This window comes from Corynebacterium ulceribovis DSM 45146 (assembly GCF_000372445.1).
GTDB classification, from domain to species: Bacteria; Actinomycetota; Actinomycetes; order Mycobacteriales; family Mycobacteriaceae; genus Corynebacterium; species Corynebacterium ulceribovis.
On record NZ_AQUY01000002.1, the window covers coordinates 287,160 to 402,502 of the forward strand.

The window sequence follows — 115,343 nt, forward strand, 5'->3', positions numbered from 1 at the left end:
CCACTTTCACCCGCATATTAAAGCCACCCGTGGCGCTAATGGTGCTGGCGACAACCGGGCTGGTGCCCGCGGTGACGACCAGGTGCTGAAGGTTCCGACCGGCACCGTGGTGCTTGATGACGATGGGGAAGTGCTCGCAGACCTCGTACATCCAGGGGAGCGCTTCTTGGCTGCCCGCGGCGGCTTTGGCGGCTTAGGCAACGCTGCACTGGTGTCGAAGTACCGACGCGCCCCAGGGTTTGCGCTGCTTGGCGAACCAGGGGAGCAGCGAGACCTGACGCTGGAACTGAAGTCGATGGCCGATGTTGGCCTGGTTGGCTTCCCATCGGCGGGTAAGTCCTCGCTGGTGTCGACTCTGTCGGCGGCGAAGCCAAAGATTGGTGACTATCCGTTCACTACGCTGCAGCCAAACCTTGGTGTGGTCAATGTCGGCCACGACGCCTTCACCATTGCGGACGTCCCGGGCCTGATTCCGGGGGCCTCGGAAGGCAAGGGTCTGGGCCTGGACTTCCTGCGGCACATTGAGCGGTGCGCTGTCCTGGCGCACGTAGTCGACTGCGCAGCCTTGGAGGTGGACCGCAACCCGGTTTCCGACATTAAGGCGCTGGAGGCGGAGCTATCGGCCTACGAGTCCGAACTGTCGTCTGACGTTGGCCTCGATGACCTGATGAGCCGCCCGCGGATTATTGTGCTGAACAAGATTGACGTGCCGGACGCCCGGGAGATGGCTGAGCTGCAGGAAGACGAACTGAAGGAAGAGTTCGGTTGGCCTGTTTTTGCGGTATCCACCGCCACCCACGAGGGGCTGCAGCAACTGAAGTACGCCCTGGCGGAAACGGTCCAGGCCTACCGCAAGGAACACCCGCTGATCCCAGAGAAGAAGGTTGGCGGCACCGTCATTCGGCCGCGTGCGGTTGATGACAAGGGTGACTTCACCATTAAGCCGGATCCATTCAATGCTGGTGGCTATGTGGTGGTCGGTGAGAAGCCGGAACGCTGGATTCGCCAGACTGATTTTGAAAATGATGAGGCGGTTGGATATCTCGGAGATCGCCTGGCCAAGCTGGGTGTAGAGAAGAAGCTATTCGAAATGGGAGCGGTTCCCGGTTGCTTAGTGTCCATTGGTGACATTACTTTCGAATGGGAGCCATTGACGGCTGCTGGTGTGGACGTCGTGCCAACTGGGCGCGGCACCGACGAGCGTGTTGAAGGCGCAGGCGTGGAACGTAAATCTGCTGCCCAGCGTAAGCGTGAGTCCCAGGTCCGTCGTGGCTTGATTGATGAATACGACTTCGGAGATGGTCAGGAAGCTGACCGCGAAAGGTGGCATTAGATCAGTGCAGGCATCTGATTTAGCTCTCGCTCAAACCTCAACAACCCTCGACGCAGATTTCATTGAGGAGGCAAGCGCAAAATCAGGATCTTTAGCCGGTTCGCAGGTGATCTCGACGCCAAGCATCATGAATCCCGAATCCATCATTTCCGCCGGGTCCTACTTCAGTGACACCCGCGACGCGATTGTCAAAGCTAAGCGCGTCGTGGTGAAGATTGGTTCTTCCTCCCTCACCGACGAAAACGGTTTGATTGACCCGGCACGCATCGATGAGCTTGCCGACGCATTGGAAAAGCGCATGGGCCGAGGCTCGGACGTGATTGTGGTGTCTTCGGGTGCCGTGGCTTCCGGAATGGGCCCACTTGGTTTGAAGCAGCGCCCGACGGACCTTGCGACCAAGCAGGCCGCCGCCGCTGTGGGCCAGGTCCGCTTGGCGGAAGAGTGGGGGCGGTCCTTTGGCCGTTATGGCCGCACGATTGGCCAGGTGCTGCTGGTGTCGTCGGATGCGGCGGTCCGTGACCGTGCCCGCAATGCGCAGCGCACCATCGACCGTCTGCGCCAGCTCGGCGCGGTGCCAATTGTCAACGAAAATGACACCGTGGCAACCTCCGAGTTCCACTTCGGCGACAATGACCGCCTTGCGGCGCTAGTTAGCCACCTGGCCTTCGCAGACGCGTTGATTCTGCTGTCGGACGTTGATGGGCTGTATGACCGCAACCCTGCAGAACCAGATGCGAACTTTGTGCCGGAGGTGCGCTCCGGCCACGATTTGAAGGGCGTTATTGCTGGTGACGGCGGTAAGCTGGGCACCGGCGGCATGGCTTCGAAGGTGTCGGCAGCCCGGTTGGCATCCCGCGGTGGTATCCCAGTGCTGTTGACCAGCGCCGACAATATTGACGCGGCTTTGGACCAAGCAGATGTGGGAACGGCCTTCGCACCGAAGGAAGACCGACTGAACGCGTGGAAGTTCTGGATGCTCTATGCCGCGGAAACCTCCGGCGTGCTGCGTTTGGATGCCGGTGCGGTGACCGCTGTGACCGATCAGCACAAGTCCTTGCTCCCAGTGGGCATCACCTCGATTGACGGTGACTTCGAGCGCGGCGACATTGTGCAGATCGTCGGACCGAATGGTGAAATTATTGGCCGCGGTGAAGTCAATTACGACTCCGCCGACTTGGCCACCATGATTGGGCACACCACTGGGGATCTGCCGGCAGATATGCAAAAGCCAGTGGTCCACGCCGATTACTTGTCGGATTACGCCTCCCGGGCGTAGCAGATACTTCGCATCTTGTCGGTGGTGTTGTCTAGAGTGGGTCGCATGACTGACGCTACCGATATCCGCGAAACTGAACGTGCTGAAGTTTTGGCGAAGGCTCGCGCCGCCAAGGAAGCTTCCCGGGAACTAGCCAGCTACACGGCTGCCCGGAAAAATGAGCTGCTGCTGGCTGCCGCTGATGCGCTTGTCGCCGCAACCGACGACGTCCTTGCGGCAAACGCCGAAGATATCGCTACCGGCCAGGCAAAGGGAATGACTCAGGCGCTGCAGGACCGACTGCGACTCGACGCTGATCGTGTCGCCGGTATCGCCGACGGCCTGCGCCAAGTTGCCGCACTTCCAGACCCAATCGGCCAGGTTCTGCAAGGCAAAGTGCTGCCAAACGGTCTTGAATTGACCCAAGTGCGCGTCCCACTCGGTGTCATGGGCATGGTGTACGAAGCTCGGCCAAACGTCACTGTCGACGCTTTCGGCCTGGCGCTGAAGTCCGGCAACGTGGCACTGCTGCGCGGCTCGAAGTCCGCAGTCCACTCCAACACCGCGCTGGTGAACATCCTGCGTGCCTCCTTGACAGAGCACGGTGCTCCCGAGGATCTTGTGCAGCTGCTGCCATGCCAAACCCACGGCTCGGTGCAAGACCTCATTACTGCCCGCGGCCTAGTGGACCTTGTTATTCCACGTGGCGGCGCTGGGCTGATTAATGCGGTTGTGACCGGCGCGACCGTCCCAACCATTGAAACTGGCACCGGCAACTGCCACATGTACGTCGATTCCTCGGCGGACCTCGACGAAGCAATCGCGCTGACCCTTAATGGCAAGACGCGTCGGCCATCGGTGTGCAATGCCACCGAAGTTGTGCTCATTGATAAAAAGTTGGGCGCTGAAAACGTCACTAAGCTCCTGACCGCGGTGGACGCCGCTGGGGTGACCATCCACGCGGACCGCACCAACCTGGCGGCCTTTGGCCATGACCTGGATTACCTCGGGGAGTTGGCGGCGAAGATTGTGCCAGCCACCGACACCGACTGGGATGAAGAGTACCTGTCCATGGACATCGCCGCGAAGCTTGTTGACGGAGTCGACGGTGCGATTGCGCAGATTAATGAGCACGGTTCCGGACACACCGAAGCGATCTCCGCGCAGGACTACCGCGCCTGCCAAGAGTTCGCGAACCGGGTAGATGCCGCAGCTGTGTCCATTAACGCATCGACGGCGTTTACCGACGGTGAGCAGTACGGCATGGGCGCTGAAATCGGTATTTCCACGCAGAAACTACATGCGCGTGGCCCAATGGCACTGCCTGAACTGACCAGCACCAAGTGGATTGTGCGCGGGCAGGGCCACACCCGACCATGAGCGCCGCAACTGACTACAACGCCGATGAGCCGAAAAACCCGCGGCGCATTGGCATTATGGGCGGCACCTTTGACCCCATCCATAACGGGCACCTGGTCGCCGGGTCGGAAGTGGCAGACCGCTACAACCTTGACCTTGTGCTGTTTGTGCCGACGGGACAGCCGTGGCAAAAGGCGGACCGGAAAGTCTCCGACGCTGAAGACCGCTACCTGATGACGGTGATTGCCACCGCGTCGAACCCGCGGTTCCATGTCTCCCGAGTCGACATTGACCGGGGTGGGGCGACCTACACCGTTGATACCTTGCAGGATTTGGCGGAAAAGTATCCCGGCGCGGAACTGTTCTTTATCACCGGTGCGGATGCATTGGCGAAGATTATGACGTGGCGCGACTGGGAAAAGATGTTTGACCTGGCGACTTTCGTTGGCGTGACGCGGCCGGGGTATGAACTTGAGGACATCACCTCGGCTGATGTTGAAGGCAAAGATAACGTTCAGCTGCTGGAAATCCCGGCGATGGCGATTAGTTCGACTGACTGTCGGCAGCGGGCCAGCACGGGACGCCCGGTCTGGTATTTAGTGCCAGATGGTGTCGTCCAGTACATTGCAAAGAGAGGTTTGTATAAACAGGCCGGTTTGTCCTAGGAGGGCCCCTTTTCGTGACCGCACATGCTGATTCCATCAAGTTGGCCATCGTTGCTGCCCAAGCGGCGGATGAGAAGCTTGCCGACGACATCGTCGTAATCGACGTGTCCGAGCAGCTGGTAATCACCGACTGCTTCGTGCTTGCCTCCGGCACCAACGAACGCCAAGTCGACGCCATTGTGGACGAAGTGGAAGACAAACTGCGGGAAGCTGGTGCCAAACCAGTGCGCCGTGAAGGCACACGGGAAAACCGGTGGGTGCTGCTGGACTACGGCACCGTCGTCATTCACGTGCAGCGCACCGAAGAGCGTGAATTCTACGCGCTGGATAATCTGTGGGCAGACTGCCCAGTCATTGAAGTTGAAGGCATCGAAGGCGCCGGCACCCGCGGCGAAGGCGATGCTGTGGACCCATTCTCTGTCACCAGCCAGGATGACCTGCCGCTGGCCGGAGAAGGCCCAAGCACCGACGACTTCTAGCGCCGAAAGAGCCACAGCCCATGCAACGACGACTCATTCTGCTGCGCCACGGGCAGACTTCCTATAACGCCACCAAACGGATGCAAGGCCAGTTTGATTCGGAACTGTCCGACCATGGCCGTGCCCAAGCAGAAACAGTGGCCCGCCACTTTGTCAGCCACGACATGGGCATCACCAAAATTGTAGCGTCGGACCTGCAGCGGGCCACGGAAACCGCACAGATTATTGGTCGGGAACTTGGGCTGGAGGTCACGCAGGATGCTCGGTTGCGGGAAACGCACCTCGGCCAGTGGCAGCAGTGCTCCCACGCAGAAGTCGATGGTGCATATCCAGGGGCGCGGGTGCGATGGCGGCATGACCCAGAGTTTTGCCCACCTGGTGGCGAATCCCGAGTTCAGGTGGCTGCGCGTACGTCGTCGATGGTCTTTGACCTGATGGATTCTTACGCCGACTGGGACGGGCATACGGTGTTGCTGGTGGCCCATGGTGGGGCGATTGGTGCGCTGACCGCACGACTGTTGGAGCTGCCAGTGCCGAACTACCCGCTGTTTAATGGTTTGAAGAATACGGCGTGGTCGCAGCTGTTGGCGCGTCCGCGGTACACCCTCGGCGACCAGGATTCGCCAGACACGGGGAACGCGGCGATCCCGGAAAACTTGTTGGCGCTGGAACAACAGGCTGGGCAGGGCGATGCCCCACGCGATGACCAGTGGTATTTGGAAGCGTGGAACGCTCAGGTGATGCCATGACCGTCAAAGTGATTGTCGACTCCGCTTCCTGCCTGCCTAAAGACGTAGCTAATCGTTATGGCATCGTGGTGCTGGACATGCAGGCCACGGAAGAGACTTCAGAGAAGTCCGGTTTCGGGGCAGCGGCAGCAACCACGTCGGCGTTGGCGCCGCTGGAGCTGTGCGCTGCTTATTCGCGGCAATTGGCCCTCGGCGATGACGATGGTGTGCTGGCGTTGCATGTGTCGAAAGCGTTGTCGTCGACGTGGTCGAATGGGGTGACGGCTGCGGAAGTGCTCGGTGATCGGGTGCAGGTCGTTGATACGCACAGCGTGGGGATGGGCATTGGTTTTGCGGCGATTGCGGCGGCGCAGCGCGCGGAACAGGGCGGCACGTTGGCGGAGTGCCATGATGCGGCGAAGGAGGTGCTGCGGCGGAGTTCCATGTGGGCGTATGTGCCGCATATGGAGCATCTGCGTCGTGGCGGTCGGTTGACGGCTGGTGCGACGATTATTTCTACGGCGCTTGCGATGAAACCAGTGGTGACGCTGCGTGACGGCAAGGTGGAACTTGCTGCGAAAACCCGCACGGAGACGAAGGCGTTGTCTCGGCTGGTGGAGTTGGTGGTCGCTGAGTCCGGTGATGAGCCGGTGGATGTGGCGATTCAGTATGCCGGTTCGCGTCGGGATGCCGCTGAGTTGGCGCGGGTGCTCACTCGGTTTTTGGGGGAGGCTGCGTCGGTGCAGTTGATGGAGATTTCGGCGGCCGTGGAAGTACATTCCGGGCCGGGCGCCCTGTTGGTGTCGGTGGCGCGTAAGCCGGTGGTGGGGTTGTCGGCCGGCGATGTGGATGCGTCAGATCCGTTGCAGCCGTCGCTGTTTGATGGCGCGGAGCTGGTGGGGGACCGCTTTGGTGCGGACTCTGGTCGGTTGGGAAACCATCCGATGCTGGGGATGCCTAGTTCCCCTTCGGAGGCCGCAGAAAATGGTGCGCCGGAGGACCCTTCTGCCGATGAGCGCACGCAGAATTGGTCGAGTTGGCGGGAGACGTTCCGACAGGCTACCGAAAAAGCATCGGAGTTGGCGGCGGAGATTGCGGCGGAGTTTTCCTCGGAACGCGCCAAGCGTGACACTCCCCGCACAGCTGACTCAACCAGTATTGATGACACCCCTGCTTCGGATACGCCAACCGAATCTGCCCCGGCCCCAGACACGGATCCGGACCGCCCTGCCGACAAGTAGCCCGGCGCGGCCGCCGCGCGGGTCCAGGTCACTTGTCCACATCAGGTAGTTTGTCCACAGGTTTGTGCTTGTTGACGTTATGGGCGCCGCTGCGCTGACTTGCCTCGTCCTACGGTGGGCGCATGTCCTCAACAGTGCGTACCCGTCTTCAGGAATTAACTGCCCCGGCTAGTGGCGATGTCACGATGCCGGTGGACTTTTCTCGACGCCGCCTAGCGATTAGTCGTCCCGCGATGGTTGTCATTGTGTTGCTGGCAGTGCTGGTGATGGGTGTTGCGGGGATGGCGGGCTCAAAAGTCACACAGCCGGAAGTCGCAGTGGTGCCCGACCCTTCGGTCGCAGCGATTGCCGACGATGCTGCGAGCGGCCCCGCCGGTAGCTCGGTGAGTAGTTCTGCTGATAGTGCTGCTAATAATGCTGCTAATAGTGCTGCGCAGAGTTCTGTGGCTACGCCAGTGGTGGTGTCTGTGGTTGGGCTGGTGAAGAAACCTGGGGTGGTAACCCTGCCGACGGGTTCTCGGGTGGCCGACGCTGTTGAGGCGGCCGGTGGTTTCTCCGCGAAAGCAAATCCAGCATCAGTGAACTTAGCGCGGTTGGTCTCTGATGGGGAGCAGATCGTGGTGACCGATCAGGTGGATCCGGCAGCGAACTCAGGCGGTGTCGGCACGGCCAACAGCACAACCAGCGGGACGACCAGTGGGACGTCCAGTGGGTCGACTAACGGCACTGCGGAGTCGGCAACTGGGGGAAAGGTCAATGTCAATACAGCCTCTGAAACTGAATTAGAAACCCTACCGGGAATCGGCCCTGCAACCGCCGCCGCTATTGTTGCGTTCCGTCAGGACAACGGGCCGTTTACGTCAGTGGCGCAGCTAGGCGAAGTCCCCGGTATTGGCCCGAAAAAGTTGGAACGAATCTCCGGTTCCGTGACGGTATAGGCGCAGCTATGGCCGCGAAAGCAGCTCGTCACCACTCCCGGGTGACGCCGGTGGAACCGCCTCGGCTCAAACGACCAGCCTTAGATCTTCGGCTATGGCCACTGGCAGTGACTACTTGGTGCGGGTGCGCAGCTGTGCTGAGCACGCGGTCGCTGGAACTTGCCTGGGCAGCAGTCGTGGTGTTAATTGCGCTGGCCATCCTAAGCCTAGCCGCAGCTGCAGTGCCCAGCGTCGGACCAGCACTATCCACAGTGGGGCCAGTGACAGGGTTCGGGGCAGCAGCGGCGGTAGCAATAACTGCAAGCCGCATCCACCGGGCGAATCACCACGAGGTGGCGTCCTGGCAGGGAAGTGCCACCACAATACGCGGCAGGTTAATTGCCGACCCCACACCAACTAGCGCAGATGACACTCACATGCTGCGACTTTCGGTACCTGAATTACCTGCTGACCTGACAGTGTTTGCGCACGCAGCACACACTGAACACTTAGGCGTCGGAAATGTTGTTGCCGTGACTGGCCAAGTTGCTGCAGCTAGTCGACCAGGAATCTCGCCGGTGACCATGTCAACGAACGCTCCGATTGAGATTGTTGGCGAACCGAATATGCTTTTCGGATTTGCCGCCAGTGCCCGCACCCAATTGGCACAGCTGGCCGCGGACACACTGTCCGAACATACGGCGGGCTTAGTGACGGGGATGGTGTTTGGTGATGTCCGGCCGCAACCAGCAGTGCAGCGGCAGTATCTCCTTGACGCTGGTTTGGCGCACCTGTCCGCGGTTTCTGGTGCCAACGTCACCATTGTGTCTGGTTGCGCGTTAACCGTCGCCGCCTTCCTCGGCGCCACCCCGAAAGTCCGAGTTGCTGTGGCGGCACTGGCGCTAGCCGCTTATGTGCTGGTTACCGGGCCTGAGCCATCGGTGCTGCGTGCCAGCGTGATGGGTGGCGTGAGCTTGGTGGCGATTGCCTCTTCACGGCGTAAACAACCACTATCGGCACTCGCGGCTGGCATCATCGTCCTGCTGTTGTGCTATCCGAATCTTGCAGTGAACTGGGGTTTCGGACTATCCGTCGGAGTCACGCTGGGGCTGATTCTGTTGGCTCCGTTTATTCGCCGCGGGCTGCTCCGGCTCCACTACGTCAATAAGCTCCCTGACGTGGTTGTTGGGGCGCTGGCGGTGGCAATCGCAGCGGAAATCGTCTCCATTCCGCTGCTTATCGGGATGAGTGGGACGGTGCCCATCGGTTCTGTGGTGGCGAACCTGCTGGCGTCTGCTGCGGTGGCGCCGGTGACGGTACTGGGGCTGGTGGCTGCGATTGCGTTGTGGGTGCCGGGGGTTGGCCCGCCGGTGGCGACGGTTGCGCTGTGGTTGGCGTGGCCGTGCGCTGCGTGGATTGATTGGGTGGCGGCGACGGTGGCTGCGGTGCCAGGGGCAGTGGTGGAAGTGGCACAATAGAGCCGTGACTACTCAACAGGTGGCGCCACTGACGGTGCTCAATGGCCGGGAAGAATTCCTCATGTCCCGTGCGCGGCGACGCCTCATTGCCGCGGTAAAAGCATCTTCACCAGCGCCGGAAGCGATGCCAATAACGGAGTTCGCGGCCAAAGATGTCACCGACAATGACTTGGTGGAACTACTCAGCCCTTCACTGTTTAGTGAGGAAAGGGTGCTGGTGTTCACCGACCTGCAATCCGCGCGGAAAGAAGCCACTGACACGTTAGTGAAATGGCTCAAAGACATTCCCGAGGGCATTGTCGTGATTGTTGAGCATGTGCCGCCGAAAAGTAAAACCGCAAAAGGGGCTGCTGCCGCGCTGAAACAGCTGCAGAAACTCGGGGCGGAACTCATTGAATACCCAGAGCTCAAACCCTCCGAGATCCAAGGGTTTGTGCACCAGGAGCTGCGCGGACACAAAATCCGGGCGGACTTAGACACAGTGCAGGCAATTGTCGAAGGTGTGGGTACCGACCTGCGCGATCTGGCATCAGCTATCAGTCAGCTGGTGGCCGATACCGACGGCAACTTTGACGCGGACAAGGTGCGCGAATACTACTCGGGGCGGGCTGAAATCAATGGTTTCCATGTCGCTGATGCCGCTGTGGCCGGCAATGTGGTCGGAGCGGTGGCCGCAACGCGCCGGGCATTGCAGCTGGGGGAGCCGAAACCAGTAGTACTTGCCGCCGCGATTTCTGGTGCAATTGGCGATATTGCGCGGCTGCATGCGGTCGGGCCGATTGATCCGAATCGGGCTGCCGGCACGTTCCGGATGCCGCCGTGGAAAGTGCGGAAAGTGCAGCAAGTGGCACGGTTGTGGCCGACCGAAGCCGTTGCCCGCGCAGTGCAAGTGGTGGCCGATATGGATGCCGGGCTCAAGGGCGCGGGGAGCCAGGACGAACAGTTTGTGTTGGAGACGTCAGTGCGAAAGATCGCGGAAATCGCCCGCTCGACTCGTTAACTCGTTGCTGTCGAGCGCGGCTGCGATGAACGTCGATAAGCAACGGTGGCCACCGTAACCACCACGATGAGCAGCGCTAATGGCCACCAATGACCAGCAATGGCTTCGATTGCGGACAACCAGGCGACAAAACCAACAGTGCTATACACCGCGGCCCACACCACGACCCCAGGGATCTGGGCAGCCGTGAACACTGACCACGTAATGCCAAGGAAACCAGCGGCCAGCAGCACCATTGTTTGCAACCCAACCGTGAAATAGCACAGCGGAATCGCCGCCACCCCGACGCGTTGCAGGGTAGTTTTTCCGCGGGTCAACGCCCCGTGGCTCAGTTTGCGTTCCAGCCACGGATTAGTGTGCTTGCTGACGTATCGGGCCAACCAGTACGTGCCTTGGCCGCGGGCCATGCCGACCGCGAAAAAGAAGGCCCAGGCCAGCCAGAATGGGTAGTGCTGCAGAGCGTCCGCCACGGGCTAACCCGCCAAAGTGTCGTGGTTGGCGGCGGTGGCTTCCAGGTCGGCGAATAGAGCTTGGTTGTAGCGGAAGGCCGCGATGGCTTCGCTGATAATGCGGCCCTGGGTGAACTCGTCGGCTGGCAACTGATCCAACGCAGCGCGGTAGCGGTCCTTGTACACCTTCAGCTTCGGGATATCTGGGAAGCGGTAGAAGTTCAGCGCCTCTGGAGCGATGTCATAGTGGCGGCGCAGCATAGCGGAAATGATTTGGCCGCCGGAAAGGTCACCGAGGTAGCGGACGTAGTGGTTTGCCACGATGGTCTCTGGGGACAAGTCAGTGGTGAGCGCGGCGATGTAATTGCGGGTAGCCGGCAGCAGCGGTACCTCGCCGGCAGCGATTCGGTCGGCGGCGTCGGTGCCGAGCAGTGCGTTCAGGTCCGCGGCGAGGCGTTCGGTGCGGCGCAGTGCGGTGTCATACAGCGGCGCGATAAGCGGGTGGTTCTTGTGCTGTTCAGTTGCAGACTCTAGCGCGTGGTAAATCGGGTAGAGCTGGGTAGCGAGGGCAGTCCACGCGTCGGCGGAGGCGCGGCCGCTGGTGAGGTCATCCATGAAGGTGGAGGTCTCAGCCTGCTGGTGAGCGGCGGTGGTTCGTTCACGCAAGAGTACGGACAGGGTGGTGCCGCTAGTTGTGGTGTCCTGCGTCGTTGCTGCGGTTGTCATGTTGGGCATCCCCTTCATCGTCGGTAAGGTAAGGCTCACCTTACAGTTTCGAGACAGGGTGTTGCAACTAATACGATACAAAAAGTTTGCTTAATTTAAATCTGGTGGGCGAGGAGGGGATTTCTTGGGGTGGCAACTGGGGAAATGCAAAAAGACCCCACCAATACAAAAAGACCCCACCGAAGTGGGGTCTCATTGGGTGCTCCCTCGCGGAAGCGTGGCATTAAGCGGAAGCCTGTGCCTTGTTCAGCGCGGTTGCCATAGCGGACTTCTTGTTCGCAGCGTTGTTGCGGTGCAGAACGCCCTTGGTGACAGCCTTGTCCAGCTTGCGGGAAGCCGAACGCAGCTGAGCTTCAGCAGCGGTGAATTCGCCGGCATCCAGAGCTGCACGGAACTTACGGATTTCGGTGCGGAACTCGGAACGGATCGACTTGTTGCGCATACGAGCCTTTTCGTTGGTCTTGTTGCGCTTGATCTGAGACTTGATGTTTGCCATTGGTGTTACCTCTTGATTTCTAGTCTGGCGGGACAACCAACCACAGCTTTTCGACGGAAACCAAGGCTGAAATGCCTACGGCTTTCGAAGGAATTCCCACGAGCATCACCCCAAGGTCCTGGGATGCACGGTGAAATCCAGCGGTGAGCTGGTCAACTCAAAGAACACTACCAGTCAGGGCCGCTGCTCCCAAAAAGCGTGTTAGCTCCAGCCGTGGCGAAGCCGCAAGGCGCGAGCTACCACCGCGAATCGGCGAGCCGGCATGATTGAACCGTCGCGTCGAATGCCAGACTCTGGAATCTCTAGCACTCGGTCCACTCGAACCCAGCTAGGTTTGCCATGACTGAAGCTGTCGGAGCCGATGGCCACCCAGTTTGTTTCGTTAGCGTGGTCTTCATTCGTGGAAATCAGTGTGCCGAGGAGAGTGTGTCCTTGCCGACCTACCACGAGAACTTGACGTTCGGCGGCCTGGTCGGAGTTCTCCTCGGTGAATCGCACATGGACCACCTCACCTGGGTCCGCGTGGCCATCCATATCTGGGGCGTACAGAATTGACCGAGCCATATCTTTGGCCGCATGCGCGACGATGATGCGGGAGTGAGTGTCTTGGCGGCGTTGACGACGAGTGCGAATCTTGTTGGCCGCGGTGGAGAATCCCAGTTGGTCGTCCAGTTCGGATAGTCCGTGCTCCAACGTGTGGATGCGGGAGATGCGTTTGTTGCCCACACCGTCGGTTTTTCGGTTAGGCAGGCTCGAGCCGAGCTTCCGGATTAGACGTGAAGCCTCCGAAAAAACCTTCCCAATACGCCGCTCAGCCATAGCCACCAGAGTAGCTGTATATCTGGATCGGTACAATGAGAGGACAAACAGCACGCGGGCCGTCAATCTGCTCGTAGGACCATCACTTTTGGCTACTTTCGGACAGGATTTCTTTGACCAAGAACTTTGCAAGCGAGACTTTTACGAAGCCATCGCAAATTCGCAACTTCTGCATCATCGCGCACATCGACCACGGTAAGTCCACGCTGGCCGACCGAATTTTGCAGCTGTCCGGCGCCGTTGAAGATCGCGACATGCGCGACCAGTACCTAGACAACATGGACATTGAGCGTGAGCGTGGCATCACCATTAAGGCACAGAATGTCCGCCTGCCATGGGTGCCGCGTTCGGGTGAGCATGAAGGTAAAGAGATTGTGCTTCACCTGATTGACACCCCAGGTCACGTGGACTTTACCTACGAGGTCTCCCGTGCGCTCGAAGCATGTGAAGGCGCCATTTTGTTGGTTGACGCCGCCCAAGGCATTGAAGCGCAGACGCTGGCTAACTTGTACCTGGCAATGGAAAACGAGCTGGAAATCATCCCAGTTCTCAACAAGATTGACCTGCCAGCCGCAGACCCAGAGAAGTACTCCCTGGAAATTGCCAACATTATTGGCTGTGAGCCAGAGGAAGTGCTGCGAGTTTCCGGTAAAACCGGCGAAGGTGTCCCGGAGCTGCTGGACCGCGTATGTGAACTCGTGCCAGCGCCAGTCGGTGATGCTGATGCGCCACCGCGCGCCCTGATTTTCGACTCGGTGTATGACACCTTCCGTGGCGTTATCACCTATGTCCGCATGATGGATGGTGCGCTGAATGCACGAGACAAAATTCAGATGATGTCGACCGGCGCGACTCACGAGCTGCTGGAAATCGGCATTATTTCGCCGACTCAGCACAAGGTTGACGGGTTGTCGGTCGGTGAGGTCGGTTACCTCATCACCGGTGTGAAAGACGTCCGCCAGTCCCGTGTCGGCGATACCGTTACGCTCGCCCGCAATGGTGCTGAGGCGCCGCTCAAGGGCTACGCCGACCCGAACCCGATGGTCTACTCGGGGCTGTTCCCAGTCTCCCAGCAGGATTACCCAGACTTGCGTGATGCGCTGGAGAAGCTGCAGCTCAATGATGCGTCGTTGACGTATGAGCCAGAAACATCGGTGGCGCTGGGCTTTGGTTTCCGGTGTGGTTTCCTGGGGCTGTTGCACATGGAAATTACCCGCGACCGCCTGGAGCGAGAGTTCGACCTAGACCTCATTTCCACTGCACCGTCGGTGGTCTACCGCGTCATTGAGGAAGATGGCACGGAGCGGATGGTGCAAAACCCGTCAGACTGGCCAGAGGGCAAGCTGCGCGGTGTGTTTGAACCGATGGTGAAAACCACCATTATTGTGCCGTCGGAGTTCATCGGTTCGACGATGGAACTGTGCCAGTCGAAGCGTGGTGAGATGGGTGGCATGGACTACCTGTCGGAAGACCGTGTGGAACTGCGCTACACCATGCCGATGGGTGAGATTATTTTCGACTTCTTCGACATGCTGAAGTCCCGCACGAAGGGCTATGCCTCGCTGAACTATGAGGAAGCCGGCGAGCAGGAAGCAGATCTGGTCAAGGTCGACATTTTGCTGCAGGGTGAGGCCGTGGACGCGTTCTCGGCGATTGTTCACCGCGACAATGCGCACTACTACGGCAATAAGATGACCAAGAAGCTGCGTGAATTGATTCCACGTCAGCAGTTTGAAGTGCCGATTCAGGCAGCGATTGGTTCGAAGATTATTGCCCGTGAGAATATTCGTGCGCTGCGCAAGGACGTCCTTGCCAAGTGCTACGGCGGCGATATTTCCCGTAAGCGCAAGCTGCTGGAGAAGCAGAAGGCCGGTAAGAAGCGGATGAAGAACATCGGCTCGGTGTCGGTGCCTCAGGAAGCTTTCGTGGCAGCACTCTCGACCGACGAAGAGTAAAACTCCGCTTTTTGACGGATTGTTTGGCTCGGTGCGTACCATTGGTGTAAGGGAAGGAATCTCATGCACCAGTTACTTGCCAATGAATTTGTGGACGCCCTAGGCGGCCCGAATATTGTGCAGCACATCGGCGGCATTGCCCTTGCTGCGTTGCTCGGCGCTTTGCTTGGCGCCGAGCGGGAGTGGCGTGCCAAAGACGCTGGCTTAAGAACCACCACGCTGGTGTCCATGGGCGCCGCTTTATTCACCATCGTTGGCATGGAAGCTGTCGATAGCGCCGGAACAGGGGACCCTACTAGGGTGGCCTCTCAGATTGTGTCGGGTATTGGTTTTCTCGGTGCGGGTGTGATTATCAAACACGGTGCCAGCGTGAAAGGTTTAACCACTGCTGCCACCATGTGGGCGGCAGCAGCGGTCGGCGCGCTCTGCGGAGCAAGCCTGCACCTGCTCGCAATTGTGGGTGCTGTGATGATCGTCTTCACCAATATCGCAATGCGCCCAGTGGTGAAAACCATTGAACACAAATCACCGAATGTGCATGAGGAAAGCGATCCAGCTTAGCCGTACTGGCTAGTTGGTTGCTATGAGTCGCACCTTTAGTGACGGCCGTCAATCCAGGCGGCTTCGGTGTGCTTTTCGATGTCTTCGATGGTGACGCTGGGCGCTAGTTCGCGCAGGACCAAATTATTGTCAGCAACGTCGAAGCTGGCGAGGTCGGTGATGATGCGGTCAACAACACCAACACCGGTCAACGGCAAAGTACATTCTGTAACGAGTTTTGCTGAACCGTCACGAGCGATGTGGTCGGTAAGCACCACAACGCGTGGGGTTCCTGCGACGAGGTCCATGGCGCCGCCCATGCCCTTTGCCATTTTGCCCGGAATCATCCAGTTCGCCAGGTCACCGGATTGGCTGACCTGCATGGCGCCAAGGATCGCAATTTTGACATGCCCCCCACGGATCATGGCGAAGCTGGTAGCCGAATCGAATACTGCCGCGCCAGGGAGCAACGTGACCGTCTGCTTGCCAGCATTGATCAGATCGGCGTCTTCTTCACCTTCGTAAGGGAATGGTCCCATGCCGAGAATGCCATTTTCAGATTGCAAGATGACGTTGACGCCCTCCGGCAAATTGTTGGCGACCATGGTGGGAATACCGATGCCGAGGTTGACGTAGTCGCCGTCGTTGAGTTCTTGGGCAGCAATAGCTGCCATTTCGTCGCGGGTCCAGCCAGTTTTCACTTCAGTCATTGTTCTGTCTTCAGCTTTCTTTACTTGCTTGGGTGCGGGCGGGTGGTGCGTTGCTCGATTGGCTTTTCAGCCGTTGAGGCATCGACGACGTAGTCAACAAACACGCTTGGGGTGTGGATGGCATCGGGCTGGAGGGCGCCGCGGTCAACGCGCTCTTCGACTTCAGCGATAGTGACTTTGCCGGACATTGCACAGAGTGGGTTGAAGTTTTGCGCGGTCAGCCGGTACATCAGATTGCCGTCTTCGTCGCCTTTCCAGGCATGGACCAGCGCAATGTCTGCGACAATGCCGCGTTCCATGACATAGGTGCGGCCATCGAATTCCTGGTGTGGTTTGCCTTCGGCTACAACAGTTCCAACTCCGGTGGCGGTGTAGAACGCTGGGATGCCTGCCCCACCGGCGCGCAAGCGTTCAGCCAGCGTGCCTTGTGGATTGAACTCAACTTCCAATTCCCCTTCGAGGTATTGACGAGCAAATTCCTTGTTCTCCCCGACATAGCTGGAGAGTACTTTGGTGACTTGGTGGTTTTCCAGCAGGATGCCAAGGCCCTTGCCATCCACACCCATGTTGTTGCTCACGATGGTTAGGTTCTTTGCACCGGTGTCCCGGAGTGCTTCAATTAACCGGAATGGAGTTCCGGAAAGTCCGAAGCCGCCGACAGCGATGGTCATGCCATCGCGAACGTGCTCGGATAGCAGCGCGGTGATGTCTTTGGTGTCACTCATCGAAATGCCTCGTCAGTTAATCGGGATTAATTGATGGCCCAATTATGCGGTCTAAATCACTTTCTGGATCGAAAATGACCAAAAACGCAGAAAGATCCTTCGTAGGTACTGGTTGACGCGATGTGAGATTCTGTAATCTTCCAAACCTTCGCAGTGCATTTATTACTTTCTGCACGCTTCTAGTGCGTTACAACCGAGTATCGGTGGAAGTGAAGAGTAGGTGGGGCGGTCTAGTTAATTCGCCTGCATGAATATCGCACTTCCTGCAGCGTTTTTGTGTGGGGGATATGCTGGTTAAACAGCGGGTATATGCATAATTGACGAATCACTAATCTGTCGTTGCTGTGATATTATGCAGTCAATGAGTTGTTCGCCGGCGCTCCTGAAGCGGCGGTGGCGGGAGATTGGCGGCGCATGTCTCTCGGTTCAGTTTTGCAGCTGATGAGTAGTAGTATATTTACACAGTTGTAAGATTTGGAAAGTGAGCCAAAATTCTCCAAAGCCTCAACAGCTATTTCGGTAAACCCAACGCCGATCTTAATGCGGTTGTGCCGCAAATTCGATGTGCAGGTGAGGAGCGAGCAAAATGCGTGAGACATCAACAGCTGTCGTTTATGTGTCTCCGACCGGTGTACATCCAAGCGATCACATTTTAGAGCTAGCTGTCATTCGGCTTGACCCACAAGGTCGTCAAGAGGACGTCTGGCAGACAATGCTGCGCCCCGCTCGTCATGCGCTGGATATTCACCCTCGAGGTATCACTTACCAAGATGTAAAAAACGCCCCATCCTTCGAGCAGATCGCTCACGAGCTGGCTGAACTTCTTGACGGTCGACTCGTGGTCTCCAGCTCCCTCTATGTCGGTTTGCCAATTCTTGTGGAAAGCTTCCGCCGCATCGGACAAACACTTCCGGACAGTGCCAGCTGGACGATCAAAATGGATGAGCTGGAGTCGCAGATGAAGGACAGGTTGCCCACGGCAGTTTTGCCGATGCCAAACTTCCAACGCTCTACCGCAGAATCCACTGCGCCATCAGACATCTTCCCCGCAGTCGAAGCCGCGGCGCAGATGATGTACCGATACCAAGACATCCTGCGGGGCCCTGACCTCATTCTTCCAGATCTTGAACCGCTGCATTTCGACATGTCGAAGTTTACCGCTGAGCAGCGTCCAGTGCTGCGCTATCGGGACATCGCTTCGCTGGGGTGGCCGTGGATTTACCGGCTCTTCGCAGGGCTGCCAGCAACTGGTAATAGCGACATTGATAGCTTGGCTGACCTGGTCGCGGATTTGGTCCTTGCTCGGCTGACCCCCGCTATAGACACCGACAACGAGGAGTCGGCGGCCCATGGCTCGGCGAAGGCTGTTGGAGTTGAGCCAAGCCGAACCGTCATGGAGCAACTTCTGGCAGCCGGTCGTGACCATGACTTTGACACTGAAGACATCGAGTCTTTGACACGCACGCTATTCCGCGCGCTGGTCGTTCGCGCTTTTGTCTTGGGCGGAGTGAATTTTGACCGTCGCGACCAGCTTGAGCAAGTCGGTAGCTTGCTGGAGTTGCCAGAGCGCTTTGTTCAGGAACAATTGAACCTTGACGAAAGCCTCGTGCGGTCCTACTTCGAAGGCATGAAGATGGGTGCCTACATCGCTTTCACTGGGGCGCTGGCATTGCCGCGTGAAATGTGGACCAACCGTGCCGAGGCCATGAGTATGCGGGTGGGCCCGCTCACCGAAGAAACAAGCGTTCTCATCGCTGCTGATTTCGGTGCATCGTCCGTCAAAAAGCAACAAGCCAAAGAGCTGGGCGTCCCAGTCATTGGGGAGCGGGAATTTGCCTGGCTGCTCAACGCAATCGAGTTGCGAGTGTCCAGCGGGCAGCCGCTACACGCACCCGATGCCGCGGTACCTGCGTCGACTGAAATCGAACCACAATGGCCATTGCAGCCGGTGTTCCCATGGGTGGGCGAATATATTGAGGCATTCAACGAAGTCGGCGACGTCGTGTCCGAATGGCTGGATGCCCATGAGCACGTGCCGCTGTGCGAAATGTCGCCATATTTGGAGCCAGAGCGGCTGCCACGCACCGTCAATCGCCGCCTGAAGTCGGTGGAGCGCTGGAAGCAGCAGTTCCCACAGCCGCTGACCGCATCGGTTGCGGATCTGCGCCGAATTCGTGGAGTGGGCATTAACCGCCTGAATGAGCTGGTCAGTGCGGTGGCCTTCGAGGCATTGGACCTGTATGAGGCGAAGACCGCTGGTTCCCGTCCGCAGCACACTTCGCACGTTGCTGCGAGTACGTTGCCAGGCAGTGTGACTGCCGGGGTGCAGGAACTGCGTGGGGCGGTGACCCTGAAGTCAGCCGAAATTATTGCTGATGCCACAGCAGACCTTGGGCCGACTTCATCACTTCAAGTCGACGCTGACTTCATCGAAGTGATGCGCTGGGCAATGCTCACCGGTGCCGAAATGCCAGTGGATCCGCCGAAATCGGTGGCTGATGCAGTGAATCGGATTCGGAGTATCCCTGGCCTGCAGGACCCGATTGTGGAAGTCATCAATGATGCCTACCGCGATGTGCAAAGCATTATGCGCATTGACGAGCGTTTCCCGACCATTTTGCAGCTCCGCATGTTGGAGCAGCAGACCCTTGACTCGGTCGGCAAGACGCTGGACATCACCCCAGAACGCGTCCGCCAGTTGGAGAACCTCGCCCGTGAGGAGTTCGAAAAGGGTGAATCTGCGCTGCTGATTGAGGTGTTGGCCCGCCGCTTCCTGCCATTCCGCTCCGAAGATGAAGTCCTGGAGAAGGTTCCTGCGCTAGCAAAACCTGGCCCGATTCCTGGTTTCAACATGCTTGAGACTGTTTCCGCCCTGACAAAACGGTGGAAGCTGGATAAAGGCTGGTTGCTTGCGCCGCGGATTGATAACCGCATCGAGAAGGTGCTTGCTTCCATGGCCAATGATTGTGGTGTCGTGGACCTGAACTTGGCTGCCCGTGTTCTCGACGCCGGGCTCGACAACCTGAAGGAACGTCTGCGGACTTTCCGTCGCAATCAGGCGCAGGTGGTCGGCGATCACGTCATCATCCAAGCATCCAGCCATGCGGATCGTGCTGTGGCCGTACTCTCAATCACGGGCGAACCACTGACCATTGAAGAGATTGCGCTGCGACTCGGTGGTGGCAACGTCCGGTCGATTATGAACCAGATGTCCTCCGACAGCCGATTGATGCGCACCGGTCGTGAAAAGTGGGCGCTGCGCAGTTGGGGTCTGCAGGAATACACCACAATTGCTGACTGGATTGGCCGCCATATCGATGTCACTGGCAGTTACCCATTGGCGAAACTGCTCGCCGCCGCCGACTCCATCGGTGTGTCCGAGGGCTCCATCCGAGCGTTTGCGTCCGGCCAGGATTTCGAGCTTGTTGACGGAATGGTACGACGTCGCATTGAGGTCACAACTTAAGAGAGTTTGCTTAGCCGCGGGGTCAAGCACATATGCTGGATATTGGATTCTGACCCCAAGTCTAAGGAAGCACATTGAGTGCCACCCCCTCGACCGAAAAATCAGCAATTGAATTAATGACCGAACAGCCACCGTCGTGGTTGAAAACGGATCGATTAATTTTTTCAGTGTCGGTGGGGGTGATTTTCCTATTTACTGTCGTGACGCTGACCCTTGGCGAAACCGCCAGGGACGGTTTGCAACTCATCTCCGGCTGGATTCTCAAGAATCTGAGCTGGTTCTACATCGCTGGTGTTTCCAGCATGTTCATTTTCCTCATCGGTATTTTCGTCTCCCGCTATGGTCGAATGAAGCTTGGCGACGATGACGAAGAACCCGAGTATCCACTGGCTGCCTGGTTCGGGATGCTCTTCGCCGCAGGTGTCGGTTCCATCCTGATGTTCTGGGGTGTCGCCGAACCAATGAACCACGCATTCAACGTGCCGATGAACGACCACGAGCCGATGAGCATCGGAGCGGCGAAAGAAGCGGTGGCTTTTACCGCCTATCACTTCGGAATTCATATGTGGGTTATTTTCGCATTGCCGGGATTAGCGCTCGGATACTTCATCTATAAGCGCAAACTTCCGCCGCGACTATCGTCCATTTTTGCGCCTTTGCTCGGCGGCTACATCTACAAATGGCCTGGCAAACTCATCGACGCTGTGGCCATTATCGGCACCATTTTCGGTATCGCCGTTTCCGTTAGCATGGGCGTACTACAGATCAACTCCGGTATGTCCCGACTCATGGGTGTGACGGAAAGCAACGTGTGGCGGCTGGGGATCATTTCGGTGATTGTCGTGATTGCCTGCGGTTCCGTGGCCGTGGGGCTAGACAAAGGTATTAAGCGGCTATCCAACCTGAATATTGCACTGGCAATCTTGCTCATGCTGTTCGTATTGGTGTTTGGTCCGACCCTGACATTGTTGCGGGCTGTTTCCGATACCGTCTCTATTTACGCCGACTATTTGCCGCGGCTGATGTTCTGGGCAGATGGCTTCAACGAAAATCCCGGCTGGCAGGGTAGTTGGACCGTGTTCTATTGGGCGTGGACAGTGTGCTGGGCACCATTTATTGGCATGTTTATCGCACGGATTTCCCGTGGCCGCACGGTCCGAGAATTCATTGCCGGTGTCATTGTGCTGCCGACGGCCTTCGTTATTATCTGGTACTCCATCTTCGGTCGTGCCGGCTTCGAATTGGAATGGGCCGAGCCTGGCCGCCTGACTAAACAAGTAGTCGAAGAAGGCGACGTGGCGGCATCGATGTTCATTTTGCTGGAAGACTATCCCATCAGCCAGATTGCCAGCCTCCTGGTGCTCATTGTGGTGGCGCTATTCTTCATTACCTCCATGGACTCAGCGGCAATGATTATGGACATGTTCTCCACCGGCGACGAAGACCAAACCCCGTCCTACTACCGGGTGATGTGGGTCGTCCTCATCGGTGTGGTCTGCTCGGTGATTATGACCATTGGTGGTGAAACCGGCCTCCAAGCGCTTCAAGAAGTGTCCATTATTGTTGGCCTGCCGTTCTTCATCATCATGGTGGTGATGATGTACTCCTTGCTGCGCGGAATGAACGAAGACTCCGCTGCCCGCCCAGTTGTCCAAACCCGACACTGGGAGAAAGTCATCAACGAGCACACGCTGGTTGAACAGCTGGAAAACCCGGCGCCGGGGTATGACTCTGAAGGCAATCCACTGCCGCCGATTGACTACAGCGTGGATGAGGACGGCACCATTGTGATTGAAACTGACGTCCGGATTGCTGGCGATGTCGAAGTAGACGGCAGCCTCGATGGCAATGTGGATGGATTCTCGGACGGTCCTGCTGACAGCAGCAGCAGCAGTAGTAGCGAATCTGGCAAATAGTCGAAACCGGCCCGACACATCGAGCTGCCGCGCTAACATCGCCGGTAGTTGCCGCCTTGCACAGCAGGGGAGAGCAGTTGACGTCGAATTGAGCTAAGGAGCATATTTGCTATGACCGCAGAAATCACGCGTGTGGGTATCGTCGGTGCCGGCCAAATGGGATCGGGCATTATCGAGGTCTGTGCGAAAGCCGGCAGCGAAGTGCTGGTCTGGGAAGCCGAAGAGCGCTTCCTCGAGGCTGGCAAGCAGCGGCTGCAAAAGTCGTTGGACCGCGCCGTCAATAAGCAAAAGATTTCCGAAGCTGACCGCGACGCCGCGCTGAACTGCATCACCTGGACCACTGACCTGGCGGATTTTTCGGACCGGCAACTGGTCATCGAGGCGATTATTGAAAACCCGGAAATCAAAGCTGATGTGTTCCGGCAGTTGGATGAAGCTGTCACTGACCCAGATGCGGCGCTATGCACGAACACGTCGTCGCTGCCAGTGCAGTCGATTGCGGCGGCGACCAGCAAACCAGAACGCGTCCTGGGGCTGCACTTCTTCAACCCGGTTCCGGTGCTGCCGCTGGTCGAGCATGTTCGGACGCTGACCACTGCGGACGCCCCAGCTGAGCGGGCATACAACTACGCCAAAGATGTGCTCGGCAAGACGGTGATTCGGGCGAAGGACCGCTCTGGCTTCATTGTCAATGCGTTGCTGGTGCCGTACCTCCTGTCGGCAATTCGGATGTACGAAGCTGGGGTAGCGACCGCTGAGGATATTGACGCCGGCATGGTCGGGGGCTGTGCGCACCCGATGGGGCCGCTGACCTTGGCTGACATGATTGGTTTGGATACCTGCAAGTTCATTGCTGATGCGATGTATGACGAATACCATGACGCGGTTTATGCTGCACCACCGCTGCTGAATCGTATGGTGGAAGCTGGGCACTTTGGTCGTAAGTCTGGGAAGGGTTTCTACGACTACAGCAAGTAGTTCACGGTAAATTCACTCAAGCGCAACCGGCAGGTTAATCATTTGCTGAGTAAGTGACACATCCCTTTCATAATGTGTAAAAAGTTATAAGAATCTTGTGAAAGGTATCCGGTGTCTCATCAGCCCCGCCGCGTTGCGCTTCGACGTATTTTTGCCACCACCCTCGCTGCCGTAGCGGCGGTATCAACGTTCAACTTCGTTGCACCAGTGCCCCAAGCGCAAGCACTGGACCTAGCCGGGTTGGTCAATGACAACCCGCTGAACCCGAAGCCAGCCAAGCACCATGCCGGCGCGCCAACCCCACGGCCTTTCGCCCCAGAACGCATGACTCGGATTTACCAGTCCGACAACTCCATCACTGGTCAGGCCTACTTCTATGTGGTGGACGACTTCAACAATCTGCGCCACAACCGCAAAATCATGAAGCAAAACCTGGACACGGTCGTGGCGACCAACCAGGCAGCTCGCGAAAACAAAGACTTGCAGCAGCGTTCACTTGACGATGCACACGAAGACCTCATGATTACCATGTCTAATGGCATGGGGCAGAACCTCGGTGGCCACTTCCGCACTGCTGTGAAGGAAGGTCGTTTGCCGAAAACTAGCCAGCTGCTGGCTGGGACGCTTGCCCGCGGCGGCGGTATCGCGTCATCGACATTTATTGAGAAGTACTACTTCAACTACAACCGCCCATATGTGGCGGCGCCACAGCGCATCACCAAGTACCACCGCGCTGGTGAAGACACCTACGACGGCAGCCCAGCATTTCCATCTGGCCACACCAACCAAGCCACATGGAAATCCACCATCATGGCTGTGATGATGCCGGAACTAGGCCCACAGCTGCTGGCCCGCGGGTCCGAAGTTGGCTACAGCCGCCAGGTCCTCGGCGTGCACTATCCACTGGATGTCATCGGCGGCCGTATGATGGGCACCGCCGCCGCCACCGACCGGATGCGTGACCCACTATTCCGCCAAATGATCACTGAAGCTCGTAACGAACTGCGCGCCGAACTGGAATGGCGTTGCGGCACCACTCTGGAACAGTGCATCGCCTCCGACGTGCCATACCTGTCCACTAGCGAAGCAGTCAGCGTATACACCGAGCGGATGACCTACGGCTTCCCGCAGATCAAGAACCGGAATAACCGCTTGATGGTGCCGGGCTACTCCGAAGTACTGCTGAAGACCGCCTTCCCGAATAAGTCGGTGGACCAGCGTCGGGCGGTGCTATTCCAGACCGCTATTCCTGCTGGGTACCCACTGGATAACCAGTCAGGTACCGGTTCGTGGCAGCGACTGAATATGGCAGCCGCATTCGCCGCCGCGCAGGGAACTGCGCCAGTCACTGCGCCAGTCACTGCGCAGCAGCGCTAGACTCCCTCAATTCCGAACTGTTGCAAGCGCTTACGGTCCGCCCGGCTGGAGGAGGCAGTCAGCTTCAGCAGTTCGGAATACACGCCACCCGTGGTGGCCAATTCTGCTGGCGAACCGACCTCATCCACGTGGCCCTGCTTCAGCGTCACAATCAGATCGACATTAGAAATCGTCGACAAGCGGTGCGCAATAATCAACGTGGTGCGACCCGACATCAGCTCCTCCAGCCCACGCTGCACCGACTGTTCCGCTTTAGTATCCAGCGAACTCGTCGCCTCATCCAGCACCAGCACCGGAGCGTCCTTCAAGATGGCACGCGCCACGGCAATTCGCTGCTTCTGGCCACCGGATAGCCGCAGGCCACGCTCACCAATCTTGCTGTCGTAGCCATCAGCAAACCGGCGAATGAACCCGTCAGCATTGGCGCGCTTGGCTGCCGCCACAATCTGCTCATCAGTCGCCTCTGGGTTGCCATAGGCAATGTTCTCCCGAATCGTGCCGGAAAACAGGGACGCATCCTGGAACACGACGCCGACGCTGGCCCGCAGATCCCGCGTCGACAGCTTTGACGTGTCATGCCCGCCGACGAGCAAGCAGCCGTTTGTTGGCCGGTACAGGCCGAGCAGTAGGTTGACTAGCGTAGATTTACCGCCGCCGGATTCGCCCACCAGCGCGACCTTTTGCCCAGGCGCGACTTGGAAGCTCACTCCGTCAATGACAATTTCATCGTCGGTGTAGCCAAAGACCACATCATTGAACTCAATGGCAGGGGCAGCCGGGTCCATTGCTAGCGGCCGACCCGGTTCGTCAATAAGCTCCGACTGGTCGCCGGAATTGGCACTGGCGGCCGCAACCAAACTGGCGGGGGCGTGTTCTTCCGGCAGTTCCGCCATGACCTTGAAGTAGTCGCGCGAGCCAGCGACGGCGCGTTGGGCAGCGTCGACCAGAAAACTCATCATCGTGATTGGCTGACGCACCATCGCTACCAGCTGAATCAGCATCACGGTGACACCGATAGAGAAGCGGCCTTCGAGCGTTTGCACAAACAAAATCAGGTAAATCGCGAAGAACACCACGTCCAGGGACACCGAGCGCAGTGCATCCATCCGGTGCCACCAACTGGACTGCGTCCGAGTCAGTGCGATGGTGGCGGCGAACCGACGGCCGAAGCCGCGCAGTTCCCGGACTTCCGAAATGAAGGACTTCACGACGCCAACCTGGCCGACGACTTCCGCGAACCGGCCGGACGCCTCATCGATTTCTTTGTTCTTCTCCCGTTCAATGGCCTGCCAGCGCTTCGAAGTCAGCGCAGTGAGCCACACGTACAGCGGGAAAATGATGAGCAGCAAAATCGCCAGCGGCCAGTAGTAATAGGCGGAGATACCCAGCACCGCCAGGATGGTTAGCACCATTGGGAAGAAGTTGTTGGAAAAGCCCTGCAGGAACTGGGTGACGTTCGTAATGGAACGGTCCAGCCGCGCAATGATTGTGCCGGTGACTTGATTGTCGAAGTAGCGCTGCGGCAGCGCCAGCAGCCGCGCGAAGTAGCGGGTCGACAGGATTTCGCGCATCCGGGCAGTCATCACATCGCCGATGTATCCGCCGATATTGTGCACCAGCGAGCCGACCATATTGGTTGCCAGAATGCCAAGGCTCAGCCACACCACGGTGCGCAGCGCGTCGGGGTGTCCGGCGCGGTCGGAGGCGGCATTCACCACAAGGTCAATGGCGTCGCGCACTAGGAATGGGGCGACCAAGGTGGCGGCGGTGGTCAGCAGGGAAGCGACCACAATTCCCAGGTAGTAGGGCCACAGGACGGACGTTGACCGGAGGATTCGAGACAGGCTGTTCACACATCCAGGCTACTCCGACCCGCCAAAACGGTGAAGCGTCAACAAAAGTAGCAGAGCTACAACTAGCCAATTGTGTTGCGGTTCCGTAACATTAGGCGCATTCTGTGGGACTTTTCGGCGCAATTGTCGCGAAACGGTAACTTATTTCGTCAGCGAATCGATGTGCTAGATAAGTCCAATTACTCAACCAACTCTGGAGCATTCATGCAGTTCCCTGACCTGCCAATCGTCAACTTCATCATCGCCACCATCTCTGGTGCGCCATTCTCCGCAACCGGTTCCCTCGGTGGCTTCGCTTCCGGCATCGTCCAGTTCTTCACTGGTAGCCTCGAGCGCTAAGCAGCGACCCCACGGCTGCCAGGGGAAGTGACAGCCACTCCGGGCGGTGCAGCGCCTCATACGCGCACTCATACACTGCTTTATCCAGCACATATCCACGCAATAGCAACTCACTGTTGACTGTGGCAGTGCTGGATTTTTTCATCTCTGCGCGATACCCAGCTAGAAACCGTTCCGCCGCGCCATTGGTGCTTATTGACGTATTGGCTCCGCGCTTACTGGCGGCGGCATAAGAAAAACTCCGAAGCATCCCAGCAACATCACGCAGCGGACTATCGGGCTCACGGCGCTGCTCCCATGGCCGGGCTGGCTCGCCTTCAAAGTCAATGAGCAGCCAGCGCTCGCCATCAAAGAGCACTTGCCCAAGGTGCAGGTCACCATGGATGCGCTGCACCGGCACCGGTGGCAGTTCTGCAATCTGGGCGTACAACTCGGTGATAGCGGGGGAGTGCTCGGCTAATTGCGGCACTAATTCACCGGCCCAGGCCAACCGACGCCCGAAATCCGCAGCTATGTTCGCAGCCGACGCACTTGCAACAGGCAGGTGCGTGGCAAGTAGCTGATGGGTGCGGGCAACCGCTCGGCCGAGCTGCTGGGCCTGTGCTTCGAGCTGCTGGTCGGACCACGCCAACGCCAACTGCCAGCCATCGTGCGCGCCGGGCACCAACTCCTGCGCCATGGCGAAAGTGCACACTGGCGCGCCCGGTGACGTGCTCAGTGATTCGGTCCACTCGCCAAGCAGTGTCGGGACCGGAGCCTGGAGTCCTGCACAGTCGGTTGCGCTAGCGGCACTGGCGGCAGTTAACACGCCGCTGAGTTCTGCATCGGGATTGCGCCCAGGATGGACTTGGCGGAAAAACTTCCAGATTGAGACGTCATCACAGATCAGCGACGAGTTTGATTGTTCCCCAGAAAACGGTTCCACCATGGTTGGCGCCGCGAGCCCAAGCAGTGGTGCCAGCTCTTGGAGCAGCGGCGTTGCCGATTCAGCGGTGGTCAAAACGTCAATAAGCTCAGCTGGGGTGGTGGCAGCAGACAGTGCGCCGGGGGCAAACCACAACTGGTAGGGGGCGGTGGCTGTGGTGACAATAATCTGCTCGGCGGAACGGAAACTGCGGCGGTGACACACGCGCAGGGTGGTGACATCGTCGGTGGTGCCGCCGAAGAACCGCTGCTGGGGTAGCCACTGGCGCAGCAGCGTAAGTTCTGCGGGGGAAGCTAAAGCGGCGGCGTCGGTCGGGTCATCACAGTTGTTAGCGCAGTCGTCGAACACAATGCCTATGCAACCACACCACCATCTTCGCCGCCCGCGGCGCCGGCTGCTGCTGAATCGTCGCGTGCACCGGACCTGGCACCAAATCCACCTCAATGGTCGTCACGCCGAGCAACTGTTCAATCGGACCCTGCTTCGGGGTGAACCCCTGCACGCGCGGGTACGGAATATAGGTCCATCGGCGGGTGAGCCAGCCACTACGAATAGAAATGCCGTCGCCATCCAAACGGGTGGCTTGCCAGTCGGCATCAAACGGACTGACCCAGCGCACCTGCCGCGGCGAATGCTGCCAGCCGACATCGTTATGGAGGAACATCCGCTGCCACACTGACGGCGTCTGCAACGCCGAAGTGACAGCGAACATGTCCTCCGCGGAACCAACCGGCAGCAGGGTAGTCGAACTCGAAATCAGCTTGCTGGAATTGCCATAACCCGCCACACTCGCCTTGACCTGCCACCAGCCAAAGAAACGCCACAAAAATGGCTGGCTGACTTCCAGCGCGTGAATGCGATCAATCGGAATGGACTGCTTGCGCTCTTCGGTCAGCCCGTAGACCAGATTCAAATGCTCCGCATCGATGGCGCCGCGACCACGCCAACCGCGGTTCACCTGGCCCCATACGGTCTGCACCACCGCAATAATCGCCGCGATTGCACCGACCATCGACGAACCTAAATAAATCGCCAACCCGAGCATCCCCACCGCGAACAGAACTGCCCACACACCGCTGCTCAGGAACGTCGAACCCAGAATCCGGCTCGTCCCAATTGGCCCGTACAACATGCGGCCAAGGTTTGGCTCTTGCTGCAGCTCCGCCGGGTCCGCCACCGCTGGCACCACACTAGCGGGGACATCGTCGGGCAGTGCCTCACCGCGAGCGCGGGCTTCGGCTCGGCGCACCGCTTCCAAAATTTCCGCGCGGTCCAGCTCAATGTCCTTCATCGGCAGGAAACGAATCGACGCTTTCGAATCGGAACCGCCCGCAGCCTCAATCGCAATTTCGCCGAGCTGAAACGGCCGCGCAATCAACGGCTGCACCACGTCGACGGTCTGCACCCGGTCCAAGCGCACATGGTGCTTGGTGCGAAATAACACTCCGGAATGCACCACAATGGCATCGTCTGTCAGCCGGAAACCCATCGCCAACCACGCCAGGTAGTTAAACACCAACCCGGCAGCCAACACGGCGGCGAGCACACCGCCAACGAGCAGTAGCTGATCCGACGTTACTTCACCAGACTTCAGGTCGCGGTAGAGGTCAGCAAGGACATCGATGAGGTTGAAGAACACCAACGCCAGTACCGCGGCGACCGCGGCCCACATTTCGAGCACAGGTGTGAGCGGGGAGAGTTTCCGGAGTTTGCCAGCCGGGGTAAATGCCCGCCGACCGGGAGCAGCACGGTGGGTCATTTACAGGCCCGCCATCCGTTCCTTCGCCTGCCCCGACAACCGTTCCCGCAGCGCCACCGCAACCTCCTGCGGCAGACCCGGGATACTGCAGTCCGACGAGGCCGATGCAGTATTAATATGCGCTGTCGTCAGACCCGCAAACCGTGCCACTGGACCTTGCGAAAGCCGGACAAATTGAATCCGGCCATAGGGCACAATCGTTGCCCGGCGCCACATCCGACCTTTGCGTACCACCAGGTCAGTGTCGGTTTCGACCCAACGAATAGCAGTGGCGCTGCGCACCCCAACCCACATGCCCCATACGGACAGGCCGATAACCGTCAGCCACAGCCATAACCGCAGGTCTAGCCACCAGCACAGCGCGAGGCTAAGCAGCAGCCCAATAAGCGGCGACACTAGCCGCACATACGCCAGTTTCGGGGACACGGCATGCATCCCCGGCGCGTTGGGCTGCAAGTAGTCAATCTGTGGGCTCATAGGCTTAACGCTAGCTGACGCTCACATAAGGTGGGAGCATGACTTTGACGAACCTGGACCGCACTGAAATCGACCGGCCGCACCCGCTGCTGGAGCCCTCCTCGTTGCCGCATCAGCTCCCGGACTTCGCCGCCGTGGCCGCTGCCGGTGACGACGCGGTCATTCCGGCGTTCCGGGCGGCGTTCGCAGAGCATGACGCTGAAATCGCCGCCATTGTCGATAACCCGGAGGCTCCGACCTTCGACAACACGGTCGTGGCGCTGGAGCGCTCCGGCCAGGCGCTTGGTCGCGTTGCCGCCATTTTCTTCAACCTCGCAGGCACCGATGCCACCGAATCGCGGCAGAAAATTGAAGCGACTATCGCCCCGGAACTGTCCGCGCACCTGGATCGCATTCGGATGAATGATGCCCTCTACCAGCGTCTCAACGCCGTCACTGCACCCGACGATGATGCCGAGGGCACAGTGCTGTTGGAGAAATTGTTGCGGGATTTCACCCGTTCCGGTGCCGGGCTTAGCGACGAAAACAAGCAGCAACTCGCGGCCATGAACAACCGACTGTCGGAACTGTCCACCAAATTTGGGGAGAACCTACTGGCTGACACGCAATCGCGTGCCGTACTGCTCACCGACGAAGCTGAACTTGCTGGCCTGAGCACTGATGCCCAAGCCCAGTTGGCTGCCAGTGCGAAAGCCGCCGGTCACGACTCCGGTTGGCTGGTGACTTTGGACCTGCCGACCGTGCAGCCGATTTTGCTGCAGCTGGAAAACTCAGCTGCCCGGAAGAAGATTTGGGAAGCTTCCATTGGCCGCGGCCAATCGGACGATCGCGATAATGAAGCGATTGCGTTGGAAATGGTGCGGCTTCGGGCACAGCGCGCGGAACTCCTCGGCTACAAAAACCATGCGGATTGGACTTTGGTGACCCAGGTTGCCGGAAGTGCAGCAGCCGCACAGCAGCTGATGGATGACCTAGCACCAGCTGCCGCCGCTAATGCCGCCGGTGAATGGAAAGAGGCAGCGGACTTGGCTGCTGTGCGCGGCCACGATGGGGAAGTAGCTGCCTGGGACTGGCCATATTGGGCCGAGCAGCTGCGCAAGGAACGCTACAGCGTTGACACCGCTGCCATTCGTCCTTACCTCGAGCTCAACCGAGTGCTGCATGATGGCGTGTTCCATGCCGCACACGAAGCCTTTGGCATCACCATTACTGAACGTGATGACCTGAACGGTTACGCCGACGATGTTCACGTCTACGAAGTTACCGACGCAGATGGCAGCAGCATTGGCCTGCTGCTGACCGACTACTTCGCCCGTCCGGTCAAACGTGGCGGCGCCTGGATGAGCAGCTTTGTCGACCAGTCGAAGCTGCTTGGCACGCAGGCAGTGGTCATCAATGTGCTGGGCATTGCGCCACCAGCCGCCGATGAGCCGACACTGCTGACTCCCGATGAAGTTCGCACACTCTTCCACGAATTTGGCCACGGTCTGCATGGCTTGCTGTCCAACGTGACGTACCCAACCCTGTCCGGCACCTCAGTTCCACGGGACTTCGTAGAGTTCCCATCGCAGCTGAACGAAAACTACGCCTGGCAACCAGAACTAGTGCGCCGCTACGCCCGCCATGTGGATACCGGCGAAGCGATGCCCGAAGAGCTCCGTGCCGCACTCGTGCGCGCTGAAGCTGCCGGCCAAGGTTTCGCCACCTCTGAGCAGCTAGCCGCATCCCTCATTGACATGGCATGGCACTCACTGAGCAGCGCGGAAGCCGCGGAAATTACCGATGTCGCTGAGTTTGAAACACAGGTCCTACAGCGCAGTGGCTTGAATATGCCATTTTTGGCACCGCGCTACCGCACCGCCTACTTCAACCACATTTTCGCCGGCGGCTACTCGGCTGGCTACTACTCCTACATGTGGGCCGAAGCGATGGACGCAGACACGTGGTCGTGGCTTCACGACGGGCAGGTAACCGTCGAAAAGCTCACGGAACGTACCCAAAAGTACCGGGACCTTGTCCTATCCAAGGGTGGAAGCATCGACTACACCGATGCTTATCGGGCGCTGACAGGCCATGATGTGAGCCTTGACGCATTGCTGCAGCGCCGCGGACTGGTGGGGGCGGTTTAAGCCCCGCGGTGTAAAGTGGCAACAATGAGTTCGATCATGGAGCGATGGGACGCGGTGGAGCAGTGGCTTATCGCCGCACCCATCTGGCTGCAGTCAGTGGTGCTGCTCATAGTGCTCATTCCACTGCTGACAGTCGTCGCTTTTATCCTGATTCGAATTATTGATATTGCGGTGGGGATGGCCCATAGCCGCTGGGCACAACCAGGTTTTGTCGTAGAGGCAGAACACGCAGAACACAAGGAACAAAAGGAGAGCTAACCAGTGCGCGGATCCAAAGTGAAACTTGTGCTGTACGTGCTCATTGCGCTGATCATTATTGCCGGACTGGTGTCTTCACTGCCGTGACGCCGGCTTAACGCCGCAACGTTGGCTTAACGCCGCGACGCCCCCGCCACCTTCTGGAAGGTTTCCAACTCGGCGAGCTCATTGACTAGCACCGACTTGCCATCGGCATCGGTCAGCGGAATGCACCAGTTCGGATACATCGACTTATTCGTACCCGGCTGGTTCTGGATCCGACGGTCGCCCACCATATCCACTAGCGAGGTGCAGGTCAGCGCAGACGGGGTCGCCGACACGTATCGGTGTAGTCCCTCCGTCAGTGCCGCCACATCGGTGAGTTCCTCGCGCTTGACCGTCGTGAAATCAGTGAACTCCAACTCGGTGCCCGCAAAGTAGCCACGCTCGGCGGCAGCAGCCAGCACCTTCCGGATCCACTCCATGTCCTTTTCGTCTTCCTCCGCAGCGGAGTTAACGAGGACGCCGAGCGCATCACGCAGTCGAATATGCTCACCGGCCAAATAACCTGCGGTCGGCGGCAAATCATGAGTAGTCACCGAGGACAGGCACAGGCGCCGGTACGCTTCTGGTGGCTTCGGGTAGTCACCCTGCGATTCGAACCACAGAATCGACACGCCCATGATGCCGCGCTCTTCCAAATACTGCTGCACCCATGGCTCGAACGTGCCCAAGTCTTCGCCGATAACTACCGCGCCAACCAGCTCCGCCTCCAACGCCAAAATGCCGATGAATGCTTCGTGGTCGTAACGGACATAGGCGCCGTTAAGCGGCGACTCCATCCGCGGCATCCACCACAGGCGGAACATGCCCAAAATGTGATCGACGCGGATACCGCCGGAGTGGCGCAGCACCGTACGCAGCATGTCGCGCCATGGGCGGTACGCCAACTTCGCCATCTCTACTGGGTTCCATGGCGGCTGCGACCAGTCCTGGCCGTTTTGGTTGTAGCCGTCTGGTGGCGCGCCCACCGACGCATCCATCGCTAGCGCGTCGCGCAGGTTGTGCGCATCGGCGCCACCTGGGTGCACACCGACCGCGAGGTCCGCCATAATGCCAATCGACATGCCGGCTTCCTTCGCCGCACGCTGCGCCGCCTCAAGCTGCTCATCACAAATGAACTGCAGCCAGCAGTGGAAATCAATGAGCTCAGCGCGCTCATCCGCTTCATTAGCGTGGTGGTTGAGGCCTTCTGCCAGAAGTTCGCGCTCCGCGCACCACGTCGCGTAGTCAATGAGGCCTTGGCCTTCCTCCTCCTTGAAACGGTCAAAGGCATCCTGCCGCATCGGCGACTTTTCCACGCGGTGCAGGGCATGGAGCACCGCCAGCTTTGCGGCGTAGATCGGGTTGCGGTCAATTTCATCGGCCGTCAGATTCGTGGCGCGGAATTCGTCAGCAATCTTCTGCAGTTCAATGAGTTCATCGGCATCGAGGTACGGCAGCTCCGGAATCGACTCAATGCGGATGTAAATAGGGTTGGTGTACCGACGAGTGGTTGGCAGGTACGGGGAGTCTTCTACTGGCGGCAGCGGTTCAGCAGCATGCAGCGGGTTAATCAGCAGGAAGTCCGCATCGGCGTCGCGGGCACAGACCGCGGCCAAATCGCCAAGCGTAGTGAAGTCGCCCATGCCCCAGCTACGATGCGACCGAACAGAGTACAGCTGCGCCATGACACCGGACACCGGGTTTTGGACGAAACGGTCGGCGGTGGACAGGCGTCGTGGAGTGACCGCAAGTTCACACTCAGCGCGCAACTCCCCAGAGCGGGCAACAATCCGGTGCCAACCCAACGGCAAATCTTCCGGCACGGCGAATGCAGCTTCACCCATCACCACGCCATCGACAGTGCGGGTGCCAACATTGTGCTCGACCTGCGCCAACGGTCGCATGTCACCGTCGCAGTCGCCGCCAATCAGCTCAACATGGATGCTAATTTCCGACCCGTCTGGCACATGCACCAGCACTTCGCGGTAGCGACCTTGGGTCGACACCACAATTGGCGGCAGCATGGCGCGCCAGTGTTCGTTCTTAAGGTTCTCGCGGGCCGCGGCGATTTCTGCAGCGAGCCCTTCTGGGTCGCCGGTGGCTTCCTCAGCCTCATCGGGGGTGACTCCCAAGTGGATGCCCATGGCTGCCAGAAGGGCAATCAACGTGCGAATGGACACCTCGGTGTGCTGGCCGTCGGCGGCGGTGTAGCTGGTGGAGATGCCACACTCTTCTGCCAAAGCTTTCAAGTCTGCGATTAATTGGGTCGAGTAGCTCACTTTTTCTATTTTGCCCGGTTCTGCCGATATCTGCCGCACGAGTCCTTTTCGACGCATACTAGGATCATGGAAGCAGACCGCATCATGCAATTGCTCAGTTCCGTGGACCTTGCCGAAATTGTCTCCATCGACCCCGATGTCTGTGCTGCACATGCCACAGACTGGACGGGCCGCTGGTCACAGATTCCCGCCGCAGTCGTGCAGCCAACCACTGTCCGAGAGGTAGCGCTTGCGGTTCAGACACTCACCACAAATGGGGTACCTGTCACCATTCGCGGTGGCAACACTGGCCTCGTCGGTGGCGCGGTGCCCCTACCAGATGGTGTTGTGCTGACCACCGCTAAACTCAACCGAATCGGTGATGTCACACCAGATCTGACCATCACCGTCGGCGCGGGCGTCACCCTAGAAGAACTAGAAGCCGCCGCGAAAAATTACGGCCTCACTTGTGGCCTTCGGTTGGCGTCCGGAGGTAGCGCCACGGTCGGCGGGGCGGTATCCACCAATGCTGGGGGTGCGCGGGTAGTGAAGTATGGCTCCACCCGCAACCGAGTGCGTGGGTTACGGGCAGTGCTTCCTGACGGAGGGATCATCGATCGCCGGGGCGGCCTGATCAAAGACCAAACTGGTTACGCCCTGAGCAACCTCATCATCGGTGCTGAAGGCACCTTAGGTGTCGTTACCGACGTCACTTGGCAGTTGGAGTCGCAACCAAAAAGCTTCCTGCAGTTGGGAATTGCCGCCCCCGATGTGCATAAGGCAATGGAAGTGATGCCGAAGCTGCGCGAAATTGACGGACTGGAAGCCGTCGAGTGGATCCCTGGAAAAGATGTTCCCATTGTCGTCGAAAAGCTCGGACGGCAAGCACCACTGCCGACCGACGGGCTCTGGCTCATCGTGGAAATTACCCACACTGAGGCGGATGTGGACATTCTGGAGGACGTCACTGATGTGCTCGATGAGGTTGTTGACATTGTTGGGCCAGACCGGTTGATTGTGGCGCAGACCGATGCCGAACGGCAGCTACTGTGGCAGATTCGCGAAAATATGACCGAAGCAGTGTCGAACTTGGGGGTGCCGCTGAAGCTGGATGTGGCAGTGCCGGTGGCGAACTTTGCTGCGCTGTATGAAACCGCCGAGCTGGTGGAGCAGGAATGTAATGCGCGGGTGATTCAGTTCGGGCACTTTGCGGAAGCTAATTTCCATATCAATGTGCTCGGGGCCGATGGACACACGCTCACCGGCGCGGAGGCTGCACAAGTGGAAGAAATTGTGCTGTCACAGGTGCTTCGTCTGCAGGGGACCGTATCTGCGGAGCATGGCATTGGTAGGTTGAAACGAGGATGGCTACCACGTCAGCGCGGTGCAGCCGAGCTGGCAGTGATGTCTTCAGTCCATGACGCAATCAATCCGACGAAACTGCTGAATTTAGGTGTGCTTTTGCCCTAGATTGTGATCATAGACACTTTTTCATAGGCATTATGACCCGTTTGGAATCTGAAAGGACAGGGCACCGAGCATGGATGAATCAATGCAGGAAGCCAAGTACGTCATTAAAGATGACGAGAATATCGTTACCGCGATGCAGGAGCTGGCGAGGAATCGGCCTAATACCGTCAGCATTTCGCGCCTGAAAGATTTCGAATGGATTGAGGTTACGGCCAAGGACTTCATGGCCGAAGTATTCGCGGTGGCAAAAGGCCTCATCGCCAACGGTGTCGAAGCAGGTGACCGTGTCGCGCTGCTGTCGGAAACGCGCTATGAGTGGACCCTGCTGGACATGGCGATTTTCGCTGCCGGTGCAACCGTGGTGCCTATCTACGGTTCCTCCTCGTCCGAGCAGATCCGCTGGATCATTGAAGACTCCGGCGCAGTCATTGGCATCACCGAAAACGAAGAGCACACCTCCCGGATGCATGAGCTGCTGCTGAGCAAAGACGGCACCCCGCAACTGGTCGATTCCCCTTCGAAGCTGCGTCGCATCTTGGAAATCAATGCCTCCGCAGTCGACACGTTGATGTTCGAAGGCCGCGGCATCAAGGACGAAGTGGTCCAGGAACGCATTGACGCTACCGGCGCGGATGACCTCGCCGCCATTATTTACACCTCCGGCACCACCGGCCGTCCGAAGGGCTGTATGCTGCGACACTCCAATCTCCTTGGCGAAGCCCGCGCCGTGCTGACCAGTGCCTTTGGTCAGATTGCGCGCCCAGGAAATCGTGTTTTGACCTTCCTGCCGCTGGCACATATTTTCTCCCACGCAGTGCACCTGGCTGTCCTGATTTCCGGTGCCACCCAGTCCCACTGGGCCGATACCTCCACTGTCACCCTGGAATTCCAGCGCTCCAAACCGCACCTGATTTTGGCGGTGCCGCGCGTGTTCGAGAAAGTGCGGGACGCTGCGAAGGCCACCGCTTACGCCAAGGGGAGCATTGGTAAGGCCATTTGGGCGGGCGCGGAGGACACCGCCATTGCCTACTCCAAAGCGATGGACACCCCGCAGGGCCCAAGCAAGCTGCTTAAGGCCAAGCGTGCGCTATTTGACCGCCTGCTTTATGCCAAGGTTCGAACCGCACTTGGCGACGAAGTGATGGCGGCTATTTCCGGTGGATCCGCACTCGGCTCTGACCTAGCCCACTTCCTGCGCGGTCTTGGTGTGGAGACTTTCGAAGGCTACGGCCTCACCGAAACCACTGCTGCCTTGACGGTGAACACCCCAGGTGATGTCCGCGTCGGCACTGTCGGCCGCCCAGTGTCCGGCAATGCTGTGCGTATCGGTGAAGACGGTGAAATCCTGGCTAAGGGTGACGTGGTGTTCCATGGCTACTGGAAGAATGAGAAAGCTACCGATGAAGCTTTCGTTGATGGTTGGTTCCGCACTGGTGACATCGGCAAAATCGACGAAGATGGTTTCCTGTCCATCACCGGTCGTAAGAAGGAAATCTTGGTTACCGCCGGCGGGAAGAATGTTGCCCCAGCGCCACTAGAGGACCGTCTGCGCGCGCACCCACTGGTGTCACAGGCCATGCTGGTCGGTGACGGTCGCCCGTTTATCTCCACGCTCATCACCTTGGATGAAGAGGCACTGACTAAGTGGCGCGCTGACCATAACGTTCCAGAGAACCGCTCTAAGCGGGAACTGTTGGCGGACCCACTGTTGCGTGCGGAAATCCAGGACGCAGTGAACAACGCCAACACGTTGGTATCCCATGCGGAGGCGATTAAGAAGTTTTGGATTCTCGAAAATGACTTCACGGAGGAATCCGGCGAGCTGACGCCATCGCTGAAGGTGAAGCGGCACATTGTGATGAAGAATCAAGACGCGCTCATCGAGAACCTGTACAAGCGATAGGCAACGCGACGGGAGGCAGCGACACCGGCGGCACCGGCGACTCTAGAGACACCGGCGAGACTGGCGAGACGAGTGCCACTAGAGGCCAACGGCGCTGTGTCGCTGCCGAAGTTGGTACCGGCGCACACCTATGGTTGGGGTGTTCGCCGAATTTATGTCTAGGTAGCGACAGGGTGGTGATGATGTGGAGATCGGACAACTAGTGCAAACAGACGCGCAGCGCCGCCTGCGTGAAACAACCCAAGAGCTTTACGATATTGCCGACGAAGTTGCCGAATACATTAACCACATCGCCCAGTCAATCGCCGATTGGGACCCAGAACTGCTCGATGATTGCATCGACGAACTCACCGACATTGTCGACGAAGGTGTTGACGATGCGCGCCGCGCCCTGACTGAAGTACTCAGTCTCCGCCGCGCCCTGACTGCTGGGCTACGCTCTGGGATGCTATCGGCTGGCCGCAGCCCGGCCCGCGCTTTTTATAAGCTGCCCGCCCAACTCACCGTCGCGGACCTACACGCGGTCGGCCGCGCCCCCGAACAGCCCGTGCCCATCGGCACCCTGGATGCCTTACTGCGCGCACGCACCCAGTTGACCATTACGTACCTCAATGACCTAGCGCAGTGGATTATTAGCGCGGTCGGTGCCGGTATTGCCGACCCGGAAAATGCGCAGCCGATGCGTCAGCTCGCAGGTGCTGGCCGCCGCGCCATGGAAGCTGCGGCCGCGTGGAAAGTATCGGTTGCCGAAGCGAACCCGCAGTACACCGAGGCAATGACTGGCCACAACCCACCAGAATTCCTCGGCGAACGCATCCGCGTCGATGCAGTCGTAGCCCGAGTGATTGCCAAACGTCGGCAGGAAGACTCCGATGGTTTCGTCGGCTAGCTAGCATTGCTGGTATGGCCCCAACTGTTCCGACTGACAACTTCGGCGTGTATCTGCACGTCCCATTCTGCGCGACCCGCTGCGGTTACTGCGATTTCAACACCTACACCGCGGGCGAGCTCGGCTCAGACGCCTCCGCCGGCAGCTACCTAGACGCCATTGTCCGCGAACTGGAACTTGCGCTACCTCGAGTCGAAGCGGAACTTGGTCACATTCCCACCGCCGACACCGTATTCATTGGCGGCGGCACCCCGTCGCTGCTTGGCGTCTCCGGCCTGAACACTTTGCTGAGCGGGGTACGAAACACATTCGGTTTGTCTGTGGGAGCAGAGGTGACCACGGAATCAAACCCAGAGTCCACTTCACCAGAATTCTTCGAGGGCCTGCTCCAGGCCGGTTTCACGCGGGTTAGCTTGGGTATGCAGTCCCTGGCTCCGCATGTGTTGGCGGTGCTTGACCGTAGCCACACACCGGGCCGAGCCCCAGAAGCCGCTCGGGAAGCAATCGCCGCCGGGTTTGAACATGTGAACCTAGACATGATTTACGGGACGCCAGGGGAGACCGACGATGATGTCCGTACCACCGTCGCCGCTGCCATCGATGCCGGGGTAGACCATGTCAGCGCCTACAGCCTGATTGTGGAGGAAGGCACCGCGATGGGGCGCAAAGTCCGTCGCGGGGAGCTACCCGAACCCGATGAAGACGCGCTGGCTGACCGCTACGCCATCATCGATAACGCTCTGCGTGAGGCTGGTATGGGCTGGTACGAAGTATCGAACTGGGCTGAACCGGGCGGGCAGTGCCGCCACAATATGCTCTACTGGCGCGACGGAAATTGGTGGGGTGCGGGCCCCGGCGCCCACGGCCACCTAGAGGCCCACCGCTTGGTGAATGTGAAGCATCCGGCCCGCTACGCCCGCGAAGTGTCCACCGGCGCTCTGCCACTATCGGCCGTTGAAACCTTGACCGACTACGACCGTCATACCGAGAAAATCATGTTGGGGTTGCGGTTGCGAGAAGGCATCAGCATGGAGCTTATTGACGACGCGGCCCACCAAACCGTCAATAAGCATCTTTCTGCCGGGTTATTGCAGCACGACAATGGCCGCATCATTCTCACCGAAGCTGGACGGTTGCTGGCCGACGGGATAATTACCGATATTCTCGTGGGAGAAGAGTTAGGTGAGGAGGAACTTGGCTTTGTCTAGTACACAGCAGCGCCGTTTCGAAGTGTTGCGGGCAATTGTTTCCGACTACATCGAAATGAAAGAACCCGTCGGCTCCAAAGCGTTGGTGGACCGGCACAAACTCGGGGTCAGCTCGGCGACAGTACGCAATGACATGGCGGTGCTGGAAGCCGAAGGTTATATTTCGCAGCAACACTCCAGCTCGGGGCGAATTCCGACGGAGAAAGGGTACCGACGTTTTGTCGACAGTCTGCAGGAAGTCAAACCTCTATCGCAGGCCGAACACCGCGCTATTTTGAAGTTCCTGGAGCAGGGCGTGGACATGGAAGATGTGCTGCGCCGCTCCGTGCAACTGCTGGCGCAACTGACCCAGCAGGTGGCAGTGGTGCAGCTACCCGTGTTGAACACGTCCCGGGTGCGGCACTGCGAAGTGGTGCAGCTGACCCCGGTGCGGTTGCTGCTGGTGCTGATTACTGACACCGGGCGGGTGGAGCAACGCAATGTGGAGCTGACTATTCCCATGTCGGAGGACGCCACACCGCAGCTGCGGGCGCTGCTCAACCGCGTCACCGAAGACAAAACCATGACGGACGCCGCCGCAGGTCTGGCGGATTTAGCGGCAAATGGGCCCTCGGAGTTGCGCGATACCATTACCCGCTGTGCCACCGTCCTGATTGAGGAACTGCTGGAACAGCCACCGGACCGGCTGATTCTGGCTGGGACATCCAACCTGGCGCGGCAAGCCCCGAATTTCTCCGTCGGCCTGTCCGCGGTGCTCGATGCCCTCGAAGAGCAAGTGGTGCTGCTGAAACTGCTGTCGGCAGCGTCTGACCTGCACCGCGTGCGGGTCAGTATTGGTGAAGAAAACCTCGATGAAGACCTGCGGAACACGGCGGTGGTGGCGGCGAGTTATGGCTCTGGAGCGGTCAGCATGGGCGGGTTGGGTGTGGTCGGCCCCACATTCATGGACTATGCGGGAACAATTGCGGCGGTTGCTGCCGTTGCACAATACATGGGCCGAGTTCTTGGTAACGAGTAACTCTGGCATAGAGTCATAGGTGTTTTCTGGGCGCGCACCCCAAGCAGCGCGCCGAGCGATCAGAAGAAAGATAAGTGGGCGTGGCACGAGATTATTACGGCATCCTTGGTATCGACCGGTCGGCAACCGACCAGGAAATCAAAAAGGCCTACCGTAAATTGGCGATGAAGTTCCATCCGGACCGCAACCCAGACAACGAAGACGCGGCGGAGAGCTTCCGCGAAGTATCCGTTGCCTACGAGGTATTGTCCGACCCAGACAAACGCCGGATGGTCGACGCTGGCCGTGACCCACTTGACGAAACCCAAGGCACAGCCGGGTACGGCGACATGTTTGCGAACATGTTCGGCGGCGACATCTTCGACTCCTTCTTCGGCGGTGGTGCCCGCACCCGCGGACCAATGCCACGCGTTCGCCGCGGCAACGACGCGCTGATCAAGCTGGCCATTTCCCTTGGTGAGGCCTACACCGGTGTGCAGGAAGTAGTCGAAGTGGACACCGCGGTGCTGTGCACCGACTGTGGTGGTTCCGGGTCCGAATCCGGCGCGGCCCCTGTGACCTGCCCGGACTGTAATGGTGCCGGTGAAATCCAGCAGGTCCAGCGGTCCTTCCTCGGTAACGTGCTGACCTCTCGGCCGTGTGGCCGTTGTGGTGGCACCGGCGAAATCATTGAAGACCCATGTAAGCGCTGCGGTGGCGACGGTCGCGTGCGTGCTCGCCGCGACATCACCGTCAACATCCCGTCTGGTGTGGACGACGGAGTTCGGGTGCGTCTGGCTGGCCAAGGCGAGGTTGGCCCAGGTGGCGGCCCAGCTGGTGACCTGTACGTGGAAATCGAAACCACCGAAGATGACATTTTCCACCGCGACCACGACGACCTGCATGTGAACCTCAACGTGCCAATGGCTGACGCGGCGCTGGGCACCTCCATCAACATTGAGTCGCTAGTCGGCGAGGAAATCACCATCGATATTGAGCCAGGTACCCAACCATCGCAGGTTATTCGCCTGCCGGGCCAGGGCATGCCGAAGCTGCGCTCCAGCGAGCATGGCGACCTGTTGGCGCACATCACCGTGACGGTGCCAACGAAGCTGGATAAGAAGAGCCGTGAGTTGCTGCAGCAGCTGGCGGAGCGTTCCAGCGAGCGCGCCGGGCTGACTGAAAAGCCAGATGAGGGCGTGTTTGCTCGCCTGCGCCGCAGCTTCGGCCGCTAACCCACAGAAGGATTGCCCATGAGCCTGCCTGTTTTCATTGCGGACGCCTTGCCGGAAACCTTAGGGCCGCAGGGAGTCAGCACAGTGCTTATTGACGGAGCGGAAGGCCGACATGCTGCTACCGTCAAACGGCTCAAAGTGGGCGAAGCGGTTCAGTTAACAGATGGTCGTGACCGTCGGGCAACGGGCACCATCAGCGAAGTTCGCGGCAAAACAGCCATTGCAGTAGCAGTGACTGAGCTGGCGGATGTACTGCGACCAGGACCAGAAATCACCGTCGTGCAGGCGATCCCAAAGGGCGAACGCGGTGAGCTTTCCGTGGACCTGATGACACAAGCTGGCGTTGACCGGATTGTGATCTGGCAGGCGGCGCGCTGCATCGCCAGATGGTCCGGTCCGAAGCAAGAAAAGGGCCGAGACAAGTGGGCGGCCACTGCCCGCGAAGCAGCTAAGCAGGCCCGCCGATCCTGGATTCCAGAGGTCAGTGGCCCCGCGACGACTGCGGACGTCAAAAAGCTCATTGCTGAGGTGGATACCGCGCTGGTACTGCACGAAACCGCGGCGACCCCGCTGACACAGGTGCCGTTGCCGGAATCGGGGCATATTGTTCTGATTGTCGGGCCAGAAGGCGGCGTCACGGAGGAAGAGATCGCGGCTTTTACCGAGGCGGGCGCCCGAAGTGTGGTGCTGGGGCCACAGGTGTTGCGCAGTGCGGCGGCTGGGGCAGTGGCGTTGGGGGCACTGGGTGCGCTGACCCCACGCTGGGACTGACTCGGCAGTGATGGGTGCAGCTACCCGACTAAGCTTGAGAAAAACAATTACTAGCGAGTTAAGGCAGGCGAGTTCAAAATAGCAACGGACAGCCAAAATTCCACCGTCACCACCATCGTGCATTTGGAACCGGAATACGCACAGACTGTGTTAGGTATTGCCGACGCCAACCTGCGGGTGGTGGAGAATTTACTCGGCGCCGCTATCCATGTGCGCGGTACGAAAGTCACCGTCAACGGCAGTAAAGCCCAAACCGCGGTGGCTATCCGGGTGTTCCGGGAAATGCAGGCGATGGCAAAACGCGGCCATGAACTATCCCGCGAATCGGTCACCCGCCTGGTGTCGATGGTGTCGGCGGAGGCGCCACAGTCAGTGGCAGCGCAGTTAGCCGGGGAGATTATTCGCCGCCGAGGCAAAGTAGTGCGGCCGAAGACTGCGGGCCAAGCCGACTATGTCGAAGCGATTGATGACAATACGATTGTGTTTGGCATTGGCCCTGCCGGTACCGGTAAGACCTATTTGGCGGTTGCGAAAGCGGTGCAGGCGCTGCAGAACAAAGAGGCGGAGCGGATTATCCTGTCCCGCCCTGCAGTGGAAGCCGGGGAGAACCTGGGTTTCCTGCCAGGCACTCTCCACGAGAAGATTGACCCGTATCTGCGGCCGTTGCATGACGCACTGCGCGACATGATGGACCCGGAAATTATTCCGAAGCTGATGGAGTCCGGAGTCATTGAGGTGGCGCCGCTGGCATATATGCGTGGCCGTACGCTCAATAATGCGTTTGTCATCCTGGATGAGGCTCAAAACACCACCCCGGCGCAGATGAAGATGTTCCTGACCCGCCTGGGGTTTGGCACCAAGATGGTTGTCACCGGTGATATTTCGCAGGTAGACCTGCCTGGTGGGCAAAAGTCGGGGCTGCGGGTGGTGCGCCATATCCTCGAGGGGCTGGATGGGATTCACTTCGCTGACCTCGGCAGCGCCGACGTGGTGCGGCATAATTTGGTGTCGGCAATTGTCGACGCGTACGACCGTCACGACAATGAAACCGAAGCACGCAACAAGGCCGCCAAGAAGGGCAAATAGTCATGAGCATTGAGGTTTTTAACGAGTCCGGTGTCGGCGTCAATGAAGAATCGCTCATTGACGTTGCCAAATATGCGCTGACCCGGATGGACGTTCACCCAGCGGTGGAAATGTCGATCCATATTGTCACCTCGGACGTCATTGCGGACCTGCATCTGCGGTGGTTGGACCTGGAAGGGCCAACGGACGTGATGAGCTTCCCGATGGATGAGCTGACCCCAGGATCCGGCCGACCGGATGCGAAAACCCCAGAAGGGGCGATGCTGGGCGACATTGTGCTGTGCCCAGAGTTCGCTGCCCGACAAGCTGAGAAAGCGGACCACCCACTAGCGCATGAACTGGTGCTGTTGACGGTGCACGGGGTGTTGCATCTGCTCGGCTATGACCACATTGAGCCAGATGATGAGCAGCGGATGTTCGCACTGCAAAACGAACTGCTCAGCGACTGGTATGACGATATTGACCGCCGCGGCGTGGAGTTCCACGATAAGCCGATTAACCCAGGTGCCTTCCCGTCAGCCGCGGAGCGTGAAGCATTGGATGATGTGCTGGATGAAGAGTAATGGTCGTTGACCTCGGGATGCTAGCGGCAGTGGTTGTGCTGCTGACGCTGGCATCGATGATTAATATCACCGAAACCGCGGTCAGCTATGTGGCCCGCACCCGCGTCGAAGAGCTGCACAATACTGGCCATTCGGGGGCGCGGTCGCTGCTGAATGTGCTGGACCACCGCGCGCAGCACGTCAACCTGTTGGTTCTGCTGCGCACCCTGTGCGAAGTGTCTTCTGCCGTGCTGGTCACCGCACTAGCTATTGACGCCATTGACTCCTACCCATGGGCGATTGTGGCAGCCATTGTGTCGATGACCTTGGTGTCCTACGTCGGCCTTGGGGTAGTGGCCCGCACATTGGGCCGTCAGAACCCGTACACCATCTCCATGCGCGCCGCGATTGTGCTTTCCGGTTTGGCGCAGCTGATTGGGCCAATTTCGGGGTTGTTGATTCGTGTCGGTTCGGTGGTCACCCCAGGCGGCGGTTTCCGTGATGGGCCATTTGCCACCGAGATCGAGCTGCGCGAAATGGTCGACATTGCCCAGGAACGCGGCATTGTAGAGTCTGATGAACGCCGCATGATCCAGTCGGTATTCGATTTAGCGTCAACCACGGCCCGCACCGTGATGGTGCCCCGCCCAGAGATGGTGTGGATCGAGTCGACTCGCCACGCCGGTCAAGCCACCGCGCTGTGTGTGCGCTCGGGGCATTCCCGCATTCCCGTCATCGGCGAATCTGTCGACGATGTCCTCGGTGTCATCTACCTCAAAGACTTAGTGCAGCAGACCTATAACCTCACTGATGGTGGCCGTAGCGTCAACGTCACTGAAGTGATGCGCCCTGCGGTATTCGTGCCCGATTCCAAGAACCTGGATGATTTGTTGCAGGATATGCAGGTGGAAAGGTTCCACATCGCCATGCTTGTTGACGAATATGGTGGCATCGCGGGTTTGGTGTCCATCGAGGACATCTTGGAAGAGATCGTCGGCGAAATCGTTGACGAGTATGACCTGACTGAAACCGCTCCCATTGAAGATCTAGAGGATGGTTCTTTCCGGGTAGTGACAAAGCTAAGCTTGGAAGAACTGATTGAATTCTGGGAAGACCGGTATGGCGAGAACTTGGTATTTCCAGAAGATGTCACCGATGAAGTCGACACTGTTGGCGGTCTGCTGGCTTATGGCCTAGGCCGAGTGCCGTTGCCGGGTTCAGAAGTGCGGTTTGCTGGTTTGAGTTTTGTGGCCGAAGGCCACCGGAACCGCCGCGGCCGGATGCGTGTGACGCACGCACTTGTGACTGCCCACCCTGACCCATCGCCAGAAATCTTCGACGGAGAACACGAGGACCGCAATGACTGAATCTGATCAATTTGACCTGTCGGAGTTCAACACCACCGACGGCGTTGCCATCGACATGGACGACATCGGCGACCTTGCCGGGACGGCGGACCAGTTTGCCGCGCCGGAAGACTTCCGGTCGGGGTTTGTGGCTTTCGTCGGCCGGCCAAACACCGGCAAGTCCACACTCACCAATGCTCTGGTGGGGCAGAAAATTGCGATCACCGCGAACCAGCCGGAAACGACCCGGCACCCAATCCGTGGTGTGGTACACCGCCCGATGGCGCAGCTTGTGCTCGTCGATACGCCCGGTTTGCACCGGCCGCGCACGCTTCTCGGTAAGCGTCTGAATGAGGTGGTTGAAGACACCTACTCTGACGTGGACCTGATTGCGCTGTGCATTCCGGCGAACGAAAAAATTGGTCCTGGTGACCGATGGATCCTGGAATCGGTGCAGAAGCTAGCGCCGAAGGTGAAGCTGATGGGCATTGTCACCAAGATTGACCAGGCGGGCCGGGACCAAGTCGGTATGCAGCTGATGGAACTGCATGCGCTGCTCGGCGGTGAATGCGAAGTGGTGCCAGTGTCCGCGAAGGACGCGGCGAACTTGGACACCCTCGTCGACGTGGTGGCAGAGCAGCTTCCGGAAGGACCGAAGTTCTACCCAGATGGGCACGTGACGGATGAGGGCACCGAAAAGCGCATGGCCGAGCTGATTCGTGAGGCCGCGCTGACGGGGCTGCGCGATGAGCTGCCACACTCGGTGGCCGTCGACATTGAAGAGGCACATCCGGATGAAGATAAACCACATGTGATGGTTGTCCGTGCGGTGATTTATGTGGAACGTTCGGGACAGAAGATGATTCTGCAGGGCCGGGACGGCAACCGGATGCGGTCAATTGTGCAGCGCGCCCGGAAAGAAATCATGGCGCTGCTGGACAGTTCCGTATTCTTGGACCTGCACATTAAGGTGCTCAAGGACTGGCAGTCTGACCCGAAGCAGCTGGGCCGACTGGGCTTCTAGCTGGGGGTTAGCTGGTTTTCTATGCGTGGGTATCGGGATCGAGCGCTGGTGGTCCGCCGCTATCAGCTCGGTGAAGCAGACCGCATTTTAGTGCTGCTGACCCAGGACCATGGGCTGGTGCGGGCGGTAGCTAAAGGTGTGCGCCGCACTCGCAGCCGATTTGGCTCTCGGCTTGACCCCTTCACCGACATTGACGTCCAGCTTTACCCCGGCCGCAGTTTAGCGACCATCACTCAGGCCGACACCGTGGAAACCTGGGCGGCGGCCATTGTGGATGATTACCCGAAGTACACCGCAGCCTGTGCAGTACTTGAGTCGGCGGAACGTTTTGCCGCCGAGGTGCATGGCCCACAGCATGAATTGTGGCAACTCACGCGGGCTGCGTTGGCTGAAATTGCCCGCACCATCCGGATGCCGGCGCTGGTGCTGGACTCCTACTTGCTCAAAGCGATGGGGCTTGCAGGGTGGCAGCCGTCGCTGGTGGACTGTAGCCAGTGCGGCGCGCCGGGCCCACATACCGCGTTTCATGCGCCCAGCGGTGGGGCAGTGTGTGTGCAATGCCGACCACCAGGCGCCGCAACTCCGCCACCGGAAGCTGTTCGGTTGATGTGGTGGCTGGCCAATGACGCGTGGCCCGCTGTCGATGCAGCCGCAACTGAGCCAGGATTTATGGATATTGTCGCGCGCGCTCGGACGTTGGTGCAGGGTTTGGTGCAGTGGCATTTGGAACGCGGAGTGCGGGCACTGAACTTCGTTGAGGTGCAGATGCCTGGCACAATGAACACGTGAGTGAGGAACAAGTGACTGAGCAGCACGCAGCAACTTCCCCGGAATCCCATCCGGCATTGACGATTCCGCAGGAGTTCATCCCGAAGCATATTGCGCTGGTGATGGATGGCAATGGTCGATGGGCGCAGGAACGTGGCTTGCCGCGCACCGAGGGCCATAAACGTGGCGAACAGGTGCTGATGAATGCGGTAGATGCCTGCCGGGAACTGGGCGTGGAGTACCTGTCGGCGTATGCGTTTTCGACGGAGAACTGGCGGCGCTCCCCGGATGAAGTCCGCTTCCTCATGGGCTTTAATCGCGATGTGCTGCGTCGTCGGCTCGATGAGCTGCACAGCAAAAATGTGCGCGTGCGCTGGGCTGGCCGCCGACCGCGACTGTGGCGGGTGGTGATTCGGGAGCTCGAGCGGGCCGAAAAGATCACGGCGAATAACACCGGCCTGACCTTGACGATGTGCGTTAATTATGGCGGCCGGGCCGAAATCACTGATGGAATCCGTTCGCTTGTTGACGATGTGCAGTCTGGGAAACTACGCCGACTCGATATCACCGAGGACGTAGTGAGCCGCTACATGTATGTCCCAGAGATGCCAGATGTCGACTTGTTTTTGCGGCCATCGGGGGAGATGCGCACCTCGAATTTCCTGCCGTGGCAGTCGGTGTACGCCGAGATGGTGTACCAGCATGTGCTGTTCCCGGACTTTACCCGCGAGCACCTGTTTGATGCGGTGAGCGAATTTGCGCGCCGCGACCGACGTTTCGGTGGCGTGAAAAAATAACCCCGTGCTAAATAACCCCGTGCCGAAGTAGCGGCGCGCACACGGCCGCTACTGGTCTACTTCTTCTCGTCCTCGGAGCATTCGGCACAGACGCCGAATACTTCGGCGACATGGCCAGTTTTGGTGTAGCCGTTTTGCTCGGCAAGTTGTTCCGCCCAGGCTTCCACTGGGCCACCGTCGATTTCTACGCTGGCGGAACATTCCGTGCACACTAGGTGATGGTGATGTTCATTGCTCTCGCAGAACCGGTATTTTGCTTCCCCTTGCTGGTTGAACAAAACGTCAACAAGCTCTAAATCGGCCATGGCCTGCAACGTCCGGTAGACGGTAGCCAACCCCACCTTGGTGCCCTGCGAGAGCAATTTATTGTGGACCTCTTTGGCCGACAAGAAACGTTCTTCTTGGGTGAGAACCTGGTAGACGGCGTCGCGCTGCTTGGTATTGCGGGCTCCCAGGCGCGGGGCCTTCTGCTCGGAGCGGTCGACGCCCTCAGGACCAGTAGCTGAAGCAGGAGACGAAGCAGATGACATTGTTGATACCTCAAACTTTCACTTGTCAAAAGAATACGTCGGCCTGACTGCATCGGTGCAATCGGTGACAATATAGGGTTGTTCGTGTATGTCTAAACGCTAAGTTGGATGAAGGAGACGCCCCGTGGCTGACAAGTCGATTGTCGATACCGTTGCAAACCTGGCCAAGCGCCGAGGTCTGGTCTACCCCTGTGGTGAGATCTACGGCGGTACTCGCTCTGCCTGGGACTACGGTCCACTCGGCGTAGAGCTGAAGGAAAACATCAAACGCCAGTGGTGGCGCACCTTCGTACAGGCACGCGCCGACGTTGTCGGCTTGGACTCGTCCATCATCCTGCCGCGCCAAGTGTGGGAAGCATCCGGCCACGTGGCAACCTTCACCGACCCACTGGTCGAATCGCTGCACACCCACAAGCGCTACCGCGCTGACCACCTGCTGGAGGCCTACGAAGCTAAGCACGGCCACCCACCAGCAAACGGCCTGGCCGACATCAACGACCCAGAAACCGGCCAGCCAGGTAACTGGACTGAACCAAAGCTGTTCTCCGGCCTGATGCGCACCTACCTCGGTGCCGTCGCTGACGAAGAAGGCCTGGCATACCTGCGCCCAGAAACCGCGCAGGGTATCTTCACGAACTTCAAGAACGTGATGACGACCTCCCGTGTGAAGCCACCATTTGGCATCGCGCAGATTGGTAAGGCGTTCCGTAACGAAATCACCCCAGGTAACTTCATTTTCCGTACTCGTGAATTCGAGCAGATGGAAATTGAGTACTTCGTGCCGGAAGACCAGGCAACCGAGAAGTTCGACGAATGGGTCGACGCGTGCTGGAACTGGTTCGTTGACCTGGGTATCAACCCAGAGAACATTCGCAAGTTTGATGTGCCAGACGGCGAGCGTGCCCACTACTCCAAGCGCACCATTGACTTCGAATACCGTTTCCACTTCAAGGGCAACGAGTGGGGCGAACTGATGGGTGTGGCCAACCGCACCGACTACGACCTGGCATGCCACACCGAGCACTCCGTGGAAGACATGCGCTACCACGACCAAGTCACCGGCGAGAAGTACCACCCATGGGTGATTGAGCCGTCCTTCGGCCTGACTCGCTCCCTGATGGCCTTCCTGGTTGACGCATACGACGAAGAAGAAGTGCCAAACGCCAAGGGCGGTACCGATACCCGTACCGTGCTGCGTCTAGACCCACGCCTGTCGCCAATCAAGGTCGCGGTGCTGCCACTGTCGAAGAAGGACACCCTGACCCCAACCGCAGAGAAGATTGCCGCTGACCTGCGCAAGCTGTGGAACGTCGACTATGACACCTCCGGTGCGATTGGTCGCCGTTACCGCCGCCAGGACGAAATCGGTACCCCATTCTGCGTGACCGTCGACTTCGACTCGCTGGAAGACGGCGCTGTGACTGTCCGTGAGCGTGACACCATGGCCCAGGAACGCGTGGCTATCGACCAGCTGCAGTCCTACCTGGCTGCCCGCCTCGTCGGCTGCTAAAGGCGAAAGGAAGCGCGCATGACGGAGCCGGACAAGGACCTGGAGCGGGACCTCAACACGAACCCTGAAACCCAGGAAGATCCGTACACGGATCTGCCGCAGGCCGCGAAGCTGCCGGATTACGGCATTTACCGCGATGGCGATGCCATTGTGGAAGCGTGGCGCTTTGACGAGCAGTCCGCGGCCGACGGTCGTACCCACGCGACGCTGATTGCCGCGTCCGGCGACGCCATTGCCACGGTGTCCTCTGGTGAGGGCACCGCCAGCGTGAACACCGATGAAGGCTCGTGGGAAGTCGACGCGCCAGCTGCTGGCCCGTGGACTATCACCCCGATTGGTGGCGAAGCCATCACTGTGACATCGGCCCAAGCCGTCAAAAAGCTCACTGACGCAAAGAACTTTGCGGTCTCAGGTATTGGTGACGGCATGGTGGTGACCCGGGAATCGTCCTCGCAGTTCGTATTTGAGACCGTGCATGGCGAAAAACTGGGACAGTTCACCTCCGCGGACCGCGCCGTGCGCAACCCACGCATCGAGTTCGACACCGACGCTGGCCGAGCCCTGGATACCGACGCCAAGATTGCCGTCGCATTTATCGCGCGGCAGCTTATCCACGCGCGGACCGTCTCATCTCGGACTATCGTGATGTGGGTACTGGTCTTTTTGGCAGTAATCGCGTTTCTGTTCTGGCAGGTGGGATAAAATGTCGCGGTGGCAGTGGCAAAACAAGCAGCTTATTGACGAAACGGGCCGCTGTTTGGCCACATACTCCCGCGACCGACTCACCGTGCTCGCTGACGGGCACGAATTCGTATTCAGCGCGGACCGGAAATTTGGTCCCCGACTGGACGTCACCATGGACCTGCCAGTGACGCTCACGCGCCCCGCCACTGGGGAACGCCTAGAGTTGCTGCCGTGCTCGGTACGCACCATGGGACTGACGACATCTCGACTGTCTGTGCAATGCGGCGACCGCGGCTATGTCATTTCCCGGAAGAAAATTGTGTCCGTGGCCATGCCGATTGCCGGTTCCGACAGTGCCGGCGGGGAAGTGCAAACCGTGGCGCATTGGCAGCGCCACCGCGTGAACCGACAAGTGGGGATTTCCTGGGTCGGTGACCTAGCGGACACGGAGCCGCAGTTTGTCGACCGACTGTTCTTAGCGTGGGTGCTGCGCCTGGCGTATGGGCCAGGCGACCTGCGGGTGTAGCTGCGGTTAGAAGCGGCCGGAGAAGCTGCCGCCGCCACCTCCGCCACCGAAGCCACCGCCACCGAATCCTCCGCCGCCGAAGCCGCCGCCGCGGCCGCCGCTGTTCAAGATGCTGTTGAGCACCGCACCGGCGATGAACGCCCCAGCGTTGGAACCACCACGGCGGCGACGACCGTAGCCATAGTCGTAGCTGCCGTATCCGGCGAATTGCTGCGCATCAAAGTTTCGGATGTCGCGCTGCGCACGACTGGTCGCATCCTTCGCGGCGCGCTGCGCTTCCTGCGCGGCCCCAATAGCGCTGTGGAGGTCGCCAGTGCTTTCCAACCGCAGCGCATTGTCGAAGTGCTGATTAGCGGTGTGCAGCGACGTACGCGCCTTGCCGCCAATAATCCGCCCGCGCGAGGAAATCAGGTCGTCTGCAGCACCAATCTGCGCGGCCGCATCATTTTTCAGCTTGCCAAGCAGCTGCATGCTGCGCTGTTGGTCCAGCTTGGCGTCCTGCGCCTCTGCCAAGGCAATGTCCAAGGTGGCGTCAGCGTCTAGCAGCGTGGAGTATGTCTCCAGTGGCTCTTGTTCGCCACGGTTGCGGGCGTCCGTCAAGGCAGCGTCCGCAGCCTTCCGCGCCGCACCGAGCTTGGCGACGTCAATGGTCGATCCTGGGCGTTGCGCATCCATGAGCAGGGCATCGGCCTGCCGGATCTCCTCTGCCACCTCCTGAATCAGGCTGTCCATCTGGCGGCGTGCCTCGAGGATGCGTTCTTCCGCACGGTCCACGTTGTCCATGTTGGTGGCAGCTTGATTCAAGGCAGTTTCTGCGGCGGTCAATGCGTCCAAAAGCCCTGCCTGCTGGCCGGCTGGCTGCTTACGGATTTCTAGGGCAGTGTTCAACGCATCGTCGGCTTCATGCAGCAGCTCTTCGGCCACCTCGGGGTTATCGGCGATGGAAGCCAGCACGTTTTCTTGGTAGCGCTGCTTCAAACCGTCGAGGGTGGTGCGCACCTGGGGAAGGCGGCTGGTGTGTGCCACCAGCTGCTGCGTCAGTTCCGTGTATTTGCTGTCGCTGTTCAGCATCATTTCGCGCATCTTGCCGAACTCTTCAGTTTGGCTGTCCAGCGCGTCATCGGCGGTACCGCAACGATTAATGATGGTCACCATCATGTCGCGGCGCTCCTGCTGGCTTTCCGGGATGGAATCGTCAAGGCGCTGCCGCAGCTGAAAACCTTCCGCCAACGCTTGGCGGGACTGGGCAAGGGCCTGCGACAGTGGGCGAGTGCGCTCCGGGCCGAATTCCGCGGTAGCCATCTGCAGTTCAGTTTCTGCGCGGCGAATGGATTCGTCGGTGGAGGCCAATTCTTCCTTGGACAACTCGTCAAGGACATCGACATCGAGCTGGTGCAGTGCATTGGTATCAGCAGGGTTGATATTCCGGGCGTCGCCGACTTGCGCGGTCGTGCGGCGTTTACGGTTGCGGCGAGCCCACCAGAAGGCGCCGCCACCGACGACCGCAGCGCCACCGGCACCGACAGCAAGAGGCACGGCGTTGAAGTCATCGCCATGTTGTACCTGGTTAATCGCTGCTTGTGCCGCCCCAGCCCAATTCTTCGCCCGCAGGTCGGAAGACATGGCCGTACCAATTTCTTGCGCTTCGGACTGGCTTAAATCGGCGCCGCCCTTGACGGTGTAAAACCCATCTTTCACCGCGACTGCAACGAGCACGAGGTTGTCGGCTGCGTTGGCATCATAGGCACGCTGGCCCCACGTATCGGCGGATAAACCATCGAAGCTATCGACGAAAACGATGAAAACCATTTTCCCGGTATCGGCTTCGGTCTCGGTAATCCGCGCTTCTAGGTCGCTAATATCGGAGTCGCTGAGCACCCCGGATTCATCAGTGACGGACTGGCGGTAAAGCTGCGGCGCGGACGCTAACACGGTGTGCTGTCCAGCGGGCATGCTGACTTCGGTAATTCCCGCGGCGGGGGTCTGCGCCACCGCGCCCGGGAAAGCGCCCCAAGCCGCGCCGCCGATGCTCATGACCGCTCCGATACCGGCAGCTGCACCGACTCGAATCAAAAATGGGGTTGACGTGGAATTTTTGTCAGCAACATGTCGCATGCATCCCACAATAATCGCAATTGCTCAGGCACAATTGGTTCATCATGATTCCGTACCGTTATTCTGCCGAAGACCAGGCCCGTTTCCTCGATAGCGAACAGAAAGCATCGCTGCTACCTGGGTTGTCGGAAAACCGGGCTGAATTTTCCCGCGACCGCGCCCGCGTCCTGCATTCAGCTGCGCTGCGCCGACTTGCCGACAAAACCCAGGTCGTTGGCCCGCACGATGGCGATACGCCCCGCACTCGGCTCACCCACTCGCTGGAAGTCGCCCAGATTTCGCGAGGGATCGCGGCGGACCTTGGTGCCGACCAAGACCTCGCAGAACTGGCAGGCTTGTGTCATGACATTGGTCACCCGCCCTACGGCCACAATGGGGAGCGCGCCCTCGACGAGTTCGCTGCCGAATGCGGCGGATTTGAAGGTAACGCGCAGACCCTGCGAATCCTGACCCGCCTAGAGCCAAAAGTCCTGGACAATCAGGGCGACCCCCGTGGCCTGAACCTGACTCGCGCGGCCTTGGACGCAGCCTGCAAATACCCGTGGACCCGCTGGAATGACGATGGCAGTATTCGTCGCAAATATGGCGCCTACGACGAGGACGCCGACGTATTGGCCTGGATCCGGGATGGGGCGCCAGGGGAGCGTCGCTGTTTGGAAGCGCAAATCATGGACTGGTCAGACGATGTCGCCTATTCCGTGCACGATGTGGAAGACGGCATTGTTTCCGGCCGCATTGATCTGAACGTGCTGTGGGACACCGTGGAGTTGGCGGCGTTGGCTGACCGCGGCGCGCAGGCTTTCGGTGGTGATGCCGCGGAGCTGGTGGAAGCTGCCGGTCGGCTGGCGGATCTGCCAGTGGTGCAGGCCGCCGCCGAGTTCGATGGGTCATTGCAGGCAGTGGTGGCACTCAAGCGGATGACGTCAGAGCTGGTGGGCCGTTTCGTCACTGCGTCGGTGTCCGCAACCCGCCAGGCATGGACAGCCGCTGGCGGCGACCCCGATGCCGGTATTGGCCGCTACGCCACGGATTTCATTATCCCGCCGATTGTGGAGTCGGAAGTCATCATTTTGAAGTCCATCGCGGTGCTGTATGTGATGGATTTGCCGGCGCATACCACCCGTCAGCAGCGGGAACGGGACCGGATTTTCCGGGTGGGCGATTATTTGTCGGCAGGCGCGCCGGGCACGTTGGACCCGGTTTTCCAGGCTGCGTATATCCGCGCGGCTGAGGCCGGCGATGAGCTTGCGTGCCTGCGCATTATTGTCGACCAGATTGCTTCGCTCACTGAGTCGCGTCTGGAGCGCTTGGATAAGCATGCTTTCGGCATCACCACTGCGTGGGGTTAGCCGGTACGGGCCACTTAGCCTTCGGCGTCAGTGATTTCGCAGAAGGTTTCAAAGTGGTCGAAGGTGAAGTACCACGTGTCAGGGTCAGTTTTCGTGCCACCTCCGACAACAATGCGCCACGGTCCGCGGTGATTCAGCCCCGGTTTTTGCACGGTGTATTCGCGGTAGTAGCTGCTCTTTTCCTTCGGCAGCAGCCCTTCGTAGTTGCCGAAATGTTTCCCATCTTCCGGGCTGATCATCGGGTCGCCCGCCAGAATCCCCTCAATCTTCACTTCCGCTTCGGCAGGCAGTTCCACCAGGGGACACACCCCGTCGTCGGCATTGCTGGGGTGCACTTTGGGGCTTGTTGACGGTTTGGGGCCCGGTTTTCGGGCTGTTGATGACGTCGCGCTCGACGCTGAACTTTCTGCTGTGTTTGCCTGATCTGCGTTATCGGCATCATGAGAGGTGGCTTGTTGCGTTCCGAAAGCTGCGGCTAGCAGCGCCAAGATGACAGCGGCGGCGCCACCGCTTTTCTTCAAAAAACCGCCGCTTTTACTTGTGCTGCCGTTGTGTGGAGTGGGGTGTTCGGTGCCGCGTGGTGCCATGCGTTCTAGTGTATCGCGCGGGTTTCGTCAGCTAGCTCGGTGGTAAAGTCGCAGGGTGACGTGCCTACCGCGGGTGCGGCCGACAATGCGCCGGTGAACTGCGCATAAGAAGTGAAGCTGTGACCAACAACTTGCCTGCAGGCATTACCGACGAAGAGATTTTCAGCGCCCACCGAGGCGGCAAACTAGAAGTCAGCTCGAAGCTGTCGCTGGAAAGCAAACGTGATCTGTCCGTTTCGTACACCCCTGGTGTTGCCCGAGTATGTTCGGCCATCCAGGACGATCCTGACTTGGTGCGGGAACTGACGTGGGCTGGCCGGAATGTCGCCATTATTTCGGACGGGTCAGCAGTGTTGGGTCTGGGCAATATTGGTCCAGCCGGTGCACTGCCGGTGATGGAAGGCAAAGCACAGCTATTTAAGACCTTCGGTGACCTGAACGCTGTTCCGATTGTGCTGGGCACGCAGGACTTGGAGGAGCTGGTGCAAGTCATTACGGCGCTGGCGCCATCGTTCGGCGCGATTAATCTGGAAGACATTTCCGCGCCACGGTGTTTTGAGCTCGAGGAGCGCTTGACTTCAACGCTGGATATTCCGTTGATGCACGACGATCAACACGGCACCGCCGTGGTGACGACTGCCGGGCTGGTTAACGCTTGTAAGCTCACCGACCGAGCTCTCGGGGACCTCCGCGTAGTGATTTCTGGTGCAGGCGCTGCTGGCGTGGCCATTACCCGGATGCTGCTCAAGGCCGGAGTCCAGGACATCACCGTGCTGGATTCACGTGGCATTATCCACAAGGATCGGTCGCCGCTTAATGAAGTGAAGCAGGAGTTGGCGCAGCTGACGAACCCACGCAATCTGCACGGCGATGCTGGCGTTGCGTTGCGCGGCGCGGATGTATTCATTGGTGTGTCCGCCGGCACGATTACCGAGCAGCAGCTCTCTGGCATGGCACCGGAACCGATTTTGTTCTCGCTAGCTAATCCGGACCCAGAAATTCCATATGCTCTGGCAGAAAAGTACGGCCGAGTCATTGCTACTGGCCGGTCGGATTTGCCGAACCAGATCAATAATGTGCTGGCGTTCCCGGGGATTTTCCGTGGTGCGCTTGATTCTGGTGCCCGCCGCATCACGCCGTCGATGATGCTCGCAGCGGCTGAAGCGATTGCGGGCATTGTCGGTGATCAGCTTGCAACGGATTACATTGTGCCGTCGCCGCTGGATGATCGAGTCGCTGGCACAGTCGCTGCAGCGGTGGCGAAGGCCGCGAAGCTGGATCCAGCTGCAAAGGTTCGGGTTGCTGAAAAGTAGCCGGATTCATCTGAGTCCACGCCCACTCAGCTGGCGACTTCGCGCAAGTCTAGAGTGGCACCTATGAACGCAGCGCCGCAACGAAAAGGTCGAATCCCTGATTCGGACATTGCGGCGATCCGGGATCGCACCGCGATTGAGGAAATCGTCGCCGAATATGTGCAGCTCAAACCCGGTGGCGCCGACTCCCTGAAAGGTTTGAGCCCGTTCAAGGACGAGCGGACCCCCAGCTTCCATGTCCGCCCCAATCACGGCTACTACCACTGCTTTTCCACGGGCAAAGGTGGCGATGTCTTCAACTTCCTGATGGAAATGGAGCACCTCAGCTTCCCAGAAGCTGTCGAGGCCTGCGCGGACCGTATTGGCTACCGCATCAATTACGAGGGCGGTGGCCCAGTCCGTCAAGAAGCAGGCGGGAACCGGCAGCGACTGCTCGCCGCAAACCGGGAAGCACAACGCTTCTACGCCACCCAGCTGAAAAGCGACGAAGCGGAAACGGCGCGGAAGTTCCTGCAGGACCGTGGCTTCAGTGGGGAGCAGGCGCAGGAGTTCGGCTGCGGCTACGCCCCCGACGGGTGGGACACCCTGACAGTGCACCTGATTCGCCTGGGCTTCGACTTTAAGGAACTGGAAGCGGCTGGGCTGTCCAAAATGGGGCGGCGCGGCCCAATTGACCGTTTTCACCGTCGACTGCTGTGGCCAATCCGAAACCTTGCGGGCGACGTGATCGGCTTCGGCGCCCGCAAACTCTACGACGACGACAATCTGGGCAAGTACATGAACACCCCAGAGACGATGCTGTACAAAAAGTCGAAGGTGCTTTTTGGCCTTGACCTGGCGAAGAAGCAGATTGCCGAGCAGCACCGCACCGTCATCGTGGAGGGCTACACAGACGTGATGGCCATGCACGCTGCCGGGGTGCAGACGGCGCTGGCGTCCTGTGGCACCGCTTTCGGCGATGAACACCTGAAGCTGATTCGCCGCTTGATGCTCGACGACAACTACTTCCGCGGTGAACTGATCTACATTTTCGACGGTGACGAGGCGGGGCAGAAGGCAGCACTGCGGGCATTTGAAGGTGACCAGCTGTTTACTGGCCAGTCCTATGTCGTGGTGATGCCCGATGGTATGGATCCGTGTGACCTGCGCCTAGAGCGTGGTGATGCTGCCGTGCGCGACATGTTGGAGCGCCGCGTGCCGATGTTCGAGTTTGTGGTCAAGCATGTGCTCGCGGACTACGACCTCGCCACACCCGACGGTCGGATTCAAGCGCTGCGCCGTACCGTACCGATTGTGGCCGGCATTCGTGACCGTTCCCTGCGCGATGAATACGCCCGGCAGCTTGCAGGTTGGGCTGGGTGGCCAGACACGGTTGAGGTGGTGCAGCGGGTGCGGCAGGAAGCCAAACGCGGTCCGCGTAAGGCCCCAGAATTAAAGCGCCGCAAGGAGCTTGTTGACGATAACCAGCTCGGCGGGGCAAGCGCCAGCGGCGGCGCAGTAATTGCGATGCCGCGGCCAAACCCGAAGGACCCACACCTGTGGGTGCAGCGTGAGTCGTTGAAGCTGGTGCTGCAGGAACCGGCAGCGACGGCCAGCTATTTCGATCAGTTGCCGACGGATGTATTTGGCGCGCCGGTGTATCGCCAGCTTGCAGAAGCAGTGTTGGCGGTTGGTGGAGGCGCCGGCGGGGCATCGCTTGGTTCGGTGGCCTACTTGGAGGCAGTGTCCGCGCAGGTGGGCGATCCGATGCTGTCTTCGCTGGTATCAGAGTTGGCGGTGGAACCGCTCTATGTGGCGCAGGATGTGGAGAATCTGGAGCCCTATGCCGGTAGTGTGCTGGCGCGGCTGCAGGAATCGTGGGTGTCCGAGCAGATCACGCAATTGAAGGCGCGGCTGCAGCGGATGCGCCCCGATGATGACCCAGAACAGTACAACCAGGTGTTCGCAGATTTGATGGCGTTGGAGCAGTATCGGCGAATTCTGTTGCAGCGGGCCAAAGGTGAGGGATAGCCGCGCCAGTCAGGGGCGAATTTCACCGCTGTGACCTGCTGATTTGGTGGCCGCGCTGGTTGAGGTTAAAGTAATGTCTCGTTGCCAGGACATCGGCAATGAACATTCCCCCATAGCTCAATGGCAGAGCATTCGACTGTTAATCGAAGGGTTACTGGTTCGAGTCCAGTTGGGGGAGCAAGTCACCAGGTCAGAAGATTTTCTGCCTGGTGTTTTTGCGTTAATGGCCCAATGCGTCCATTTAGTGTCCATTAATCTGCTGTAGAAGCGTAGCCTGGAAACTATTGCCTAACCACGAAGGAGTTTCCACTTGCGCACACCAGTTCAGGACTATCTGAAGAAGATGCTCGACGTTGCCCGCCCGAATATTTCGGGTTCGCGGGCGTCGTATATCCCTGAACTGCGTGACGCAACGCCGGACCTCCTCGGGATGGCTATCTGCACCATTGATGGCAACATTTACTCCGCTGGTGATGACCAGGAAATGTTCACCATCCAGTCCATCTCCAAACCCTTCATGTACGCATTGGCGTTGAAGGACCGCGGTTTGGACACGGTGATGGAAACCGTCGGTACGGAACCGTCTGGCGAAGACTTCAATGAGTTGTCCCTTGAAGGGGACACGAACCGGCCGATGAATCCGATGATTAACGCGGGCGCAATTGCCGTGAACCAGTTGATTAACGGCGAAGAGTCCACGACTGAGGACCGGATAGCGCTCATTTTGGAGTTCATGTCGGACCTGGCCGGCCGCGAGCTGGAAATCGACCACGGTCTGTGTGAAAGCGAATTCGCCGGGGCGGACCGTAACCTATCGCTGGCGCATATGCTGCGTAGCTACGGCATCATCAACGACACCGCCCATGATGCGGTCTTCAGCTATGTTCAGCAGTGCTCGATTTTGGTCAACGTCCGTGACCTCGCAGTCATGGGTGCCACCTTGGCCAACGGTGGCGTCCAGCCGCGTACCGGCAAACAAGTGCTAAAGCCAGAGATTTGCCGCCAAGTGCAGTCAGTAATGGTGTCAGCTGGGATGTACAACGGCGCAGGGCAGTGGCTGTTTGACGTTGGTATCCCGGCGAAATCTGGTGTCTCCGGCGGTATTTTGGGAACGCTGCCTGGCCAGTTGGGCATTGCGACGTTCTCGCCACGTCTAGATAGCAAAGGCAACTCGGTTCGCGGTGTCCGAGTGTTTGAGCAGCTGTCGAAAGACATGGGGCTGCACCTCATGGCCACTGAACCGTTTGGTGGTGATGCGCTGCGTGAGATCACTTCCGATGGCTACACCACCACCATCCATGTGCAGGGCACATTGAACTTCTCTGCTGCCGAGGAACTGCTATGGGAAGTGCTCCCTCGGGAACTGCCCAATGAGCGCATTATTGTCGATTTGACGGAGGTGCGGCGCGCCCGCGTTGCTGGTAGCCGAATCCTGCTGGACGGCATCACTGCGCTGGAAGAATCCGGTGCCGACGTAGCCGTCTACGACCCACATTTTGTGCTGAAAACACACGAGCGGGAAGACGGCACTGACATTGAGATCGTCGACAATTTGCCGGTTCGCTAAGCCTCAGCAGCCCACAACGTCGCAAAGTGGTTCACCGGCCCGTGCCCACGCCCAACGTTGAGGTCATCCGCGGCGCGCAACGACTCGGTGAGCCACTGTTTGGCTTGCGCCACTGCCTGCGCCCAGTCCTTGGTCTGTGGGTACAGCGCAGCGACGGCAGAGGATAGGGAACAGCCGGTGCCGTGCGTGTTACGGGTATCGACACGTGGCGCTTCCAGTTGAGTGACTTCTCCCTCTGGCGACACCAATGCATCGTAGACAGTGGTGGAGTCTAGGTGACCACCCTTGGCAAGCACCTGAACATTGTAGCGCTCAGCCACGGTTTTCGCCTGGTCAATAACATCCATCCAGGTTTCGGCCGGTTTGCGCTTGGCCAGCACCGCCAGCTCCGGCACATTCGGGGTGATGAGGTCCGCGTCGGGCAAAAGTCGGCGCAGTGCGCTTTCGGCTTCCGCGGACAGTAGTCGGTCGCCAGAGGTGGCCACCATGACGGGGTCCAAAACGACGGGACCATGGTGAGTGTTGCCCAGCCACTCGGCGACGGTGTCAATGATGTCGGTGGTGGCCAACATGCCAATTTTGACGGCATCAATGGTGACATCATCAGAGACAGCTTCAAGCTGCTCTTTCAGGAACTCGACCGGTGGAATATGCACCGACCGGACGCCCTCGGTGTTCTGCGCAACGAGGGCGGTGACCACTGCCATGCCGTAGGCGCCATTGGCGGCGAAGGACTTCAGGTCGGCGTGGATGCCAGCACCGCCAGTGGGGTCAGTGCCGGCAATGGACAGGACGCGGGGAATCTGTGGGGTGCTCATGACCCCAAGCGTAGGCGAAAACTCGTGGGTAAAAGCTAGAACAGTGGTGCCGGTTCCATGTCGTCCAGAACGCGGACATTGATATCGCCGGCAAAAGTCCGTCCGGTAATCCGCACCACGAGGCGCTGCGCTGGCCGCGATGCTTTGACTACTTCGCGGCCCATGATGCCGCCTTTTGGTCCACCAATGAGACGGTTGATGAACCCACCGAAGGTATCTTCCCGCCCGTGACGCATTTTCTGGTCGCCCAAAATGGTCTGTACATCCCAGTGGATGTCGGTGCCGGCCGGCACAATCAGCGTCATGTCGGCAAAGATGAGGTTGAGGTCGAGCTCGACAACGCGCTGTTCCACAAGAGCTTCGCGCAGGTCCAGCTTCACATCGCCCATCACGGAATTCCATTTCGTGTAGGCAGGTAGCCGGAATTGGCCTTGGCGTTTGACGTCGCTGACAATCTGCCACCCAGACGGTTGCAGAACTGGTGCGAGCGGGTCAACATACGCTTCGACTTCAGTGGTGCGGGACTCGTGAATGATTTTGTCCAGCTCAGTGGCATCTTGGGTGGACCAAATCATGTCCGCGCGGTCGCTGTACCCCGCCAAGGTGAGCTCACCGCGGCCGACCATCTTTTCCAAGGCCATTTGAGCTTGTTGACGTTTATTGTGCAACGAGTCGCCGTGCGGATCCTCGTAAGGATTTGGGGGCATGCTGAAGTCGTCCATGGCCTTGATCTTACGCGGTTATGCGCCGTACTACCGTTGAGCGCGGTGCAGGTCAGTATCGTCTGTGACCAGCACCGCAGGTGGCAATTCTGCAGCCAGCTCTTCAACTTGCTCCGCATCACCGAAAGAGGCCACCATGCCATGCCGGCGAGTTGCCAGTGCGCCGGCTGCTGAACCAAACCGGACCGCGTGATGGAGGTCCGCGCCACGTGCCAAGCGGGCGGCCAGTGCGCCAACAAAGGCGTCGCCAGCACCAACATTGTCTAGCGGCACTTCGAGCTGGCTGCTGGGTTGAAAGTACATTTCCGCGTCTGCGCCATCAATGAAGACGCAACCACGAGCGCCGAATGTGACTACCACTGATTTGGCATAGTCCCGAAGTGCCTCCGCGAGTGCGACTGGGCCTGTTTCCGCGGTCAATCCTTTGTCGGGCGCGAGGGTATCGAGCAGTTCGGTGGCTTCCACTTCATTGACAATGAGCGGATCGGCGTGAGCAAAAGTGTCCTTATACACACCGCGCACCGGGGTGAGGTTCAACACGAAGCGACCTCCAAACTCCAAGTTGGCCAGTTCGCGGGTGACGCTCGGAAATAAGCCGCCTTGAGCCAAAATCACGTTAGCGGTCTTCAATTCGTCAATAAGCTCAATGGGGGAGTTCAACCGGTCAATGTCGCTGACCTCAACGGTGGCGGTGGTGCCGTCTTCGGCGTTGAGGCGCAAGACCTCAGCGGTGTGGGCTCCGGCGATGACGCGGACGTTGGTGGTGTCGACCTCGTACTTGCGGAGCACCTCAAGGCAGCGGTCGCCGGTGGTGTCATCACCGACGACACCGAAAAGCTTGGCGTGGACACCAGAACGTGCCACCGCGACGGCTTGGTTGGCGCCGCGGCCACCCAAACGCATCATCCCTGTCTCTCCGACAACGCGCTCACCATTGGCAGGGGCATGGTGAACACGAAAATGCCTGTTCAGGCGGATAGTGCCGCAAACGGCAACAATTGGGCCGGTCATGATTCTAGATTGCCACGAAACGGAGAACCGTGCAGTGACCAATTGGGTCGGAAGGAACTAACTAGGCCTGACGGTAGCGGAAGCCACCAGCCGGAACACGGCTCGGCATCTGCTGGCCCTCCGCCAGCGCCGACACCTCATCCCACGGGGCAAACGACTTCGCCGCGCCGATGGAACGCACCGCTAACGCGCCGGCAGCGTTGCCATACAGCACAGCCTCTGCCAGCGACTTACCGCGCGCAAGTTGCGCAGCGAGGGTGCCAACAAACGCGTCACCCGCACCGGTGCTATCGACTGGGTCAGTAACCTCCACCGACGGCTGCAGCCAACCAGGCTCATTCTGCAACTGATAAGCGCACCCCTTCGGACCCACGGTAATGACCACCGACTTGGCATAGTCCAACAGGCGGTGCATTATTGCCGGGATGTCCTCGGGGGAAAGGTCGTGTGCCTCATCGAGAGCCTGCAAAACCTGGTAGGCCTCCAGCTCGTCGACGATGAGTGGGTCAGCCGCGGCAATCAGACCAGGGGAGACCGACTCCGGCACCGGCGCCAAGTTCAACACAAAACGGCAACCATGCATATTCGCCAAAGTTGCAAGCTTCTCGGTCGCTGCTGGAGTGATTTCACCCTGGCCAAGAACCAAATTGGAGGTCTTAATGGCGTCGACGAAATCGACCGGATCGGTGACCTGGTTCGCGCCAGCAGTGACGATAATGATGTTGTCGCCCGCTTCGTTCGACATAATCACCGCCACACCCGTCGGATGCGTCGACGTCGTGCGCACCGAAGAAATATCCACGTTGTAGGTGGCCAGCTCCGCCAGCACATCCTGGCCACGGACATCAAGACCGATCGTGCCGACGAACTTCACCGGCAGTTTCGCGGTAGCCACAGCAACCGCCTGGTTCGCGCCCTTGCCACCCAACGCCTTCGGACCTGGTTCCGCATGCACAGTGTGGCCCTGCTCCGGGAAGTGATCCACCAAAACAAAACTGTCCTTGTTGATGGACCCACACACCAGAACGCGTGGCTGCTGATTCACGATTTCTCCCTCTAACCTTTGACTAACCGCTTGGACGCCGAAGAAAGCTCTTAGGTTCCAGTTTGGCACGCCCCAGTGATCTTAGGGGAGTATTAGCCCGCTAAACTGCATGGTGCAGCTTTTGCTGGGGGCTATAGCTCAGTCGGTTAGAGCCGCGGACTCATAATCCGCTGGTCACGGGTTCGAGCCCCGTTGGCCCCACCATACTTTTCCGCCATTGCCGGGCATTTCCGTTAACCTTTGCCTATGACCGATTCGAATCGCCCAGCTCAGCCGCAGCATCCGCAGGAAAATCCCCAGGATCTCACTGCCGGTGCTGGTCTGCCGCAGCAAGCGGGTCCATCGAGTCACCTGGAAAGCCCAGACAGCAGCCCAAAGCTTGCCGTAGCCGCCAACAATCGCACCACGATTCTCGCAATCGGTGGCGCAGTTATCGTCCTGGCTATCGTCGCTTTCGTGGCGTTCAGCTTCCTCGGCGGCAGCGATGGCAAAAACGCCGAGGCCTACGCTCCGCAGTCCTATGTCGAGAAAACTCACGACGACAAGGGCAACCCCGAGCCGTGTTCCATTCCGCCGGAAATTCTCAGTAACCTGCAGGTGACCAATATGTCCCCGGGGTTCAACACGAAGTACCAAATTCGCTTCTGCGACGGCTCCCTGCCAAAAGTCCAAGTCAAGGACGAAGACGGCACACAGCGCAACCAGTCGGTACGTTTTTCGGTGTCGTTCTTGCCGCAAAAACTCATCGATTCCGACAATGGCATCCGAACCTCCCTTGAACGTTTCCAGTCGTTGTCTGCCGCTGGGCTGTCGTCGGGTTGGGAAGTTCACCAGGGGCCTTCTGACGCCGGTCTCGAATACTGCTCCTATTACTGGCCAACCGAGAAGGGTCGTCTCGGCCTGTATCTTGGCGCGGGTGGCAACTGCACTGCGCCATCACCGCAGCTCACGGAAGTGATGAAGTTCGTGGAGTCCTACTAGCAGCCCGCTTTTCCCCGCTTTACACGACGCGAATATTGGCAAAAGATGACACATGTACTAAGTTGTCCAACATGTTGCTTCTTACTTCACGCCGCTGGGTGGACCTCCGCCTGCAGGCCTCTGCCATCTGTCAGGCGGTTAGCTAACTTCAGCTAACCGACGCCCGCGCCGCCTTCGCGGCCAGCAACATTCCCAACATTTCCGATTATCGCAGTGCTTTCGACCTGCCTATTTGTTGGGCTTTTTGACGTTTACTTCCGGCCGCATTCTCGCCGCCGACGCCGGTTAGCCACCACCGCGATCCACATCTCGCGAGCAATGAAACATTCATCATTCTTAACAAGGGGACTTTTACGTGGCTAACTCCACTCAAGCGCCTGCGCAGCAGGCAACGGCGCCTACCGATACGTCAACAAGCGAAACGAAAAATAATCACGGTATTCAGCTGCCTGGTTGGCTGAACAATTTCGGCGTCCAAATCGGGCTTGGCCTAGTCGTCGGCCTCGTGCTCGGCTTTATTGCCAAGGGGATGGCGGATGGGAATTGGCTGACCACAGCGCTAGAAACCGTCGGCGATACATATGTGCAGCTGCTGAAAGTGATGATTCCGCCGCTGATTGTGACTGCGGTGATTACCTCCGTAGCGAACCTGCGGAAGGTAACTAACGCGGCGCGGCTGGCGGGCCGAACCCTGCTGTGGTTTATGGCAACGTCGCTGGTCGCATCACTCATCGGTATTGCGGTTGGGTTCCTGATTCGGCCCGGCCTGAACTCGTCTGTGTCTGCGGATGCCGCTGCCGAACCGTCGAAGGTTGGCTCCTGGTGGGCGTTCGTGGAATCACTGATTCCGGACAATATTTTGGGGCTGCAGATTGCTACCAAGCAGGCTGAATCCGGCGCGCTGAACTCCACAGCATCGTTTGCGGTGCTGCAGCTGTTGGTGGTGTCGCTGGTCCTCGGCGTGGCGATTGTGCAGACCGGCGCGAAGGCGCAGCCGGTGATTGACTTCATGGAAGCGCTGCTGCAGGTGGTGCAGAAGGTGCTGTGGTGGATTATTCGCCTGGCACCGATTGGTACCGCCGCACTGATTGGTACCGCGGTGGCGACCTACGGCTGGGATGCGCTCGGGTCGCTCGGTAAGTTCGCCATTGCGATTTATGTCGGGCTGTTCTTGGTGGCGCTGGTGGAGTACCCAGCGGTGCTGCTGATGCACGGCCTGAGCCCAATGCAGTTCTACCGCCGCGTCTGGCCAGTGACTTCGCTAGGTTTTCTTACCCGTTCGTCGCTCGGCGTGATGCCGGTGACGCAGCGGATTACCGAGCAGGGCCTTGGCGTGCCAGGTGCGTACGCCTCCTTCGCGGTGCCGTTTGGCGCGACATCGAAGATGGATGGTTGCGCCGCGATTTACCCGGCAATTGCTGCGATGTTCGTCGCTGACTTCTATGGCATGCACTTGGGCCTGACCGAGTATGCGCTCATTGTTTTCGTGTCGGTGATTGGTTCGGCGGCAACTGCTGGCACCACCGGCGCAACCGTCATGCTGACCCTGACCCTGTCGACGGTGGGGCTGCCGCTTGCCGGCGTTGGCCTGCTGCTGGCCGTTGACCCAATTGTCGATATGGGCCGCACCGCTCTGAACGTGACCGGCCAGGCGTTGGTGCCAGCGGTGGTGGCGAAGCAGGAAGGTGTGCTCGATGAGGAAGCCTTCAACTCCCGCACCCCAGTCGCCACTGATGCCTAGCGTGGTTGTGGCGGACTAGCCTTGAGGGCATGACCTCGCCACAATCACAACCAGAACCGCAATCGCAACCGCAACGCAGCGTCCAAAGTGTGCTCGACACCCTGAAATATTGGCCCGCCGACCACATTGCCGCCTCCGTACTGGCGGAACCGGACGCTGATGGCGCCCCGAAGATTGTCGGCGAATTCGGCGACCGACAGCGTCAGTTCCGGTTGATGTCGGTGACAAAACTGCTGACCACCTGGGCAGTGATGGTTGCGGTTGAAGAAGGCATTTTTGAGCTTGATGACGCAATGGGACCCGAAGGGTCCACTGTCCGGCACCTGATGTCGCACGCATCTGGTGTCGCTTTTGGTGAGCCGGTGCAGGAAAAGCCGGTGGAGGAGCGGCGGATCTATTCGTCGGCAGGCATGGACATTGTCGCGGACGCCATTGCAGCGGAAGCGGGCATGCCGTTTGCGCAGTATCTCGATGAGGCGGTGCTGCAGCCGCTCGGGATGCGCGATACCTACTTGGAAGGCTCCGCAGGCCATGGGGGAGTGAGCACCGTTGCTGACGTGGAAAAGTTTGCCGCTGAAGTGCTGGAGCCCCAGCTGCTGCACCCCGCAACGGTGCAGGAAGTTTTCACCGAGCAGTTCCCGGAGCTCGATGGGGTAGTGCCAGGCTACGGCATGATGCGACCGTCACACTGGGGAATTGGGTTTGCCATTTTTGGCGGCGGCAACGACTTGAAACCAGCCCGGTTGTGGTTTGGGGACAATATGCCTGCCGACGTGGCGGGGCACTTTGGCCAGTCCGGTACTTTCATGTGGCTGCATCAAGAAACGAAACGAGCCGCGATTGTGTTGACCGACCGGGACTTTGGTCAGTGGGCAAAGCCGCTGTGGTCGAAGTTTAACTTTGAATTGTGGGCCGCGCTGGAGGGATAAACCTTCAGCTGGGAGGGCGGACTGAACCTTCAAGTGAAGGTTCAGTAAATGGGGGTGTCAAGTGGTAGTTGAGCGTTGATGGCTGCTTCCCCAACGGGCACACTAGCCCTAGTAATCAAAGACAGTCACTGCGGGGTGGAACCCGCAACGGCGACTTGATGAGAGTGACGGACCGAGGGCGTTGGGGAAGACGAACCTCGTCTTACACCGCAGTACGTGTGGCGGTGTCCGCTCATCACAAGGGGCCACAACATGACTGATCCCGTTTTCGGGAACCCTGCGGCCGACACTGCGTCGGTCACAGGACGAGTGTGGATTCACTCCGCACCAGCTGCGCTCTGCCCGCATATCGAGTGGGCATTTGCCGCAGCCAACATCAACGCTGGCAGCGTGAACGCGCGCGACCGGCGTGTCCGTCCTGCCTGGGGACACCAGGTCGCAGCACCGACAGGTGCTTCGGGTACTTCGAGTACTTCGGGTACTTCGGGGGCCCCGCACTATTGCTGCGAAGTCGAGCTGCAGTGCTCGGCAGAAGCCGTGCGCGGCCTAGTGGCTAACCTCATGCGGTGGGAAATGCTCACCTTCGAAGTGGGTATTGATGCGCCGAGCAACGGCATGGGGCAACGGATTTGTGTCACCCCAGAGCTCGGCTACTTCGAAGGCGCCACTGACGAAGTCGGAAATCTACAGGTGGGGGAGATGCAGCTGCGCTCCATCATGTCCGCCCACGGCCATGACGCAGCCGCGATGAGCACAGCGATTGATGCGGCGCTTGGCGGTCCGTGGGATCGAGCGCTGGAGCCACTACGAATGGGTGCAGCTGGCTTTAGTCCGGCGGATATCGCCGCGATGTGCCAGCCACAAACTGACACGAGCACGCAGCGACTGCGCGCAGTTTAGTGCGGCAGAGCCGACAAGGCGCTACTTGGTGGCAGTGTCGGTGCTGTCGCTGGTTTGCTCTTCGATGTAGGTAGCGACATCATCCAAATCGCGGAGCTGCTGGATGGCTTCGTCATCAAATCGCACCCCGAAAGCATCCTCGGAGCGTACGGCAAGTTCAACCTTCGACAAGGAATCAATAGCCAACGTCTCATCGAAGTCGGCATCCGTCGCAATTTTATCTGCATCCACGCCCGTTGCCGTCGACACGATCTCCAGCAACTTGTCAATAATGCGTTGGCGAGCGGACTTGGTCGGTTCTGGCTGATCCTGCTGTTCAATCACGGGTTTTATCGTACCTGCTCCGCAGCAAAAGGAACGCTTTGCCCCGGCTGGCACACAATTCGTGGCACCGGAGTAGTGGCATAAGCCTGCCGAGCTGGCACCGACACCACATCCCACTCCGGCCACCGAAACGCAGTCAGCTCACCACCAAAACAGCATGCAGTGTCCACACAAATCACACCATTGACGTGCCGCGGTGCCGCCACCGGTGTATGTCCATGCACAACCAGTGGGTGGCCAGAATATTCCTGGGCCCAATCCAGCCGCACCGGATAGCCCGTTTCCGTCACCTGCGAACTATCAACCACACCAAATAAGGCTAGTGAACGCTGTTTCTTCGGTTTCAGCTTCGAGAAGAAATCAGGTCGTGACGCATGCACCACGGCCACGTCGTCAACAAGCAAAATTTCGTACGGAAGCCCATCCAACCAGTCACGGACCTGTTCTTGGAACCGTCGCGGTGTGGCGGCGAAAAGTGGGGCGGTGACGCCGAAGCTGCCGGAGAGCTTAACGTCATTGCCGTGGAGGAAACGACGGAGTTTGTCATCATGATTGCCGATGACCATCCGTGCCGAACCGGCCGCGCACATGCCCATGACCAGACGAACGACACCGACGGGGTCAGGGCCGCGATCCACTAAATCACCGAGGAAAACAGCCTGCCGACCGGGCGGTGCGACAGCGGAAATCGGCACTGAGGCGGAGTCGGCGGCAGAATCGCACGGGCCGAATGTGACGTCGTAGCCGAGTCTGGCCAGCAGCTCGAGGAGTTCGTCGAGGCAGCCGTGAACATCACCAATAATGTCGAAAGCGGTGACATCCACGGACAACCTCACAACCTCACTTCGCTCTGCGCTGCCGATACTTACTGCAGTTAGACAACCGTTGGGTCATCCAACTCGAACTTCTCGGCAGCTTCCTGCGCCACCGACATGTCCAGCTTGCCTTCGCGAGCCAAACCAGACAGCGCCGCAACCACAACCGACTCCGCATCAATGTTGAAGAATCGGCGGGCCGCCTCACGAGTGTCGGAGAAACCGAAACCGTCCGCACCCAAGGTGGTGTAGTCGCCCGGCACCCACTGGCGAATCTGCTCTGGCAGGGCCTTCATGAAGTCCGACACTGCAACAAACGGACCAGAGGAGCCTTCCAACTGCTTTGCCACAAATGCGGTGCGGTTGTCAGCGCCAGGGTTGCGCAGCTTCTCGGTTTCAATCTCCAGGCCTTCGCGAGCCAGCTCATTCCAGCTGGTGACCGACCACACGGTGGCAGGGACATCGTATTCGTCGCGCAGAATGTCGCGAGCACGAAGCGCCTGCTGCATGCCGATACCCGACGCCATCAAGTTGACGTGGTTATCGCCTTCAGCACGCTCGTAGGCGTAAATACCCTTGAGCAGGCCGTCAACGTCCAAGTCCTCCGGCGCAGGCGGCTGGGGGGTTGGCTCGTTGTAAATGGTCAGGTAGTAGATGACGTTTTCGCCGCGGCCTTCGCCGTACATGCGGTCAATGCCCTCGCGGACAATGTACGCAATCTCGTAGGCAAAAGCAGGGTCGTAGGACACCACACCCGGGTTAGTCGACGCCAGCACTGGGGAGTGGCCATCCATGTGCTGCAGACCCTCACCGGTCAGGGTGGTGCGGCCGGCGGTAGCGCCCAGCAAGAAACCACGCGCCATCTGGTCGGCAGCGGCCCAAATCGAGTCGCCGGTGCGCTGGAAACCGAACATCGAGTAGAAGATGTACAGCGGAATCATGGCCTGGCCGTGGGTGGCGTAGGACGTACCTGCCGCCATGAACGACGCCATGGAACCGGCCTCCGAAATACCCTCATGCAGAATGTGGCCATCGGTGGCCTCGCGGTAGGACAACATCAAGTCGTGGTCCACCGGGGTGTAGTTCTGGCCATGCGGGTTGTAAATCTTCAGTGTTGGGAACCAAGAGTCCATACCGAAGGTGCGGGCCTCATCCGGGATGATTGGCACGAGACGTTCCTTCAGCTCTGGATCGCGCATCAGGTCCTTGAAGATGCGGACCAGTGCCATCGTGGTGGCCACTTCCTGCTTGCCGGAACCCTTCAGCGCCGACTTGATGGTCTCCACCTTCGGGACCTGCAGCGGGGTGTATTCCTCGCGGCGAGACGGCAGGAAGCCACCAAGTTCCTTGCGGCGTTCCATCATGTACTTCAGCTCTGGCGAATCCTTGCCAGGGTGGTAGTACGGTGGCATGGCTGGGTCGGCCTCTAGGACCTCATCGGAAATTGGGATTTCCTGCTTGTCGCGGAAAGCCTTCAGGTCCTCCAGCGTCAGCTTCTTCATCTGGTGGGTAGCGTTGCGGCCCTCGAAGTTGTGGCCCAAACCGTAACCCTTAATGGTGTGCGCCAAAATGACAGTTGGCTGGTCCTTGGTCTCCATGGCGCGCTTGTACGCTGCGTAAATCTTGCGGTAGTCGTGGCCACCGCGGCGCAGGTTCCAGATATCTTCGTCGGTCATATCTTCGACGAGCTTGGCGGTCTCTGGGGTGCGACCAAAGAAGTGCTCACGGACGTAGGCACCGTCGTTCGCCTTGTAGGTCTGGAAGTCACCATCCGGGGTGGAGTTCATCAGGTTCACCAGGTGGCCGCCGGTGTCCTTTTCAAACAACACATCCCATTCGCGGCCCCACACCACCTTGATGACATTCCAGCCGGCACCGCGGAAGAAGGACTCCAGCTCCTGGACAATCTGGGTGTTACCGCGGACTGGGCCATCGAGGCGCTGCAGGTTGCAGTTGATGACGAAGGTGAGGTTATCCAGGTTGTTCAGCGCAGCCATCTGAATCAGGCCGCGAGATTCTGGCTCATCCATCTCGCCATCGCCGAGGAACGCCCACACATGCTGCTCAGAGGTGTCCGTAATGCCACGATCATGCAGGTAGCGGTTGAAACGCGCCTGGTAGATGGCATCCATTGGGCCGAGACCCATCGACACGGTTGGGAATTCCCAGAAGTCTGGCATGCCGTGCGGGTGCGGGTAGGACGGTAGGCCGCCCTGCTTGCGGGACACTTCTTGACGGAAACCGTCCAGGTCATCTTCGCTGAGACGGCCTTCAAGGAATGCGCGGGCGTACATACCTGGAGCGGCGTGACCCTGGTAGAAAATCTGGTCACCGCCACCTGGGTGACCCTTGCCGCGGAAGAAGTGGTTGAAGCCCACTTCGTACAGCGGGGCAGCGGAAGCGTAGGTGGAGATGTGACCACCGACGCCGATGCCTGGGCGCTGCGCGCGGTGCACCATGATGGCGGCGTTCCAGCGCATCCATTTGCGGTAGTGGCGTTCGAGTTCTTCGTCGCCCGGGAAATCCGGCTCCATGTCGGTAGGGATGGTGTTGACGTAGTCCGTGCTGGTCAAAGCCGGCAACGGGACGCGCTTTGCGGTGGCGCGTTCCAGCAGGCGCAGCATGAGGTAGCGGCCGCGTTCTGGCGACTTTTCCTCTAACAGACCGTCGAGAGACTCCATCCATTCCCGGGTTTCATCCGGATCAGAGTCATTCAAATACGATGCGACACCATCGCGGACCAGTGGGTATGGGCCATCAAGCGAGGCTTCCGGCGCATGACGATCGGTTGTTTCGTCAGACATTAGACTCTCCTAGTTTTGGACGTCGAATAGTTATGTCAAGGATACGTCCAATTCGCCGTTTTCCGCAGACACTTCCACCGAAGCAAAGAAGAACCGCTATACCCTCGGGGGTGAACGGAATGTAGCCACCCAGCGGGGGCATTTACACAAATGTTGCCTATAAACCAGGTAAACCAGCGATAGATATCCCTAACAGGTAAGGTCTGACACAGTATTGCAAGATTATTCTGCAACCTTGGCAGCAGTCGGCTGCTGGGGATTTATCTGAAAGGACTTCTGAGGTGGGCGACGCCGCCGGCGCACAAGGCTCTGTGGCACTGGACTATGTGGATACCCTGGGTATTCGCGAAGGTCAGGTAGTGCAAGAAATTGGTTGGGATGAAGACTGCGACACTGCAATCAGTGAAGCAGTGGAAGATTTCCTCGACACTGACCTGTTGCCCGAAGACACCGATGAAGTGGTCGACGTTGTGCTGGCTTGGTGGCGCGAAGAAGACGGTGACCTAGTCGACGGCCTCGTGGACATGATACGCCCGCTGTCCGACAATGGCCGCATCTGGCTCCTCACCCCAGGTCCGAAGGAATCAGGTGCGTTGGACCACGCCGTCATCCAGGAATCCGCGGTGCTTGCAGGGCTGGTTGTTACCACCACGAACCTGCTGGGACAGTGGTCAGGGACCTGTTTGGTACAACGGCCAACTAAACGCTAAGATAACCCAAGTGCTTAACGCCGCAATAGCGGTGCAGTGGCACGGGCGGGAATAGCTCAGCGGTAGAGCTCTGGTTTTACACACCAGCGGTCGGGGGTTCGAAACCCTCTTCCCGCACAATCACAAACACAGCCTGACTTTGGTTTCCCAAAGTCAGGCTTTTTGTTTGGCTTGCTCAGGTTTAGCGCACGATTATATTTCGTGCGTTGCTGCCTCCGCGCCGACCGCAATCTTTCGGTCCGCCGCCGCCAGTAGGCGCGCGTCATGGCTTGCCACTAGGACAGCCCCTTGCGCCGCGTATTCCCGAAGCAAACCAATAACCGCTGCGGCATTTTCGTCATCCAATGCTGCAGTCGGCTCATCACACAGCAGAATCGGTCGCCGGCGCAGTAGCTCCGCTGCGACGCACACCCGTTGGCGCTGGCCACCGGACAATTCGTCGGGCAAGCTACCTTCTAAACCAGTGATTCGTAGGGCAGCCATGAGCTCCGCGATCTCGGGGTCGCGTGCGCCGCTGCGCCGTAGTAACTGCCCGACGCGTACCGACGGATTCAACGCCAGTTCCGTTTCCTGCGGGATCCACGCAAACTGTCGTCGCAGCCGCGCAGTCCGCTGCCGCAACTGCCACGGAACACTGTCCCCATTGACCATGAGAGTTCCCGACACCGATTGCTGTCCCACCAGCCCTGCGATTGCCTGCAACACCGAGGTCTTCCCGGCACCAGAGGCGCCCGTTAAGGCCACGAGCTCGCCGACCCCGACGTCAAAGCCCAATTCGTCAAAAAGCATCCTTGTGGAGCGCATCACCTGTAGCTTGGCTACCTGCAGTAGGGGCGGTGGTGCTGTTGAGCTTTCGGGGGCAACGGGTGTGCTCCCCAGCGGCGTCGATGGTGCAGGCCGAGGCGAAGACTGGCAAGGCGAAGGTCGCCGAGGTGAACGGCGCTGGGTTGGCGGCGACAACTCAGATGTGCCGTCGGCAGTCAGGCGAACAACCCGGTCAGCGAGCGCATATGCTGCAGCCGTGTCATGAGTAATAACCAGGCCAGTGGCCCCCGCACTCTTCAGCCCCGCCGACACAGCCGCAAGCACCCGCCGTTTCGCCTCGGCATCGATGCCCGCCGTCGGCTCGTCGATGATGAGCAGCTCAGATTGCGCGACAATGCCGGCCGCAATCCCCACACGGCGACGTTGCCCGCCGGACAATTCCGCCGGGAACCTATCGAGCAGCTCCAGCTCCGCCGGCAACCCCAGCTCCATGAGCAGCGCCAACGCCGCAGAATCAGACGGCGCTTCGACCCCGGCCAGCTGGGCCCGATGCCGTAGAAGCTGCCGCACCCGCTGGTTCGGCGGTAGCGCCGCGCCAGGGTCTTGGTCAATGAAGCAACACCGACGCCGAAACTGCCGCAACTGCTGAGGCCGCAGCGCGAACGGGTCGATCCCGCCGACCTGCACGGAGCCGGCCACATGAGCCAAACCGGGCGGCATATGCCCCAAAAGCATCCGCGCAAGCGTCGACTTCCCGACCCCGGACATGCCAAGCAAAGCGACCGTTTCCCCAGGCTGGATGGATAAGGTGCCGTGCGTAAACAGTGCGGGTCGGTGTGCTGCTTGGTGACGCGAACCTGCCGGACGCACTGTCACATTTGATAGCTCAACGTGCATCATCGGTGTTCTCCTGTCCACAAGTCCAACAGCAGTGCTGGCGGAGCCGTGAGCGCACCGATGGCCAACACCGGAGCGGCAACCGCCCACACATTCAGATCAATCCCCGCTAGGCCTGCAGCAGCTAACGCCGCCCACGTCTGACCACCGTTTCCGCTGCTAGCACCCAGAAAGGACACAGTTGCGGTGATGAACACAATGGCGACGAAACGCACCCCCACATCGGCAACCAATGGGCGGCGCATCGCTGGAAGTACTTCCCGAACCACAATTGTTGGCCAACTATCACCTGTGACCCGGGCCCGGGCAACAAAACCCGACGCCAACACTGACTCAGCTGCTGCGCCTAAAAACTTGGCAGACTGTGGCAACGCCATCACCACTGCAACCACAGCAATCGCCGTGAAATTCGCCTGTGTCGCAGTGATGGTGGCAAGTAGCAGGATCATCCCCGGGATGACCAGCACAATTTCCAAACCTGAATGCAGCACAGGGCGTAACCACGGCACAGCGGCGGACAGTAACCCAAGCAGGAACCCGAGGGACGTTGCCGCGAGGGCTGCGATTGCTGGGGGAATCAGCAAAGCGGCGTTGCCGGACAGCAGCTGAGCAAGCAGGTCGCGGCCTAATCGGTCAGTGCCGAAGATGTGTGCCGCAGTCGGCTCGTCGAAAGGGCGTGCAACTGGGGTGGCGGGGTCCGGTAAACCCAACCATCCGGAAATAGCGGGGCCCAGCACCGCAGCGGTTATCGCGCTCGCCCAGATGAAGACAAGCAGCCAGGTGGCAACCCTTTTCATCGCAACCACCGGCCAATAGCATCGGCGGCGGCGAAGGAGGCCACAGTGATGGCCGCAACGCCAGCGGTCAGCGTTGCCACTGCCACGGTTTCGCGGCCAGCGATAAGAGCGGCGAGCAAAGTTCCAAAACCCGGGAAGCCGACAACATTTTCCACCACGAGGGTGCCTGCGACGGCATAGGGGACAGTGGCGGCGCACGCTTGTGCGATTGGGGCCTTCGCCGCGGGCATGATGTGGTGCCAGTAGACAGCTGCTGGGTGCTGTCCCGACAGATGTGCTGCCTGGACGTGCGGCAGTAGCGTGGCATCGGCAATAGCGGCGCGAACCATCCGGTGCAGCCATGCGCCGCCGGTGATGGCGAGGGCTAAAGCCGGCACGAGCAGGATTTCGGGGCGGTCAAAAGGAGTGCCGCCTGCAGGCACCAACGATACGGTTGGGGCAACGCGGAGCCATCCAGCCAAAACCACGAGCAGCATAATCGTCAGTGCGAAGTCCGGCGTTGCCAGTGTTACCTGCGCCCCACCGGTCAGGGAACGGTCGCGGGTGGAATTTGGCCGCAAACCCGCGAGCGAACCTGTGGTGACACCGAGCAAGAGCAAAAGCGGAAACGCAATTGCCAGCAGGATGGCTGAGTTACGCACCGCTGGCGCAGCAGTCAGCCACACGGAAGCTCCGGTGCGGTACAGCGTTCCGCCATCGAGGTGGAAAAGGAGCCCGGACATCCAGGTCCACAGCCGAGTCGGCAACGGCTCGTCTAACCCCATGTGGTGTTGAACGTGGCGCAGTTGCTCGGCGTCGGATGTCACGACCAGCGCTGATGCAGCATCGCCGGGCAGCAAGTCCATCACGACATATGTCAAGGTTGCGGCGCTCATGAGTACAGCAATTCGCCGCAGCAGGCTGCCTGTGGTGCGCCCTAGGCAGCGAACTGCGTCGACCGGTTTTTCGCGTTTCTGATTCACTCAGCTACTGGCATCTCATTTAGTCGTTGGCACTGGCACAGACTGGGACACCGGCATGTCCGCTAGTCCTTTGGTTCGGCCGTGGATTTCATTGGCGTATCCCCACAGCAGGTCGCCACCGGTTTCTGCGTACTCTCGGGCCAGCTCTTGAATCATGTCGCGGCGCTTGTCCGCGTCCGTTTCGGCTTGGGCAGCGCGGAGTTTGCCGTCCCACTGTGGATTTGCGCCAAACCCGGAAAGGTTAAACATCGCCTGCGAACCGGTTAGGAACGGCAGTGCTGATTCGACCGGCCGGTTGACGAGGTAGGACGCAAAGAGTGGCAGTTGCGTCAGCGCAGCCATGTCGGCGAAGTAGGTGGTGGGGTCCCGCTTGTCGACGGTTACTTTCACTCCAGCTTCAGCGAACTGTTGTGCGGCGATGTCAGCGCCGTCATTCATTCCGGGAGAGAAGTCGGCAGTGGTGAGTGTGAGTGTGGTGACGCCTTTTTCGGCAAAGATTCGGCGGGCTTCATCGAGGTTGCGTTCAGGTGCCTTGAGCTCGGCTGGGTAGTCGTCGAACCCGAGGCCTGGTGCATCGGCGCCAGGTTCTCCGACTCCGTCGAGGGCTTGGTTGACCAGTGCTTGCCGGTCTAGGACGAGCTTGGCGGCCCGGCGGACATCGGCGTCATCAAACGGTGGCACTTTGGTATTTAAGACAAAGAGCAACGCTTTGGAATCGGCGGGACCCGGGATCCAGGCTTCTGCGGTTTTTAGGCTACGAGCAGCGGTGGCGGGCAAGTCCATGGCAAGGTCGACAGCCCCCGATTCCACTGCGCGTAGTCGGGCAGCGGCGTCAGCAATTGATTGGACTTCGAGTTTGTTGGAGATGCGTCGGTCGCTCGGGAAGTGCTCGTTGGCAGTGAGCATCCAGCCTTGGCTGGAGTCACCAGATTCAACGACATAGGGGCCAGAACCGATGCCTTGCGCAGCATCGCCACCTTTAAAGACGAGGCTGGAGATGCCCAGGACCGCCGCGATGAAGTCGGCGCGGGGTGCTTTGAGCTGAAACTCGACGGTGTGCGGGTCTAACGCCGCGGACTTTTCGACATCGATGTCGGCAATCACCATGCCCTTCATTGGGTCTTGTGCGGTGCTGCGGAAAGACTTCAGGACGTCGTCAGCGGTGACAGGACTGCCGTCGGAGAACTTCGCGTCATCGCGCAGCCGCACCGTCCATGCCGTTGCATCGTCGTTTGCGGTGATGTCCGATGCCAGCTGCATGACGGGGCCGGAGTCGCCGGCGATGACAAGGGACTCGAAGATGGCGTAGAGCACCGTCCAGGTGGCGGTGGATGCTGCTTCTGCGGGAGTGAGTCCTTCACCTGGTCCGCCGAACGCAGCAATGCGCAGTGTGTCTGTTGGTTGTCCGTCGGGGTTGTTTGTGGTTGAGCATGCGACGACGGTTGGCGCGACCACTGCGGTGGTGGCTGCAGCTGCAAGTAGGCGCAGGAAGTCTTTTCTTAGCATGAGTACCTTTTCGGTATTACTGTTAATGCGAAACAGTGTCAATAATAAACAGAAGTGTTCCCAAAATGATCCACCGGTTTCTGCGATGCCTTCTCGGCATTTGACTACCGTCGCTCAACAAGGACCCCGCTTGACGAAAAAACATGCCCCCACCACTGACGCCGCACCGACAAACTCACAACCTGACTACTGGTCGGCGCCTAGACTGCTGCGCAGATTCATTGGCAGGCGACGCTTTCTGCTCTCGATTGCCGTGGCATGCGGCCTGCTATCTGGAATCACCGAGCTAGCCGCCGCATGGGCAGTATGGAAATTGGTATGCGACATGGTTGCCGACCAAGTGACAGCCGCAACGGCGCTCCAGTATTCAGCGTTGGCTTTGGCCGGCGTCCTAGGCAAGTCCGCCTTCTTCGGTGCGTCGACGGCGCTGGCGCACCTCGTGGCCTTTGACGTCATTGCGGAAATCCGACGGGCGTTGGGCCGCAACTGGATCGCATCAACGGTGGGGTCCATGGCGAAGATTCATTCCGCCCGCGCGAAAACCATTGCCCTCGACCACTGCGAGAAACTGGAGTTGTTTATCGCCCATGCCATCCCGGAAACAACCGCGGCGCTGGCTGTCTGGGGCGGCGTCACCATCTGGCTGTTCATCGTCGATTGGCGACTGGCGTTGGCCACAATCGTGTTGGTGCCGATTGCCTTTGCCTCGATGGTCCACGCCATGCGCTCCAATGGTCACCGCATGGGCGACTGGATGGCAGCCAATAGTGAAATGGCTAATGCCATTATGGATTTCGTCACGGCGATGCCCGTCATTCGTGTGTTCAACCGAATTGGCACCGACCACCAACGCACAGCCTCAGCCGTCCGCGCCAACGCGGAGCTGCAATCTGACTGGGGCCGCGCGTTCGTCCGGTGGGGCGCACCCTTTTCCACGCTGATCGCCTCCGGCATCGCGGTGATTGCCCCAGTTGCCGCGTGGCTATTGTGGCAAGGAACTGTGGAACCCAACACCGTGCTGCTTTTCCTGATTCTGGGCCCAACCTACCCAGTTCCGCTGGTGACGGTGTTTTACCGGCTGGTCTCCCTGCCGTTGCTGGCCGCTGGCGCAGTGGAAGTAGAAGCCGAACTCAGCCGCTCTGATGACGCCCGCCGACACACCGAAACAGGCCAGCACCCAACACAGAACCCAACGCACAGTTCAGACATCGTTTTTGACTCCGTGACTTTTGCCTATGAGCCCGGGCACCCAGTACTCCATGACATGTCATTTACTGTCCGCGCCGGCACCGTAACCGCGCTCGTCGGGCCAAGCGGTGCAGGAAAAACGACTATTGGTGAGCTCCTCCTGGGTTTCCACACTCCAGATTCTGGCCGAATAACGATAGGCGGCCGCGACATCGCAGCCATGCCCGAATCCGACCTCTACCAGCAAGTCGCCGCCGTGTTCCAGCACCCATATTTGCTCGCCGGCACCATCCGCGACAATGTTGTGCTCGGCCGTCCCGCCGCCACTGACGCGGAAATCCAGGTTGCTGTTGATGCTGCTGCGGTCAGTGGTTTTACCTCGTTGCTTGATGACGGAATGGCCACCGTCCTGGGTGAACATGGCTCTGGCCTTTCGGGCGGCGAAAAACAGCGCGTGGCTATTGCGCGGGCGCTGCTCAGCGATCGCCCAGTTTTGGTACTGGATGAGGCAACCACAGCAACGGACCCCGACAATGAAATGCTCATCCAACAGGGACTGAGCGCCGCAACTGAGGGCCGCACTGTCGTTGTTATTGCGCACCGATTGCACACTATCCGCAACGCTGACCAGATTCTGGTGGTGGATAACGGGCGGATTATCGAAAGCGGCACCCACGACGAACTGTTGGCCGCTGACGGAACCTATAGCGAATTGTGGAAGGTCAGAAAATAGCAATGCGCTCTAGTTACACACTATGGAAACTCTGTGGTCCTGCACGCTGGGCGGTTGCTGGCGGCGCCCTGCTCCGCCTGGTGCAGTCGCTATTTTTAGGGATGTCTTATGGCGCGGCTATCAGTTTGGTTATCGCCCTAGTGCAAAACCAGACCATTGGTGCTGCTGATTTTTACCGCATATTAGTACTGTGCCTGGCTTCTGTTGCCACCCAGTTGCTGTGCGGGTGGGCATCCGCGCGGATGTCTTGGCTGGCCTCCTACCGAACAGTCGCCCATATGCGGCTGACCGTGTTGGACCATCTCCGGCAGATTCCGATTGGGGCGCTGGGCAAACGGCAACGCAGCGAGGTGTCGTCGCTGCTCAGCTCAGACCTGCAATTGGTCGAAAGCTTCCTTTCTGAAGGCGCCCCTCGCCTTGGGCAATCCTTGGGCATTCCGCTGCTGGTTATCGGCGTTGTGTTGACCCAGGATCCGCTGCTCGCACTGACACTCGCTGCACCGATTCTGGCGATTATTCCGCTGATGACTTGGTCCAGTAAACGCCTAGCAGAACTCGCGGACCAGCGACAGCAATCGCAAGCCCAGGCAGCTGCACGAATGATTGACGTGGTTTCTGCCATGCCGGCACTACGCGTATTCTCCACTCGTGCCCGCACCGAATCCTGGTATGACCAGGCAGTGCAAGACTTCCGGGACCTATCCGTCACCATGCTGCATCGACTCATTCTTCCGCTATTCGCCGCAAGCCTCGTGCTGTTGCTCGGCGTTCCGGTTGTGCTGCTGGTTGGCAGCATGGAGTTAATCCGCGGCACTGCCGAGGTTGCGCTGGTTGCGTTGGTGTTCGTGCTGGTTTTGAACGTGTATCAGCCGGTTCTCGGTTTGTTGTCTTCTAACGAGTCTTGGCAGATGGCGCAGGCCGCACTCCGACGGGTGAATGCGGTGTTGGCGGTGCCGCCCCTGGCACAATCGGCGTCGGCGGAGAACACCGCAGATGTCCCAGCTGCGGAAGTCAGTTTTGACGCAGTTGACTACCGCTACCCAGATGGCACCCAGGCTTTGCGCAGTATGACCTTTACCGCGGAAGCCGGAAAGACCACGGCAATCGTTGGCCCGTCCGGGGCTGGCAAGTCGACGGTGCTGAATTTGATTGCGCGGTTCGACGACCCGACGGCTGGGGTCGTGCGGGTCGGTGGCGCCGACCTTCGAACCTTAGATGCCGCGCATCGAGCTGACGCGGTGACCATGGTGTTTCAGGATGTCCACCTTTTCCCCGGAACAGTCGCTGACAATATCGCAGTGGGAAATCCGCAGGCTTCGCGTTCCCAGATCGTTGCGGCTGCGGAGTTGGCTGGGGCAGCGGAATTCATCGCGCAGCTTCCTGCGGGCTACGACACCGTACTCGGCGAGGACGGTGCGGGTCTTTCTGGTGGGCAGCGGCAACGACTGTCAATTGCCCGGGCCGCACTGAAAAACGCGCCCGTGGTGCTGCTTGATGAAGCCACCGCCGCGTTGGACCCGGTTAATGAGGCAGCGGTGCAACGTGGGCTTGCTGCCCTGCTTGAGAACCGGACAGCAATCGTTATCGCGCACCGGTTGGGGACCATCGCTGCTGCCGACAATATTGTGGTGGTGGATAACGGCGCGGTCGTCGAAAGTGGCCAACACGCCGACTTGTTGGCCAAGGGCGGTCTGTACGCACGCCTGTGGTCGCGGCTGCGTGCGGCAGGTCAGTGGCGACTGGGTTAGTACTCGTCGTGCAGCTGCTTACGCACTGCCGCGCGCCGGGCCTTCCGGTCCGATTCGGTGCTTTGAGCAGCCAGTTCGGCTTGCTCTTCTTCGTCGCGGCGCTTCTCCCGAATTTCGCGCCACACCACCCAGGCCAACAGAATTGGGATACCAATGCCGAAGACGTACCACTGGATGCCGTAGGACAGGTGTGGGCCGGTATCCAGGTGGGGTAGTGGCGCCACGTTCAGGGCACCTGGTTCGCCCTCAGCTAGCTGCAGGTAGTCGGTCGCCAAATCGAGGTCCGTTACAGTGCCAATCTGGCCAGTGTTAATGCCGTACACCTGAGTGTGCCCGTCAGCTTCGAATGGCGGTTTGTCCGGCTTGGGCTCATCAAAACGTAAAAAAGCATTGATGGTGACCGACTCTGTGGGTGCCTCGGCGATCGGTGGGACCGCAGCCCCCTCCGACAACGGTTCAAACCCCCGGTTTACCAGCAGAATTGGCCCATCATCGACCTGGAATGGGGTCAAAGTTTGGAAACCCGGCTGCCCAGAGACCGGACGGTTACGCAGCACCACTTGACCAGCCGACAGATACTTGCCGGTCGCGAAGACACGATGCCATTCTTTATCCCGCGCGATGGCGCTGCCGTCAGCAGGCACAATATCGCGCACATCAACGGGGTCAGTTTCGAACGCGACCTCGAGGTTATGGTTCCGCTCCTCGAGACGATCATTCTTGCCGAGCTGCCACGGGGCGAGCACCGTCACCGCGAAATACGCGAAGACAACTACCACCGCGAACAACGCAACCCAGCCGGGCGTGAGGAATTGGCGCAACTTATTCACGCCATTGACCTTACTCTGCGTCGCGGACAGCCAAAGTTTCGTCAATCCACGACATCAGCCCCGGCATTGCCGCCTCAATTTCAGTGCGGGTCCGAACAAAACCATCGACACCGCCGTAATACGGATCATCGACAATCGCGGACTTTGGGGCAGCAGGGTCGAAACTGCGCAGCAGACGGATATTGGTAAACGGTGCGCCGCGATTGACCAGCTCCGAAACGTGCGCCGTGTCCATGGCCAGCAGCAAATCGGCTGCAAGGTGTGTCGCACCAACCTGCGCCGCCACATGCTCAGTGTGGTAGCCGTTCTTCTGCAATTCTGCGGACGCGCGGCGGTCCATTGGCTGTCCAATGTGCCACGAGCCGATGCCGCAGGATGACACTGCAACTCGGTCATCGAGCCCCGCGGCCACTAGCGCATCATGCAGGATTTTCTCGGCCATTGGGGAACGGCAGATATTGCCGGTGCACACCATAACGATTGACAGGTCAGGTGCAACATCCTGATCGTAACTGTGGAAATCGTGATTCATTATGCGTGTGCTCCTTCAGACTGCGAAGCAGCCGACTGCACGGCAATTGGAAGGCCCGCCCACTGACGAACATAGGCATCTAACTCCTCTGGCGAATGCACCACAGCTGTTGCCATCGCGTGCTCCTCCGGTAGGCCATAACCCCAGCTGACCAGCACCGTGTCAATGCCATGGGCACGCGCACCTTCGATGTCATGGCGACGGTCGCCAATCATGAGGACATCCGGTCCCGCAGCGATACCCAGCTGGGCCAACGCGTAAGCAATGACATCGGCTTTCTGCCGCCGGGTCCCATCATTCGACGCTGCCCCAATCGCAGCAAAGCAGTCCGTGAGCTCAAACATCTCGAGGACTTTTGCCGCAAAGTATTCACCTTTGGTGGTAGCGGTTGCTAGTTGTAAGCCATCAGTGCGCCAGCCGTCTAAAATTTCTGGCCACTGCGGATACATGGAGGTCATTTGCCAACCGCCCATGCGCTGCTGATTCATGTACACAGCGAACGCGGCGTCAACCTGTTCGTCGGAAAGCCCCAACGCGGCCAAAGTCTCGACCATAGGTGGGCCAGCGATGGTAGCTAAGAACTCCTCATCGGGGTGTGGCACCCCAAGGGAATCGAGTGCTTCCAGTAAACCGGCGCGGATCCCAGGCATGGAGTTGGAAATGGTGCCGTCCACATCAATGAGTACTGTTTTCACGCGAAATTCCCACCCTTGCGACCGCCGCAGGGCAACCGCTTATCTGTTCATTACTTTTTGTCAGATGTCACCTTATTGCCTATTGACGTTGCGGGGAAACGAAAAGCCGGAACAAATCGGTCTGCGCAGGTCACAGAAAGATCGAGCGGGACTTGTAAAAAGTACTCATAGATAGCTGGTGCTAGTGCTAAAAATGATCCCAGCGCTTTCGCCGCTTTGGCCACGAGCCAAACCGGCCTCCGCAGGCAACGACCGAAAGGAAGAACATTGGGTTCTATCGAGTACATCCTCACTGCAATTGCAGGCCTGACCGACGACAACCTTGAGGCATTACAGGGCAAAGGCTTCTGGAACGGGGGATTCCTTCTCAAAGGGCATCTCGGCAACGTAGCGGAGTTTGTGACCTCCGTGCTGAAGCTGGATAGCGCATCCATCGACCACCTAGGGTCCTCTGAGCTGACTGACGGTCAGAAGGGTTCGCTTGACGGCCTGTTCGGCCTGTCTTCCGACGCTGAAGAACCAGCAAAGTAACTGGAGCGACAACCCAGCCGCATTAAAACAACTACCGTAAGGAATTCACAAGCAATCATGTTTGGTTTAATCGAGACATTTCTTTTCAACAACAACGTCTCCCAGGGTTTGATGGACCTGTCGGTGGGCGAGGGCAACCTCGTCGGTTCAGCGAAGATCGCTCTAGGTGCCGACAAGCTGGGCGGCATCGTCGAAAAGACCACTAAGATCTTTGACTTTGACCTGTCGGCCGCAGAAGTCTCCTCCAAGTTCAGCATTGAGTTCCAGCCAGTCAATGATGATGTCCAGCCGATTCACCGCGAAAAGTAGAGGAACAATCATGAGCTTCATTAACTACGCAGCCGAAGCAACCGAAGCAGTCGTCCGAGACTGGAACGGCTTTTTCAAGACCATTAACGACAACCTGGCAGTCGTCGGCGAATTCTCTGCTCGCGGCTTCGGATCGACCATCGCAGGTGACAAGGGCGTAGCAGAAGGCGAAGGCTACGAATCTGTCTTCCGCACCTTCGGCGAATGGTCCTCCAACTTGTCTGCGGAAAAGAAGTAAACCTGCGGCTAACACCAGCCCATCCCTCGGAACAGCGCTCGCTGCAGCCGGGGGATTTTCTATTTCACTGGCATGATGGAAGAACACGTTGGAGCAAAAGGCCAACCCAGTTGCATAAAGGAGTTCGCAGATGTCACTTGCCGTCAGCTACACCGTCGCAGACATTGTTGCCGTGTTGGATGCGGCGTATCCACCAGAACTAGCCGAAGACTGGGACCGAGTCGGGCTTATCTGTGGCGACCCGAACCAAGAAGTTAGCTCGGTGCTGGTGGCCCTCGACTGCACCGACGAAGTAGTAGCCGCGGCAGAACAATCCGGCGCGAATATGATCGTGGTACACCACCCGCTGTTGCTGCGCGGAGTATCCACCGTTGCGGCGAACACCCCGAAGGGCCGGATTATTCACCGCCTGATTCGGAACAACATTGCACTATTTGCCGCACATACCAACGCCGATTCCGCCCGCCCAGGCGTCAACGACCGGCTTGCTGAACTCTTAGGCGTCACCCCAGGCGCGCCGCTGGCGCCAACTCGCACCGCACCAATGGATGCATGGTCAGTGAAAGTTCCAGCCAATACCGGGGAAAACACGCAAGATGATCCCGGAATCGACTTCGCGGCGGCCGTCAAGGACGCCGTCTTTGCCGCCGGCGCTGGCCAAGTCGGCGACTACGAACAAGCAGCGTTCACCATTCAGGGCCGCGGCCAATTCCTCCCCACCGACGAAGCCAACCCAACCATCGGCCATGCTGGCACCGTCGAATATGTCGATGAAGTGCGCGTCGAATTCATCGCAGACCCCGCGCAGCGCACCGCGATCTACCAGGCACTGGTCGCCGCACACCCATATGAAGAACCGGCCTTCGATATCGTCGAAACGCACGTTACAAACCTGAACCCCGACTACGCCACCGGCCTAGGACGCATTGGGAAACTGGACACCCCCATGCGTTTTGCTGACTTCGTCCAGCGTGTCGCCGACCGGCTACCGGAAACCGAATGGGGCGTGCGCGGCACCGGAGACCCAGACCGCATCATCGAAACGGTGGCGGTGGCATCAGGGTCCGGCGACTCCTTCCTCGCCGTCGCCGCAAAAATGGGGGCTGACGCTTTCGTGTCCTCCGACCTGCGCCACCATCCAGTCGACGAGCAGCTGCGTGTCGGCGGCCCTGCCATCGTCGATACCGCACACTGGGCCAGCGAATTCCCATGGTGCCAGCAAGCAGCCGATTTGCTAGAACAGGCCCTCGGCGTGGAAGCTAACGTCACCGATATTCGCACCGACCCATGGACCATTTCGGCCCACAAGACCCAGGAGGCTTAACCGATGTCCCACAAAATTGCGCCTAATGAACAGGCGCTCCTCGTTGAGCTGGGACAAGCCGACGTCAAACTTCTCGGTGCGAAAAACAACCGGGCCGTGGCCGAAAAACAAAGCGAAGTCGACCGCTTGCGGGCCGAAAAATCCCAATTGCGTCGACAAACAGCCGGTACCCAAATCCGGGCGCAAGACTTGGAATGGGACATTGATCGGCTCAAATCGGACCTGGAAAAGCTGCAGCAGCGCACCGCGGCCGAAGAGGCAGCCATTGCCGACACCGACGACGCCGACGAAAAACGCGACCTGAAGTTCGACCTGCGTGCCACCCGCCGCCGCACCGTCGAACTTGAAGCTGAACTGGCCCGCGCCGAGCAGCACCGCGCCGCCTACACCGACCACCACGACAGCACCGGCGCCAACACCGACGACCTGCTGGACGAACTCGCCGTGGCCGAACGTGACCTAGCCGCCGCACGCGAAGCCACCGACCAGCGCATCGCCGCTGCCACCACCGCCGTCGAACAGCTCCGTGCCCGCGTCAGCGCCGACACCCTCAACCTCTATGACCAACGCAGCAAAGAAGCCGGCATCGGAGCCGCCCGCCTCCGCGGCCGAATCTGTGGCGCCTGCGGCATGGAACTATCCAACGCCACTATCTCCGAATTCGCTGCCCTGCCATTGGACGAAGCTGGCGAATGCCCAGAATGCGGCGCGTTGCTGGTACGCGGCGCCACCTTGGATCTTGTTTTGGGCGCATAACCGCAATAAGCTGTACGCAGTGTGAACGAGATGGTCGGGTGATCGCGACTTCAGGCACCGGCGGCACGTCCGCGCAGGCCTGGAGCCGAGGAAAGTCCGGACTCCAACGGGCAGGGTGGTTGCTAACAGCAACCCGAGGTGACTCGCGGGACAGTGCCACAGAAAACAGACCGCCACAGTGCACCGACTTCGGTCGGAACGATGCACTGCGGTAAGGGTGAAAAGGTGCGGTAAGAGCGCACCAGCGGCCAAGGTGACTTGGTCGGCTTGGTAAACCCCACTCGGAGCAAGGCAAAAGGACGTACTTCAGCGTAAGCCGCGGTATGTCTGCACGGATGATTGAGGGCGGCCCGCCCGAGTCCGAGGGTAAGCTGCTGGAGGCCGTCAGCAATGGCGGCCCTAGATGGATGATCACTGCCCGCATGCGGGTACAGAATCCGGCTCATAGACCATCTCGTTCACCCCACCCAATTAGCGCCGCGCGGGCTCGCCTCTGCCGTTAAGCTGGGGGACTATGAAACTTTACGCAGCTCAGTTGGATTTCCGGCCCATCGCCCACGAATTCGGCATCCCGGAACGCTTCACCGAGCAGCTCCACCACGAAGCTGCCACCGCTGTGGACCGCTTCGCCGACCAACGCCGCGACGACCGCGCTATTCCATTCGTCACCATCGAACCAGCCGGTTCCATGGACCTTGACCAAGCCGTCCACCTCGAACGCAACGGCGATGGCTACCGAGTGCGCTACGCCATCGCGGACGTCGCCGCGTTTGTCCAACCCGGCAGCGAACTGGAGGCCGAGACCTTCCGCCGCGGCCAGACCTACTACCTGCCAGACGAACCGACCCGCCTGCACCCGGCGGAACTGTCCGAAAACCGTGCGAGTTTGCTGCCTAATGTTGACCGACCCGCGGTGGTGTGGGACATCGTGCTGGACACTGAGGGCTCCCCAGTGCACACCACTGTCTCTAGGGCGCTGGTGCGCTCCGTAGCGCGGCTGGACTACGACGGAGTGCACGCCGACTACCAGGCAGGCACAATGCACCCGTCGATTGCATTGTTGCCGGAAGTGGGCCGGTTACGGCAGCAGTCTGCTCTGCGACGACATGCAGTCAACCTCAGGTTGCCCGCGCAACGAGTAGAAGCTACTTCCGACGGGCTATGGCAGTTAGTGCTGGAGCCGCGGCATGAAGTCAACGACTGGAACTCAGAGATTTCGCTGCTCACCGGCATGGTCGCCGGGAAAATGATGGTGGAAGCGGGGGTTGGGCTGCTGCGCACTCTGCCGCCGGGGTCGGAGGCAGACCAAGCCAGCTTTGTGGAAGCAGCTGGCGCACTGGGCTATACCGTCGGCGATTCCATCGGCGAGTTCCTGCTGAGTGTTGACGCTTCCGAACCACGCGGTATGGCGGTGATGAAGGAAGCACAGAAGTTGCTGCGCGGTGCCGGATATCTCTGGTTCGATGGGGAAGTGCCCGAGGAAAATCAGCGGATCCACGCGGGGATTGGCGGGGCATATGCGCATGTCACCGCGCCGCTGCGCCGCCTTGTGGACCGGTTTGCCACTGAGATCTGCCTGGCCATTGCGGCGGCACAACCCGGTGGGACGGTGCCGTATCGGCCGGAGATTAATCTGGTTGCGCCGCAGGTTCCTGATTGCGTGACATCACGCAGTGAGCAGCTGGTGAAAACCATGAATAAGACCAGCAGTCTGAATAACCAAGTCGCGAACGCCTGCCTGAGCCTGACCGAAGCAGTGGTGCTCGCGCCATGGCTCAATCAGAATTTCCGGGCAGCGGTGCTGCACACCAAACCGAGCGGCCAATCAGATGTGTTTACACCGGAACCACCAATCATCGCCAAATGCCATGGTGCCCCACCAGTTGGGGCCACCACACTCATCACATTGACGGAGGCAGACCCTGTCAGCCGAAATGTCCGCTTCTCCTGGCCAGCAGACTAAGCCAAGCTAGCGGGGCCGTGCGCATGCACCACCCGCGCATTGGCCAACTCCGGCAGCTCCGGCAGCTCCGACGCCGCCACCGCCACCACATAGCCGGGCCAGCCACCGGCAGCTCGCGACACCACGCGCGCATCATCACAAGCTTCGAATAGGTCCGCTGCCTCCGGCAACGCCAGCCCATAATCAGATGCCATGGCACGGCGAGAGGTATTCATTGCGTCAATAAGCGGAAGGACATTGCGGTTCCGCAACGCCGACGCTGCCGTCTGCGCCCGCACCGACTCGGCCTGCAAATAGGACAGCCACGACGCCGCCTCCGCCACCTGCGGCAACGGCGAATCGGTATGGCGAGCATGCACCGCCTGCAACCACTCGATAATCCGGGTCGGCCCATCCGGCAACTCACACAACGAGGTCACCCCATAAGTCCGGCACGCGTCCTCAATCAACTGGTCGCGCCGGGCGAGCGCCGCCGTGGTCTGCGCAAACTGCTCCGGCGTCGCGTTCGGGCGCAGCAACGCCAACGCCGGCTCCCACTTGTCAGTACGCACCGGCATCTGGGTCACCGCACCATCACAATGATTAATATTCAGCACCTGGTCGACATGAGTACGCAGTGATGTGGTCGCCCAATCAGCGATGCCACCCACACCGATTTCGTCGGCGGCGCGCACCACAAACTCAGCCATCTTCGCGCGGGTTGGAATATCATCGCGGTCACCGAACTTGCTGTTCAGCGCCAGCGCCACCGCACTACCAAGCGCAGCCACCACCGCCGGGATCTGCAGGTCCGGCGCGTCCGAGGTCACCGCCACCGACGTACCCGACTCCTCCCGCGGCACGCCCCAATGCTGCTGCATGCTGGTGACAATGCTGGAAGTAAAAGCCGTGAGCTTATCGACGTTTACCCCAGGATTCTCAGCGACCAGAACCGTCGAGCCGGCCTGATCGCCGATGGCTGCAGCCACCTGAATCGACGTCGCCAAGGTCAAGCCATGCCCACCAAAACGGCTCCCGAATTCGCCGAGCAATCCCACCGCAATTGGGGCAGTAGCCACCACCGATGGGTCGCCACTAAAACTCTGCTGATGGTGAGTTTCGGCGCGGGAAGCGACATCATCGGAGTGCGTAGGCCACGCAGGCATAGAGGGCGATCCTTTCGTTGGCGGGATATGAGGTTGATCCTACCGCCTGAGTTTTAAAGTCCCAGTAGTCTGGGAAGCACACGTAACCGATGCGCGTCACAGGAGGCCGCGATGAGCGACAACAACAAGTGGTACTACGACCTGGAAACCGGCGAAGTCAGCGACCAACTGATCGGCTCCTGGGAGACCCGGCTGGGTCCATACGACAGTTACGAAGAAGCCAAGCATGCCTTGGACATTGCCAAGCAGCGCAACGAAGCGGCCGATGACAAAGAAAAGGCATGGCAAGACGACTGGGACAAAGACAACTGGGACTAGCCCGGTTGCCTTGGCCCGCTGCCGAAGCAGGGTGCCTAGCCCCGCTGCCGGGGCGGGGGGACCTTGGTCCGTTGCTGGCGCGGGGTGCGTGGCCCGCTGCTAAGGCCTACTTCTTTTTCTGACCCTTCAGCCGCTTGTAGGCCTTAACAATCGCAGCCATATCGTCGTTATACTTCTGCAGCGCCTCCAGCCCATACTGGTGCTCCATCTGATACAGCACACCATAAGCAAACGTGCTCTGACCTTCGGTTTCGGCCTGCTTAGACTTCTCTAGCAGCACATCGCGCGCCGTAACCGCATCCTGGAAATCACCGAGGGAAGACTGCAGATCCTTACACGCGTTGTACAGCTTCTTCGTCTTCAGCCCCGTGGTCTTACCCGCCGCTTCCGCGGAGTAACGCAGCCGCTTGGCGCCCTTGCGGACATCGTGGAAATTATCTTCCCGCTCATGCAGCGACAACGACTCGTCATCCTGACCGTCGATGGCCTTCTGATGACGCTTCATCAGCTTGTCGTAAGCCTTATCTAGGTGCTCCGCCAACACCGCCTCAGTGGACACGCCTGCTTCATCGGCCGCGGCGTCCGCAGCGTCCGCGTCATCGGCATCAGACACATCCAGCTCACCGCCCGCCAGTGGCGGATCCGCCAGCAGCTCATCAAGCGAATCCAGCAGCCGGAAGTATTCCTCCGAGTTCATATATTCGATGGACGCGGCGTGGGCTTCCTTGTACTCGCGAGCCATCTGCCCAGTCAGCTTTTCCCGAGCATGGGCATCAATAATCGCAGGGTCCACTTCGTCAATAAGCTCAAGGAACCGTTCCTCAACGACCTCGGCGTCGCGGGCCACACCCAAGATACCGGCCAGCTTCTTCAGGCCCTTTTCCACGAACTCGAACTGGTCGCCGACCAAAATGCCATCAAAAGTCTGCAGGTGCGAGCGCAGTTCACGAGTAGTCACCCGCATCTGGTGCACCGAATCCCACTCATCGCGACGCACCGTCGGATCCAGCGCAATCAGACGGTCATGATTCGCCTGCAACGCCGTGACCACCGCATTACCCGGCGAGCCTTCCGGCAAATCCGCAGGCATTGGCGGCTTTGGGGCCTTATCGACGGAAGCGCCCAACGCAGACACCAACTTCGCTGGGGACGAAGACAAGTGCGCGCCATGGGACACGAAGTAACGCATCGCAGAATTAATCAGCTTATCGCCGTCTTCCGCATCCAATGCGCCGGTCAGCTCGACCTCCCACTCGCGCCACTTCGTGGACGTACCGCCCGGCAGCAGTGAAAAACCGGTGACATTGTCATCGCAGAACTCCGCAACCGCAACGCCATCATCATTGAGCAATTCGCGCTCATAACGGGTGTTATCGACCTGGGCGACCGGAACGAGTTCATGGTCGCGGACAATCGAGCGCACCATCGAGAGCAATGACTCCGGCACCTGAACCGAACCATTTTCGTCAACGTCATCAAGCGGGGCAGTGAGCTCCAGGCGGCCGCCCTCGGTCTTCAACTTCACATGCCAACCCGAATCCTTACCTCCGGTACGTCGGCGCAAGGACACCTTATTGCGCAGCAAACGCAAATCTTCAGTGTCGTAATACACCGCCGATAAATGGTGGGTGACCGGTTCAGCGACCGTCGCAACGCCGACTACCGCATCAAGCGGCGGCACAGTCAGGTTCTCCGAAACGGCGAATTTAGCTTCTACCTCTAAAAATGCGCTGGTATTCATGCCCACCATCTTACCGGTTCACTGAGCAAAAGAAGTTGACGCATCCGGGAACGTGCGGTCCGCCACCGCCTCCCGGTAGGTCACCGCCGCGTCGCGCAACACCTCACCGACCTGAGCAAACGGCCGCACAAACGACGGGGTGCGCCCACCAGCCGGCAACTGCGCGAAATCCTGCCACACCAAAACCTGTGCGTCCGTACCGTTTCCAGCACCAATACCCACCGTGGCAATGCTGAGCTCCTTCGTCAGCTCCGTGGCAATCGGCTCCGGAACCATCTCAAAGACCACACTGAACGCACCAGCCTGCTGCACCGCCTGCGCATCCGCCCGGAGCTGATCCGCACCATCGCCGCGACCCTGCACCCGGAAACCACCCAAGTTCTCCACCGACTGCGGCGTGAACCCAATATGGCCCATCACCGGGATACCAGCCTGCACAATCGCCGCAATCCGATCCGCCATCCGGACCCCACCCTCAATCTTCACCGCCGACGCGCCCGACTCGCGCATCATCCGCGCCGCCGACAACACCGCCTGCTCATTGGACGCTTCATAGGTGCCAAACGGCAGGTCAGCAACCACAAACGCCTGCGGGGCGCCGCGGACCACACCGCGGGCCAACGGAATCAACTCATCCAGCGACACCTCCGTGGTGGTGTTGTAGCCGTAAACCACATTGGCCGCCGAATCACCCACCAGTAACACCGGGATTTCCGCCTGAGCAAACGCCGCCGCAGTGGAATAGTCATAAGCCGTCAGCATCGCCCACGGCGAGCCCTCCTGCTTCCACCGGGCAATGTCATTGATGCGAATCTTCTTCATGCCACAAGTGTGCCACTTCGCAGACTCTTCGGGGACGTAATGTGGAAGGTATGAATCGTCAGCAGGAATTTGTACTACAAACCATGGAAGAGCGGGACATCCGCTTCGTGCGCCTCTGGTTCACCGACATCCTCGGCACCTTGAAATCCGTTGCGGTGGCCCCAGCCGAACTCGAAGGCTCCTTCTCCGACGGCATCGGCTTCGACGGCTCAGCCATCGAAGGCTTCTCCCGCATCTCCGAAGCTGACACCATCGCCCTGCCAGACCCCTCCACCTTCCAAGTGATGCCCTGGCTGACCGACGACGGTAAACCACACACCGCCCGTATGTTCTGCGACATCATGAACCCCGACGGACAACCATCCTGGGCCGACCCACGCCACGTCATGCGCCGCCAAATGAGCGCCGCCGCCGACGAAGGTTTCACCTGCTACGTGCACCCAGAAATCGAGTTCTTCCTGGTGAAATCCTTGGACACCGATGGGCAGCCACCGGTCCCGGCCGACCGAGGTGGGTATTTCGACCAGGCGGTACACAACGCCGCCCCTGATTTCCGTCGCAAAGCAATCGAAGCGCTGGAAGAAATGGGCATCGAAGTTGAATATTCCCACCACGAAACGGCCCCTGGCCAGCAAGAAATTGACCTGCGCTATGCCAACGCGCTGACCATGGCCGACAATGTCATGACCCACCGTTACCTCATCAAACAGGTCGCGGTGCAAAACGGGGTGCGCGCCACCTTCATGCCGAAACCGTTCTACGAACACGCCGGCAGCGCCATGCACACCCACATGTCGCTATTCGAAGGCGACGACAACGCCTTCCATGACCCCGACGACGAATTCAAAATGTCCGCAACGGCGAAGGCGTTTGTGGCGGGCATCCTGGAACACGCCAACGAAATCTCCGCGGTGACGAACCAATGGGTGAACTCCTACAAACGCCTGCAGTTCGGCGACGAAGCACCAACCGCCGCGACCTGGGGCATTGCGAACCGGTCGGCGATGGTGCGCGTCCCAATGTTCACCCCTGCGAAGGAAGTATCGCGGCGCGTGGAAATCCGCACCGTCGACAGCGCCTGCAACCCATACCTGGCGTTTTCGGTGCTGCTCGCCGCGGGCCTGAAAGGTATCCGGGAGGGCTACGAACTGCCAGCGCCGGCCGAAGATAATGTCACCGAGCTGACCCGCCGGGAACGCCGCGCAATGGGATACAAGGACCTGCCGGTGTCGCTGGAAATGGCGCTGCGGGAAATGGAACGCTCCGAACTGGTGGCAGAAACGCTAGGCGAGCACGTATTTGAGTTCTTCCTGCGGAATAAGTGGCGCGAAGTGCGCGAATACCGCTCGCAGATTACGCCATGGGAGCTGCGCTCCAACCTGGATTACTAACATGACCCGCAGACCACGCACCTCCCGCCACGCACTACCCACCCTGGCCGCCCTCGGCGTGTCCGGACCACACGCCCGCGAAGATTTGGACCGTTTAGGCTGGTACAACGCCGAATCCCTCGACCTGCTGTGGGGACTCGCATGCGCACCAGACCCCGATTTAGCGTTAGCCACAATCAGAAGGCTTTATGACGCATTGGACGAAGCAGCACACCTCGGCGACTCGGACGCCGACCTCGCCGGACTACCAGGCGCCGGGGCCGCCGAAATGGACATGCAGATGCGGGAATCGGAAAAACTACGCACCCGCGTCTTTGCCCTGACCGGCGGATCGACGGCGCTCGGCGAACACCTGGTGGCGAACCCAGCTATCTGGTGGCAACTGCTTGCAGACGTGCCAACCCGGGCCGACATGCTGTTTGCCCTGCTAGAAGCAGTAGAAGCGACTGCGGAACGGGGCACTGAAACCACCCCAGCCGGAAACCCGGAAGCCGCGGGCGTATTCCGGGCGGGCATCAGTGGCCCCGAAGCGGAAGTGGAACTACAACGCACCTACCGCAGCCTCATTGTGCGCATCGCCGCGGCAGACCTCGCCGGAACCATGGCACGCTCCGAACGGGTGGCACCACAACCGACCCTGTCATACACGCAGGTCACCGGCCTGCTATCGGACCTGGCCGATGCAGCACTGACAGCGGCGCTATCCGTTGCCGTGGCGCGCGTGTACCCCGGCGCACCGGTCAGCAGCCGACTGGCGGTCATTGCGCTAGGCAAATGCGGGGCCCGGGAACTGAACTACATCTCCGACGTCGACGTCCTCTTCGTCGCCGAACCCGCCGACGCACGCGCCACACGCCTAGCCTCCGAATTCATCCGGATTGGCACCAAATGCTTCTTCGAAGTGGACGCCGCGCTCCGGCCAGAAGGCAAAAGCGGGGCACTGGTGCGCACCCTGGACAGTCACATTGCCTACTACGAACGGTGGGCAGAAACGTGGGAATTCCAGGCGCAGCTGAAAGCGCGACCAATGACCGGCGACATGGCGCTGGCGAAGGACTACGTCGAGGCGATGTCGAACTTTGTGTGGTCCGCAGCGGAACGGGAATCCTTTGTGCCCGATGTGCAGGCGATGCGGCGCCGAGTCATCGGTAACCTGCCGAGCGAACTACAAGACCGAGAGTTGAAGCTTGGCGTTGGCGGCTTGCGGGATGTCGAGTTTGCCGTTCAACTACTGCAAATGGTGCACGGACGCAGTGACGAAAGCCTACGGGTACTATCCACCGTCGACGCCCTGAACGCGCTGGTAGCAGGCGGGTATGTTGGGCGGCAAGACGGGCAGTCGCTGGAAGAAAGTTACTGCTTTATGCGGCTGATGGAACACCGCCTGCAACTGCAAAAACTACGCCGCACCCACACCATGCCGGCCAAAGACGATGAATCCGCAAGGTGGTGGCTGGCGCGGGCCTCCGGCATTGGGCTGGCCCGAAGCTCCACCGTTGCGCTGGAGAAAAAATGGCGGGAAACCACCCGCAAAGTCCACGGTCTGCACCTGAAACTGTTCTACCGGCCACTGCTGGAATCCGTTGCTGCGCTCGACGTGGAAGCGCTACGCCTGACCCCCGACGCGGCACGCCGTCAGCTTGCCGCACTGGGCTACCACTACCCAGACCGAGCCTACGAACACCTGAACTCCCTGGCCGCAGGCACACCCCGAAAGGCGCGCATCCAAGCACTACTGCTGCCGTCACTGCTGGAATGGCTTAGCCACACCGCCGACCCAGACGCCGGTCTGCTGAACTACCGGCGCCTGTCGGAAGTGCTGGAGGACAAGCAATGGTTCCTGCGGATGCTGCGCGATGAAGGTGTGGTGGGGCAGCGGCTGATGCATGTGCTGGGCTCGTCCGCCTACGTCACCGAGCTGCTGCTTGCCACCCCAGAAGTAGTGAAACTCTACGGCGACGGTGCGACCGGACCGAAACTGCTCAGCGTTGACGACGAATCGATAACAAGGTCGCTGGTGGCAGCGGCGAAACGACACTCCGACCCAGTCAAAGCCATCGCAGTGGCGCGTGCACTACGCCGGGCAGAACTGGCGCGGATTGCTTCGGCGGACCTGCTGGGTTTTGTGGAGGTCGTAGACGTCACTAAGGCTCTATCGAGGGTGTGGGACGCGGTGCTGGAGGCCGCCCTGTCCGCCGAAATTCGTGGCTGGCAGGCGGCGAACCCGGGGGAGGAGACGCCGGCGAAAATCGCGGTGATTGGGATGGGGCGGCTCGGTGGGATGGAGCTGGGGTACGGCTCCGACGCGGATGTGCTGTTTGTGTGTGAACCGCGCGAAGGGGTTGATGAAACGTCCGCGGTGAAGTGGGCGATTCGGGAATGCGACTCGATGCGGCGGCGGCTTGCACGGCCCGGGCGCGACCCAATGCTGGAAGTCGACGTTGACCTGCGGCCGGAAGGGCGATCCGGGCCGATTGTGCGCACCCTGGAGAGCTACACCAACTACTACCAACGGTGGGGCGAAACCTGGGAGACCGTGGCGTTGCTGCGGGCCACGTGGATTGCTGGCGACGCTGACCTGGGTAAACGCTTCCTGCATATGGTGGATAAGCTGCGCTACCCGAAAGGCGGCATCCCGGAGAAGCAAGTGCAGGAAGTGCGGCGAATGAAGGCGCGCATTGACAACGAGCGGCTGCCGCGGGGTGCACGCCGGCAATTCCACACGAAACTCGGCCGCGGCGGGCTCACAGACATTGAATGGACTGTGCAGCTGCTGGTCCTGCAGTACGCCGACCAGTACCCCGGGTTGCACAACACCTCCACGTTGGAGTGTTTGGATGTGCTTGTTGACGAAGGGGTGCTGGACCGAGCAGATGGCGAAAAACTCCGGATTGCCTGGTTAATGGCAACGAAGGCCCGTAATGCGCTGGTGCTGGTGCGGGGTAAACGTACTGATGAGCTGCCGCAACCAGGACCAGCATTGGCGCCGGTAGCTGGTGCCGCGGGCTGGGACCCGCAGGATTCGGTGGGGTACATGGACCACTATCTGCGGCTGACGCGCCACGCCCGAGCTGTGATTGACCGGGTATTTTGGGGTGAGGACGGCGATGATGTCAGTTCGATTGCGGATGACTATTGATGACTAATGATGTGGGGCGAGGGTGTAGGCGATCGTTGACTGGCCGTGTCCAATGACAGCCGAATGACAGACGACTGACAGTCCAATGACAAACGACGCTGACACACCCCAGTTGGTGTCAGCGTCGTGAAGACTGTCTTTGTGACGGCGCAAGTGCCGAATATCCTGTGTGGCGTTAGGTATGGAGGTGCCACGAGTTATCTGCCAAACTTTCTCCCATCGGTCTGCCGCTTGAACTAAGGTAACCCTAACTTGCTGCGATGGGTGCGTCAAGGGTTTAGGAAACAAAAGTGTTTCTTAATGGGTTCTTAATGGGGTCGTGGGCGGGGTGGAAGCACGTCTAGCAGGCATTCCCTGTGGAATGCCTGCTTTTTTGAATGCGGAAATAGGGGGGGGGGGCGGTCGGGCTATGGGTGCTCAGGCGATCCCGGTGGGGCTGGCGGTTCGGCGGTGCCCGGCGGTTGAGGCGGTGGGACGTATCCTGGGGCACGCCGTGTGGCGGGTCCGGTATTGAACGTCGGTGGGTGGGCGGTGCCCTCTTCATCGACGTAAACCCTGCCGGACCTATAGTTCGTTTCTGCCGTTCGAGGTGACATGTGGCTGCGGTTCGGTGCTTGCCAGGTGTCGTCGTTTTGGCTGTGGTGGGTCCGACACAGCGGAACTAGGTTTTCGATATCTGTGCGTCCGCCTTCGATGAACGGCAGAATGTGGTGAATATCGCACTGGGCTATCGGCTTATCGCAGCCTGGGCACTGACATCCTCCGTCAATTATTTGCAGTGCAACTCGCTGTGCATAATTCGCATGCCGCTGACCTTGGTGCATCGTCAAGTTCACTGGCGCGAAGCCGGCGCGAGTATCAATCAAGCTCAGTAGCGCATTGTCGCTAAGGCCTAGGCGAAGCAGCTGGCAGGCATTTAGGGTGGTGCCGACATTGGTGTGGAATCGATCATGCGCCCATGGGTTAGCCCACGGGGTGCTCGTGCGGTGCGCGAAGTCGTTGGCGTTAGCTACGACAACCAGACTTGCCAGGCCGGCCGGTGTTCCGCTGCGCTTATGAGCTTGGCGAGTAGCGTCCTCAAGGATTCGGCGCAGGGCATCGGCATTAAGCTGCGGAAAAGTGCGTTTGTCTTCATGTGCGGGAACGGGCGTGCCGACGCCGCGTTTGGCGTAGCTGCTCAAAAGTTGCAACAACAGGGTAGAGGAAGCTCCATCCAGTACACCGTTGACTTTGACGCAGCCATCACTGTCAGGCTTGCTGACCGAAAGTCGACGACGCCTAAGATCGGTGAACGGGTCGGTTTTAGTGGAGACCGCTTCATTGGAATTCGTCACTAACTTCCTGGCCAGTGCTTTGATTTCCCGTGCGGTGAGCTGGTCGACCTCGGAATAAACCTGCGCCTTGATCTCTTCAGCAGTCATAGCGCCGCCAGGTAGCAGGCGGGATAGCTCCCACAGAATGTCGGCCCGGGTTTGGGCAGTAAGTCGCCCGCTTGCGGTTGCAGCTCGCGCATCATTCGCATTTTGCTCCCGCAGTCGCTGTTGCTGTTCGCGATGCTTCTTCTCGGCCGCGAGTTCCTCTTCAGTTGGCTGCGATTCCGTCAAGCTTTCTGCGGCGTCTGGAAGGCAGTGACTCCTTGGTGTTGTCAGGTTCAATATCGCCGTCTAGTTTCGCGGCGTTCACTCTTTCGGAGGCCTCCCGGTGCGAAATTCCTAGATGGTCCATGAGGAAGCTCACCGTATTTTTAGTGCCGGCGGTATCGATCCCTGTTGGTGTAAGCAGTTTGTTTACTACGTGGAGATCAATCAGCCCTCGAAGCTTGAGCGTTTCTTCGAACTGTTTTGCTAGTTCGATAAGATCCCAGAATTCGAGGTCTTGGTCGGAACTTCCTGGGGTGGATTCGAGGTAGGTGAGGCTATCAACTAGGGCGGTCAGTGCATCTTTGAGGGTGGCGACGTGCGTGAAAGAGGGGTGTGGGGAAACGTCATTTGTGCTGGTTGGCAAATTGACGACATCGCTATTGTGCTTAGGTATGTGTGGTGCGCGTAATTGGCTAGCGTGCGAGTTCTTTCTTGCCGTTGCGCTTGGTGCTGGTTTTGGTGTAGACATTTCCCCTCCTTTCCTTCCTTCTGTTTCTTGCGGTCATGTTTCGCTTGTGAGTTCGATATTAGCAATCCATCCGGTCGCTGCGAGTAGAAAAGAGAACACATGTTCGTTAATTGTTTTGGTCTCACAGGTGTCTTCACGGTTAACGGCGTGAGGCGTTAGTGGTGCTGCGTCAACGGTGTGGTGCGTCGACAGTGACGCGTCAACAATTCCCGCCGCGCAGCACCGAAAACTCGGTACGCTTGAACCTATGAAAATCGCAATCATCATTGGCAGTACCCGACCTGGCAACCTCGGCACTTCCGTAGGCGAGTGGGTGAACTCCCAAGTCGCCGACCGTGGTGACGCAGAATTCACTCTCCTTTCGCTCGCTGATTTCAACCTCGACTTGCTCAACGAGCCGACCATTCCTGGCGCTGCGAACGGCAAGTATGACAACCCGAAGACTCAGGCATGGTCCGACGAGATTTCCCAGTATGACGGCTACATTTTTGTCACGCCTGAGTACAACCACTCAGTGCCAGCGGCCATGAAAAATTCTTTTGATGTGCTCGGCGTCGAATGGCGTCAAAAAGCGGTGGCTTTCGTCGGGTACGGCGCCAACGACGGGGTTCGCGCGGTGGAGCACTGGCGGCAGATTACGGCGAACTTCTCGATGCTCGCTGTGCGAAATCAGGTCGCGCTCAACACGTTTGGCGACTTCACGGAGGGCAACTTCACCCCGATTGAACGTCGCGCGGGCGAGCTGCACACCATGGTCGACGGGTTGGTCAACTACGCCAAGGTTTCCCAGCAACTGCGTGGGGCTTAGTGACGATTACGGGCCGACCGTGAGCGACTGAGGTCTGGTTCGGTTAGCCCGATAATGGCGGTGACGGCTGCGCGGGGATACTATTGGGAACAGTTTTCAAACGACTTTTCTGATAGGAGTTTTTTCCATGCGCAAAACTGCTGTTGCAGCTGTGCTGTTCACCTCCGGTCTGGTGCTGGCTGCTTGCGGTTCGGCAGACAACGGTGACGCCGAGAAGAAGGACTTCACCATCGCCGCGACCACCACGCCGCTGGGCAGTGTTGTGGACGACATTGCTAAGTGTGCAGATGGCAAGTCCATCACCATCATGAACCCAGGTTCGGACCCACACTCCTTCTCGCCGTCGTCTGAACAGGTCGCTGACATGGTGAAGTCTGACTTGGTTGTCGCTAACGGCCTCGGCTTGGAGAGCGGTCTGCAGTCGGCCATTGATCAGGCTAAAGCCGACAACGTTCCAGTGATGGAAGCTGCTGCCGAAGCAGATCCAATTCCATTTGGCGAAGACGGCCACGATCACGACCACGCGCACGAAAGTGAAACTGCCGACGAGCACGCAGGTCACGACCACGCTGAAGAAGGTCACGACCACGCTGAAGAAGGTCACGATCACGCGCATGAGGGCGAAGCAGCGGACCCACACGCTGGCCACAACCACGGCTCCGAAGACCCACACTTCTGGCTGGACGCTGCTCGCATGTCCATGATTGCGAAGAAGATCGGTGAGCGCGCAGCTTCCGAGTCCGGTAACGACAAGTGGAAGGACTGCGGCGTTGAGGTGTCCAAGGAATTGGACAAGGTCAACGACTCCGTCAAGGAAACCCTGAACAAGGTGCCAGAAGACCGCCGCGTCATCGTCACTGACCACGACGCATTCGGCTACTTCAACCAGGCATACGGCTTCAAGTCCGAAGGTGTGGTCATCCCAGGTGGCTCCACCCAGGCTGAACCATCCTCCGCAGAGCTTTCCGCACTGGCAAAGACCATCAAGGAAAACAAGGTCCCAGCGATCTTCTCCAACACCGCCATCGACTCCAAGCTGGTCGACGCTGTGGCTAAGGAAGCTGGCACCGAAGTCAAGGTTGTTCCACTGCACGTCGGCTCCGTCGGCGAAGAAGGCTCTGATGCCGCAACCTACGCCGGTATGATGGAATCGAACGCCAAGGCAATCGCGGACGCCCTGTCCTAACCCGGACTCGGTGTCCTAACTCGGACGCAGCGTCCTCAACCCCCTTTTCACGAGAGCATTCTCTTGATTGATTTTCTCACGGAACCCTTCCTCCTTGGGTTCCAACAGCGCGCCCTCATCGGCGGGCTCATCGCAGCTGTGATGTCCTCCACAGTCGGGGTCTGGCTTGTGCTTCGCGGCATGAGCTTCTTCGGCGACGCCTTCGTACACGGCGTCCTTCCGGGCATCGCAGCTGCTGTCATCTTTGACTTCAACCCGCTGCTCGGCGCCGCCGTTGCATCGCTGGTGATGGTCGGCTCCATCGAGCTCATCCACCGGCACACGAAACTCAAAGAAGACACCGCCATCGGCCTGCTATTCGTCGGCATGATGGCGCTTGGCGTGGTCATCATTTCGAAATCGCGCAGCTATACCGGCGATCTCACGTCCATCCTGTTCGGCGATGCCCTCGGTGTTTCGTGGGAGGCAATCCGTCAACAAGCAATCTTGGCGGCAATTGTCATTATCGGGTCGCTGCTGCTGTACCGACCACTTCTGGTGCTGTCCTTTTCGCCAATCAAGGCGGAGAGCCTAGGGATGCGGCCCAAGCTGACGCACGCGCTGCTGCTGGTGCTCATCGCCACATCGGTGATTGGTAGTTTCCAGGCGGTCGGCACGATGCTGGTGTTCAGTTTGCTGGTGGCACCTCCGGCGACTGCGGCGCTGCTGGCCCGGTCGATTCCGCTGATGATTGTGCTGTCCGCGGTCATTGGTATCGCGTCGGTGTACGTCGGGCTCATGCTCAGCTACCACTGGGGCACTGCCGGCGGCGCGACGATGGCGCTGGTGCCGATTGTGCTGTTCATCGTTGTGATGGAGATGCAATACATTCGGCGGAGGGTGAAGTATGCCAAGCACAACCAATAACTTCGCCGTCGCCCGTGGTCTGGTGCTGGCCTACGACAACAAAGTCGCGATGACTGCCTCCGACGTGGACATCCCCGCCGGAAAACTCACCGCCATCATTGGGCCGAACGGGTCCGGAAAGTCGACGCTGCTGCACGCGGTCGGCGGCCTGATGACACCGGCGGCCGGTGAGCTGACCGTGTTGGGCACCACCGCTGCGAAGGCCCGCCCGCGCATCAGTTATGTCATGCAGCAGGTGAACTTTCCAGAAGGAATCCCGCTGTCGGTGCAGGAAATCATCACGATGGGTCGATACCCGACGGCAGGTTGGTTCGGTCGACTTCGCACGTCGGACCGCGACCGAGTGCGCGCCGCGATGGAACGCCTCGCCGTCACCGACCTCGGCAAACGCCATTTGGAAGAGCTTTCCGGTGGTCAACGTCAGCGCGTGTACGTTGCGCAGGGCATGGCGCAGGACCATGAGGTTTTGCTTCTTGACGAACCGATGACCGGCCTAGATTTAGTGTCCGCTCGGACTATCGACGACATTATTCATAGCGAAACTGAAACCGGAAAGACGGTCGTGCACACCACGCACGATCTAGACGAGGCGCGTGCTGCCGACCATGTCATTTTGATGAGCGGTCGGGTAGTGGCTTACGGGCCGCCGGAAGAGGTCCTGACCCCAGACAATTTGCGTGAGGCATATAACCTCGGACAAATTCACGAAGATGGCCTAGATGGGCCGTTTTTCGACGACCCCCACTAGGGCAAAAATCGTGGGTTAATCGTCGGTGCACGCGGCCGAAAAATGGTTAGCATGGGGTTATGTTCCATTCGGTTCGGCCGCATATCCTGTCCACGCTCACCCTCGGAATTCTGGCATGCGGCGCGACCGCGGCCCTCACGCTGCTGCCCGCAGCGCCGGCGGCAACAGTGCTAGCAGCGCCGGCAACACTTGCCGCACCAGCGGTGCACGCTCAAGCCACGCAAACCCAAGTCCGCACCGAGATCACGGACCCAGACGGTCACCTCTCCGACAGTGACAAGCAGATGCTGCGCACCGAAACGGAGCGCCTGACCCTTCCAGCGCAGGTCGCGCGCGTTGACTACGTTGTGCTGGGCAAAAACAAAGACAATTTCAACGACAGCATTGAAGAGTATCTGCGTGCGAACATGCCGGAACTAATCGCCGATGACGACGATAGTTTCGCCAACGGTTCGCTGATTGTTGCCGTGGGAATGGACCCGCACCGCAACGGCATTTACTGCGGTGATGATGTCTGCAGCGCCGCGGACTTGTTTTCTGGCCGACACCTCGACAAGTCGCTGGAAGCGATGAAACCGGCGCTGAAGAAGGGCAATACCGCGGTCGGCTTGCTGGATGGCGCTCGCTACGCCACGGACCGGAATGCCGCTGCCGACGATAAGGCCTCCCAGAAACGCTCAGACAAGATTGCGCTGGGCATTGGTCTGGGCCTTGGCGGCGCCGGAATCACAGCCTTGGGTGGCGGTTTGTACGCGTATCGCCGGAAGAAGCGCCGCGAGAAAATTTCAGAGGCTCGCGCTGACTTTGATTACGTCATGAAGCACTATGCCGACGTGGCGCAACGCCTACCTGCCATTGACGTGCGCGCGAATTCGCTGCAGTCGGAGTTGGCGGATGCGGAGCTGCGGAAGCAGTGGGCCGATGTTCGTGACCGTTTCGCGGAGTTGGACGACACGGTTGACAAGTTCCGCAATGTTCGCCGGGATTCGGACGACGACACGTTTTACGAACATGCCGAGGAAATTGACCAGGCGGAAACGACAACGCTGCAGGTCACGCGGGCGGAAGAGAATATTGAGAAGCTCTGGCAGATGGAAAATGGCAATATTGGCCAGCGTCGTATGGAGCTAGCGGACCTGCGCGATGACGTAATTAAGGCGCACACGGAGGTGCAGTCGTCGAAGCTGACGGCGCGCCTGGCGGACCTGGAACAGCGTATCGGCGAACTGGACCGCGACCTGTCCGCCCCGGATTTTGCCACCCAGTATGCACAGATTCTGCGGGAATATCGCCTGCTGCTCGATTTGGTGCGGGAGGAAGAATTTAGCGATGTGCCGGTGTCGGAGAAGCACCGCCGCGCGCCGCGCCTGTACGACGAGGATTATCGGATTGGTTACGGCTACAACAGCTTTGTGCCGTTCTGGATGTTGTCCACGTGGCATGCCAATGATGTCGAGGCGCATGCCGCGGCGACGGATATGGGCAGTGCGAATACGTCGTTTAGCTCTGGTTTTTCCGGCGGCGGTGGCTCGTCAAGTTGGTAGCCTAGGGGTATGAGCGCATCTACTTCGGCCCCGACAATTGCACTTCTTCCTGGTGATGGCATCGGCAGGGAATTGGCGGAAGCCTGCGGCCCGCTACTCCGGGAACTGACTCCGAAGGTGACGTGGCTGGAGGCGGAAGTGGGGTGGGAGTGTTGGCGCCGCGATGGTGATTCCGTCTCCGCGGCCACTTGGGAGGCGTGCCGCGCCGCTGATGCTGTGCTGCTTGGTGCGATTACGTCGAAACCGGCTCCGCAGGCTGAAGCTGAATTGGCGTCGCATTTGCAGGGCAAAGGGTTGGAATATCGCTCGCCGACGGTGCAGTTGCGCCGCGGTTTGGATTTATTCGCGAATGTGCGCCCAGTGGAGGCACGCGATGGTTCCTTCCGCTTCATGGTGGTGCGGGAAAACACCGAGGGAATGTTCGGCCACGACCTTGGCGTGGAGGATTTGGAGCGGCTACCTGGGCTGATGTCGTTGCTTAGTGACGACACGACGGTGCGGGAAGCCAATCCGGAGGAAATCGCGGTGAGTTTACGCGTAACAACCGGGTTTGGTTGGCGCCGTTTGCTGCGCGTGGCTGCGAAGTTGGCCAAGCGTTCCCGGGGCGTTGTGACGGTTGCCGACAAGCCAAATGTGCTGCCGCAGACCGGGGCAGTGCTCGTGAAAGCTGTGTCTGATGTGCAGGCGGAGTTTCCGGATGTGCAGTTCGTGATGGAAAACGCGGATGCGGTGGCGATGCGGATGGTGACCGAGCCCGAGCGGTATGACGTGATTGCGGCGGAGAACCTGATTGGCGATATGCTGTCGGACTTGGGCGCTGGTTTGGGGACAGGGCTTGGGGTAGCACCGTCCGCGAGTTATGGGACGCGGATGGGATTGTTTGAGCCGGTGCATGGCAGTGCGCCAGATATTGCGGGGCAGGGTATAGCGAACCCAGTGGCGTTTTTGTTGTCGGCGGCGTTGTGCTTTGAGCATGTGGGGGAAGATGCTGCCGCAGCGAGGTTACGTGTTGCGGTGGAATCTGTTGTTCAACGAGGTCTGTCCGGTGACGGGAAATGTGTCACCTTTGATCTAGGCGGGGTAGCGACAACAGCCGAAATGATTGCAGAGATACGCAAAATGCTCGAGCTGTCAAGCTCGAAGTGTGAGCCTTCGCCGCTCAAAAGGTGAATGGCTAGTGCAGGTCGGGGACGGCGCCGCAAATATCTGACGGACATAGCGGAGAGCGCTGACTGGTTGGGGTACTGGGCAGTTTTTAATTTTCGCTCCAAAACAACTGGGTTCCCCCTATCCTCGAAATATGAATCGTGAGTCAGGTCACTTTTGAAGTGAACTATTTCGCGGCACCGACAGAGGAGAAGACATGGCGATCCGCAGCCCATACCCACCGGTCGACATTCCGAACACCAGCATCTACGACACCATCTTCACGACCCTGACTGACGAAGAACTCGAACGTATTGCAGTCACAGATTCCGCAACCGGGCAGCAAGTCACTTTCGGTGAGCTGCGGCAACACATCAATCTCGTTGCTGGTGCCCTTGAAGCCCGAGGGCTCACACCCCACGACGTTGTTGGACTGCACTGCCCAAACTCCTATGCCTTCATCGTGATATTTCATGCCATCATGCGGGCAGGTGGAACAGTCACTACCCTTGGGTCACTACTTACCGTCGAAGATATCGCACGGCAATTGAAGACTGCTCAGGCGACCATGGTCTTCTCCATCAACATGCTCGGCGAAGCAGGCTTCCGCGGCGCAGCATCCTTGGCATTCGAGAAGACAGCATCTACGCCCTGGAAACTGAACTCCCAGCAATGCTCAAAGAGGGACACCAAGCGCCAGACATCACCATAAATTCCGCCACCCATGTGGCAGCCATGCCATTTTCGTCAGGAACCACGGGCGTAGCCAAAGGTGTGCGGTTGAGCCACCGGAACCTTGTGGCGAACATGATGCAGCTTGCCCCACGCCTGGAGCCAAACGGCATGCGTAGCGATTCCGTCGTGATGTGCGTCCTACCGTTCTTCCATATCTACGGCATGAACGCGCTACTCAACAACTGCCTAATGGCACGGGCACATCAGGTCACCATGCCGAAATTCGATCTAGTTGAATTCCTGGAGCTACACGAAAAGTACGGCATTGAACTGTCGTTTATTGCCCCACCAATTGCTGTGGCACTAGCGAAGCACCCCATCGTCGACAAGTTCACATTGCAAGCACTAGACACCGTGATTTCCGGCGCCGCTGCATTGGATGGGGAACTCGCCGCCCATGTGGGAAAGCGACTGAACTGCAAAATCATGCAGGGGTTCGGAATGACCGAAACCTCACCGGTGACTCACCTGTCAGACGTTGGCATCACACCACTGGAATCCATTGGAATGCCACTGCCAAATACCGAATCCAAAGTCGTCGACATCACCGACGAGCAACTGCGGGAGATTACGCCTCCAACGGAAGAAGGCGAACGCTCTGCCGACGGTGAAATGTGGATTCGTGGACCACAAGTCATGCTGGGGTACCTCAATAACCCCGAAGCCGACGCCAAGACTCTGACCGCAGACGGATGGCTGCGAACCGGGGACATTGTGAACCTCGACCACCTAGGAAACACCTATGTTGTTGACCGAATGAAAGAACTCATCAAATACAAGGGCTACCAAGTCGCGCCAGCGGAATTGGAAGCACTACTCATGACCCGCGAGGACGTGGCTGATGTCGCGGTCGTGGGCTTCACCCGAGAGGAGGACGGCGAGGAAGTGCCACGAGCCTTTATCGTCCGCCAAGTCACCGAAGCTGGTGACCCTCTGAACATTGACCCGGCAGAACTCATGGCATGGGTCGCCGAGCGCGTCGCGCCGTACAAAAAGATTCGGATGGTTGACTTCCTCGACTCGGTACCGAAGTCGAATACCGGCAAGATCCTTCGGAAAGACCTACGGAACGTGCCAGCGACTTCGGATACCGCGATGTGGAATGCCAGCTACAGCGCGTAACGGTCAGCCAGCTGAGTCGCGTAGGCAACCAACATCTCCACAAACTGCGGTGTTGGTACGCCTGCGCGATTAGCATTTTCCGGCCGGTCAAGGCTCCGGCGGACCACACCCTCGACGATGATCGCGACTTTCCACACCCCAAGCACATGCCAAAAACCCAGCGCATTGATATCGCGGCCGGTACGTTCGAAATACATCGTCGCCAGCTCCTCCGGAGTAGGGAAACCCTCAGCCAGCGCCGCATCGAAACCCGGCAACTGTGGACCATTGCGCACCGGCCAATACGCCAAAAGGGAACCAATATCGGCAAGCGGATCGCCCAGCGTCGCCAGTTCCCAGTCGACAACCGCAAGCGCGGAACCATCCGCCGGATCGACCAGCAGATTACCTAAATGCAGATCACCATGGACCAAAGTCGTTTCTGTTTGCTGCGGCACCGCAGCGTGCAGCCGCTCAGTCAATGACTCCAATTCCGGCAACTCCCGAGTCTTGGATTTGTCCCACTGCTTTGTCCATCGACGCAGCTGACGCGGCGCATAAGCATCAGTACTGGCCACATCCGCCAATCCAGTTGCCACTAAATCGACCTGATGAACGGCAGTCATTGCGTCGATAAGCGACGAAGCTGTTGCCCTGCGCACGGTGGGGGACATGCCGTCGACCACCCGGCGGCTATTGGCGGTCACCCCGGGGACGAAAGACATCGCGATGGTGGGCTGGTCAGAGACCGCGCCGGGCCTGGTCACATCGGACGCGCCGAAAATAGTTGGTACGGGCACGGGCGTGTCGGCAAGCGCAGCCATGATGCGGCCCTCGCGGAGCACATTATGAGCCGAAGCAACAAGGTCGCCAAGCGGCGGCTGTCGGACGACTACCTGGCGGCCAGTCGAATCGGTGACCACAAACGTCAGATTAGATTGGCCCCGTCGATGCGTTCGAGCGTCAGCGGCGGAACAAGGCCCGCAACGTCGCTGAGCCACCCTTCCAAGGCCGGGATGTTGAAGATACTAGCGGTGTCCATCGGTGTTTTCCTTCTGGTGGCGGCGGATTTCTTGGCGGGCAATGGTCATCAAATGCACCTCATCTGGCCCATCAGCCAGCCGCAACGTGCGCAGACCCGCCCACATGGCAGCCAACGGCTGATCATCGGTGACACCTTCGCCACCAAAAATCTGAATCGCCCGGTCAACCACCTCCAGCGCCATCCGGGGCGCCGCAACCTTAATCGCCGCGATCTCCATGCGGGCCGCCTTATTACCGGCGGTATCCATCAGCCAGGCAGCACGCAGCACCAGCCCGCGAACCATGTCAATGTTGATGCGCGACTCGGCAATCGTTTCGCGCACCGTATCGCGGTCAATGAGTCGTTTTCCAAAAGTGGTGCGCTGGCTGGCGCGCTCAATCAGCAGGTCAAGGGCGCGTTCAGCCATGCCAATCGCCCGCATGCAATGGTGAATTCGGCCCGGCCCAAGACGCGCCTGCGCGATTTCAAAACCGCGGCCTTCGCCGAGCAAAATATCCTTATCAGGCACAAAGACATCGTCAAACACCACTTCCGCATGGCCCTCACGGTCGTGGTAGCCGAACACCGGAAGGTTCCGCTCAATCCGCACCCCGTCAGCGTCGGCAGGCACCACCAACATTGACTGCTGCCGGTAGGTGTCCGCATCCGGGCTGGTCTTGCCCATGACAATGAGCACCTCCAGATGCGGATGCATACCGTTGGAGGCGAACCACTTGCGGCCATTGAGCCGGTAGCCGCCGTCGACCCGTTCCATCTGCATGGAAATGTTTGTGGCATCGGACGACGCAACCCCCGGCTCCGTCATGCAAAACGCTGAACGAATCTCCCCAGCAAGCAGCGGCTTTAAGTACTTTTCGCGGTGTTCCTCGGTGCCGAAAAGCTCTAAGATTTCCATGTTGCCTGTGTCGGGGGCATTGCAGTTGCACGCTTCCGGCGCTAGGTGGATGCTGCGCCCCATGATTTCCGCCAGCGGCGCGTATTCCGCGTTCGTGAGTGCTGGGCCATCTGTGGCATGCGGGTGGAACAGGTTCCACAGGCCGCGGCGTTTGGCTTCCGCCTTCAGGTCCGCCAGGACGGCCGGGAAATGGTGCGGGTTGTGCGCGTCAGCTACTTGTTGCTTTGCGACGGATTCGGCTGGGTACACACATTCCGCCATGAATGCGTGCAGTTTTCGCTGATACTCCAGGCTGCGCTGAGTTGGTGCAAAATCCATGGTGACCTCCTAATCTTCCTGCTCTTCCTAGTTTCCGCCGACTAGCTGACCGCCATCAATGACCAGGTTCGCGCCAGTAATCCAACTAGAGTTCGGCACGGCGAGGAAAGTGATGGCCTCCGCGATGTCTTCCGGTTCACCGATGCGGGCCAGCGGGGTGATGGCGTTGACCGCGGCTTCGTTTTCTTTCCATAAAGCTTCGGAGAGCTTGGTGCGAACGACGCCTGGGCTGATGGCATTGACGCGGATATTGGGGGCGAGCTCGCGGGCCATCTGTTTGGTCAGGTGCACCAGCGCGGCCTTCGACGCGTTATAGATGCCGATGTGGTCTTCCATGGTCAGCGCACCAATAGAGGACACATTGACGATTGCCCCCTGCCGTGCGTTGCCGAGACCTGCAGCAACAGCGGCGCCTGCCCAGATTGCTGGCGCAGCGGCATTAATGGCGAAGACTTTCTGGATAACCTCGGGGGACTGCTGGTGTACGGGCCCAAAAGCTGGGTTGGTGCCGGCATTGTTTACCAAGATGTCGAGGCTGCCGAACTCTTCGGCGGCGCGGTTGCAGATAGTGGTTGCAGCGTCGGCGTCTCCGGCGTGGCCGGCGACACCAATGATTGTGCCGAAGGACCCGCCGGCGGAGGTGCCGGCAGCGCCGGATGCGCTGGCCCAGTCGTGGACTTCTGCGTTGAGTTCGGCGGCGGCAGCTTCAGCGGCCTCGGCTTTGCGGCTGGTGATGAGGACATTGGCGCCGCAGGTCGCGAGCTGTTTCGCGGTGGCGCGGCCAATGCCGCGGGTGCCACCGGTGACGATGGCGGTGTATCCGGAAAGCTGGTAATTGCCCAACTGGGTTGGGGAGGGGGGTGGTGGCCATGGTGCGCTCCTGTGGAATCAGTGGGAGTTGATGCGCCCCAGCCTAAATTGAATCAGGATTCAATTTCCCGGTTTTCGTCAAAAAGTAAGTTCCTCCAAGCCCAAAGTGCGCCGCCAAATGGTGTCGACCGTGGCTGCAACCCGTTCAAACGTCGCATCGGTATCCGGATACTGGTGCTCCACCCAGGTGAGGTAGGCAAGGCGGCTGACCATCGACGACAGTGCGGCGGACAACATTTCGATGTCCGCAATCGCGCGCTGGTCGCCATAAATATGACCCTGTTCAGCGGCAATGAGTTTGGTTAGGCCGCGGACATTGCGAGCGATGAACCCGCGGGCACGGTCCAAACGCTTCGCCGCGAACGCCGGGTCGGCTTGAGCGACCTGCTCCATGAGTGCCATGACGTCGGCATTTTCGCGGTAGGCGGCGAGGTACGCCCGGTTGACCGCGCTGATGCGCTCAAAGGGAGACATGCCTGGCGACAGGTGCGCGCCGGCCTGGAACATTTCTTCTTCGGCATCGTCGAGCACCTGGCTCAGCAGTGCCGCGCGGTCTGGGAAGTAGGAATACAAGGTGCCGACTGCGCAGCCCGCCTCTTCCGCGAAGGCGGTCAGCTTGGCGCGGTGATAGCCATCCCGGAGAAAGATTTTGCGCGCGGCGGTGAGGATGGCCTGCTGGCGCTGGGTGGCTTTCGGTCTGAGCGGCTTTTGCTCTTCAGTCATGCCCAAATCGTATAACGTCAAAGCTGAATCGTAGTTCATATTCGGCGGGAATGCAGCGAAGGTGCTGTGAGGATGCGGAAGGGGAGGTGCGAGCGATGGCAATTGTGTACTTGGTACGGCATGGGCAGGCAGGTTTCGGTGCTGGTGGTGCTGATGCTGGCAGTGGGCTTGTTGACGACTTGGGTGGCGCGGGCGGGGCGGCGCACGCGGGCAACTCGAGCAGGCCTACGATGGGCTGTCGCCGCTCGGAGTTGAAGAGGCGGAGCTGACTGGTCGGGCCTTGGCTACGCGGATTTTTGGGGCCGGTGGGGTGGGCGGTGCTGGGGCAGGGCCCTCAGTGGACTCAGTGGGCTCGTCAGAATCTGTGGCGCTGTACTCCGGAGCGCTGCAACGGCAACTGGCGACGGCTCGGGCGATTGCGCCTTGCTTGGCGGCGGGCGTGGAGCGTGTCTATGACCTTCGTGAATATGACGCGGATGAAGTGGTTGGCGGATGGCTTGCGCGGCAGGAGGAGGAATTTGCGGCAGGCCTTCAAACTGCTGTGGGCGTCCGTGGTGTGGGCAGCATCGTCATGCGGGTGACTGCCGAATGGGAAACCGAACCAGGATTCGGTCGTTTTCAGCAGCGAGTGGAACGTGGATTGCAGCAGGTTGCTGCCGGAGCTACGGAGTACGGATGCGCGGTGGCCGTGACCTCTGGCGGCGTCATCGCTGCGGCTGCGCAGGCTTCGCTGGGTGGGCAATGGTCAAATTGGGCCCGCCACATTCTGACAGCATCGATCAGCGTATTCCGTGTGGAAGCGATGGCAGAGGCAGAAAGCGAGCAACAGTATCGACTGGAACTGCTGAGCTTTAACGAACATGGACACCTCGATGAACCTGATGCTGAGGGCGTGCGAAGGCTGCGGAAGTACCGGTAAGGCTAGAACGCGCTGGCTTCCTGCTTCGTTGGCTTGTGCCCAAATGTTGGGGCAGGGCCGGTCACGTCATCCTTGCTAACCACCACCCACCAGTCGTCCTCGAGAAACACTCGGTTTGGATTGGTGGGGAAGTCCTTTGCGCGAGCTACATACGCGCTGATGAAGTCCCCTGCGCCGGGGACTGGCAAACCCAGCTTCGTGGCAACGTCACGGTGGAAAACATAGTCACCGAGAATGATGATGCCGCTCGGCTGCAAAGCAGTGCGGGCACCGCCGGAAGAACGCACCCGCTTCATTGAGTCTTTCTGCTGTGCGACCGTTTCTACAGTGCCGCGGGGCACAATGCTGCCAACAGCCTCCTCAAATAATCGGTTCACACGCTGCTGACCCGAGGACGGCTCCAAAATGTACTCAGCCGCCTCACTCGGCAGCTGCAAAAGGACATTCGGTGGCAGCGGCTCATCCTGCCACGCCCACGCAACAGCAGTGCGACCATCCTTCTTGATAGTGCGCTTTTGGTCCCGGTTTCCGCCCTTAGTCAAAATCTTCGGCGTAATGTGCACGAACCCCACGCTCCACGTGGAATCGGTATCCGAAGCGTGACAAACCATGGCCCAGTGGCCCAACGCCTCATTGGGAATCATCCACGCATACAGAGTTTGGGAGAACTTACAGTCAACTTCGGCGTTAACCTCCGGCAAGCCCTGCCGCAGCACAGCAGGCAAGTGGACTTTGAAATCCATGACCAAGCCGTCGGCAAGAAAACCATCGAGGGCGCGACGCAGATTAATCTCAATCAACGTGCCGAAATGCGTCTTCTCCGTCTTGTGCAATTGATCCCAACGGTAACGGCCGGTGTGCATGCCATCGTAAAGCTGGTCATAGGTCTCGCGGAAAGTGCGAGCGATGGTGGTGCCACCGACATCCCAACTGCGTAAAGCCTCAGCTAGGCGGAGTGAGGTGGCATCCGGCCGGTACACAGCGTCGGCGAGCTGCACTTCAAGCGGAGAGTCGAACATATGGTCCAATCCTATTTGGGCTGTCGGGAAACTATGGCATGCTTATAGCCGTGAACGAGCTGACATCTTTAGAAATCTGCGCTGGGGCCGGAGGCCAAGCATTAGGGTTGGAAAAAGCCGGATTTAAGCACGCAGCCGTTGTCGAAATTGACCATGACGCATGTGACACGCTGCGACTGAACCGCGACAATCCGTCCATTCCCGTTGACCAGCGGTGGGGCGTAATTGAAGAAGATGTCTTGGAATTCGATGGTAGAGCATTCGAAGGTGTAGATCTCTTCGCCGGGGGAGTACCATGCCCACCGTTCTCCGTGGCCGGCAAGCAGCTCGGCCAAGACGACGAACGTGACCTTTTCCCGAAAGCGCTGGAGCTGGTTGAGCAGATTCACCCACGCGCCGTGCTGTTGGAAAATGTTCGAGGGTTAGCATCGGCTCGGTTTGCTGGCTACCGCAAGGAAATCATTTCACGGTTGGAAGCCGCAGGTTACTTCGTGCACTGGCAGCTGATTCAAGCGTCGGAACACGGGGTACCACAGTTGCGACCACGCTTCGTGCTCGTGGCAATGAAGCGTGAGTATGACCAGTACTTTGCATGGCCGCGACCAGTTCTCTCGCCGCCGACGGTTTCGGAAACCCTATATGACCTGATGGCAGCCGATGGCTGGCCAGGGGTAGATGCCTGGGCTGATAAAGCCAGTGGCATTGGTCCGACGTTGGTTGGCGGCTCAAAGAAGCATGGTGGGGCAGATCTTGGCCCGACCCGCGCCCGCGAGGGTTGGAAAAAACTGGGTGTGCGAGGAACCTCGCTGGCGGACGCCGCGCCGGGGCCAGACTTTCCGGTGGACGAACTGCCACGCCTGACGGTGCGCATGACTGCGCGCATTCAAGGCTTCCCAGATGATTGGCAGTTCGCCGGCCGGAAGACCTCCAACTACCGACAAATCGGCAATGCCTTCCCGCCGCCGGTGGCGAGGGCCCTCGGCATCTCCATCAAGAATGCGTTGGCGAAAAAGGAGCTGGAGCCGGAAGCCCAGCTGCGACTGGACGCGGTCTACCGCACTCAAAGCAGCTCGATACAATAAAATTGACTCGAAACGTCAACACGCAATGGACAATGATCCGTGACACTCGAGTGGACAATTACTGCTCAGTAAAAATTGTGAGCTTGGCGATTAGGCATTTGTGATTGGTCACCTGCTCGATTTCAGCGAGTTGTTGGCTAACGTTAAGAGATAAATTGAGACCATATAGGCCTATCAGTCATACCGCTAGCCCCATCG

At 59.4% G+C, this 115,343-nt stretch carries 102 protein-coding genes, 3 tRNA genes, 1 other RNA gene and 1 pseudogene (2 of these 107 cut by a window edge); 68 read left to right on the plus strand and 39 right to left on the minus strand.

Annotated features, from left to right (window positions below; translation table 11 throughout):
- From obgE to holA, 10 genes are all read left to right on the plus strand, one after another.
- Positions 1-1,333, plus strand: the 3' portion of a protein-coding gene (gene obgE, locus A3EC_RS0106955) for a GTPase ObgE (protein WP_018024458.1). The gene continues 179 nt to the left of window position 1, outside the view; the window shows 1,333 of its 1,512 coding nt (coding positions 180-1,512); its start codon lies off the left edge, out of view; its stop codon occupies positions 1,331-1,333.
- 127 nt (positions 1,334-1,460) lie between these two features.
- Positions 1,461-2,609 carry a glutamate 5-kinase gene (proB, locus tag A3EC_RS0106960; RefSeq protein WP_156812880.1) on the plus strand — a complete coding sequence of 383 codons (1,149 nt, stop codon included), beginning with the start codon at positions 1,461-1,463 and terminating at the stop codon, positions 2,607-2,609.
- Between the two features lie 45 nt (positions 2,610-2,654).
- The gene (locus A3EC_RS0106965) at positions 2,655-3,968 is read left to right on the plus strand and encodes a glutamate-5-semialdehyde dehydrogenase (protein WP_026162278.1); all 1,314 of its coding nucleotides are present in this window, start codon (positions 2,655-2,657) and stop codon (positions 3,966-3,968) included.
- On the plus strand, positions 3,965-4,612 hold the full coding sequence (gene nadD, locus A3EC_RS0106970) for a nicotinate-nucleotide adenylyltransferase (RefSeq protein ID WP_018024461.1): 648 nt from the start codon (positions 3,965-3,967) through the stop codon (positions 4,610-4,612). The genes A3EC_RS0106965 and nadD overlap by 4 nt, the downstream gene beginning before the upstream one ends.
- 14 nt (positions 4,613-4,626) lie before the next feature.
- A complete protein-coding gene (gene rsfS / locus A3EC_RS0106975; RefSeq protein WP_018024462.1) occupies positions 4,627-5,091 on the plus strand; it encodes a ribosome silencing factor in 465 nt (154 codons plus the stop codon).
- A 20-nt stretch (positions 5,092-5,111) separates the two neighbouring features.
- Positions 5,112-5,840 carry a histidine phosphatase family protein gene (locus A3EC_RS0106980; protein WP_018024463.1) on the plus strand — a complete coding sequence of 243 codons (729 nt, stop codon included), beginning with the start codon at positions 5,112-5,114 and terminating at the stop codon, positions 5,838-5,840.
- Positions 5,837-7,060, plus strand: coding sequence for a DegV family protein (locus tag A3EC_RS12480; protein ID WP_018024464.1), 1,224 nt, complete (start codon positions 5,837-5,839; stop codon positions 7,058-7,060). The genes A3EC_RS0106980 and A3EC_RS12480 overlap by 4 nt, the downstream gene beginning before the upstream one ends.
- A 122-nt stretch (positions 7,061-7,182) precedes the next feature.
- Positions 7,183-7,998, plus strand: a complete 816-nt coding sequence (locus A3EC_RS0106990) for a ComEA family DNA-binding protein (RefSeq protein WP_026162280.1) — start codon at positions 7,183-7,185, stop codon at positions 7,996-7,998.
- Between the two features lie 8 nt (positions 7,999-8,006).
- Complete coding sequence (locus A3EC_RS12755) at positions 8,007-9,455, plus strand: ComEC/Rec2 family competence protein (protein WP_083879986.1); 1,449 nt, start codon at positions 8,007-8,009, stop codon at positions 9,453-9,455.
- Between the two features lie 4 nt (positions 9,456-9,459).
- Complete coding sequence (gene holA / locus A3EC_RS0107000) at positions 9,460-10,455, plus strand: DNA polymerase III subunit delta (RefSeq protein WP_026162281.1); 996 nt, start codon at positions 9,460-9,462, stop codon at positions 10,453-10,455.
- On the opposite strand, the gene A3EC_RS11700 is transcribed toward holA, so the two are convergent.
- The 4 genes from A3EC_RS11700 to A3EC_RS11705 form a co-directional block, all read right to left on the minus strand.
- Positions 10,452-10,925, minus strand: coding sequence for a DedA family protein (locus A3EC_RS11700; protein WP_018024468.1), 474 nt, complete (start codon positions 10,923-10,925; stop codon positions 10,452-10,454). The two genes, holA and A3EC_RS11700, sit on opposite strands and share 4 nt — an antisense overlap.
- Positions 10,926-10,928: 3 nt before the next feature.
- Positions 10,929-11,630: a biliverdin-producing heme oxygenase gene (locus A3EC_RS0107010; RefSeq protein ID WP_018024469.1), complete on the minus strand. Its 702-nt coding sequence runs from the start codon at positions 11,628-11,630 to the stop codon at positions 10,929-10,931.
- A 223-nt stretch (positions 11,631-11,853) separates the two neighbouring features.
- Positions 11,854-12,126, minus strand: a complete 273-nt coding sequence (gene rpsT, locus A3EC_RS0107015; RefSeq protein WP_018024470.1) for a 30S ribosomal protein S20 — start codon at positions 12,124-12,126, stop codon at positions 11,854-11,856.
- Between the two features lie 201 nt (positions 12,127-12,327).
- The gene (locus tag A3EC_RS11705; RefSeq protein ID WP_169331397.1) at positions 12,328-12,852 is read right to left on the minus strand and encodes a type II toxin-antitoxin system PemK/MazF family toxin; all 525 of its coding nucleotides are present in this window, start codon (positions 12,850-12,852) and stop codon (positions 12,328-12,330) included.
- Positions 12,853-13,058: 206 nt separating this feature from the next.
- On the opposite strand from A3EC_RS11705, the gene lepA reads away from it, so the two are divergent.
- Together lepA and A3EC_RS0107030 are read left to right on the plus strand one after the other, a co-directional pair.
- Positions 13,059-14,900, plus strand: coding sequence for a translation elongation factor 4 (gene lepA, locus A3EC_RS0107025; RefSeq protein WP_018024472.1), 1,842 nt, complete (start codon positions 13,059-13,061; stop codon positions 14,898-14,900).
- Positions 14,901-14,963: 63 nt separating this feature from the next.
- Complete coding sequence (locus tag A3EC_RS0107030; RefSeq protein WP_018024473.1) at positions 14,964-15,461, plus strand: MgtC/SapB family protein; 498 nt, start codon at positions 14,964-14,966, stop codon at positions 15,459-15,461.
- 35 nt (positions 15,462-15,496) lie between these two features.
- Here the strand turns inward: A3EC_RS0107030 and A3EC_RS0107035 are convergent, their stop codons facing one another.
- A complete protein-coding gene (locus A3EC_RS0107035) occupies positions 15,497-16,150 on the minus strand; it encodes a CoA transferase subunit B (RefSeq protein ID WP_018024474.1) in 654 nt (217 codons plus the stop codon).
- Positions 16,151-16,170: 20 nt separating this feature from the next.
- Positions 16,171-16,875 (minus strand): CoA transferase subunit A, encoded by a 705-nt coding sequence (locus tag A3EC_RS0107040; protein WP_018024475.1) that lies wholly within the window; start codon positions 16,873-16,875, stop codon positions 16,171-16,173.
- Between the two features lie 586 nt (positions 16,876-17,461).
- Here A3EC_RS0107040 and A3EC_RS0107050 point away from each other — a divergent pair.
- The 4 genes from A3EC_RS0107050 to A3EC_RS0107065 all read left to right on the plus strand — a co-directional run bounded on the left by A3EC_RS0107050 (position 17,462) and on the right by A3EC_RS0107065 (position 24,612).
- Positions 17,462-20,341, plus strand: coding sequence for a sigma factor-like helix-turn-helix DNA-binding protein (locus A3EC_RS0107050; RefSeq protein WP_083879988.1), 2,880 nt, complete (start codon positions 17,462-17,464; stop codon positions 20,339-20,341).
- Positions 20,342-20,457: 116 nt separating this feature from the next.
- A complete protein-coding gene (locus A3EC_RS11710) occupies positions 20,458-22,257 on the plus strand; it encodes a BCCT family transporter (RefSeq protein WP_018024478.1) in 1,800 nt (599 codons plus the stop codon).
- A gap of 111 nt (positions 22,258-22,368) precedes the next feature.
- Positions 22,369-23,235 (plus strand): 3-hydroxybutyryl-CoA dehydrogenase, encoded by an 867-nt coding sequence (locus A3EC_RS0107060; protein WP_018024479.1) that lies wholly within the window; start codon positions 22,369-22,371, stop codon positions 23,233-23,235.
- 111 nt (positions 23,236-23,346) lie between these two features.
- Complete coding sequence (locus A3EC_RS0107065; protein WP_018024480.1) at positions 23,347-24,612, plus strand: acid phosphatase; 1,266 nt, start codon at positions 23,347-23,349, stop codon at positions 24,610-24,612.
- On the opposite strand, the gene A3EC_RS0107070 is transcribed toward A3EC_RS0107065, so the two are convergent.
- Complete coding sequence (locus A3EC_RS0107070) at positions 24,609-26,465, minus strand: ABC transporter ATP-binding protein (protein ID WP_018024481.1); 1,857 nt, start codon at positions 26,463-26,465, stop codon at positions 24,609-24,611. The genes A3EC_RS0107065 and A3EC_RS0107070 overlap by 4 nt on opposite strands.
- A 204-nt stretch (positions 26,466-26,669) precedes the next feature.
- Between A3EC_RS0107070 and A3EC_RS13245 the strand changes: the two genes are divergently transcribed.
- Positions 26,670-26,804, plus strand: coding sequence for a hypothetical protein (locus A3EC_RS13245; protein ID WP_281163691.1), 135 nt, complete (start codon positions 26,670-26,672; stop codon positions 26,802-26,804).
- Here the strand turns inward: A3EC_RS13245 and A3EC_RS11715 are convergent.
- Genes A3EC_RS11715 through A3EC_RS0107090 form a run of 3 tightly spaced genes read right to left on the minus strand, consistent with a single transcriptional unit; the run spans position 26,782 to position 29,965 of the window.
- Positions 26,782-28,077 (minus strand): phosphotransferase, encoded by a 1,296-nt coding sequence (locus A3EC_RS11715; RefSeq protein ID WP_018024483.1) that lies wholly within the window; start codon positions 28,075-28,077, stop codon positions 26,782-26,784. The two genes, A3EC_RS13245 and A3EC_RS11715, sit on opposite strands and share 23 nt — an antisense overlap.
- A complete protein-coding gene (locus tag A3EC_RS0107085) occupies positions 28,058-29,488 on the minus strand; it encodes a PH domain-containing protein (RefSeq protein ID WP_018024484.1) in 1,431 nt (476 codons plus the stop codon). Before A3EC_RS0107085 ends, A3EC_RS11715 begins: the two co-directional genes overlap by 20 nt.
- Positions 29,489-29,965, minus strand: coding sequence for a PH domain-containing protein (locus A3EC_RS0107090; protein ID WP_018024485.1), 477 nt, complete (start codon positions 29,963-29,965; stop codon positions 29,489-29,491).
- 38 nt (positions 29,966-30,003) lie between these two features.
- Between A3EC_RS0107090 and A3EC_RS0107095 the strand changes: the two genes are divergently transcribed.
- The gene (locus A3EC_RS0107095) at positions 30,004-32,094 is read left to right on the plus strand and encodes a M3 family metallopeptidase (protein WP_018024486.1); all 2,091 of its coding nucleotides are present in this window, start codon (positions 30,004-30,006) and stop codon (positions 32,092-32,094) included.
- Positions 32,095-32,118: 24 nt separating this feature from the next.
- Positions 32,119-32,352 (plus strand): hypothetical protein, encoded by a 234-nt coding sequence (locus tag A3EC_RS11720; RefSeq protein WP_018024487.1) that lies wholly within the window; start codon positions 32,119-32,121, stop codon positions 32,350-32,352.
- A gap of 113 nt (positions 32,353-32,465) precedes the next feature.
- Here A3EC_RS11720 and malQ read toward each other — a convergent pair whose 3' ends face one another.
- Entirely contained in the window at positions 32,466-34,655 is a 2,190-nt protein-coding gene (malQ, locus tag A3EC_RS0107110; RefSeq protein WP_018024488.1) for a 4-alpha-glucanotransferase, read from the minus strand.
- Positions 34,656-34,739: 84 nt separating this feature from the next.
- Between malQ and A3EC_RS0107115 the strand changes: the two genes are divergently transcribed.
- The 13 genes from A3EC_RS0107115 to A3EC_RS0107175 all read left to right on the plus strand — a co-directional run bounded on the left by A3EC_RS0107115 (position 34,740) and on the right by A3EC_RS0107175 (position 48,670).
- Complete coding sequence (locus A3EC_RS0107115) at positions 34,740-36,104, plus strand: FAD-binding oxidoreductase (protein WP_169331398.1); 1,365 nt, start codon at positions 34,740-34,742, stop codon at positions 36,102-36,104.
- A gap of 70 nt (positions 36,105-36,174) precedes the next feature.
- Positions 36,175-38,007 (plus strand): AMP-dependent synthetase/ligase, encoded by a 1,833-nt coding sequence (locus A3EC_RS0107120; RefSeq protein WP_018024490.1) that lies wholly within the window; start codon positions 36,175-36,177, stop codon positions 38,005-38,007.
- A gap of 184 nt (positions 38,008-38,191) precedes the next feature.
- Positions 38,192-38,896, plus strand: a complete 705-nt coding sequence (locus A3EC_RS0107125) for a hypothetical protein (protein WP_026162286.1) — start codon at positions 38,192-38,194, stop codon at positions 38,894-38,896.
- Between the two features lie 14 nt (positions 38,897-38,910).
- Positions 38,911-40,104, plus strand: a complete 1,194-nt coding sequence (hemW, locus tag A3EC_RS0107130; RefSeq protein WP_018024492.1) for a radical SAM family heme chaperone HemW — start codon at positions 38,911-38,913, stop codon at positions 40,102-40,104.
- Entirely contained in the window at positions 40,097-41,122 is a 1,026-nt protein-coding gene (gene hrcA / locus A3EC_RS0107135) for a heat-inducible transcriptional repressor HrcA (RefSeq protein WP_018024493.1), read from the plus strand. Before hemW ends, hrcA begins: the two co-directional genes overlap by 8 nt.
- Positions 41,123-41,202: 80 nt before the next feature.
- Entirely contained in the window at positions 41,203-42,336 is a 1,134-nt protein-coding gene (gene dnaJ, locus A3EC_RS0107140; protein ID WP_026162287.1) for a molecular chaperone DnaJ, read from the plus strand.
- 18 nt (positions 42,337-42,354) lie between these two features.
- Positions 42,355-43,107 (plus strand): 16S rRNA (uracil(1498)-N(3))-methyltransferase, encoded by a 753-nt coding sequence (locus tag A3EC_RS0107145; RefSeq protein ID WP_018024495.1) that lies wholly within the window; start codon positions 42,355-42,357, stop codon positions 43,105-43,107.
- Positions 43,108-43,185: 78 nt separating this feature from the next.
- Positions 43,186-44,193 carry a PhoH family protein gene (locus A3EC_RS0107150; protein WP_026162288.1) on the plus strand — a complete coding sequence of 336 codons (1,008 nt, stop codon included), beginning with the start codon at positions 43,186-43,188 and terminating at the stop codon, positions 44,191-44,193.
- A gap of 2 nt (positions 44,194-44,195) precedes the next feature.
- A complete protein-coding gene (ybeY, locus tag A3EC_RS0107155; RefSeq protein WP_018024497.1) occupies positions 44,196-44,756 on the plus strand; it encodes an rRNA maturation RNase YbeY in 561 nt (186 codons plus the stop codon).
- Positions 44,756-46,102, plus strand: coding sequence for a hemolysin family protein (locus A3EC_RS0107160; RefSeq protein ID WP_018024498.1), 1,347 nt, complete (start codon positions 44,756-44,758; stop codon positions 46,100-46,102). The genes ybeY and A3EC_RS0107160 overlap by 1 nt, the downstream gene beginning before the upstream one ends.
- 55 nt (positions 46,103-46,157) lie before the next feature.
- A complete protein-coding gene (gene era / locus A3EC_RS0107165; protein ID WP_051061043.1) occupies positions 46,158-47,105 on the plus strand; it encodes a GTPase Era in 948 nt (315 codons plus the stop codon).
- Between the two features lie 21 nt (positions 47,106-47,126).
- Positions 47,127-47,894 (plus strand): DNA repair protein RecO, encoded by a 768-nt coding sequence (gene recO / locus A3EC_RS0107170; protein ID WP_026162289.1) that lies wholly within the window; start codon positions 47,127-47,129, stop codon positions 47,892-47,894.
- Between the two features lie 101 nt (positions 47,895-47,995).
- Entirely contained in the window at positions 47,996-48,670 is a 675-nt protein-coding gene (locus A3EC_RS0107175) for an isoprenyl transferase (protein ID WP_245532971.1), read from the plus strand.
- Positions 48,671-48,726: 56 nt separating this feature from the next.
- Here the strand turns inward: A3EC_RS0107175 and A3EC_RS0107180 are convergent, their stop codons facing one another.
- Entirely contained in the window at positions 48,727-49,200 is a 474-nt protein-coding gene (locus A3EC_RS0107180) for a Fur family transcriptional regulator (RefSeq protein WP_018024502.1), read from the minus strand.
- A 124-nt stretch (positions 49,201-49,324) separates the two neighbouring features.
- Here A3EC_RS0107180 and A3EC_RS0107185 point away from each other — a divergent pair, with 124 nt between their 5' ends.
- Genes A3EC_RS0107185 through A3EC_RS0107195 form a run of 3 tightly spaced genes read left to right on the plus strand, consistent with a single transcriptional unit; the run spans position 49,325 to position 51,920 of the window.
- Positions 49,325-50,710, plus strand: a complete 1,386-nt coding sequence (locus A3EC_RS0107185) for a glycine--tRNA ligase (RefSeq protein WP_018024503.1) — start codon at positions 49,325-49,327, stop codon at positions 50,708-50,710.
- 18 nt (positions 50,711-50,728) lie between these two features.
- On the plus strand, positions 50,729-51,412 hold the full coding sequence (locus A3EC_RS0107190; RefSeq protein WP_018024504.1) for a hypothetical protein: 684 nt from the start codon (positions 50,729-50,731) through the stop codon (positions 51,410-51,412).
- Between the two features lies 1 nt (position 51,413).
- On the plus strand, positions 51,414-51,920 hold the full coding sequence (locus A3EC_RS0107195; RefSeq protein ID WP_018024505.1) for a hypothetical protein: 507 nt from the start codon (positions 51,414-51,416) through the stop codon (positions 51,918-51,920).
- Positions 51,921-51,926: 6 nt separating this feature from the next.
- On the opposite strand, the gene A3EC_RS13105 is transcribed toward A3EC_RS0107195, so the two are convergent.
- Positions 51,927-54,035, minus strand: a complete 2,109-nt coding sequence (locus A3EC_RS13105) for a TPM domain-containing protein (RefSeq protein ID WP_018024506.1) — start codon at positions 54,033-54,035, stop codon at positions 51,927-51,929.
- Positions 54,036-54,079: 44 nt separating this feature from the next.
- On the opposite strand from A3EC_RS13105, the gene A3EC_RS0107205 reads away from it, so the two are divergent.
- Positions 54,080-55,384, plus strand: a complete 1,305-nt coding sequence (locus A3EC_RS0107205; RefSeq protein WP_018024507.1) for a deoxyguanosinetriphosphate triphosphohydrolase — start codon at positions 54,080-54,082, stop codon at positions 55,382-55,384.
- 14 nt (positions 55,385-55,398) lie between these two features.
- Here the strand turns inward: A3EC_RS0107205 and A3EC_RS0107210 are convergent, their stop codons facing one another.
- On the minus strand, positions 55,399-55,971 hold the full coding sequence (locus tag A3EC_RS0107210) for a ribonuclease domain-containing protein (protein ID WP_018024508.1): 573 nt from the start codon (positions 55,969-55,971) through the stop codon (positions 55,399-55,401).
- 119 nt (positions 55,972-56,090) lie between these two features.
- On the opposite strand from A3EC_RS0107210, the gene A3EC_RS0107215 reads away from it, so the two are divergent.
- The 4 genes from A3EC_RS0107215 to A3EC_RS0107230 all read left to right on the plus strand — a co-directional run bounded on the left by A3EC_RS0107215 (position 56,091) and on the right by A3EC_RS0107230 (position 60,861).
- Entirely contained in the window at positions 56,091-57,284 is a 1,194-nt protein-coding gene (locus tag A3EC_RS0107215) for an NAD(P)-dependent malic enzyme (RefSeq protein WP_018024509.1), read from the plus strand.
- 63 nt (positions 57,285-57,347) lie between these two features.
- On the plus strand, positions 57,348-59,294 hold the full coding sequence (gene dnaG, locus A3EC_RS0107220) for a DNA primase (protein WP_018024510.1): 1,947 nt from the start codon (positions 57,348-57,350) through the stop codon (positions 59,292-59,294).
- 106 nt (positions 59,295-59,400) lie between these two features.
- Positions 59,401-59,472, plus strand: a tRNA-Asn gene (locus A3EC_RS0107225).
- 132 nt (positions 59,473-59,604) lie between these two features.
- A complete protein-coding gene (locus A3EC_RS0107230) occupies positions 59,605-60,861 on the plus strand; it encodes a glutaminase (RefSeq protein WP_018024511.1) in 1,257 nt (418 codons plus the stop codon).
- Here the strand turns inward: A3EC_RS0107230 and thiD are convergent.
- The 4 genes from thiD to A3EC_RS0107250 all read right to left on the minus strand — a co-directional run bounded on the left by thiD (position 60,858) and on the right by A3EC_RS0107250 (position 64,457).
- Positions 60,858-61,679: a bifunctional hydroxymethylpyrimidine kinase/phosphomethylpyrimidine kinase gene (gene thiD, locus A3EC_RS0107235; protein ID WP_018024512.1), complete on the minus strand. Its 822-nt coding sequence runs from the start codon at positions 61,677-61,679 to the stop codon at positions 60,858-60,860. The two genes, A3EC_RS0107230 and thiD, sit on opposite strands and share 4 nt — an antisense overlap.
- 35 nt (positions 61,680-61,714) lie before the next feature.
- The gene (locus tag A3EC_RS12485) at positions 61,715-62,401 is read right to left on the minus strand and encodes a LiaF domain-containing protein (RefSeq protein WP_051061025.1); all 687 of its coding nucleotides are present in this window, start codon (positions 62,399-62,401) and stop codon (positions 61,715-61,717) included.
- 30 nt (positions 62,402-62,431) lie between these two features.
- Positions 62,432-63,412: a PfkB family carbohydrate kinase gene (locus A3EC_RS11735; protein WP_083879990.1), complete on the minus strand. Its 981-nt coding sequence runs from the start codon at positions 63,410-63,412 to the stop codon at positions 62,432-62,434.
- Between the two features lie 61 nt (positions 63,413-63,473).
- Entirely contained in the window at positions 63,474-64,457 is a 984-nt protein-coding gene (locus A3EC_RS0107250; RefSeq protein WP_018024515.1) for a ribokinase, read from the minus strand.
- A gap of 127 nt (positions 64,458-64,584) precedes the next feature.
- Here A3EC_RS0107250 and A3EC_RS0107255 point away from each other — a divergent pair.
- The 5 genes from A3EC_RS0107255 to A3EC_RS11740 all read left to right on the plus strand — a co-directional run bounded on the left by A3EC_RS0107255 (position 64,585) and on the right by A3EC_RS11740 (position 69,008).
- Positions 64,585-64,661: transfer RNA gene (locus A3EC_RS0107255), tRNA-Ile, on the plus strand.
- 42 nt (positions 64,662-64,703) lie between these two features.
- Positions 64,704-65,438: a hypothetical protein gene (locus tag A3EC_RS0107260; RefSeq protein WP_018024516.1), complete on the plus strand. Its 735-nt coding sequence runs from the start codon at positions 64,704-64,706 to the stop codon at positions 65,436-65,438.
- Positions 65,439-65,793: 355 nt separating this feature from the next.
- The gene (locus A3EC_RS0107265; RefSeq protein ID WP_018024517.1) at positions 65,794-67,179 is read left to right on the plus strand and encodes a dicarboxylate/amino acid:cation symporter; all 1,386 of its coding nucleotides are present in this window, start codon (positions 65,794-65,796) and stop codon (positions 67,177-67,179) included.
- A 29-nt stretch (positions 67,180-67,208) separates the two neighbouring features.
- Positions 67,209-68,108, plus strand: a complete 900-nt coding sequence (locus A3EC_RS0107270; RefSeq protein ID WP_018024518.1) for a serine hydrolase domain-containing protein — start codon at positions 67,209-67,211, stop codon at positions 68,106-68,108.
- Positions 68,109-68,360: 252 nt separating this feature from the next.
- Positions 68,361-69,008, plus strand: coding sequence for a DUF3145 family protein (locus tag A3EC_RS11740; protein WP_018024519.1), 648 nt, complete (start codon positions 68,361-68,363; stop codon positions 69,006-69,008).
- A gap of 21 nt (positions 69,009-69,029) precedes the next feature.
- Here the strand turns inward: A3EC_RS11740 and A3EC_RS0107280 are convergent, their stop codons facing one another.
- The 3 genes from A3EC_RS0107280 to aceE are packed head-to-tail and all read right to left on the minus strand — an operon-like array spanning position 69,030 to position 72,951.
- Positions 69,030-69,332, minus strand: coding sequence for an acyl carrier protein (locus A3EC_RS0107280; RefSeq protein ID WP_018024520.1), 303 nt, complete (start codon positions 69,330-69,332; stop codon positions 69,030-69,032).
- 5 nt (positions 69,333-69,337) lie between these two features.
- Entirely contained in the window at positions 69,338-70,156 is an 819-nt protein-coding gene (locus A3EC_RS11745; RefSeq protein WP_018024521.1) for a metallophosphoesterase, read from the minus strand.
- A 50-nt stretch (positions 70,157-70,206) separates the two neighbouring features.
- Positions 70,207-72,951 (minus strand): pyruvate dehydrogenase (acetyl-transferring), homodimeric type, encoded by a 2,745-nt coding sequence (gene aceE, locus A3EC_RS0107290; protein WP_018024522.1) that lies wholly within the window; start codon positions 72,949-72,951, stop codon positions 70,207-70,209.
- A gap of 281 nt (positions 72,952-73,232) precedes the next feature.
- Here aceE and A3EC_RS0107295 point away from each other — a divergent pair, with 281 nt between their 5' ends.
- Positions 73,233-73,661, plus strand: a complete 429-nt coding sequence (locus tag A3EC_RS0107295; RefSeq protein WP_018024523.1) for a DUF3052 domain-containing protein — start codon at positions 73,233-73,235, stop codon at positions 73,659-73,661.
- A 45-nt stretch (positions 73,662-73,706) separates the two neighbouring features.
- Positions 73,707-73,778, plus strand: a tRNA-Val gene (locus A3EC_RS0107300).
- Positions 73,779-73,853: 75 nt separating this feature from the next.
- On the opposite strand, the gene A3EC_RS0107305 is transcribed toward A3EC_RS0107300, so the two are convergent.
- The 4 genes from A3EC_RS0107305 to A3EC_RS0107320 form a co-directional block, all read right to left on the minus strand.
- Positions 73,854-75,326: an ABC transporter ATP-binding protein gene (locus tag A3EC_RS0107305; RefSeq protein WP_018024524.1), complete on the minus strand. Its 1,473-nt coding sequence runs from the start codon at positions 75,324-75,326 to the stop codon at positions 73,854-73,856.
- Positions 75,323-76,120 carry an ABC transporter permease subunit gene (locus A3EC_RS0107310; protein WP_018024525.1) on the minus strand — a complete coding sequence of 266 codons (798 nt, stop codon included), beginning with the start codon at positions 76,118-76,120 and terminating at the stop codon, positions 75,323-75,325. Before A3EC_RS0107310 ends, A3EC_RS0107305 begins: the two co-directional genes overlap by 4 nt.
- A complete protein-coding gene (locus A3EC_RS0107315) occupies positions 76,117-77,019 on the minus strand; it encodes an ABC transporter permease (RefSeq protein ID WP_026162294.1) in 903 nt (300 codons plus the stop codon). The genes A3EC_RS0107310 and A3EC_RS0107315 overlap by 4 nt, the downstream gene beginning before the upstream one ends.
- A 78-nt stretch (positions 77,020-77,097) precedes the next feature.
- A complete protein-coding gene (locus A3EC_RS0107320) occupies positions 77,098-78,588 on the minus strand; it encodes an ABC transporter substrate-binding protein (protein WP_018024527.1) in 1,491 nt (496 codons plus the stop codon).
- A 130-nt stretch (positions 78,589-78,718) separates the two neighbouring features.
- On the opposite strand from A3EC_RS0107320, the gene A3EC_RS0107325 reads away from it, so the two are divergent.
- Complete coding sequence (locus A3EC_RS0107325) at positions 78,719-80,509, plus strand: ABC transporter ATP-binding protein (protein WP_026162295.1); 1,791 nt, start codon at positions 78,719-78,721, stop codon at positions 80,507-80,509.
- Positions 80,510-80,511: 2 nt separating this feature from the next.
- Positions 80,512-82,257 (plus strand): ABC transporter ATP-binding protein, encoded by a 1,746-nt coding sequence (locus tag A3EC_RS0107330; RefSeq protein WP_018024529.1) that lies wholly within the window; start codon positions 80,512-80,514, stop codon positions 82,255-82,257.
- On the opposite strand, the gene A3EC_RS0107335 is transcribed toward A3EC_RS0107330, so the two are convergent.
- The 3 genes from A3EC_RS0107335 to A3EC_RS0107345 are packed head-to-tail and all read right to left on the minus strand — an operon-like array spanning position 82,254 to position 84,314.
- Positions 82,254-83,087, minus strand: coding sequence for an SURF1 family cytochrome oxidase biogenesis protein (locus A3EC_RS0107335; protein WP_018024530.1), 834 nt, complete (start codon positions 83,085-83,087; stop codon positions 82,254-82,256). The genes A3EC_RS0107330 and A3EC_RS0107335 overlap by 4 nt on opposite strands.
- Before the next feature lie 10 nt (positions 83,088-83,097).
- Positions 83,098-83,619, minus strand: coding sequence for a low molecular weight protein-tyrosine-phosphatase (locus A3EC_RS0107340; protein ID WP_018024531.1), 522 nt, complete (start codon positions 83,617-83,619; stop codon positions 83,098-83,100).
- Entirely contained in the window at positions 83,619-84,314 is a 696-nt protein-coding gene (locus tag A3EC_RS0107345; protein ID WP_018024532.1) for an HAD-IA family hydrolase, read from the minus strand. The genes A3EC_RS0107340 and A3EC_RS0107345 overlap by 1 nt, the downstream gene beginning before the upstream one ends.
- Positions 84,315-84,581: 267 nt before the next feature.
- Between A3EC_RS0107345 and A3EC_RS0107350 the strand changes: the two genes are divergently transcribed.
- From A3EC_RS0107350 to A3EC_RS0107375, 7 genes are all read left to right on the plus strand, one after another.
- Positions 84,582-84,845: a hypothetical protein gene (locus tag A3EC_RS0107350; protein WP_018024533.1), complete on the plus strand. Its 264-nt coding sequence runs from the start codon at positions 84,582-84,584 to the stop codon at positions 84,843-84,845.
- 57 nt (positions 84,846-84,902) lie between these two features.
- Entirely contained in the window at positions 84,903-85,154 is a 252-nt protein-coding gene (locus tag A3EC_RS0107355; protein WP_018024534.1) for a hypothetical protein, read from the plus strand.
- Between the two features lie 10 nt (positions 85,155-85,164).
- Entirely contained in the window at positions 85,165-85,392 is a 228-nt protein-coding gene (locus A3EC_RS0107360) for a hypothetical protein (RefSeq protein ID WP_018024535.1), read from the plus strand.
- Between the two features lie 130 nt (positions 85,393-85,522).
- Positions 85,523-86,716, plus strand: a complete 1,194-nt coding sequence (locus A3EC_RS0107365) for a Nif3-like dinuclear metal center hexameric protein (RefSeq protein WP_018024536.1) — start codon at positions 85,523-85,525, stop codon at positions 86,714-86,716.
- Between the two features lie 3 nt (positions 86,717-86,719).
- The gene (locus tag A3EC_RS12490; RefSeq protein WP_018024537.1) at positions 86,720-87,472 is read left to right on the plus strand and encodes a zinc ribbon domain-containing protein; all 753 of its coding nucleotides are present in this window, start codon (positions 86,720-86,722) and stop codon (positions 87,470-87,472) included.
- Positions 87,473-87,498: 26 nt separating this feature from the next.
- Positions 87,499-87,933: RNase P RNA component class A (gene rnpB / locus A3EC_RS12535), an RNA gene on the plus strand.
- Between the two features lie 53 nt (positions 87,934-87,986).
- Positions 87,987-89,435: an RNB domain-containing ribonuclease gene (locus tag A3EC_RS0107375; RefSeq protein ID WP_018024538.1), complete on the plus strand. Its 1,449-nt coding sequence runs from the start codon at positions 87,987-87,989 to the stop codon at positions 89,433-89,435.
- Here A3EC_RS0107375 and A3EC_RS0107380 read toward each other — a convergent pair.
- Positions 89,432-90,580 (minus strand): hypothetical protein, encoded by a 1,149-nt coding sequence (locus tag A3EC_RS0107380; RefSeq protein WP_018024539.1) that lies wholly within the window; start codon positions 90,578-90,580, stop codon positions 89,432-89,434. The genes A3EC_RS0107375 and A3EC_RS0107380 overlap by 4 nt on opposite strands.
- 111 nt (positions 90,581-90,691) lie before the next feature.
- Here A3EC_RS0107380 and A3EC_RS0107385 point away from each other — a divergent pair, with 111 nt between their 5' ends.
- Positions 90,692-90,898 (plus strand): hypothetical protein, encoded by a 207-nt coding sequence (locus A3EC_RS0107385; RefSeq protein ID WP_018024540.1) that lies wholly within the window; start codon positions 90,692-90,694, stop codon positions 90,896-90,898.
- A gap of 106 nt (positions 90,899-91,004) precedes the next feature.
- On the opposite strand, the gene A3EC_RS0107390 is transcribed toward A3EC_RS0107385, so the two are convergent.
- Both A3EC_RS0107390 and panB read right to left on the minus strand, forming a co-directional pair.
- On the minus strand, positions 91,005-92,639 hold the full coding sequence (locus tag A3EC_RS0107390) for a CYTH and CHAD domain-containing protein (RefSeq protein WP_026162296.1): 1,635 nt from the start codon (positions 92,637-92,639) through the stop codon (positions 91,005-91,007).
- 18 nt (positions 92,640-92,657) lie between these two features.
- Positions 92,658-93,461 (minus strand): 3-methyl-2-oxobutanoate hydroxymethyltransferase, encoded by an 804-nt coding sequence (panB, locus tag A3EC_RS0107395; protein ID WP_018024542.1) that lies wholly within the window; start codon positions 93,459-93,461, stop codon positions 92,658-92,660.
- A 50-nt stretch (positions 93,462-93,511) separates the two neighbouring features.
- Between panB and glnA the strand changes: the two genes are divergently transcribed.
- Both glnA and A3EC_RS0107405 read left to right on the plus strand, forming a co-directional pair.
- Positions 93,512-94,852, plus strand: coding sequence for a type I glutamate--ammonia ligase (gene glnA / locus A3EC_RS0107400; protein ID WP_018024543.1), 1,341 nt, complete (start codon positions 93,512-93,514; stop codon positions 94,850-94,852).
- Position 94,853: 1 nt separating this feature from the next.
- Complete coding sequence (locus A3EC_RS0107405; RefSeq protein ID WP_026162297.1) at positions 94,854-97,991, plus strand: bifunctional [glutamine synthetase] adenylyltransferase/[glutamine synthetase]-adenylyl-L-tyrosine phosphorylase; 3,138 nt, start codon at positions 94,854-94,856, stop codon at positions 97,989-97,991.
- Between the two features lie 407 nt (positions 97,992-98,398).
- Here the strand turns inward: A3EC_RS0107405 and A3EC_RS0107410 are convergent, their stop codons facing one another.
- Both A3EC_RS0107410 and A3EC_RS12945 read right to left on the minus strand, forming a co-directional pair.
- Complete coding sequence (locus A3EC_RS0107410) at positions 98,399-99,595, minus strand: HNH endonuclease signature motif containing protein (protein ID WP_018024545.1); 1,197 nt, start codon at positions 99,593-99,595, stop codon at positions 98,399-98,401.
- Complete coding sequence (locus tag A3EC_RS12945; protein ID WP_018024546.1) at positions 99,573-100,100, minus strand: hypothetical protein; 528 nt, start codon at positions 100,098-100,100, stop codon at positions 99,573-99,575. Before A3EC_RS12945 ends, A3EC_RS0107410 begins: the two co-directional genes overlap by 23 nt.
- 247 nt (positions 100,101-100,347) lie before the next feature.
- Here A3EC_RS12945 and A3EC_RS0107420 point away from each other — a divergent pair, with 247 nt between their 5' ends.
- The 7 genes and pseudogenes from A3EC_RS0107420 (at position 100,348) to A3EC_RS11755 (ending at position 108,295) form a co-directional block, all read left to right on the plus strand.
- The gene (locus tag A3EC_RS0107420) at positions 100,348-100,908 is read left to right on the plus strand and encodes an NADPH-dependent FMN reductase (protein ID WP_018024547.1); all 561 of its coding nucleotides are present in this window, start codon (positions 100,348-100,350) and stop codon (positions 100,906-100,908) included.
- 127 nt (positions 100,909-101,035) lie between these two features.
- The gene (locus tag A3EC_RS0107425) at positions 101,036-102,094 is read left to right on the plus strand and encodes a metal ABC transporter substrate-binding protein (protein WP_018024548.1); all 1,059 of its coding nucleotides are present in this window, start codon (positions 101,036-101,038) and stop codon (positions 102,092-102,094) included.
- 63 nt (positions 102,095-102,157) lie between these two features.
- On the plus strand, positions 102,158-103,000 hold the full coding sequence (locus A3EC_RS0107430; RefSeq protein WP_018024549.1) for a metal ABC transporter permease: 843 nt from the start codon (positions 102,158-102,160) through the stop codon (positions 102,998-103,000).
- Positions 102,981-103,748, plus strand: coding sequence for a metal ABC transporter ATP-binding protein (locus tag A3EC_RS0107435; protein ID WP_018024550.1), 768 nt, complete (start codon positions 102,981-102,983; stop codon positions 103,746-103,748). Before A3EC_RS0107430 ends, A3EC_RS0107435 begins: the two co-directional genes overlap by 20 nt.
- A gap of 59 nt (positions 103,749-103,807) precedes the next feature.
- A complete protein-coding gene (locus tag A3EC_RS0107440) occupies positions 103,808-105,292 on the plus strand; it encodes a DUF5129 domain-containing protein (protein WP_018024551.1) in 1,485 nt (494 codons plus the stop codon).
- 9 nt (positions 105,293-105,301) lie between these two features.
- Positions 105,302-106,462 carry an isocitrate/isopropylmalate family dehydrogenase gene (locus tag A3EC_RS0107445; protein WP_018024552.1) on the plus strand — a complete coding sequence of 387 codons (1,161 nt, stop codon included), beginning with the start codon at positions 105,302-105,304 and terminating at the stop codon, positions 106,460-106,462.
- A gap of 193 nt (positions 106,463-106,655) precedes the next feature.
- Positions 106,656-108,295 (plus strand): annotated as a pseudogene (locus tag A3EC_RS11755) (AMP-binding protein).
- Here A3EC_RS11755 and A3EC_RS11760 read toward each other — a convergent pair.
- The 4 genes from A3EC_RS11760 to A3EC_RS0107470 all read right to left on the minus strand — a co-directional run bounded on the left by A3EC_RS11760 (position 108,283) and on the right by A3EC_RS0107470 (position 112,125).
- Positions 108,283-109,197 (minus strand): phosphotransferase, encoded by a 915-nt coding sequence (locus A3EC_RS11760; RefSeq protein ID WP_018024553.1) that lies wholly within the window; start codon positions 109,195-109,197, stop codon positions 108,283-108,285. The pseudogene A3EC_RS11755 and the gene A3EC_RS11760 sit on opposite strands and share 13 nt — an antisense overlap.
- A gap of 105 nt (positions 109,198-109,302) precedes the next feature.
- Positions 109,303-110,532 (minus strand): acyl-CoA dehydrogenase family protein, encoded by a 1,230-nt coding sequence (locus tag A3EC_RS0107460; RefSeq protein WP_018024555.1) that lies wholly within the window; start codon positions 110,530-110,532, stop codon positions 109,303-109,305.
- 27 nt (positions 110,533-110,559) lie between these two features.
- Positions 110,560-111,375, minus strand: a complete 816-nt coding sequence (locus A3EC_RS0107465) for an SDR family oxidoreductase (protein WP_018024556.1) — start codon at positions 111,373-111,375, stop codon at positions 110,560-110,562.
- A gap of 105 nt (positions 111,376-111,480) precedes the next feature.
- On the minus strand, positions 111,481-112,125 hold the full coding sequence (locus A3EC_RS0107470; protein ID WP_040428400.1) for a TetR/AcrR family transcriptional regulator: 645 nt from the start codon (positions 112,123-112,125) through the stop codon (positions 111,481-111,483).
- 346 nt (positions 112,126-112,471) lie between these two features.
- On the opposite strand from A3EC_RS0107470, the gene A3EC_RS0107475 reads away from it, so the two are divergent.
- A complete protein-coding gene (locus A3EC_RS0107475) occupies positions 112,472-113,044 on the plus strand; it encodes a histidine phosphatase family protein (protein WP_169331399.1) in 573 nt (190 codons plus the stop codon).
- Positions 113,045-113,046: 2 nt separating this feature from the next.
- Here the strand turns inward: A3EC_RS0107475 and A3EC_RS11765 are convergent, their stop codons facing one another.
- On the minus strand, positions 113,047-114,063 hold the full coding sequence (locus tag A3EC_RS11765) for a NaeI family type II restriction endonuclease (protein WP_018024559.1): 1,017 nt from the start codon (positions 114,061-114,063) through the stop codon (positions 113,047-113,049).
- 38 nt (positions 114,064-114,101) lie between these two features.
- Here A3EC_RS11765 and A3EC_RS11770 point away from each other — a divergent pair, with 38 nt between their 5' ends.
- Positions 114,102-115,145, plus strand: a complete 1,044-nt coding sequence (locus A3EC_RS11770; RefSeq protein WP_040428266.1) for a DNA cytosine methyltransferase — start codon at positions 114,102-114,104, stop codon at positions 115,143-115,145.
- Positions 115,146-115,288: 143 nt separating this feature from the next.
- Here the strand turns inward: A3EC_RS11770 and A3EC_RS0107490 are convergent, their stop codons facing one another.
- Positions 115,289-115,343: the final stretch of an SIR2 family protein gene (locus tag A3EC_RS0107490; protein ID WP_018024561.1), read on the minus strand. It continues 1,085 nt past the right edge of the window; 55 of the gene's 1,140 nt are visible here — the last part of the coding sequence; the start codon falls outside the window, past its right edge — the gene reads right to left on this strand; it ends in the stop codon at positions 115,289-115,291.

Excerpts from the sequence above, each read along its gene's own strand:
- A3EC_RS0107030 (WP_018024473.1), top strand. The coding sequence starts at position 14,964 with ATGCACCAGTTACTTGCCAATGAATTTGTGGACGCCCTAGGCGGCCCG.
- A3EC_RS0107385 (WP_018024540.1), top strand. The coding sequence starts at position 90,692 with ATGAGCGACAACAACAAGTGGTACTACGACCTGGAAACCGGCGAAGTC.
- A3EC_RS13245 (WP_281163691.1), top strand. The coding sequence starts at position 26,670 with ATGCAGTTCCCTGACCTGCCAATCGTCAACTTCATCATCGCCACCATC.
- A3EC_RS0106990 (WP_026162280.1), top strand. The coding sequence starts at position 7,183 with ATGTCCTCAACAGTGCGTACCCGTCTTCAGGAATTAACTGCCCCGGCT.
- A3EC_RS0107060 (WP_018024479.1), top strand. The coding sequence starts at position 22,369 with ATGACCGCAGAAATCACGCGTGTGGGTATCGTCGGTGCCGGCCAAATG.
- A3EC_RS0106965 (WP_026162278.1), top strand. The coding sequence starts at position 2,655 with ATGACTGACGCTACCGATATCCGCGAAACTGAACGTGCTGAAGTTTTG.
- A3EC_RS0107355 (WP_018024534.1), top strand. The coding sequence starts at position 84,903 with ATGTTTGGTTTAATCGAGACATTTCTTTTCAACAACAACGTCTCCCAG.
- A3EC_RS0107305 (WP_018024524.1), bottom strand. The coding sequence starts at position 75,326 with ATGATGCACGTTGAGCTATCAAATGTGACAGTGCGTCCGGCAGGTTCG.
- era (WP_051061043.1), top strand. The coding sequence starts at position 46,158 with ATGGACGACATCGGCGACCTTGCCGGGACGGCGGACCAGTTTGCCGCG.
- A3EC_RS11740 (WP_018024519.1), top strand. The coding sequence starts at position 68,361 with ATGACTGATCCCGTTTTCGGGAACCCTGCGGCCGACACTGCGTCGGTC.
- A3EC_RS0107175 (WP_245532971.1), top strand. The coding sequence starts at position 47,996 with ATGGATGGCAATGGTCGATGGGCGCAGGAACGTGGCTTGCCGCGCACC.
- A3EC_RS0107195 (WP_018024505.1), top strand. The coding sequence starts at position 51,414 with ATGTCGCGGTGGCAGTGGCAAAACAAGCAGCTTATTGACGAAACGGGC.
- A3EC_RS0107035 (WP_018024474.1), bottom strand. The coding sequence starts at position 16,150 with ATGACTGAAGTGAAAACTGGCTGGACCCGCGACGAAATGGCAGCTATT.
- panB (WP_018024542.1), bottom strand. The coding sequence starts at position 93,461 with ATGAAGAAGATTCGCATCAATGACATTGCCCGGTGGAAGCAGGAGGGC.
- ybeY (WP_018024497.1), top strand. The coding sequence starts at position 44,196 with ATGAGCATTGAGGTTTTTAACGAGTCCGGTGTCGGCGTCAATGAAGAA.
- A3EC_RS0107050 (WP_083879988.1), top strand. The coding sequence starts at position 17,462 with ATGCGTGAGACATCAACAGCTGTCGTTTATGTGTCTCCGACCGGTGTA.
- A3EC_RS11735 (WP_083879990.1), bottom strand. The coding sequence starts at position 63,412 with ATGACCGGCCCAATTGTTGCCGTTTGCGGCACTATCCGCCTGAACAGG.
- A3EC_RS0107460 (WP_018024555.1), bottom strand. The coding sequence starts at position 110,532 with ATGGATTTTGCACCAACTCAGCGCAGCCTGGAGTATCAGCGAAAACTG.
- A3EC_RS0107420 (WP_018024547.1), top strand. The coding sequence starts at position 100,348 with ATGAAAATCGCAATCATCATTGGCAGTACCCGACCTGGCAACCTCGGC.
- A3EC_RS12485 (WP_051061025.1), bottom strand. The coding sequence starts at position 62,401 with ATGGACGACTTCAGCATGCCCCCAAATCCTTACGAGGATCCGCACGGC.
- A3EC_RS0107390 (WP_026162296.1), bottom strand. The coding sequence starts at position 92,639 with ATGAATACCAGCGCATTTTTAGAGGTAGAAGCTAAATTCGCCGTTTCG.
- A3EC_RS0107120 (WP_018024490.1), top strand. The coding sequence starts at position 36,175 with ATGGATGAATCAATGCAGGAAGCCAAGTACGTCATTAAAGATGACGAG.
- A3EC_RS0107405 (WP_026162297.1), top strand. The coding sequence starts at position 94,854 with ATGACCCGCAGACCACGCACCTCCCGCCACGCACTACCCACCCTGGCC.
- A3EC_RS0107445 (WP_018024552.1), top strand. The coding sequence starts at position 105,302 with ATGAGCGCATCTACTTCGGCCCCGACAATTGCACTTCTTCCTGGTGAT.
- A3EC_RS12480 (WP_018024464.1), top strand. The coding sequence starts at position 5,837 with ATGACCGTCAAAGTGATTGTCGACTCCGCTTCCTGCCTGCCTAAAGAC.
- A3EC_RS12490 (WP_018024537.1), top strand. The coding sequence starts at position 86,720 with ATGTCCCACAAAATTGCGCCTAATGAACAGGCGCTCCTCGTTGAGCTG.
- hemW (WP_018024492.1), top strand. The coding sequence starts at position 38,911 with ATGGCCCCAACTGTTCCGACTGACAACTTCGGCGTGTATCTGCACGTC.
- A3EC_RS0107270 (WP_018024518.1), top strand. The coding sequence starts at position 67,209 with ATGACCTCGCCACAATCACAACCAGAACCGCAATCGCAACCGCAACGC.
- A3EC_RS0107375 (WP_018024538.1), top strand. The coding sequence starts at position 87,987 with ATGAAACTTTACGCAGCTCAGTTGGATTTCCGGCCCATCGCCCACGAA.
- A3EC_RS0107365 (WP_018024536.1), top strand. The coding sequence starts at position 85,523 with ATGTCACTTGCCGTCAGCTACACCGTCGCAGACATTGTTGCCGTGTTG.
- A3EC_RS0107360 (WP_018024535.1), top strand. The coding sequence starts at position 85,165 with ATGAGCTTCATTAACTACGCAGCCGAAGCAACCGAAGCAGTCGTCCGA.
- A3EC_RS0107190 (WP_018024504.1), top strand. The coding sequence starts at position 50,729 with ATGACGGAGCCGGACAAGGACCTGGAGCGGGACCTCAACACGAACCCT.
- A3EC_RS0107205 (WP_018024507.1), top strand. The coding sequence starts at position 54,080 with ATGATTCCGTACCGTTATTCTGCCGAAGACCAGGCCCGTTTCCTCGAT.
- dnaG (WP_018024510.1), top strand. The coding sequence starts at position 57,348 with ATGAACGCAGCGCCGCAACGAAAAGGTCGAATCCCTGATTCGGACATT.
- A3EC_RS0106980 (WP_018024463.1), top strand. The coding sequence starts at position 5,112 with ATGCAACGACGACTCATTCTGCTGCGCCACGGGCAGACTTCCTATAAC.
- A3EC_RS0107180 (WP_018024502.1), bottom strand. The coding sequence starts at position 49,200 with ATGTCATCTGCTTCGTCTCCTGCTTCAGCTACTGGTCCTGAGGGCGTC.
- A3EC_RS0107425 (WP_018024548.1), top strand. The coding sequence starts at position 101,036 with ATGCGCAAAACTGCTGTTGCAGCTGTGCTGTTCACCTCCGGTCTGGTG.
- A3EC_RS11770 (WP_040428266.1), top strand. The coding sequence starts at position 114,102 with ATGCTTATAGCCGTGAACGAGCTGACATCTTTAGAAATCTGCGCTGGG.
- nadD (WP_018024461.1), top strand. The coding sequence starts at position 3,965 with ATGAGCGCCGCAACTGACTACAACGCCGATGAGCCGAAAAACCCGCGG.
- A3EC_RS0107260 (WP_018024516.1), top strand. The coding sequence starts at position 64,704 with ATGACCGATTCGAATCGCCCAGCTCAGCCGCAGCATCCGCAGGAAAAT.
- A3EC_RS0107380 (WP_018024539.1), bottom strand. The coding sequence starts at position 90,580 with ATGCCTGCGTGGCCTACGCACTCCGATGATGTCGCTTCCCGCGCCGAA.
- A3EC_RS11710 (WP_018024478.1), top strand. The coding sequence starts at position 20,458 with ATGACCGAACAGCCACCGTCGTGGTTGAAAACGGATCGATTAATTTTT.
- A3EC_RS0107160 (WP_018024498.1), top strand. The coding sequence starts at position 44,756 with ATGGTCGTTGACCTCGGGATGCTAGCGGCAGTGGTTGTGCTGCTGACG.
- A3EC_RS0107440 (WP_018024551.1), top strand. The coding sequence starts at position 103,808 with ATGTTCCATTCGGTTCGGCCGCATATCCTGTCCACGCTCACCCTCGGA.
- A3EC_RS0107115 (WP_169331398.1), top strand. The coding sequence starts at position 34,740 with ATGCAATTGCTCAGTTCCGTGGACCTTGCCGAAATTGTCTCCATCGAC.
- A3EC_RS0107435 (WP_018024550.1), top strand. The coding sequence starts at position 102,981 with ATGCCAAGCACAACCAATAACTTCGCCGTCGCCCGTGGTCTGGTGCTG.
- thiD (WP_018024512.1), bottom strand. The coding sequence starts at position 61,679 with ATGAGCACCCCACAGATTCCCCGCGTCCTGTCCATTGCCGGCACTGAC.
- A3EC_RS0107010 (WP_018024469.1), bottom strand. The coding sequence starts at position 11,630 with ATGACAACCGCAGCAACGACGCAGGACACCACAACTAGCGGCACCACC.
- A3EC_RS0107210 (WP_018024508.1), bottom strand. The coding sequence starts at position 55,971 with ATGGCACCACGCGGCACCGAACACCCCACTCCACACAACGGCAGCACA.
- A3EC_RS0107090 (WP_018024485.1), bottom strand. The coding sequence starts at position 29,965 with ATGAGCCCACAGATTGACTACTTGCAGCCCAACGCGCCGGGGATGCAT.
- A3EC_RS0107040 (WP_018024475.1), bottom strand. The coding sequence starts at position 16,875 with ATGAGTGACACCAAAGACATCACCGCGCTGCTATCCGAGCACGTTCGC.
- A3EC_RS12945 (WP_018024546.1), bottom strand. The coding sequence starts at position 100,100 with ATGTCTACACCAAAACCAGCACCAAGCGCAACGGCAAGAAAGAACTCG.
- A3EC_RS13105 (WP_018024506.1), bottom strand. The coding sequence starts at position 54,035 with ATGCGACATGTTGCTGACAAAAATTCCACGTCAACCCCATTTTTGATT.
- A3EC_RS11765 (WP_018024559.1), bottom strand. The coding sequence starts at position 114,063 with ATGTTCGACTCTCCGCTTGAAGTGCAGCTCGCCGACGCTGTGTACCGG.
- A3EC_RS11720 (WP_018024487.1), top strand. The coding sequence starts at position 32,119 with ATGAGTTCGATCATGGAGCGATGGGACGCGGTGGAGCAGTGGCTTATC.
- A3EC_RS0107340 (WP_018024531.1), bottom strand. The coding sequence starts at position 83,619 with ATGAATCACGATTTCCACAGTTACGATCAGGATGTTGCACCTGACCTG.
- A3EC_RS0107310 (WP_018024525.1), bottom strand. The coding sequence starts at position 76,120 with ATGAAAAGGGTTGCCACCTGGCTGCTTGTCTTCATCTGGGCGAGCGCG.
- A3EC_RS0107095 (WP_018024486.1), top strand. The coding sequence starts at position 30,004 with ATGACTTTGACGAACCTGGACCGCACTGAAATCGACCGGCCGCACCCG.
- rpsT (WP_018024470.1), bottom strand. The coding sequence starts at position 12,126 with ATGGCAAACATCAAGTCTCAGATCAAGCGCAACAAGACCAACGAAAAG.
- aceE (WP_018024522.1), bottom strand. The coding sequence starts at position 72,951 with ATGTCTGACGAAACAACCGATCGTCATGCGCCGGAAGCCTCGCTTGAT.
- recO (WP_026162289.1), top strand. The coding sequence starts at position 47,127 with ATGCGTGGGTATCGGGATCGAGCGCTGGTGGTCCGCCGCTATCAGCTC.
- A3EC_RS0107320 (WP_018024527.1), bottom strand. The coding sequence starts at position 78,588 with ATGCTAAGAAAAGACTTCCTGCGCCTACTTGCAGCTGCAGCCACCACC.
- glnA (WP_018024543.1), top strand. The coding sequence starts at position 93,512 with ATGAATCGTCAGCAGGAATTTGTACTACAAACCATGGAAGAGCGGGAC.
- A3EC_RS12755 (WP_083879986.1), top strand. The coding sequence starts at position 8,007 with ATGGCCGCGAAAGCAGCTCGTCACCACTCCCGGGTGACGCCGGTGGAA.
- A3EC_RS0107330 (WP_018024529.1), top strand. The coding sequence starts at position 80,512 with ATGCGCTCTAGTTACACACTATGGAAACTCTGTGGTCCTGCACGCTGG.
- proB (WP_156812880.1), top strand. The coding sequence starts at position 1,461 with ATGAATCCCGAATCCATCATTTCCGCCGGGTCCTACTTCAGTGACACC.
- A3EC_RS0107145 (WP_018024495.1), top strand. The coding sequence starts at position 42,355 with ATGAGCCTGCCTGTTTTCATTGCGGACGCCTTGCCGGAAACCTTAGGG.
- A3EC_RS0107085 (WP_018024484.1), bottom strand. The coding sequence starts at position 29,488 with ATGACCCACCGTGCTGCTCCCGGTCGGCGGGCATTTACCCCGGCTGGC.
- A3EC_RS0107470 (WP_040428400.1), bottom strand. The coding sequence starts at position 112,125 with ATGACTGAAGAGCAAAAGCCGCTCAGACCGAAAGCCACCCAGCGCCAG.